The organism is Marinobacter daqiaonensis, assembly GCF_900115285.1.
Lineage (GTDB): Bacteria > Pseudomonadota > Gammaproteobacteria > Pseudomonadales > Oleiphilaceae > Marinobacter > Marinobacter daqiaonensis.
Map to the genome: position 1 here is coordinate 1828943 of NZ_FOYW01000001.1, position 113941 is coordinate 1942883.

Consider the following 113941-nt stretch of genomic DNA (forward strand, 5'->3'; position numbering starts at 1 on the left):
TTCCGGGGACCATCGCCTACGATGCGGAAATCCTCAACCAGGCACTCGCCAACCTGCCGACATCGAACCATATCAGGCTCCACGGCCACTCCCGGGGCGGCGCGGTGATTCTCGAGGCTGCCCGCCGGCGGCCGGATCTTTACCGGGATGTAGAGCTGCTGCTGGAAGCGCCGGCCCTGCCCCAGGGGCGCCTGCATGCGCTGGTCACCATCATGCTGGAGCCTGTCGGCCATGGCATGTGGCCGTGGCTGATCCGACTGATCAACAACGCCCCGGCCTCGGTTTACGGACAGACCTTTTTCGGTCGCATGAACCCCCGCAAGAAACGGCTGTTAGGCAAGCTTTTCTCATCCACCCAGGACCAGCTCACTGTCGTCCGCAATCTGGAGGACGTGATTGAGTGGATGGAGACAACCTCCACCGATATCTATGAGTGCGTCAACCGGGGCATTTTCCTGATCCCCGGGACCGACCGCATTCTTGACAAAACCGCCATGCTGGCGAGCGCCAGCGCCTCCGGGACCATGGAGATCCGGGAAACCCCCTCCCCCAGTCACTTCATTGCCCTGGACGACAGGGAACTGATTCCCGAACTCGACGGGGACGGCAACAGCCGCAATGCGGGCGGCCAGTAGCGCCCTCAGCCGATAATCTTGTCAAGCTGACTGTGGATTTCGTCCTCGATACGCCCCTTGAAAGGACGCAGCATCATGCCAAGCTCCAGCCTGACGTGGAGATCACTGGGCGTGATGTCGAGGTGGCCTTTCACCCCGGAGCGGCGGAACCGGAGGATGTCGCCGTCCCACTCGTAGTCCACATCGAATTTTCTGGACAGGTCCTGAGCCAGGGTTTCCGCCGCCTCCCGGGCATGGTCATGGTCCAGGGAATGGGTGCGATGAATATCAATGGTCGACATCGGAACGTGGCCTCTGAAAGGTGATTTGAGCACAGTTTATTGATGCAGCCGGCCCCCGGCTAGCCCATCTTCCGGCATTGCCCACCAAAAACCTTTAGACTTGCCCGGAGGTTCCCTAGAATAAGCCTCTCGGATTTTTTACAGGACGCCCTCATGAGCGAACAGCAGTCAGCCCCGGAAAAGCCCCAGGACGAGACCACCGACTTCGGTTTCCGCAATGTACCCAAGAGCCAGAAAGCGGGCCAGGTGGCTGAGGTTTTCCACTCCGTGGCGAGCAGATACGACCTGATGAACGACCTGATGTCCATGGGCATTCACCGCCTGTGGAAACGCTTCACCATCGAACTCAGCGGGGTCCGGCCGGGCCATCAGGTGCTGGACATAGCCGGTGGTACCGGCGACCTGACCATGAAGTTCTCCGATCTGGTGGGGCCGTCTGGCAAGGTAGTGCTGGCTGATATCAACGCGTCCATGCTCCAGGTGGGCCGCGACCGGCTCATTGACCGGGGCTATGCCGGCAACATCGAGTATGTCCAGGCGGACGCGGAGCGGCTGCCGTTCCCGGACAACAGCTTCAATGCCGTCAGCATCGCCTTCGGCCTGCGTAATGTCACCGACAAGGACCAGGCCCTGAGGGACATGACCCGGGTGCTCAGGCCAGGGGGCAAACTGATGGTGCTGGAGTTTTCCAAGCCCACCAATCCGCTGCTGAGCAAGGCCTACGATGCCTACTCATTCAATGCCCTGCCCCTCATGGGTCGGCTGTTCGCCGGTGATTCCGAAAGCTACCGCTACCTGGCCGAATCCATCCGCATGCATCCCGATCAGGAAACCCTCAAGGGCATGATGGAAAATGCGGGGCTTGCCAACTGCCGCTACTTCAACATGACCGGGGGTATCGTGGCGCTGCATGTGGGAACCAAACCCTGATGTCACGGATTCCGACCCTGCATGCGGCCATCACCGGCACCCTGGAGCTGGCGCTGAACCGTGCCCTCGAACTGGACCCCCCGGGGCGCCGCGACCTGCTGAAAGCCCTGACCGGGCCGGTCTGCTTCGAGATCAGCGAGCCTCTGCCCCTGACTCTCTGCATCCAGGGTACCCGTCGGGGGGTCACGGTATCCGGCACCCGGCCGGAGGACCCTGCGCTGACCATTCGTGGCAGGCCCCTGGCCCTGGCGGCGCTGGCTATCGGCGATGACCAGGCCATCCGGGATGGCCGGCTCGTGGTAGAGGGTGATACCGCCCTGGCCCATCAGTTCCAGCGTGCCCTTGCCCGTCTGGACCCGGACTGGGAAGCGGCCCTGGCCCGCTACACCGGCGATATCGCCGCGCATTTCATAGGCCGACAGGTGCGGGGCAGCGTTCGCTGGAGCCGCCAGGCCATCGCCTCCCTGAGCGCCAGTATTGAGGAGTACATCCACGAGGAGACCCGCACCCTGCCCGGACAGCGGGAACTGGAAGCCACTTTCGAGGACATCGACCAGACCAGCCTGCGCGCCGAACGCCTGGCCGCCCGCATCGAGCAACTGGAAGCGAAAACCCGCTCCGGCTCCGCCGACGATCAGACCAGGACAGAACTACCGTGACACGAGTGCAACGCCTGTTCCGCATTGGCTGGGTCTTCTGCAAGTACCGCCTGGATACGTTCCTGCCACTCTCGGAACTGCCGGCTCCGCTGAAACTGTTCTTTCTGTTTGCACCCTGGCACCTGTTCCCCAAAGGCAGGATCGATCGAGGCGATCGTCTGCGCCTGGCGCTGGAAGAACTGGGACCGGTTTTCGTCAAATTCGGACAGATTCTTTCCACCCGCCGCGATTTGCTGCCCGACGACATGGCCATGGCACTGCGCCGGTTACAGGATGATGTCCCGCCTTTTCCAAGCAAGGTCGCCCAGGCGATTATCGAGGAGTCCCTCGGTCAGCCGGTGAGCCAGCTGTTTGCCGAGTTCAGTCCCGACCCGATGGCCTCGGCGTCGGTGGCACAGGTCCATGCCGCCACCATGCTTGACGGGCGCCGCGTGGTGGTGAAGGTTATCCGGCCGGGTATCGAGCGGGTCATCCGCCAGGACCTGGCATTGATGTACCTGATGGCCGGCCTGCTGGAGCGCTACTGGTCCGAGGGTCGACGCCTGCACCCGGTGGAGGTGGTGGCGGATTACGAAAACACCATCTACGACGAACTGGACCTGCAGCGCGAAGGCGCCAATGCCAGCCAGTTGCGCCGCAACTTCGAGAATTCCTCGCTGATCTATATTCCCGCCATTGACTGGGACTACACCGCCCAGCGTGTCCTGGTCATGGAACGGATCCATGGTATTCCCATTGCCGATACGGATGCCTTGCGCAGGGCCAATGTGGACATGAAAGTGCTGGCGGAAAAAGGGGTCGAGATCTTTTTCACCCAGGTGTTCCGGGACAGCTTCTTCCACGCCGACATGCACCCGGGGAATATCTTTGTGGATGCCTCCAATCCGTCCGACCCCCTCTATATCGCGGTGGATTTCGGCATTGTAGGCACCCTTGCCCAGGACGATCTCAGCTACCTGGCCCGCAACCTGCTGGCCTTCTTCCGTCGCGACTACCGTCAGGTGGCGGAGCTGCACATCCAGTCGGGGTGGGTGCCGGCGGACACCCGGGTCAACGAGTTCGAGGCAGCCATAAGGACCGTCTGCGAACCCATCTTTGAACGGCCGCTGAAGGACATTTCCTTCGGCCATTTCCTGCTGCGGCTGTTCCAGACCGCCCGGCGCTTCAACATGGAGGTACAGCCCCAGCTGGTACTGCTCCAGAAGACCCTGCTGAACGTCGAGGGCCTGGGCCGCCAGCTGTACCCCGAGCTCGACCTGTGGAGTACCGCCCAGCCCTACCTGGAAAACTGGATGCGCAAGCGCATCGGGCCATCCGGCCTGTACCAGGTGCTGCAATCACGGCTGCCCTCATGGCTGGAACAGTCGCCGGAAATGCCCCAACTGGTGCACGACGCCCTGGTGCAGTTGCGCAACGCCGGTCTGCAGGCGCAGGAGCAACAGACGACAGCCGCCGAGAACAGGGCCGCGGCCCGGCGGTCGGATCGTCGCTGGCGCCGGCTGACCATCGCCGTGGCACTGGTGGCCGTGGCCTGGCTGGGCGCGGAAGACGAGCTGCTGCCGCTGGCACAGGAAATGCCCTACTATGGCTGGGCCATGCTGGCGGTTGCCGGGTGGCTCGTGGGCCGGGGCAGCCGATAAACCCGCAAGCATAAGCGATGTCATGAAAATGCAAGATTCAACCACTACTGTTTCCGGCACCGACTGGCTCGACAGCGTTGCCTGGAACGCCGACGGTCTGGTGCCCGCCATCGCCCAGGATGCCGCCACCGGCGACATCCTGATGATGGCCTGGATGAACCGGGAAGCACTTGAGCTGACGGCACGGGAGCAACAGGCCATCTACTGGTCCCGCTCGCGGGGCAGGCTCTGGCGCAAGGGTGAAAGCTCCGGCCATGAGCAGCGGGTGAAGGAAATCCGCATCGACTGCGACGATGACGTCATCCTGCTGAAAGTGGAACAGAAAGGCGGCATTGCCTGTCACACCGGCCGGCGCAGCTGTTTCTACCGGGCCCTTGAAGACAGCACCTGGGTCACAACGGACCCGGTACTGAAAGATCCGGGAGATATTTACGGCAGGGGAGGTCACAGCCATGAGTGATGTACTGAAACAACTGGCCCAGGTCCTGGAGGCTCGCAAGGGGGCGGACCCGGAGACTTCCTATGTTGCCAGCCTCCATGCCAGGGGCCTGAACAAGATCCTGGAAAAGGTGGGCGAGGAATGCACGGAAACCCTGATCGCCGCCAAGGATGCGGAAAGGGATGGCAAGACCGATGAAGTCATCCTCGAGACGGCGGATCTCTGGTTTCACACTCTGGTCATGCTGTCACGGTTTGACCTTGGACCGGATGATATTCTCGAGGAATTGAGCCGGCGGTTTGACCTGTCCGGACTGGAAGAAAAGGCTGCCAGGAAGCCGTAAGCCGACACCTGCAATACCCCTTACGGGGGCCCGCAGGCTACCCGGAAAAGGGTGTTCGGTTGCCGGCGCCGTTGGCGTACAATGGTATCAGGCAAGATAAACAGTGAGGTCCTGAAATGGGAATTAGTATCTGGCAACTTCTGATTGTTCTGGGCATCGTGATCCTGTTGTTCGGAACCAAGAAGCTGCGCAACATTGGCACCGACCTGGGCGGTGCCATCCGGGGCTTCAAGAAGTCCATGAGCGACGAAGACAGCCAGCAGCAGGACAAAACGGAAGCCGACTCCATCGAGAACAGGGACGAGGCGCCCGTCTACGATGCCAAAGCCGGGAAAACCGACGAAAAATCCCGTAGCTGAGCGACTGCTGAATGTTCGATATCGGCTTCATTGAGCTGGTGATCTGTGGTGTTATCGCGCTGCTGGTGCTCGGCCCGGAACGGCTGCCCGAGGCCGCCCGGACCGCTGGCCGGTGGGTGGGCGGTGCCCGACGCATGGTGAGCCAGTTCAGCTCTGAACTGGACCGCCAGCTGAAAGCCGAGGAACTCCGCAAGGAGCTTCGTAAGGCCGGTGACGAGATCGGCCTGGAAGAGGTGGAGAAAAGCGTCCGTGGCGCCCTGGACGAGGCAAAGCAGTACGAGGACATGATTCTGCCGGAGGACAGGGCCCGCAAACCCCGGGCAGCGCCCGCGACCCGCCGGGTGGCCGAAAAATCCGGGCAGCAGGCCGCGGCAGGTGACGGCCAGGAACAGCCTGCCGTACCGGAGCAGGAGGCTGCGGACTGGCAGCCCCCCGATATCCAGTACGATCCCCATGCCGTGGTAAAACAGGCCTCTCACCCTGATACACAAACGCCCGATGACACCGGGCGCGCCGCTTCCGACTCCCGGGAAGCCCCCAAGGATAAACCGGAAAGTCATTCATGAGCTCAGCCTCTCCGGGCAATCTCCCGCCTGAGCAGCAGGAAATGCCCCTTATCGAACACCTGCTGGAACTGCGCAACCGCCTGCTGAAGATGGTGCTCGCGGTTCTGGTCTGCTTTGCCGCCATCTATCCGTTCGCCAACGAGCTCTATCTTCTGCTCTCGCAGCCGCTGCGGGAACTGCTTCCCGTGGGCCAGATGATGATCGCCACCGACATCACATCGCCCTTCTTCGCGCCCCTGAAACTGGCCCTGGTGCTGGCGGTGTTCGCCGCCATTCCGGTGATTCTCTACCAGATCTGGAGCTTTATCGCCCCTGGCCTCTACGCCCACGAGAAGAAGCTGGCCTTTCCGCTCCTGTTTACCTCGGTCATTCTTTTTTACCTGGGCGCGGCCTTTGCCTATTTCGTTGTGTTTCCCCTGGTCTTCGGCTTCTTTACCGCCATTGGCCCCGAGGGCATCGTCGAGCTGCCGGACATTGCCAGTTACCTTAACTTTGTACTGAAAATGTTCTTTGCCTTCGGTGTGGCTTTCGAAATTCCCATTGCCACCATCCTGCTGATCCTCTCCGGTGCGACCACCCCCAAGGATCTGGCGGCCAAGCGGCCCTATATCGTGGTGGGCTGCTTTGTGATCGGCATGCTGCTGACACCGCCGGACATCATTTCCCAGACGCTGCTGGCCGTTCCCATGTGGCTGCTGTTCGAGCTGGGCATCCTGTTCGGCTACCTGGCGGTCCGCCATCGCCCGGACGATGGCTACCCCGACGACGCATGAACCTGGCCCTGTTGTCAGCCGAGGATCTGCGCGAGGGAGGCAAGGCACGACTGACCGGGCGCCGTCGCGATCATCTGGTTTCCGTACTCAGAGCAGGCGAGGGCGACAGCCTTGCGGTGGGCCTGGAAAATGGCCTCATGGGCACGGGGACCGTCACTCGCCTCACCGACAGCCTGGCCGAACTGGCGGTTACACTGGATCAACCGCCCCCCGCGCCGTTGCCACTGACCCTGGTGCTCGCCATGCCGCGGCCGAAAATGTTCCGCCGGGTGCTGCAGACTGTAGCGGCCCTGGGCGTCAAGGACATCTGGCTGATCAACAGCTACAAGGTGGAGAAGAGTTTCTGGCAGACTCCCTGGCTGCAGGAGGCTCAGCTGCATGAAAACCTCACGCTGGGCCTGGAGCAGGCCAAAGATACACTGATACCCACGGTGCATCTCCGCAAGCGGTTCAAGCCATTTGTGGAGGATGAATTACCGGCCCTCCTGCAGGACCGACCCGGCATCGTGGCCCATCCCGGAACCCATGAACCCTGCCCCATCCATATCAACCGACCCGCCACCCTGTGCATCGGTCCCGAAGGCGGATTCATTCCCTATGAGGTGGACAAACTGGTGGAGGCGGGTTGTGAAGCGGTGCACCTGGGCAGTCGAATCCTGCGGGTGGAGACGGCTGTTCCCGTGCTGGTGAGCCGACTCTACGATGGCTGCCTCGCCACCTTTTCCTGACCAGCTTCTCCCGGGCGAAGGCGGGCCGGTTCCAGTAGTCCCCTTCGCCACACGAAAGGGATAAGAGCCAGAAGTACCGGCGCCAGCAGAGGCAGCACGGTGGTGGCGTTTTCCGGCCGCCATTCCAACAGGCCACCACCTGCCAGCGTGCCCACGGCATAGCCCCAGGTATGAATGCTGGTCAGGCGACCGGCAACCAGGCCATGGGCCTGCGGCCACCTGGCCCGCAGCACCATGCCATACCACGGTGTGAGCACCGCCACACCGGCGGAGAAAAGCACGACCCCGGCAAGGATACCGGCTGGAGATGCCGCCGTTGCCAGCCCGAGCCCCCCACCGAGCAGCAGACAAAACCAGAGCGCAGACAATGGCACGATGCCGGAAACCCACCGGTGCACGACCAGGCCACTGACAACGCCGCTGACTGATGCCGTTGCCAGCACCAGGCCGGTCAGAGCGGTTGCCTGATCGGCACCGATACCCAGGATGTGCCTGATCCAGGGTCCGAGGACAAACTGCAGCACCCCCACGAAGGCGGTCAGCACCAACGCCAAGGTGTAGACCGGCCACGCCTCCCGCCAGAGCGGTATCTCAGGGCTAAGACCCGGGGTTCTGCCGGAAGCGGTCCGCCCGCTGCCCTGCGGCAACAGGTGCAGCGCCGACAGGGCAAGACCAACGAGGCCCATCGCCACCAATCCTCCGAGAACCGTGACCAGTGCGGCAGCCGCCATCCCCACGGGCCCCAGCAGACGCCCCGAATGGGTTGCCGCCTGCAACCGGGCCAGCCGGAAGGACCACTGCGCCGGCACTGCCCCGCTCAGGGCCAGCGTCTGGGCGGCGGGGAAGACACCTCCGGCACCAACGCCGTGGAACAGGCGGGCCAGAAGGGCGATACCTATCAGCCAGCCGGCCGAGGGCGCCCACAGGATGGCACCGAGCAACAGGAAGTAGCCAGTCAGCACCAGCGCCATGGTGTGTCTTAACACCCAATAACTGCCGTTACGTTCAACAAACCGGCCCCACACCGGAGCGCCAGCCATCACCGGTACCATGCCGGCCGCCATGATCACTGCCCAGTAACCAGCGGAAAGCCCACTGGTTTCGATCAGCCACGGCAGGCTGGTGGTCAGCGCGGCCTGCAGCAGGCCCATGGTGAGAACCGGTCCCCATGCGTCCATTCCCCGAGTCACATCCTCTCCTTCGGCAGCTTCCACAGGTCCTAATTAATCAATTCTTAATTGCGAACGATTATTATTTAGTTTAAGGTTTTTGGCAACGGCTCACTATTAAAAGGACGTCAGGATGACTACCCGGATCAACGCCTTCAATGCCTCCTTTAATGCTTACTTCAACGCCCTCATCCGCGAACTGGGACCCTTTGGTTTCTACCCCGCCCAGAATGATGACCGGTGCGGGCACTTCGTGATTCCGGACGGTGACCGCAACCGCCTGATCGTGCCCTGCCAGCACCGATCCCAGGCCGGCAGGCATATTCTTGGCTCCAGCGCCCAGCTGGAACGGGGCAACCAGCGAACCAACCTCACCTTCCCGGAAGCCGTGGCCTGGACCCTGACCCTGCCAATGGTTCAACGGATTGCCCCCCCGGCCGTGCGCAAGGCCTTCCAGGCACGGGTACTGAGCAGCGAGCACAATCTGAAACACCTGATGATGCGCTCCAACCAGTGCCTGGACGAGATATTTACCCATGACCACAACTTCATCGCCTCGGAGCAGGGGCTGATCCACGGCCATTCCATTCATCCCTGCCCCAAGGACCGGGGTAACATGTCCACCAGTGAGGCTCTTAACTATGCGCCCGAGTTCCGGGGACGATTCGGCCTTGCCTGGTACAGCGTGGATCATCGCAACCTTTTCTCCTGCCAGGGCGGGCGGGAATCGACGGAAAGCATGGTTGCCTCCCTGATGGCCCGTCGTGGCGGTCCGGCAATGGCGGCCCACCTTCCCGGTCACAGCCTGATTCCCTGCCACCCTTTCCAGCACCAGCACTGGCAGGCCAGCCGTGTGGTCCGGAAACTGCAGGCAGAGGGACGCATCCGTTTTCTGGGAATGGGTGAAGCGGACTGGCGGGCCACATCGTCCCTGAGAGCCATCTGGTCCCAGCACCACGACTGGATGCTCAAGTTCAGTCTGAGTGTGCGGCTGACCAATTCCATCCGCCACCTGCAGCCTGAAGAGGCCATCCGGGGTCCGGGCCTGGCCCGCCTGCTTGACCGGGAGCCCCTGCGGGGCTGGCTGAAGGATACCCACCGATTCCGGATACTCCACGAACCCGCCACCCTGGCGATCTGTGACGACGAAGGCCAGCCTCTCCCCGAGACAACCGTGGTTTTCAGGGACAATCCTTTCAGTGGCACCGGCCAGGATCAGTGTGAACTGCTGGCCACGCTGTTGCAGGACGATCCGCGTAGTGGCCTGTCCCGACTTGCCCAGCGGCTGATCAGATCGGGCACGGGGGGCCGTGAATGGTTCCAGCGCTACCTGGAGGTGATCGTCGAGCCACTACTGAATGCGCAGAGCCGTTATGGCCTGCTGTTCGGAGCCCATCAACAGAACCTGGTCCTGAAACTGGACCAGCGCCAATACCCCACGGCCGCATGGTTCCGGGACTGCCAGGGCACCGGCTTTACCTCCCAGGCCCGGAAGTCCCTGGGCAGATCGGTTACAGCGCTGGTACAGAACGGCGACAACCAGCCCCCAGACGATCTCGGCATCCGCCTGTTCTGCTACTACCTGTTCATCAACAGCACCTTCAACGTCATCACCACGCTGGCGGCCGCCGGCCTGGCATCCGAGCCGCTTCTTCTCAACGAGCTCAGAAGCTGGCTCGGCCGCAAGCGCCGGGAATGTACCGGCGACCCGGCAGCAATGGACTACCTGCTTGAGAGCCAGGTGCTGCATGCCAAGAACAACCTGCTCTGCTGCCTGAAGGGGCTGAATGAGAACACCCTGGGGGAGGACATCGCCTCCATCTACCATCCGGTGCCCAACCCCCTGTGTCAGAAGAATTCCATCAACACACTCAACATGGAGGTTTCCCCCAATGAGCCCGTGTCCCCTCAATCTCAATACCAGGTTATCTGATGACCGGAGCCAGGTCCTGCTCAACGACGGTCCGGACCAGTGGCTCATGAATCTCGAATCTTGCGGAAGCTCGGTCCGGATCCGGTCCTGCGAGGGCCCGGTCCCTTCAGCTGATCAGGCACCGGTGCTGATTGACCACCTGTTCCACCATCTGCAGCCGGCATCACTGGTCCTGACGCCGCTCATGGCCGAGTTCCTTGGGGCAGACCAGCCTGCCTGCCTGCATCTCGAGGATCACGGTCAGCTTCGGCGCGATGCCTTCTACCAGACCCGTGAGCACTGGCTGGCTCCCGAACTGCTGCCTGTAATGCCGGATGTAACCACTGAAACCGGGAGCATCACCCATCCCCTGCGGCCTAAGGTGGGCGATGAGATCCTCTACCGGCGTCTGGTGCCGGCCCTTGGCAAAACGGTCACCCTGCGCCAGGCCAGCGCCAGCGTGGACGGCGAAGCGTTCCATCGGTGGCAGAACGACCCACGCATCGCCCGGTTCTGGGAATACCCTTTTGGCCGCCAGGAGCTGGACACCATGCTCGAGGAGCGGCGGGCCGACCCCCACAGCCTGCCCCTGATTCTGGAAGCGGACGGTGAACGGGTGGGCTATTTCGAGTGTTACTACGTTCGGGAAGACCGTCTTGGTCCTTACTGCGACCACTTTCCCTGGGATCAGGGCATGCACATGCTGGTGGGCGAGCGACAGTTTCTCGGGCGCTCGCTGACTCCGGTGTGGCTGAACACCCTCAGCCATTTCCTGTTTCTCCGCGAGCCCCGCACCACGGCCCTGTGGGGCGAGCCCAGAGCCGACAACGAGGCACTGCTGGCTTATCTCCGGACGACCACCTGGGAGCATCGGGGTGAGTTCGATTTCCCCCACAAGCGCGCTGCGCGGCTCTGTAATCCCCGCCAGAGCTTTTTTGAAAATACCCGACTGTAGGGGGATGGCACCATGAATCAACTTTCTTCTTCACTTGCCAACTGGCATGCACTGAATCGCCGACTTGCCGCCAAAATCATGGCCGAGTGCAGTTTCGAGGGCTGCCTGACCCCCGAGCCCCTGGACGAGGGGCGGTACCGACTGATGGCATCCGGCCACTGCTACGACTTTCTGGCGCGGCCTACGGCCTGGGGCTGGCTACGAATACGGCCGGGCAGTCTGACCCGCAATGGCGCTCCTCTGACCTCGGCGAGCGAGCTGATCCTCGACTGCGCGCCGCAGCTTGCCATGGATGATATTACCCTGGGCAATTTCCTGGAGGAGCTGAACAACACCCTTGCCGGCGATGCACAGCAGCAGGCCGCCCTGGCCGGCCGCCGTGCCGCCGAACTGCTGGATCTGCCAGCGGGCAAGCTTGAGGGCCTGCTGGACGGTCACCCCAAGGCACTGGCCAGCCGTGGACGGCTGGGCTGGGGCCAGGATGACATGCAGCAGTGGGCGCCCGAGTCCACCCGGAATTTCCGTTTGCGCTGGCTGGCTGTCCGGCTGGCGGAAGGGGTGACCGTCCATGGCCGGCCCGATCCCGAGCAATGCCTGCATCCCGAAGAATTGTCGACATTCCGCCGTGATTTTCCGGCACTGGAATGGGCGCTCATGCCCGTTCATCCCTGGCAGTGGCAACGGTATATCCGGCCCCAGTACGCCGCCCGATTCGCGTCCGGCGATCTGGTGGACCTGGGCCTGGCCGGTCCCTCCTGGCGCCCCCAGGCCTCAATCCGGACGCTGTCGAATACCAGGGATGCCAGCAGCTGTGACCTGAAACTGTCGCTGACCATCCTCAACACCTCCTGTTACCGGGGCATTCCGCCAGCCTCCATGACGGTTGCGCCCGGGCTGTCCGCCTGGCTGGCCAGACTCGTCGGCCATGACCCTGAACTCCTCGTCCGGGGCCTCACTGTGCAAAAGGAACTTGGCGGCATCCACGTCGCCCAGGGGGGTCAGGAGCGCATCCCCGGGACACCGTACCGTTATCGGGAAACGCTGGCAGCGGTATGGCGCGAGAGCCTTCCCAGCAAGACCGGGGCAAACGAGCAGGGATTTCTGCTCGCCACCCTCATGCAGACCGATGGCCAGGGCCAGCCATTGATCGCCGAGATGATCCGGCGCTCAGGACTCTGCGCCGAGGATTGGGTGATCCGTCTGTTCGACCGGGTCACGATCCCCCTCTATCACCTGCTATGCCGGTATGGCATTGGCCTCGTGGCCCATGGCCAGAATCTGGGGCTCATCCTGGATCGCTGGCGTCCGGCCCGCGTGGTGATAAAAGATTTCCACGGCGACCTGCGTGCCGCTGACTCCTCTCTTCCGGAGCGAGCGGGCGTACCCGGCAATCTCCTGGCCCACCTCACCCGCCTGCCTCCGGCACACCTGTTCCACGACCTCTACACCGGCCACCTGGTAACCACCCTGAGGTTCGTCTCCCCCCTTCTTGAAGAGGAACCGGGGCTGCCGGAATCGCACTTTTACCGCCTCCTGGCGGAGCGGGTTCGCGCCTATCAACAGCAGCACCCGGAACTTTGGGAAAGTTTCCGCCAATTCGATCTCCTCAGGCCGAGCGTGGAGAGGGTCTGCATCAATCGCGCCCGCTTCCGCATCGGCTATGGGGATGATGCCAGACGCCCTTTACCGGAACTGGGCATTCCCCTCAACAACCCCCTGTCTGACCACGGACTGTCTTTCGACCCCATGATCAAGGAGACCTCACATGACTGATACGGACACTCATTCGCCCACCCTTGACCTGGCCGGTATCGGAATCGGGCCTTTCAACCTCAGTATCGCAGCCCTGCTGGATGACATGGGGGGGCTTCGCAGCGCCTTCTTCGACAGCAAGCCGGAGTTTTCCTGGCATGAAGGCATGGCACTGCCCGGCGCGCGCCTGCAGACGTCCTGCCTGAAGGACCTGGTAACGGGTGTGGCGCCCTGCAATCGCCACAGCTTTCTGAATTACCTGGTACAGCACGGGCGTTTCTACAGCTACCTGAGTTCCGGGCTCCCGGCCATCAGCCGGGCGGAGTTTGCGGATTATCTGGGCTGGGCCGCCACACGGATCGATCAGCTCAACTGGTCCAGCCCGGTGGAGTCCGTCGATTTCCGGAATGGTCTCTTTGAGCTCACCGTTGCCGGCCGGAAGGCTGCGGTGCGCAGCCGTCATGTCAGCCTGGGCACGGGGATCCGGCCCCATATTCCGGCCAGCTGCGGGGGCCTGATGGGGCAACGCTGCTTCCACAGCATCGACATCATGAAACGGAACCCGGACGTTACTGGTGAGCGTGTGGTAGTGATCGGCGGCGGCCAGTCCGGAGCGGAGGTGGTACTCGCGCTCCTGGACGGGGTCTGGGGGAAGCCTGCCCAGGTCTCCCTCATTTCGCGCAGGCCAAACCTGGAGCCGCTGGATGAAACCCCCTTCACAAACGACTATTTCACACCTCCCTACGTTACCGCTTTCCAGGGGCTGGACGAAGAGCAGCGTCGCAACCTGGTCCGGTACCAGAAGCTGGCGTCCGACGGCATCTCACCTTCGACGCTCAATGCACTCTATCAGCGCCTGTATGAATTCCGACACACCAACCCGGCCACCCCGCCACCGCGGCTGCTTCCGGGAAGAGACCTGTATGCGGGGTCGGCTGCAGCCGATTGCCCGATAAGACTTCTGACCCGCAACCGCCTCGACGGCAGTTTCGAGGGGTGGGAAGCGGATCGCGTCATCCTGTGCACAGGCTTCGAGCATCAGTTGCCTGAGTGCCTCGCTCCCCTGAAAGGTCGCCTGGAGCTGGACAGCCAGGGCCGGCCGCGTCTTGGCCCGGACTTTCAGATGCGTTGGGACGGACCCGACCACAACCATATCTACGCCGTGAACCAGGGCCGTTACAGCCATGGCATTGCCGATTCCCAGCTCAGCCTGATGTGCTGGCGCTCTGCCCGGATTCTCAACCACCTGTGCAAGCGAGACGCCTTCCCGACCCGTCATCACGACAGCCCGGTGCAATGGCTGCCCGAGTCAGCACTGAGCCGACTCCAGCCCGGCAGGACGGATGTGTTCGGCGATCGATCTTCCCAGCCTGCCAAACCCGTCACCTTTCCCAGCTTTTGAATCATTATGAGAATCGTTTACACTTGCGAACGCCTCAAACCCTGGATTCCAAATTTCTTACAAGGAGTAGACCTCGTGATCCCGTCCCTGAGCCACAAGACCTGGGTTCCCGCCCTGTTCGGCCTTGCCATCTCCCATGCCAGTATCGGCCACGCAACCACCTCTTTGGATGAGCTGGTGGTGGTGGGCAGCCGTGCTCCGGCCCAGATCAGTGAAGTACCTGGCACTGTGTGGGTAGTGGATGAGGAAGAGATCACCACCCAGGCCAGCACTGGCAAGACACTCAAACAGATTCTTGGTGAACTGGTTCCGAGTCTGGACGCCGGCCCCCAGGGGCGGACGAACTATGGCCAGAACATGCGGGGCCGTAAGGCTCTGGTCATGATCGACGGCGTTTCCCTGAATTCCTCAAGGGCCGTCAGCCGCCAGTTCGACAGCATCGATCCGTTCAATATCGCCCGGATCGAGGTGCTCTCCGGTGCCACAGCACTTTATGGTGGGGGTGCAACCGGTGGAATCATTAACATTGTCACCAAGAAAGGCAAGGCGGGCGAAACCCGTTTCTCCTCCAAAGTGGGGGCATCCTCTGGATTCAATGACGGCGACGATTTCGCCTATGAGGCCGCTCAATCCATCAGCGGTGGCAATGACCGGGTTCAGGCCCGGCTCGGCGTAGCCTTTGGCCAGAATGGTGCGACTTACGATGCCGATGGCGACCCGGTCAAACCTGATGTCACCCAGACAGACCTGCAGTACAACCGTTCAATCGATGTGCTGGGCAACGTTGGGGTCTGGCTTAACGACAATCATCGCCTGGATGTCACGGCACAGTACTATGACTCCCGTTATAACGGCGACACCGGTCTCTACCTGGGCGAAGATTTCGATGCGGTTACCGGCGTCAACCCCGGTGCATTCGGAATCCGGGACGGTGTCGATTTTGACCAGGAACCCGCCACGGAACGATACCAGATCAGCCTGAACTACCAGGCTTACGACGTTCTTGGCCACACTTTCTATGCCCAAGCCTATACCCGGGACGAGGCGCTCAACTTCCATCCGTTCCCCTACGTCAGGCCAGATGGTAGTGGCGGACTGCAGCAGGGATCCTACTACTCCGCATCCCGCCAGGAAACTGCCCTGTCCGGCATCAAGCTGCTGATGACCAGAGACCTTTCCGACATGACCATGAGTTACGGAGTCGACTACTCCCGCGAACGTTTTGAAGGCGATCAGACGCTGTTTGATCTGGCCAAGGCCGCCAGCAGCGGTGGTCTGATCGCGGACAGGACCGATGTCGTGGGACGCTACCCCGACACGGACATCGACACTCTGGCCCCGTTCCTGCAGTTCGATTATCAACTGACTCCTGACCTCAGCCTCAGCGGCGGACTCCGGTACGAGAATGTCAAAACGGAAATCGGCGACTTCGTCGATTCGGACTTCCAGGTCATGGTGGCCCAGGGGCTGATCAGTTCCGCCGAAGCCATTCCCGGCGGCGAAGAGAGCTATGACGAGTTCCTGGCGAACCTCGGCGCTGTCTACGAGCTTTCTCCGGATCAGCAGATCTGGACCAACTACAGCCAGGGCTCCACCCTGCCCGACCCGGCCAAGTGGTACGGTCAGGGAACGTACACGATATCCGACGGTCAGGCTGCGCTGGACAATGCCGTCACTGTGAATGGTTCACCGCTGCAACAGGTTAAGACCGACCAGGTGGAACTGGGCTGGCGCGCGGCGAGGGCCGGATGGGATGCGCAGGTCGCCCTGTACTATGCCTGGTCGGACAAGGAGGTGGCCTATGACCGCCAGGAGCTCACCGTCGTGGTCAACGACAACGAGACCCGGAACTACGGGCTGGAAGCCAGCGCCGCTTTCCATCCCACCACAAGCTGGACGGTGGGTGGAACCACCCACCTGACCCGGGGCGAAGTGAAAGTAAACGGGGACTGGCAGAAAGCGAGTCTGACGGATGCCAGCATGTCCAAAGTGACAGGCTATGTCGACTGGCATGATGCCTATAATCAGCTTCGCTTCCAGGGCAAGCACCTGATGGACGTGGAGGATGAGAGCGGAAACGAACTGGAGGGGCGTACCACCTTTGATCTGATCGGGAATCGTCAGCTGCCGGTTGGTCAGGTGTCTCTCGGAATCATCAACCTGTTCAATGAAGACTATTCCACAGTGTGGGGACAGCGCTCCGTAATCTTCTACACCCCCTTCTACGGACCGGAGGAAATGTTCGACTACAAGGGTCAGGGCCGCACCTACACCCTGACATACTCCGTGGATTATTAATGGAATGCTGAAGGCAAGACATCCGGGGCCCGCCTTGCGGGCCCTGTTACTGCTTGTGGTTTGCACCACCGCCAGCGCCGGCACCGTGATTACCCACGAGGCCGGCGAAGTGCGTTTTGAGGAGCCGCCACAGAGGGTGGTGGCCCTCAACTGGTGGCTGGCCGAACATCTGCTGGCCCTCGGTGTCGTCCCCGTGGGGGTGACCGAGCGGGAAGGCTACAGACAATGGGTGGCCGAGCCGCCGCTGCCGGACTCGGTCAGGTCCGTGGGCCGGCGACAGTCGCCCAATCTGGAAGCGATCCGCGCCCTGAAGCCGGACCTGATCCTGGTGTCCGGCCACCTTATGGCCGCTGTGCCGGCGCTGAAGACGATCGCCCCCACTGTCGTGCAGACCACCTACGAGGCCGACTCCAATCCCTGGATCAGGGCCCGGGCACACCTCATCACCCTGGGCCGGATCCTGGAGCGGGAAGACCGTGCCCGGCAAGTCATCCAGCAGGCCGAGGACGAGCTGCGCCTCACCCGCCAACAACTGGCAGAGGCCGGACTGGCGGGACAAACCGCCTTTCTTGTTCGATTTCTCGATGATAAGCGGCTTCGCATCCATGGCGAAAATTCCATGCTCCATCAGGCTCTTGTCCAGGCTGGCCTGGCCAACGCCTGGCAGCAGCCCACCAATCTGTGGGGGTTCACCCCCGGCACGGTGGCGGACCTGGGTGGCCATCCGGATGCATGGCTGATCTATGTTCGGCCATGGCCGGAAAGCGACCGGGAGAGGCTGCAGGCCAGCCCACTGTGGCCCTACCTCCCCATGGCCCGTCATGGTCGCATCGTCGGCGTTGGGCCGGTATGGACCTTTGGCGGGGTACTGAGTGTGCCCCGCATGGCACAGATGCTGGCCGACCAGTTGCTGGCAGGACCGGAAGACCGCCGATGAAATCCCTGACCGATGCTGCCCCCGATAATCGCAGTCCAGCCATGACAGCCTCGTTCAAGCTGCTGTTGCTTGTGCTGACACTTTTGACCATCGGTATGGTTCTGTCCCCGGCAACCGATGCTGACAACCTGGCCAGACTGTATCCGGCCCTGTGGCTGTCCGAGTCCGCCAGTTTCGAGACCGCAGTTCTGCACTATACCCTCCTGCCCCGCATCGCCGTCGCGCTGCTCACCGGCGCCGCACTGGGCTTTGCCGGCACCCTGGTACAGCAGGTGCTGCGAAACCCCCTTGCCGCGCCCACCACCCTCGGCGTCGCCGCCGGCTCCCAGCTGGTGCTTGGCCTGGTGATGCTGCTGGCTCCCAGCCTGCTGGCATGGCGCGAGGCGTGGGCGATGCTGGGCGGGCTGGCGGCGCTGGGACTGGTGCTTGTGATGGGCGCGCGACGCGGTTTCGATCCACTTACCCTTACCCTCTGCGGACTGATCGTCAGCCTCTACCTGGGGGCCATCAACACGGTGATTCTGCTGTTCAATCACGAACAGCTGGCCGGGCTGTTTATCTGGGGGGCCGGCGAACTGAGCCAGACCGACTGGCGCAGCAGCCGGGAACTGCTACCGCATCTGCTCGCCGCCGCGGTTGTTGCCCTGCTCCTGTGGCGGCCATTACAGGCTCTGGACCTGGGAACGGAAGGAGCCCGGTCCCTGGGCCTCTCTCCGGGCATTGTCCGCACCGTGGCGCTCCTGCTGGCAGTCTACCTGACTGCGCTGACGGTCAGTCATGTGGGTGTGGTCGGCTTCATCGGCCTTGCCGCTCCGGCCATTGTGAAACTGCTTGGTGCCCGCACACTGCGCCAGCGCCTGTTGTTCAGCGCCCTGGCCGGCGCCCTGCTGTGTCTGGTGGCCGATGGTCTGGCGCAGCAGCTGACCCGGGCCTTCGGCCACCTGCTGTTCCCCACCGGAGCCGCTACCGCCCTGCTCGGCGGCCCTGTTCTGCTCTGGGTGCTGACCCACAATCGCTTCATACCCTCCCGGCCCGCGGAAGCATCGGTCTTCACCATTCAACGGCGGGGCGTTTCATGGCTGGGGGTCATTCTCCTGATGGCGATCGTTTTGGCGAGCCTGGCTGTCACCCTCGGACTCGGGCCAACCTGGGACGGATGGCGCTGGACCCTGCCGGGGCTTGACCCTGCATTACTGGCCATGCGTCTGCCGCGGTCCGCGACGGCATTGATGGCGGGCGTGCTCCTGGCCGGTGCCGGCGTGATCGTCCAGCGTCTGACCCGCAACCCCATGGCCAGCCCGGAACTGCTGGGCATCAGCACCGGCGCCGCCCTGGGGATGGTGGTGCTGGTGCTGGCCGTGGGCACGGGTAGCCGGACCCTGCAGATGATGGCCGGGGGCCTTGGGGGGACTCTGGTTCTGATAGCCCTGCTGATGCTGAGCAGGCGCAGTGGTTTCTCGCCCCAGCGCCTGCTCCTTGGCGGAATTGCCCTCTCCGCTCTGCTGGATGCCGGCATCCGGATGGTGCTGGCCATGGGAGATACCGAAGCTGTGACTCTGCTTAACTGGCTGGCAGGCTCCACCTGGCTCTCGGGACAACAGGATGCCCTCACCCTGGCGGCAATGACCCCGGTCCTGCTGGTCATGGCTCTCCTTGCCAGCCGCTGGCTGGACATGCTCCCTCTCGGCGAGGCGTCGGCAAGGGCCCTGGGACTGCCCCTGTCCCCGGTGAGGCTTGCCCTGCTGTTACTGGCCGCACTGATGACCGCCGCGGCCACCCTGGTAGTGGGTCCGCTGTCCTTCGTCGGGCTGATGGCACCACACCTTGCCCGGCTACTGGGCTATCAGCGGGCCCTCCCGCAAATGCTGGCGGCCTTTGCCCTGGGCGGACTGCTGATGCTGTGGGCGGACTGGCTGGCCCGCTCACTGGTGTATCCCTACGAACTGCCGGCCGGGCTTGTGGCCACGCTGATCGGGGGCGGCTACTTCCTAGTCAGGCTATATCGCGAGCGGTAGCACTTCCCTGGCCTCCGGGCAGAGACGTACCGTGCGCTCAGGCTCCGAAACATTTTTTTGATTATTTCACTGTTGGAACTTTTCAACGAAAAGTTCTAATGCTATACCTGCAAGTGTCGATGTTTCAGACAGGCACCGAACCCCTTAAAACAATAAGGCGCCTGCTACGGCCGGTTTTCCCCGAAAGCCGGACCATAATTACAACAAAAAGACAGAGACAGCTTATGGGTGTTTACCTGCTGCGGCGCCTGCTGGCGCTGATTCCTACCCTTCTGTTCGCCAGTATCCTGGTGTTCGGTGTTGTTCGCCTGGTTCCGGGCGACGTCCTCGACCTGATGCTCAGCGAGAACGATTACTCCGCCAGTACCCACGACACACGTGCCGACCTAGAGAGAGCCCTGGGCCTTGATGACCCCATCTATATCCAGTACGTGAACTGGCTGGGCGATGTGGTGCTTCGGGGCGATCTCGGAGAGTCACTTTGGCGGAACACCTCGGTGAATGCGGAAATCGCGGAGCGGCTGCCGGTCACCATCGAACTCGGTGTGCTCTCCCTGCTGATCGCTCTCACCATTGCCATACCCGTGGGGGTCTACTCCGCCGTCCGGCAGGAGGCCCTGGGTGACCACCTGGGCCGGAGCTTCTCCATCATCGCCCTTGCGGTACCCAACTTCTGGCTGGGTACCATGGTGGTGATCCTGCCGGCCATGTGGTGGGGCTGGTCGCCGCCCTCCATTATCCAGCCGTTCTTTTCCGACCCCATCGAGAACCTGAAAGTGTTCCTTGTGCCCAGCCTGATCCTCGGCGCTTCTCTGTCCGCCGTGGTCATGCGGATGACCCGCACCATGATGCTGGAGGTGCTCCGTCAGGACTATATCCGTACTGCCTGGGCCAAGGGTCTGCGGGAGCGCAAGGTGGTACTGCGACATGCCGTCAAGAACGCCATGATCCCCGTCATCACCCTGGTGGGTATCCTTGTGCCCATACTCTTCGGGGGCACCGTGATCATCGAGCAGATCTTCCGCCTCCCCGGTATCGGCCAGCTGCTGCTGGACTCCGTGAGCAACCGGGATTACCCCATCATCACCGGCATTTTCCTGATCTCCGGGGTGATGGTGCTGGTGGTGAACCTGCTGGTTGACCTCTGTTACGGACTGCTGGACCCGAAGGTGCGCTATGACGACTGAAACCACTCCTGCCGCGGTCACGATGCCCGCCTCCCCCAGACCACCCCTGCGGGAACGCCTGGGTGACAACAAGATCCTGGGCTTTCTCGGCCGGCTGATCGTGCAACGGCCGCTGGGCGCCTTCGGCGCCGCTATCTGTGTCCTGCTGCTGCTGACCGGTATCTTTGCCGATGTGATCGCGCCGGAAGGCTACAACCACATCAACCCCATAGACCGGCTCAAGCCCCCGTCGGCCGAATACTGGCTGGGCACCGACCAGCTTGGTCGTGACGTGTTCAGCCGGATCGTCCACGGCGCCCAGCTGTCGGTGATCGTGGCCTTCGCCGCCACATCCCTGTCCATCGTCATTTCCGCGGTCATTGGCATCACCAGCGGCTATTTCGGCGGTCGCTTCGATATGGTCAGCCAGCGGGTGGTGGATGGCTGGATGTGCTTTCCCGACCTGATCATCCTGATCGTGGCAGTGTCGGTTCTGGGCCCCGGCACCTGGCAGGTGATCGTGATTCTGGGCCTGCTGTTCGGTATATCCGGCTCGAGGATTGTCCGCAGCTCGGTGCTGAGTGTGAAACAGAACGTCTACATTCACGCAGCCCAGTCCATGGGTGCCTCCACCCTGCGGATCCTGGTGATGCATATCCTGCCCAACGTCATGGCGCCCATCATTGTGCTGTTCACCACCCGGCTGGCGGCGGTGATTCTGGCGGAATCAGGCCTCAGCTTCCTGGGACTGGGGATTCCGCCACCCGCGCCGAGCTGGGGCGGCATGCTGAGTCTCGACGGGCGCAGTTACATGTTCCAGGCACCGTGGCTGGCCATCATACCCGGGGTCGCCCTCACCATCGCGGTGTTCGGCATCAACATGTTCGGCGATGCCCTGCGGGACATGCTCGACCCCCGCATGCGGGGTGCCGGCGCCGGACGCTATGTGGCGGCGGTACGCCGTGACCGTCCTTCTTCAAGGGCCAGACAGGCCGGAGGTGCGAGCCAATGAGCGATACTGCAGTAAGCCAGCCCCTGGACCAGAGTGAAGAGATGCCGGTGACCGATCCCGCCGACGCACTGCTTCAGGTTGAAAACCTGCACACCGTGTTCCGCCAGGGCCGCAGGGCGATCAATGCCGTCAATGGCGTGTCATTCTCCGTGGGCCGGGGCGAAACCCTGGCGATCGTCGGCGAGAGCGGCTCAGGCAAGAGCGTTACCGCCATGTCCCTGCTGCGCCTGATCCCGAGCCCTCCGGGGGAAATCATTGACGGAGATGTCTACTTCGACGGTCGCAATCTCCTCGACATGAGCGAGGACGAACTGCGCAGTGTCCGGGGTAACGAGATCGCGATGATCTTCCAGGAGCCCATGACGTCCCTCAACCCGGTACTCTCGGTTCGCCAGCAACTGGCGGAGCCCATGCGGGTACACCGGAAGGTCAAAGAGGAAAATATCGAAGCACGCTGCCTCGACCTTCTGCGACAGGTGCGGATACCGGACCCCGAAGCCCGTCTGGACGCCTACCCTCATCAGTTCTCCGGGGGCATGCGGCAACGGGTGATGATCGCCATGGCCCTGGCCTGCGAGCCGCGACTGCTGATTGCCGATGAGCCCACCACGGCACTGGATGTCACGGTCCAGGCCCAGATTCTGGAACTGCTGAAGGATCTGACCCGCCAGCACGGCTCCTCGATGATCCTGATCACTCATGACCTGGGCGTCGTGGCCCGCTATGCCGATCGCATCAACGTCATGTACGCCGGCCAGATCGTGGAGTCCGGCACTGCCCTGGAGATCTTCGAGAACCCACGCCACCCCTATACCCTGGGGCTGATTGCCTCCATGCCCCGACTGGATGCCGAGGAAAAGGCCCGCCTCAAACCCATCGAGGGCCAGCCGCCCGATCTTGGCAATCCGCCGGCGGGCTGCGCGTTCCATCCCCGCTGTCCATTTGCCAAACCACAGTGCCGGGAGCAGGACCCGCCCCTGGAGCCTTATCGTGGCAACCATCTCAAAGCCTGCTGGGTGAATGTCGATGAGTGATACACCGTTACTGGAAGTCCGAAACCTCAAGGTCCACTTTCCGCTGCCAGGAACCCTGCTGAAACCCAAATCCGGGGGCTCGGTAAAGGCGGTGGACGGCGTCAGCTTCCACCTGAACCGGGGCGAGACCCTGGGGCTGGTGGGTGAAAGCGGCTGCGGCAAGTCCACCACCGGCATGGCAGTGCTGCGCATGACCCCTGTCACAGCGGGCGAGATCCACCTTGAAGGCAATAACATCACCGACCTCAAGGGGCGGTCGCTACGGACGCTGCGCCGCAAGATGCAGATGATCTACCAGGATCCGTTCGGCGCCCTGGATCCGCGGATGCGGGTCCTCGACATCATCGGCGAGCCCCTCAAGGTCCACAACCTGGTATCCGGCCGCAAGGCCTATCGGGCCGAGGTGATGCGCCTGATGGAGCTGGTCGGGCTGCTGCCCGGCATGGCCGAACGCTACCCCCATGAGTTTTCAGGCGGGCAACGCCAGCGCATCGGCATTGCCCGTGCCCTGGCCGCCCGGCCGGAGGTCATTATCTGTGACGAACCGGTATCGGCCCTGGATGTGTCGATCCAGGCCCAGATCATCAACCTGCTCAAGGACCTGCAGGAGGAACTGGGACTGACCTACCTGTTCGTGGCCCACGATCTGGCGGTCGTGCGCCACATCTGCGACCGGGTCATGGTGATGTACCTGGGCCACGTGGTGGAAGTGGCAGACAGCGAGGAGCTGTACACCAATCCCCAGCACCCTTACACCCAGGCGCTGCTGTCCGCAATCCCGATTCCGGACCCCCGGGCCGAGTCACGCCGCGAGGTGGACCCCTCCATCGAAGGCGAGGTGCCCAGCCCGGTCAATCCGCCCTCGGGTTGCCCGTTCCATCCCCGCTGCAAGCACGCCATGGAGACATGCAGGACAGTGGCTCCAGAGCTGAAGGACACCACCCAAGGACATGCGGTTTCGTGCCATCTGTACGAACCCACAAGTGCGGCAATGCCGCAGATACGAGTTGCCTCCATGGCCTGACGGAGGAAACCTGAGCGCAGGGGAGTGAGTACCTGGCATTCCCAACCCAAAACCAGGAAAAGGTGATAGCTATGCACCCGTTCAAAACAACAAAAAGGCACCTGATGGCGCTGGCCATATCGGCCGCCCTACCCTTATCCGCTGCCGCGGAAGCACCTCCGGAAAATCCAGGAGGCATGGTCAATCTCGCCACCATCTATTACGGCATCGATGCCGTAACGTGGGACACCAGCAAGTGGAACTGGAAGGCCAATCACGACATGCTGTTCATGGACCACCTGATCATGGGTGATCTGGACTATGGTCCCAGCGGCAAGAACGTCAACGACTTCATCGCACAGGCGTTTATTCCGCCGGAACACTACAAGGGCGACCTGGCGGAAAGCTGGGAAGTGAAGGAAGACCCCCTGCGGATCGAATTCAAGCTTCGGGAGAACGTCTACTGGATGGCCAAGGACGGGGTCATGGACCGCCGTGAATTTGTTGCCCAGGACGTCGTCGAACATTTCGAGGCCATGAAGAGCAGCGACCGCTATATCCCCACGTATTGGGACTTCATCGAAGAATGGAAGGCGGAAGGCGATCATACCGCCGTGGCCTACCTGAATGAGTTCAATGCCAACTGGGGCTATCGCATTGCCTGGGGTTACTACAACGGCATCATGCCGCCGGAATGGCACGCACTGAGTGGCGAGGACAAGGCGGACTGGAAAAAAGCCACCGGTACAGGTCCCTACGAGCTGACCGAAGTCGCACGCGGCCAGCGTCAGGTCTATAAGGCCAACGAGGAATACTGGGACACCACCACCATCGAGGGGAAGACCTATGAGCTGCCTCTCAACGATGGCGTTGTCTATAACATCATCAAGGACGAATCCAGCTCAATCGCCGCGCTTCGCAGCGGCAAGCTGGACATTCACGAGTCCATCCGCTGGCAGTTTGTGGATGAACTGAAGAAAACCGCGCCGGACCTGAACTTCAAGAGCGCCCTCAAGACCGAGGGGACCTTCATTGCCCTGCGCACGGACAAGAAACCCTTCAACGATGTCAGGGTGCGCCGGGCCATGAACCTGGCGGTGGACCAGCGGGCCATCCAGCAGTCGCTGCTTAATGGTGAAGGCGCATTGCTGAACTACCCCTTCTCCCAGCGCTGGACATCCCTGTACACCCCCATCGAGGAGCTGGACCCACAGGCCCAGGCCATGTTCGAGCACCAGCCTGAGAAGGCCAAGGAACTGCTGGCGGAAGCCGGCTATCCCAATGGCTTCGAATTTGACCTCCAGGTCTGCTCCTGCGACCCCTATCACACCGACATGGTAGCCATGCTCCAGGCCTACTATCAGATGGTCGGCGTGGAAATGAACATCAAGACCCTGGAGTATGGCGCGTTCCGTTCCCAGATGCGGGACGAGAACCAGGCCGAGGGCTACCTGATGGATAACGGCGAGGGCAACCCGTTCTCGGTACTGCGCAAGAGTTTTGTCTCAGGCCAGACCTGGAACCCCGCCTTCTATTCGGACGAAAAGTTCGACAGCATGTGGAAGACCGCCCTCCACGAAACCGACGTGGACAAGCAGAACGAGATGCTGCGGGACATGAACGAGTACATCATCGAGGAAGCAGTGCCACAGGTATGGCTGCCAACCCAGGAGTTCTACATCGCCTGGTGGCCGTGGGTGAAAAACTACGACGGCGAACTCCGGGTCGGCGCGGTCAGACCGGGGCCAATCTACGCCCGCATCTGGCTTGACCAGGAGCTGAAGGAGGAAATGGGATACTGAGGTAACATCTCCCACGGGCGCGACAGGAGGTTGCGCCCGTGAGTCCCGCTTTTCTGTATACTCCCGCACGCCCCATGACGCCCATGCGGGGACGACTGTTTCAGGGAGGACTTATGACTGAAGACGAAATCACGCCACTGAGCCGACTTGTTGAACGTCCCACATCCCGTGCCACTCCTCTGGACGTTCTCCGGGAGGGCCGCCGCCGCTGGCTGCGGGGGGAACGTATCAGCCTCAATGACCTGGCGGAAACCGTCGGCATCGGACGCACGACCCTGTTCCGATGGGTCGGCACCAAGGAGGTGCTGATGGCGGAAATCATGTGGTCGGTCTACGAACCCACTCTGGAAAAGGGGAAGGCAGAGGCCACGGGAACCGGACCCGATTACATCGCCGACGTGTGCCGTTACACCATGACCGCCGTGGTCGCATCGGAGCCACTGCGGCATTTCATCAGGGATGACCCCCAGTTTGCCCTCCAGGTACTCACCGCCACGCGGTTGTTGCAGGAACGCCGCCTCAATGCCATGAAAACCCTGTTGGCGGAGGAGCAGGCGAAGGGCACGATCCAACCGACCCTGGAGCTGGACAGCCTGGCACTGATCATCATTCGCCTGACCGAATCTTTCTCCTACAGCGACCTTATCGTTGGCCGGCCACCGGCCATCGAGGAAGCGTGCAAAGCCATCCGGACCCTTTGCGGAGGACGATAGGCAACCGTCCCTTTCAGGCCGGCCCCTGCTTCACAGGCCCATGGCCTCGGCCGCCACCCGGTTCTTCAGCGGTTTCATCCGATCCAGCCACCGCATGCCGCGGCTCCGCAGCCAGCGCAGAACCAGTTCGTCCCGCCCGAAGAGCTGCTTGAACCCCTCCATGGCGGCCATCATCGCCAGGTTCTCGCCCTTGCGGCGACGCTGATAGCGCTCGAGAACCGTCAGTTCCCCGGGTGATTGTCGGCGATTGCGGGCCGTATCCAGTTCATCCAGCAGCGCCACCACATCGCCGTAACCGAGGTTCGCGCCCTGCCCGGCCAGAGGATGGATGGTGTGGGCCGCGTCACCGATCAGCGCCAGGCCCCGGCGCACATAAACCTTGCCGTGACGCTGGCGAAGGGGAAAGGCGTGGCGCCCGGACATTGCCTGGACTTCTCCGAGACGTCCCTCCAGAGCCCGGGTCAGTTCCGCCATGAACGCCGGCGGTTCCAGTGCCATCAGGCGGCGTGCTTCCAGGGTGTCCTGGGACCAGACGATGGAGCAGAAATGTCCATCGCTCCCATCCCCCTCCGTGGCCAGGGGCAGAAATGCCAGTGGCCCGGTCGGAGTGAAACGCTGCCAGGCCGTAAACTGGTGATGGCGTTCCGTCTTGACGGTACAGACGATGGCTTCCTGATCGTAATCCCATTCCCGGGTGGGCAGGCCGGCCCACTGGCGGATTCGGGAATGGGCGCCGTCGGCACCCACCACCAGGTCCGCGGTCAGGTCACTACCGTCTCCCAGTGAAACCCGCCAGCCCTGGCCTTCCTGCGCCAGGCGCGACACGGTCTGGCCGTCAAGACAGGTAACCGCAGAGGTATCCACCACCTGGAAAAGCCCCCTTACCAGGTGACGATTTTCAACAATAGTTCCCAGGGCCGGGGCGCCCAGTTCGGCGGCATCGAAGCGGATGCGGCCAATCGCTTCCCCGTCCCACACATCCATGGCGGTGTAGGGACAGTGGCGCGTTTCACTGATGTGCTTCCAGGCTCCCAGGCTTTCCAGGAGCCTCTGGCTGGCGACGGAAATGGCACTGACCCGGGGTTCGATGTCGTCCACGGAGGTCGCCTCAGCGGGCCGCGACAGAAGCTCCGATAACGGAGAGGTTTCCACCAGGGCCGTCCGCCAGCCCTGGTGCGCCGCTCCAAGAGCCAGGGCGCTGCCGGTCATGCCACCGCCCACCACAACAATGTCAAAATGATTCATTGCCAGTGCTCCCGGTAACGGTCTGTTGGCTGCCGGGGCGAACCGGTGGCGCCAAGCCCCATGGCACGACGGGCAAACCAGTGTTTGGCAGCAGGCACCAGGTCCAGCCCCACCAGCCCGGCATTTCGCAACGGGCCCAGTGCCGGCAAATCTCCGCCGAACAGTCGCACCAGGGAGTCCGAGAATCCGATGGTCTGCCGGCGGTCCGCCTCGTGCTGTTGCTGGTAGCGGGCCAACACTGTCAGATCCCCGGGTGACAGGTCATGGGCCCTAGCAAACCGGAACGATTCCACCAGGGCCATCAAGCCGCGTAGCGCGAGGTTGAAGCCCTGGCCCGCAACCGGGTGAAGGGCGTGGGCCGCATTGCCCACCAGGGCCACGGATGGCCTTACCGTCTCATCCGCGGTCGCCAGTGTCAGCGGGTAATGGTGGCTTTCCCCGAAACGGATGAAACGTCCCAGGCGCCACCCGAAAATGGCCTGCAGCCGGGCACACCTGTCCCGCTCCCCCAGGCCCAGAACCTCGTCGAGGGCCTCCGGCGAGAGTGTCCATACCAGTGCCGAGCTATGCCCGGGCCTGGGCCCTCCCTGGAGGGGAAGCAGGGCCATGGGTCCCCGTTCGGTGAAACGCTCCCAGGCCGTTCCCTCGTGGGGCCGTTCAGTGGTGACGTTGGCAATCAGCGCATACTGGCCGTATTCGTGGCGATGGACGCCGATACCCAGCGCTTCCCGAAGACCGGAGCGGCCTCCGTCCGCAACCACCAGACAGCGTGTTCTGAAGCAGCGGGTTTCCCCGTTCTGCCGGAGCGTCACATCAACCCCGGCTTCCAAAGGTCTGACCGGCCCCACTTCGGCGGGAGCCAGCCACTCTATTCGTGGCTCCCGGCGCAGGGCGTCCATCAGGCACAGGCCGAGCCAGCGGTTGTCCGCCACGTAACCCAGGGCCGGCTGGTGGTGATCGCGGGCAGCCAGGCGGGTGACCCCGAAACGTCCCTTCTCGGACACATGAATCCGCTCGATGGGGGCGGCCTGGGCGCTGATGGCGGCCCAGAGACCCAGGTCCTCGAAGATCTTTCGCGAACCCCAGGCAAGAGCCGTGGAACGGGCGTCATAGCTGGGCTGGTAGTCCTCTGGTGCCGGGGCTTCCGCCAGGGGGAACGCCTCGGCCACCGTGATCCGGTAACCCGGCACCCTGCGGGCGATGGCAAGGGCCAGGGTGGCCCCGGCCAGGCCACCACCGGCGATGAGGATATCGGTATCTGGTTGCTGCATTACAGGCCCCCCGCCCTCAGTCGGCCATCAACGCTTCCACTTCGGCGATATTCTTGGGCACCGCCTCGGTAAGTACGCGGCAGCCTTCTCTGGTGACCACCACATCGTCCTCGATGCGGATGCCGATGCCGCGCCACTTGGGGTCCACGTCCATATTATCAGGAGCGACATAGAGGCCGGGCTCCACTGTCATTACCATGCCCGGCTCCAGTACCCGCCAGGCATCACCCACTTTGTAGTCGCCCACATCGTGCACATCCAGTCCGAGCCAGTGTCCGGTGCGATGCATGAAGAAAGGCCGGTAAGCCTCCCGTTCAAGAGCCCCGGCGAGCGGACCTTCAATGATTCCCAGGTCGATCAGGCCCTGGGTAAGAACCTCCAGGGCCGCCTCATGGGGCATGTTCCAGTGGTTACCCGGGCGCACCGCGTCAATCGCCGCATACTGGGCCTCCAGTACCACTTCGTAGAGGGCCTTCTGGGGATCGGTGAATCTGCCGCTCACCGGGAACGTCCGGGTGATGTCGGAGGCATAGCATTCCACCTCGCAGCCGGCATCGATCAGTACCAGGTCACCCGCCCTCAGCTCAGCGCTGTTTTCGATATAGTGCAGGATGCAGCCGTTGACGCCACTGCCCACGATGGAGGGATAGGCGGTGTTGCGGGCACCGTTCTCCATGAAGGTATGGATCAGCTCGGCTTCCAGCTGATACTCATAGCCCCCCTCGCGGGCCCGTTTCATGGCGCGACAGTGGGCCTCCGCGCTGATCTGGGCGGCACGGGCCATGGCCTTGATCTCGTTGGCGCTCTTGTACAGGCGCAGGTCGTGAAGCAGGTGCTCCAGGGCCACGAATTCCCCCGGCGGCTGGGCACCGGCGCGGACCTTGCTGCGGATCACCTTGACCCAGTCCATGACCCGGGCGTCGAACGACTGGTCACGGCCCAGGGGGTAGTAGACCCGGCTGCGGCCCTCGATCATGCCCGGCAGGATGTCGTCGATATCGGCTATGGGAAAGGCATCATCCAGGCCGTGCTTTTCGATCGCCCCTTCGGGCCCTGCGATGAACCCGTCCCACTTTTCCTTCTCCGGATTCCGCTCACGACAGAAAAGCACCGACTCGCCATGCTCCCGCCCCGGTATCAGAACCAGTACCGCTTCGGGCTCACCAAAGCCGGTCAGGTAATGGAAGTCGCTGTCCTGGCGGAAAGGATGGAGAACGTCCCGGTTGCGGGTCCGCTCCGGTGCGGCGGGCAGGATGGCGATACTGTCCTTCGCCATCAGTTCCATTAACCGGCGGCGGCGTTCGGCGTGTTCGCTGGCTGGAATCCACTGACTCATAGCATCTCCTGGTTCTGGGAACTCAATGCAGGGTCTGGCCTGCGGATGATGACGGTTTCTCCGGAGGATTGAATTCGGTAAATACGGAAACCACCCCCAGCCGGACGTACTCGGTAATGTCGTTAAGCTGCACCTCGGCCGCTTCGTCGGCGTCGGCCGCCTCTTCCACCTGGCTGATGGCCACCATGTCCTCTATCAGTTCGCGAATCTCACCAGGGGCCTCACCCAGGCGCTCACCGGCGGCGACCGCCATGCCTTCGAGAAACCCCCGGACCCAGGCCGAAAGAGCCTGCAGGCGCTGCTCAAAGGCATAATCGTCTTCTGGCAGCAGGGGCTGGAATTCAAGGGCACTGGAACGAAGTTCCTCCAGGGTGGTCCGATAGGCGTCGGCCATGAAGTCCGGCAATTCGTCCGGGATGTCGTCGTCTCCGGCCAGAGCCTCGGGAGCTATGCCCATGTGCTCGCAGACCACGTCCAGCCACTGTTGCTGCTCCAGGCGGGCCCCCGCCGCCAGCCGGCCGCAGAGACCGCCATGAAGCTCTGAAGGATGGCCAAAGGCCCGACAGCGGGTAAACAGGTTGGCCCAGACCTCGAAATCGGCATTCCCTGCGCCGGAATCAGCGTATTCGGTCATGAAATTGGTTTACCTGGCAGTTAAATGGGTTTCCAATCCTAGCATTTCCCGGAAGGGCGGCACACCGGCGGCAGGAATAAAGCGGAGAGGGTTGACCTTCCGCCAGCTCCAGGTAAATTACGTTATAACATATCAACAAGGCGATCCCCCATGAAGTCGATATCCATCTCTTTCCCCCGGTCCGGCTGCCTGGCTCTGCTTCTGGTTTTGCTGGCGCCCGGCCACGCCCTGGCTGGCGGGAAGCACGACCATGGCCATGACCACGGCCATCAACAGAGCGCCCATGTCCATGGCCAGGCGCAATTACAGGTGGCCCTGGAGGACAGGACGGTGGATCTGATCTTTCGTTCCCCTGCCGCGAACCTGGTGGGCTTTGAACATCAACCCCGTAACGAAGACCAGAAACAACAACTGGATCAGACCAGGGAGTGGCTGGCGAATACCCCGCTGGTGAATACGGACAACGGTGACTGCACCGTCGTATCCGGCACGGCCCACCTTAGCCACGAGCATGGCCACAGTCATGGCGACACCCACAGCGAAATTGAGGTGAGTCAGCAACTACAATGCGCGAGCGACCCGGAGAGCCCTCTGGTCACCCCGCTGCCGGGGCAGTTCCGCGAAATTCACCGGCTGGCGGTGGACTGGGTCAGCAAGCGGGGCCAGGGCCAGACTGTTCTGGAGGAAGGCGGGGACACAATCCAGCTTACACCCTGACCCCGGTCAGCGATCACTCCTCGTAGGGCTCGATAAGCTCTGCCGTCATGGTGTAGGAGGATGAGGCGATATCGTTCTCCACTTTTTCCGTGCGGATCACGCCCTGGGTCCAGATCGGGTCGTAGAGGGCCTCCAGGGTGAAGCCGGGCTTGTAGGTGACGTGGATGATCTGGTTGGGCGGAGGCGGCGGCACATGGATACAGGCGCCGTAATAAGGCACCAGGAAGAATTCCACAATACGCTGGTCTCCCACTGTCTTGAGGGGGACCACGAAACCCGGAATCCGCGCCGGGGTGCCGTCCATTTCCGGCACTACCCGGCCAGTCATGATTTCATCCGGCAGGGCCACCGGCCCATCGCCCTCGTGGTCGACCTCCGGCAGGCTTTCCAGCAGGCGCAGGTCTTCCTCGGGCATGAGTTCAAGCCAGTCAAGCTCCTGCCAGTCCTGCTGGCCATGGGCGACGGGAGCCAGCACCAGGGCAGCCAGGACAATTGCCGGCCAGAGCCGGTGAACCAACGAAAAACAACAGGGGGATGCCATTTTGCACTCCGTTCAGGCCCCGCTCAGGGCGCAGGACTTTCAAAACCGGCAGAAAATGCCAGACTTCGCAGATACCCGAAAACACGCATAGTGCCACATGAGCCAACACACGGATATGACGTCTGACACAGCCACAAGTTCACACGCCGACACGGTTATCCTCACCCGCGACCTGTGCTGGCAATGGCCGGGACAGGCCGCCAGGCTCCGCTTTCCCGACATCACCCTGCCGCCGGGAGAACACCTGTTTATCCGGGGCGCCAGCGGCACCGGCAAAAGTACACTGCTCAGCCTGCTCAGTGGCATGAACCGGAGCATGACCGGAACGCTGACAGTGCACGGCCAGGAGCTGACACAACTGTCGGGAGGTGCCCGCGATCGCCTGCGGGCCGACCGGATCGGCGTCATCTTCCAGCAGTTCAACCTGGTGCCTTACCTGGACACCCTCGGCAATGTCCTGCTGCCCTGCCATCTGTCTGCCCACCGCCGGCACCAGGCGGGAGATTCGCCGCCAGCCGCGGCGCGTCGATTGCTGGCGGCGCTGGGCCTGCCGGAAGAATGCCTGGGCCGCAAGCCGGCGCGGTTAAGCACGGGGCAGCAACAACGGGTGGCGGCCGCCCGGGCGCTGATCGGCTCGCCAGATCTGATTCTCGCCGATGAACCCACCTCGGCCCTGGACACACTGAACCGGGACCGCTTCGTCCGGTTGCTGCTGGACCAGGCCGCGAACTCCGGCTCCAGCGTCGTTTTCGTCAGCCACGATCCGGCGCTCGCCGGCCATTTCGAGCGCCATCTTGAGCTGACACCCACCATGGGAGACCAGCCATGAGACCGTCCGTGGCATTTTTCCTGGCGGGGGCCAGCCTGTGGCACCGGCGCCGGGTACTGGCCCTGGTCACACTGACTCTCACTCTCAGTGTGACGCTTCTGCTGGGCGTCCAATATCTCCGCACGGAGGTTCGCCAGACCTTCAACAGCACTGTTTCCGGGACCGACCTCATTATCGGTGCCCGCAGCGGCGAGCTGAACCTGCTGCTCTATTCGATCTTCCACATCGGCAATGCCACCAACAATATCCGCTGGTCCACCTTCCAGAAACTGGAAGAAGACTCCCGCATCGACTGGCTGGTGCCTCTTTCCCTGGGCGACAGTTACCGGGGCTACCGGGTGGTGGGCACGGATGAACGCTTCCTGAACCACTACCAGTACGGGGACGACCGTGACCTGGCACTGGATCGGGGCCGCTGGTTCGACGACGTTTTCGAGGTGGTTCTCGGTGCCGAGGTGGCACGGGCCATGGACCATGCCATCGCTGACGAGGTGGTGCTGTCCCATGGCGGAGGCCGCACCAGCTTCCTCGACCACGACCGCCACCCCTTCACCGTCAGCGGGATACTGGCACCAACCGGCACCCCGGTTGACCGGGGGGTCTATGTGAGCCTGCAGGGACTGGAAGCCATCCATGTGGGCTGGGAAAGCGGTGTGCCATCACCGGGGCGAACTCTGCCGGCGGGAAAGGCTCGGGAGGTGGAGCTCACGCCTACCCATATTACCGCCGCACTGGCGGGAATCGAACGTCAGATTCTCACGTTCCAGGTGCAGCGCCACATCAACCAGATGGACACCGAACCCCTATCGGCGATTCTGCCGGGCGTTGCCCTGAGCCAGCTCTGGCAGGTGCTCGGCCAGTTCGAGTCGGTGCTGCTCGGCATTACGGTATTCGTGGTTCTCACCAGTCTGGCCGGGCTTATCACGGTCCTGCTGACGCTTCAGTCCCATCGACATCAGGAAATCGCGGTTCTCCGGGCCAATGGCGCAACGCCCTTGCTGATCGCAGCCCTCTACCTGATGGAGTGCAGCGGTCTTGCCCTGCTTTCTGCCGTCCTGGCAACGCTGCTCTGGTATGCCGGTCTGGGGATGCTGGCGCCCTGGTTGCTCAGTGAGTGGGGATTGGCCATCAGCCTTCGGCCGCCCACCGGTATCGAGTGGCTGATGCTCGCCAGTGTGCCCATCGCGGGCCTGCTGGTGGGCATGCTTCCCGCTGTCCGGGCCTGGCGCCTTGGCAACCGCCCCTCCGGCTGGGGAGCGGCCAGGGACATGACAGGTTAATGTGCCGGCTCATGGTGGCAGCCTCTGCCAGGGTTGCGACAGCGGTCACAACAACATGACGCACAGGCAAATTGACCCGTTTCCATGCCCCCCTTATAGTGAGCGTGAGTTAGCAGACTATCTCTCAACGCCAGACCGACGGGAGCCGCCGATGTGGCGCCCCGAACATCACCGGAATGTCTATGGAACAGTCAGAATTGCAGGCCATGGCGGAAAAACTGGACCGCCTGATAGAGCGCTGTCGCAAGCTGGAGCAGGATAATGCCGCCCTCCGCGAGCTCCAGGATGAATGGAACCGGGAACGGGCCCAGCTGATCCAGCGCAACGATCTGGCGAAGAACCGAATTGAAGCCATGATAGGTCGCCTTCGGGCCCTGGAGCATCACTGATGGCAAAATCCCCGACCACCGTTGAAGTCAGCATCCTCGACAAGGATTACCTGGTCGCCTGTCCGCCGGACCAGCAGGATGCGCTTCGCCGTGCCGCCCGTCACCTCGACAGCAAGATGCGGGAGATACGCACCACTGGCAAGGTACTCGGCACCGAGCGGATTGCGGTGATGGCCGCACTCAACATTACCCACGACCTTCTGGAAGACAGCAGCGTGTCAGGCGCGGCGGATGACGTTCTGCGGGCCATGGACCAGAAACTGGACCAGGCGCTGGGAGCGCCTCATCCGGACACCGATTCCCGTAATGGCACCGATAGCAGAAATTAAAGAATCAGCGGTTGCAATTACCCCGGCCTCTGCCCCTATAATGGTCCCAACTTCCTGGGCTGTTCGCTGGTCGGATACGTCCTCGAGCCGATGCGCAACACCCAGGTGGCTACTTCAGGACATTGTGAGCAAGTCCCCCGCGTAGGGGAAAGCCTAATATGTCACAGCGGCCACCACCTTGAACTTTGGGTTCAAGGGCCACATCCGATAACGGCAGCCCGGGAAGCTTATTTTTACAGGACACGATCCCCCGTTGTGAACGATGCGTTTCAAAGCCTGACCAGTCTCGCACCTGATACCGCCGATGGTCGCAAAGCCATCCGCAAAGATCTGCGCAAGCAGCGACGCTCCCTCAATACCCAGCAGCAACGTGATGCCGCCATCCATCTGGCGAGCATGCTTCGACAACACCCCAGAGTAATGCAGGCCAGACACCTGGCCGTCTACCTCCCCAACGATGGCGAGATTGATCCGGGCCTTTTCATGGCCCAGACGCGGCGCAGGAACGTGCATTTTTACCTGCCGGTCCTACACCCCATCCATGACGGCCAGCTGGCATTCTGCCGCTTTGATGAAGACACGCCCATGAGACCGAACCGCTTCGGCATTGCCGAGCCGGTGTTCCACAGCAGGCGGATTCGACCTGCCTGGGCAATGGACGTGGTGTTGATGCCACTGGTGGGATTTGACGACCAGGGGGGGCGCCTGGGGATGGGTGGCGGATTCTACGATCGCACCTTTGCCTTCACGCGGTTACGGCCCCGGTTACGACCGGCCCTTATTGGCCTGGCTCACGACCTGCAAAGGGTCCGGCGCCTGCCCATCGAAGACTGGGATGTGCCGCTGGATGCGGTCGTGACCGACCGGGCGATTTACCGGGGACGCGGCTGAATACCGAAGATTTCAGCCTTCGGTTCGTCTGGCGGAGCCAAACCACTGGGCCTGGGCGCTGACGTCAGACGGTAGCGCGCGCGGGGTTTCGTCGGAGGCCTGCAGTCCCGTCAGACCGGTGATTGCCAGCCCCATTACAAATAACAGAACAACGGTCCGAAGCATGTCCGGCCTACGCTTCATTGCGCCTTCTCCACTGGTAAGTTTTCTAACGTGTTTTTATTGTAAAAACAGCTGGATGTCGCCGACTTCCAGAATCGAGGGAAAGCGTAACACGTCTTCAATAATTTACAATTTTTTATAATTACAATTTGTAAAAATCTGTGGGCGAGCAGGCTGCCACCGGTGACAGCCTGTAAGGAAAGGTTGCGATACGCTCTTCAGTGGCCGTTACCGGCCCCCAGGAACAGCTGATACGCTTCGTTGTCGGTTTCGTTGGTGTAGCGGAAACCAACCCGGTCGAGCATGGCCTCGAAATCCGGCAGTTCCCTGTCTTCCACCTGCGCCCCCATCAGGACCCGGCTATAGGCCGCGCCATGGTTGCGGTAATGGAACATGGAGATGTTCCAGCGGGTACCCAGGGACATCAGGAACTTCAGAAGCGCACCCGGGCGCTCCGGAAACTCGAACTGGAAGATCTTCTCGTTCCGCACCGACGGCGCGTGGCCACCGACCATGTGGCGGATATGCTGCTTGGCCAGGTCACTGTCAGTGAGGTCAACCACGGAGTAACCTGCCTCCCGAAGGCTCTGGACCAGATCTTCCCGGCCCAGTCCGCCAGCCTGGATCTGAATACCCACAAAGATACGGGCCGCTTTCGAGTCGGAGTATCGGTAATTGAACTCGGTGATGCTGCGCTTATGTAACGCGTTGATAAACGTCTTGAAGGCCCCGGGACGTTCAGGAATGGTCACGGCCAGGATGGCCTCCCGCTTCTCGCCGATCTCCGTCCGCTCCGAGATGTAGCGCAAGCGGTCGAAGTTCATATTGGCGCCACTGAGGATCGCGACGAGGCTCTCCCCCTCCAGCTGCTCCCGTTCCACGTATTTCTTCATCCCTGCCACTGACAGAGCACCGGCCGGCTCGGAGATGGAGCGGGTGTCCTCGAAGACATCCTTGATGGCCGCGCAGATCTCGTCGGTGGAGACGGTGATCACCTCATCCACATTGTCCTTGCAGATTTCCCAGGGCGCCTCGCCGATCTGCTTCACCGCCACGCCGTCGGCGAAAATGCCCACCTCGTCCAGCACCACCCGCTCGCCGGCCGCCAAGGCCGCCTGCAGGCAGTTGGAATCCTCCGGCTCCACGCCGATCACCCGGATTTCCGGGCGCAGGTACTTGATGTACGCCGCCATGCCGGCAATCAGGCCACCACCCCCCACCGGGATGAACACTGCGTGGAGATTGTGTGAAACCTGCCACATCAGTTCCATGGCCACCGTACCCTGCCCGGCGATTACATCCGGGTCATCGTAGGGAGGGATATAGGTATAGCCGTGCTTTTCCATCAGTTCCCGGGCGTGGGCGGCGGCCTCATCAAAGGCGTCACCCCGGAGCACGACCCTGGCCCCCCGGTCCCGGACCGATTTCACCTTGATGTCCGGGGTAGTCTGGGGCATCACGATCACCGCCTTGATGCCCAGCTCCCTGGCCGCCAGGGCCACGCCCTGGGCGTGATTGCCGGCGGAAGCACATATCACCCCCTTGGCCTTCTGCTCCTCGGAAAGCTGGGCGATCCGGTTATAGGCGCCGCGAATCTTGAAGGAGAACACCGGCTGCAGGTCCTCACGCTTGAGCAGAATATGGTTGCCCAACCGCTTGCTGAGACTGCGTGCTTCGGTTAACGGGGTTTCGATGGCCACATCGTATACCCGCGCATCAAGAATCTTTTTGATGTAGCGTTGCGGCATGGTGCTTTTGATCCGGTATCTGAATGAATCACGGTCGGTGATGTGAGTCCGCCTGTCGCGGGTAAACGGACAGTGTAAAAAGTTTGCAGGCCCCACGTCTATAACTTGGCCAGCGCGGAGCGTTATAATGGTCCTCCTCGCGGAAGACACTTTCTTATCCGCAATGCAACAGGAGGCCGGCATGACACAGGATGAACTCAAGCAGGCGGTAGCCAAGGCGGCACTGGATTACATAGCACCCCGCCTTGAACGGAACAGCGTTATCGGCGTCGGTACCGGCAGTACCGCCAATTATTTCATTGACTACCTGGCCGGGATTCGTAACGACTTCGATGGCGCTGTCGCCAGTTCCGACGCCACCGCGGAGCGGCTGAAAAAACACGGTATTCCGGTATACGATCTGAATGCTGTTGCCGATCTGGAATTCTATGTGGATGGCGCCGATGAAACCAACGATCGCCTGGAACTGATCAAGGGGGGCGGCGGCGCCCTGACCCGGGAGAAAATCGTCGCCGCAGTGGCAAAGACATTCATCTGCATTGCAGATGACTCCAAGAAGGTGGACATCCTGGGAGATTTCCCCCTGCCCGTCGAGGTTATTCCCATGGCCCGCAGCCATGTCGGGCGCCAGATTGTCCAGCTCGGTGGCGATCCCGTGTATCGCGAAGGGGTGACCACGGACAATGGCAACATCATCATCGACATCCACAACATGGACCTCTCCCGTCCCATCGTGGTGGAGGAGCGACTGAACCAGATCGTCGGGGTGGTCACCAACGGCCTGTTTGCCCGCCGGCCGGCTGATCTGCTGCTGCTGGGCACGAAGGACGGCGTCAGGAGCATTCCCCGCAACCCCAGCACCTGATGGCTGATGGCTGACCGAAACCGACCTTGGTTGAGTTTCGGTTCTCGCGGGTTGGCCGTATAATGGCGCCCACTTTTTCACCATCGTCTTTAATCCACTAGCTCACAGAAGGATCAGCCATGAACTTTGACCACATCCCGGCAGGCAAGAACCCGCCCGAAGACATCTATGTCGCCATCGAGATTCCGGCCAACAGCTCGCCGGTCAAGTACGAGATCGACAAGGACATGGGCGCCGTAATGGTGGACCGCTTCATGACCGCCCCCATGTTCTATCCGGCCAACTATGGCTTCATCCCCCACACCCTGGCGGATGACGGCGATCCTCTGGATGTGCTGGTGGTCACGCCCTATCCGGTCCAGCCGGGTTCCGTCATCCGTTGCCGTCCGGTGGGTATCCTGAACATGGAAGACGAGGCCGGTGGCGACGCCAAGCTGGTCGCGGTACCTCACGACAAGCTCACCAAGGCCTACGCTGACATCAAGGATGTTAACGACCTGCCCCAGATGCTGCGGGACCAGATCCAGCACTTCTTTGAAAACTACAAGACCCTGGAGCCCGGCAAGTGGGTGAAAGTCCAGGGTTGGGACAACGCGGACGCAGCCCGCAAGGCCATTGAAGACTCCGTGGCCAATTACCAGGGCAAGTAAACACAGGCCTCTGAAGTAAAAAACCGGGCGCGATGCCCGGTTTTTTTATGGTCCAGTCCCGCGGGCAGCCCGGGGCCCACAGCCAGAATCAACCCCGGGAGAGCAGCTCCCGGAGATCGGACACTGCCGAATTGGCCCTGGCGAGGTAGGCGGCCATGGTCAGGGAATGGTTGGCCACCAGGCCAAAGCCACTGCCATTGAGGATGATGGGGCTCCACATGGGAGCCTGGGATTCTTCCAGCTCGATGATGATCTGGCGGACACTGGCTTCGGCATTCTTGTCCGCCAGCACCTTGCGGAAGTCCACCTCGATGGCGCGGAAAATGTGGAGCAGTGCCCAGGACGTCCCCCTTGCCTCATAAAAGACATTGTCGATCTGCGTCCAGGGGGTTTTGACCTCTGAGCCACGCTCTGCCTCTGTCAGAGGATCCAGGTCCTGGATCCCCGCCAGTGCCTCGGTCACCTCCGGCTTGCCCACACTTTCGCTCAGGGTCCTGGACAGGCTTCCCAGACGGGTCTCAAGGTCCGCCAGCCAGCTGTTCAGGTTATCCGCCCTGGCATAAAAGTGAGCCTCCGGCTGCTCCGGATTGGAAAGGCGCCTGAGGTAGCTTTGCAGCGCCTTGATGCCGCGGCGGTATTCACCCTCGGTGGAGGGCAGCGCCCAGCTGTCACTGTTGAAATGGAACTGGGGCTCGGCGACGGTGAGATCCGGATCCTCCGCGGACTGACTCTGGGAACGGCTGATGTTCTGCCTGAGTGAGCGCGAGAAATCCCGCAGCTGAACCAGCACGCCATACTCCCAGGAGGGCATGTTATCCATCCACAGCCCGGGCGGAAACACGTCGTTGGTGATGTAGCCACCGGGCTTTTCAAGGAGGGTTTCCGCGATGCGTATCATGGTGGCGGTGGTGGCAAAGCCGGTTACCGGCTCGCGGCCCATTTCAGAAGCAACGCTGCGGGTATGCTCCCGGACGGAAAAGGTGTCCGGCTCGCTGCTCCATACTATGCCGAGAATAATAGTGACCAGCAGGTAGAGCACGACCAGGGCCAGCAGAATCTTGCCAACGGGACGCCCGTCCGGCGAAGAGGTCTGATAGCCCCCTTTATCACGGGAGAAAACGGATTTCAGTCGGTTGAGCATAGTCGCCTGTCCTGTAGCCTGAGTAATCGGTAAAGCCCCGCTGCCCGGGACTGCAAAGATGAACCATTCGTCAGATGGATGCAATGCCGGTGCCGGGCTCAGCCCGCTCCCGGTGGCGCCGGGCGACCCAGGTGGTAGCCAATTGCACCGTCCACACCGGCTGCCTTGAGGGTGCGCCATTCCGCCTCGGTCTCCACTCCGGAGGCGAACACCCTGACGCCGCGGCCGCGGGCAATGGTGATCATGGATTCCAGATAAAACCGGTTCTCATCGTGACGGTCGATGCCATGCACAAAGCTTGAGTCGATACGAAGAGCCTGGATGGGCAGATTCTTCATATAACTGAAGGGCACGCCCCCCACCCCGAAGCGATCCACCATCACCATGGCTCCACAACGTCTCAGGCGACGGATAAACACCTGGGCGTTGCGACGCCGATAGTGCACCACCTGCTCGGGCACCCCCACCCAGAGCCGTTCCACCAGCGGCCCGGCGGCTTCGAGCTTTTCCACCAGCGTGGCTGAAAATTCGGCATCGGCCACGGAAGATGCCCCCAGAGACAGTCCCAGCACCGCTCTCGGCTCAGTCTCCAGCCGCTCAAGGACCCGGCTGATCACCATCAGGTCGATCCGGGCCATTATTCCATAGCGCTCGGCAATGGGGACGAATACGTTGCCACGGATCCATTCGCCATCAACCAGAACCCGGGAGAACACCTGCTGGAAAACAGGCAGCTCGTCGCTCGCGGCAACCAGAGGCTGCTGCCAGAGCCATAACTGCTCACGCTCCAGGGCCCGCTCGAGGAGGACCCGCCACTGCTCCGCGCCATGGTGCACCTCAAGGTCGGTATCGGCGAGCTCGCAGCCACTGATGCCGCTGGTCTGGGCCCGACGCAGCGCAACATCTGCCGACTCGAAAAGGCTCTTCACGGAAACCCTCTCGCTGGTGCCGGCAACCCCGGCATGAACCGTAAGCGCCAACCCATCCGGATCAGCCTCACCGATAAACTCGATGCACACGGTCTGCAACTTCTCCACCAGGTCCCGGGCCCATAGCAGCGCGTCCGCCGGCGCTCCTCCGGGAATGAACACGGCGAACTCCGCCCCGGCGCGCCGACCGGCGAAACTGCCGGCATGCTCATGTAGAAATTCCCGGATCTCCGTCGCTGCGCGAATCAGTAACTGATCTGCCTCCGGCCGACCGAGGCGCTTATTGAAGTCCGCAAAGCCGGTAATCTGTACCAGCACCAGCGCACCGGGCTTGCGCTCCTCCTCGGAGACGGTTTCCACCGCCAGCCGCTGCTCGAACGCATTGCGGCTGGCCAGACCGGTGAGGGAGTCCTCGTTATTGATTCGACGCAAATGGCTTATCAGGGCTGCCTGGCCCGCAAACAGCTGCTCCAGGTCCTCGGTCATCTGGTTCATGGCCTGAGTCACGTGGTTCAGCTCACGGGTGGAGCGCACCTTGGTGCGCAACCGGAAATCCCGGCGACCAATGGCCTTGGCCTGCCGTTCCAGCGTCCTCAACGGCAACAGCAGTCGTCCCAACAATACATAGAGAAGTACAAGTGCCAGCGACCCTACAACCACCGCCGCCAGGGCGAGCGACAGGCTTACCCGCCACAGGTCGCGATAGGCGTTACCCGGGTGACCCCGGACCCGGATCTGGCCCAGCCAGCGCCAGCCTTGAAGAACGTCAGCAGTGCCAACGGGCCGGGGCAGGTCCGCCAGTTCCATGAACCAGCCCGGTACACCGAGGTCGTCCAGGGAGCGGGAACGACCGACAATCTGTCGGTTTTCATGGTCCACGAAAGCCACCGACAGATAATCACCGCTGTCGAACACGGAGTCGATCAGGCGACCAACGGCGACCACATCACTGGCATCGATGGCGTTTGAGACTGACAGCCCTATCGCGGTTGCCGCGTCCCGGGTACGTCCTTCCAGCTCCTCCGCCATGTAGCTGCGGAACCGGTCAAAACTGACAGCCATGCTGATGGTGATCAGTAACAGTACCAGCCCACCGGTAAACAGCATCAACAGCGTGCGGAGGGTTATGGCGGAAGATCTGTGCTGTTCTGGCCTTTCCTGTTGCATCCGTGCCGCACCTGACTCGAAAGGGTTTCAGCGCTAGTGTCCCGCATGGGCGATTCGCCGGCCAAAGACCGTACCCACGTCTCAGGTTCACAAAGATTTACAGTTCGCTGCCTGCGTCTTCAGTTACAAACACTATAGACTGCAGAAACAAAGACATCCTGCATTCCCCAAAAAAACAGACAGGACATTTTCGGTAACCCCATGACTGACGAGTCTCAAAAAGAAAAACTCCGCCAGCATTTTGCACGCCGCGTTACCAACCAGGCCCGGGTAGTACTGGACACCTGGCAGAAAATCCACGGCGATCCGTCAGCGGCCGCTTCTTTCAGGGGTGACCTTTACGGCGCCGCGGACAAGCTGGCGCGCTATGCCAGCCGGTTCGAAATGGTTGCCTACGTCGACGCCGGCAAGGCAATTACCGACGCCACCGGACACTGGCCGGAAGGCGAAGTGCCGGATTCCGGCGCCCTCCAGGCCCTTAGGGAGGCGGTGGCGGCGCTCGAGCAGAGCACCCAGCGGCGCTCGGATCGGAAGAGCAGCGAACCGCCACGGGTCTATCGCAAAACACCCGTATATGTTGCCCTGAGCAGCCACGAACTGGCCAATCGGCTGATCCGGCAACTGGAGTTCTTCGGCTTCCGGGCTGAGGCTTTCGACACCCCGGAAGAGCTGGCCAGCGCCTGTGCCCTCCACAAGCCGGAGACGATTCTGATGGACATCGCCTTTGGCGGTGAACCTGACAGCGGTCTCACCACGGTGGAAATGCTCCAGCAACGCCATGACACGCCGATTCCCATCATTTTCGTCAGTGATGAGGACGGCACCATCGAAACACGACTGCGGGCATCCCGCTGCGGCGGCGAGGAGTTCTTCTATCCGGCAGTGGATCCGGGTCAACTGATCGAAAAGATCGAGACCTATACCCACAACAATGCCGTCGAGCCCTACCGGGTCCTTGTGCTGGACGACTCCCGGGCCCAGGCGAAGTTCATGGAAACGGTGCTCAGGAAAGCGGGCATGAAGGCCCACATCATCACCGATCCCATGCAGATCATCGTGGCCCTGGAGGAATTCAATCCGGAAATCATCATCCTCGACATGTACATGCCCGGCTGCACGGGGATGGAGATCGCCCGGGTGATCCGCCAGCAGGACCGCTTCCACAGCGTGCCCATCATCTACCTGTCAGCCGAGGACGATGTCCAGAAACAGCTCCACGCAATGAGCCTGGGGGGCGATGACTTCCTCACCAAACCCATCGATCCGAAACACCTGATCGCCACGATCCACAACCGGGGCCGTCGGGCCCGGTCACTGCTGGCGCTGATGATCCGCGACAGCCTGACCGGACTGTTCAATCACACCCATACCCTGTATCTCCTGGAGCAGGAGATCGTGAAGGCGGAACAGAAGGGGCAGTCCCTCTGCTTTGCCATGATTGATGTGGACTATTTCAAGAAAGTGAACGACACCTTCGGACACCCCATCGGGGACCGCATCCTGCGCGCGCTGTCCATGTTCCTGAAACAGCGCCTGCGCAAAACCGACCATATTGGTCGCTATGGTGGCGAGGAATTCGCCGTCATCATGCCGGACACCCGGGAGAGCGACGCCCGGGTGGTTCTTAACGACATCCGCGAAAAATTCGCCGAACTCACCCAGAACGCAGGCGACCGCGACTTCCATGTCACCTTCAGTTGCGGTGTGGCCGGATGGCGTGGCGAGACGGCCTCGGTTCTCTGTGAGAGGGCGGACCGGGCACTCTACCGGGCGAAGGCGTCGGGCCGGAACTGCGTACTTGGGGCGGCCGACTGAGTTCCGTAGCCGCAAGGAACCCGCGATTCGGGCTTCTTCCGGTTTCTCTGCATGAAACCATAGTCTTATGGACGGAACTCCGCCAAAACGCCAGAATAACGCTGGCCTGGCGCAATCCTGTCTTTGAAACTCCGGAATTCATACGGTCGTTTGTCAAAAAGTGTTGAACCTCCGGAGTTCAAGACGCATCATGGGCGAAAAATCTGCCAAAATTCGGCATTTTCTGAAATTCAGCAAGGCTTGACTCTCATGGCCACCATCCTCGTTCTCCATGGCCCAAACCTGAACATGCTCGGTGTCCGCGAGCCCGAGGTCTATGGTCACGAAACCCTTCAGGATATCGACGAACGCCTGCATGCCGCCGCGTCAGAACAGGGCCATCACCTGCTCCACCTCCAGTCAAATGCGGAGTACGAGCTGATCGATCGTCTCCATGAAGCCCGCGCGGAAGGCATCGACTATCTTATTATAAACCCGGCGGCCTTCACTCATACCTCCGTAGCCCTGAGAGACGCCGTGCTGGCCTCTGGAATACCGTTTATCGAGGTGCACCTGTCAAACGTGCACGGGCGGGAGCCATTCCGCCACCATTCGTATTTTTCCGATATTGCCGACGGCGTTATCTGCGGCCTTGGCAGTCAGGGCTACGACCTGGCACTCCAGGCAGCCCTGCGACGTATCAAATCCAACTGACACCAGTAACGGGACGTTAAACACCATGGATATTCGAAAAATCAAGAAACTGATCGAACTGCTTGAAGAATCCGACGTGGAAGAGCTGGAGATCCAGGAAGGCGACGACTCTGTTCGTATCTCGCGCCGCCGCGAACAGGCTCCTGCCATGCAGTATGCGCCCCAGTACGCGCCTCAGCCTCAGCAGGTCTCAGCTCCCGCATCCTCATCAGCTCCAGGCGAAGCGCCTTCGGAGCCGGCGGCTCCCAAGGGGCACGCGGTCAAATCGCCGATGGTCGGCACCTTCTATCGCTCGCCATCCCCCAGCGCGCCCTCGTTCGTGGAAGTGGGTCAATCGGTCAAGGCCGGTGACGTCATCTGTATCGTCGAGGCCATGAAGATGATGAACCAGATAGAGGCCGACAAGAGCGGCACCATTACCGATATCCTGGTGGAGAACGGTCAGCCGGTCGAGTTCGACCAGCCTCTGTTTATCATTTCCTGAGCAACGGGTGACATAACATCATGGCCATGATCGAGAAAGTACTCATCGCCAACCGCGGCGAAATCGCCTTGCGGGTACTCCGGGCCTGCAAGGAGCTGGGCATCCGTACCGTTGCCGTCCATTCCCAGGTGGACCGGGACCTTATGCATGTGCGGCTGGCGGACGAATCCGTCTGCATTGGCCCCAACGCCGCCACGGACAGCTACCTGAACATCCCGGCAATCGTCAGCGCCGCGGAAGTGACCGACAGCGTTGGCATCCACCCCGGCTATGGTTTCCTGGCAGAAAACGCCGACTTCGCCGAGCAGGTGGAAAAGAGCGGCTTCACCTTCATCGGACCGCGGGCCGAGACCATCCGCCTGATGGGCAACAAGGTATCCGCCATTGAAGCAATGGTTCGGGCCGGCGTTCCCACTGTACCCGGCTCCGACGGACCCATCGATAACGACGACGAGCGCACCCTGCGCATCGCCCGGAAAATTGGTTATCCGGTCATCATCAAGGCGGCTTCAGGCGGCGGCGGTCGGGGCATGCAGGTGGTCCATACCGAGGCTGCCCTGCTCAAGGCCATCCAGGTAACCCAGACCGAAGCCAAGAACGCTTTCGGCGATGCCACGGTCTATCTCGAGAAGTATCTGGAGCGGCCCCGCCACGTCGAGGTCCAGGTGCTGGCGGACACCCACGGCAACGTGATCCACCTTGGCGATCGCGACTGCTCGATGCAGCGCCGCCACCAGAAAGTCCTGGAAGAGGCCCCGGCGCCGAACATCGACCCGGAAGCCCGGGAGAAGACCCTGAAAGCCTGTGTCGACGCCTGCAAGGAGATCGGCTACGTGGGCGCGGGGACCTTCGAGTTCCTGTACCAGGATGGGGGGTTCTATTTCATCGAGATGAACACCCGGGTTCAGGTGGAACACCCGGTATCGGAAATGGTCACCGGCGTGGACATCGTCCGTGAGCAGCTCCGCATTGCCAGTGGCCTGCCCCTGCAGTACACCCAGGACGAGATCCGCATCTCCGGCCACGCCCTGGAGTGCCGTATCAACGCCGAGGACCCGAAGACTTTTGTGCCCAGTCCCGGCAAGGTCAAACACTTCCACGCCCCCGGTGGCAACGGCATCCGGGTGGACTCTCACCTTTACAGCGGATATACGGTACCACCCTACTATGACTCACTGGTGGCCAAACTGATCACCTGGGGGGATGACCGGGAGATCGCCCGCCGCCGCATGAAAAATGCCCTGGACGAGCTGGTGGTGGAGGGCATCAAGACCAATCAGCCCCTGCATCGTAAACTGGTGAGGGATGGCGGTTTCAAGAGCGTGGATTTCACCATCCACTACCTCGAAAAGCTGATACGGGACTGATATGCCCTGGATCCAACTGCAGGTTCCGGCTGATCCGGAAAACGCCGATCAGCTGGAGGATCTTTTCATGGAGATGGGCGCCGACGCCGTCTCCATGGAAGATGCCGCCGACCAGCCCATCTTCGAACCGGACCCGGGCACCACCCCCCTGTGGAGCGACACCCGGGTGATTGCCCTGTTCGATGCCAGTCGGGACATTGATCAGCTCTGTGCTGAAATACGCGATGCCTGGCACCGGCAGACCCAGCAGGACCTGCCCGAAATCGACGTCACCCTGGTGGAAGACAAGGACTGGGAGCGGGCCTGGATGGACGACTTCAAGCCCCTCAGGTTTGGAGAGAGGCTCTGGATCGTGCCAAGCTGGCACAGCGCGCCCGACCCAGCGGCGGCCAACCTGATGCTGGACCCGGGTCTCGCTTTCGGCACGGGCACCCACCCCACCACCGCCCTTTGCCTGGAATGGCTGGACGGTCAGCATTTGCAGGGTCAGCAGATCATCGACTACGGTTGCGGCTCCGGCATCCTCGCCCTGGCGGGCCTGTTGTTGGGAGCCGATCATGCCATTGGCGTGGACACCGACCCCCAGGCCCTTGAGGCCAGTCGCGAAAACGCCCGCCGCAACCAGGTGGACGACAGCAGGCTGGACCTCTACCTGCCAGCCCGGGAGCCCGACACCCGGGCGGACACGCTGCTGGCCAATATTCTCGCCGGGCCCCTGATCGAGCTCGCCCCGACCCTGGCACGCAAGGTTCGGCCCGGGGGCAACCTCGTCCTTTCGGGCATACTCGCGCAGCAGGCCCGGAGTGTAATGGCCGCCTACGAGCCCTGGTTCATCATGGACGAGCCGGTCCAGCGCGAAGAATGGATACGCCTCACAGGACGCCGCATTGACGGGTGACGAAGCATTGCACTGTCGCTAAACTGCCGAGAGTCTGAGACCTTACAGGAACGAAGGATGGCCGATACCCCCAGTCTGTTGACCCGCTGCCCACACTGTGACACCCGTTTCCGGGTCACGGAAGAGCAGCTGAGCGTCGCCAAGGGCAAGGTGCGCTGCGGACACTGCATGGAGGTATTCGACGCCCGGGCCAATGCTGACGCCAGCGATGAAGCCCACCCCTCGCCCGCGGCAAAGACGGCAGAAAAGCCCCCTGAGCCTGTTGAGAGCGATTCCTACGAGAGCTTCAGCGCCACCGAAGCGGAAGATGAACTGATCTTCCAGGACAACCCCGAGGAGGATGCCGCCGAAGGCCGCTACGCCGGCCAGGATCTTAATTTCTCGGACGACGAACTCAGCGACAGCTTCAGGGAGTCGCAGGAGTGGCCCTCGGGCCAGGATACGGTCGAAGAGGAAGGGCTGGGTGACGTCGACGAGAGCTGGGCTGAAGCCATGCTGGAGGAAGAGTCCACCAGAAAAGCCGATACCCCTCCGCCACAGCCGGCCAGCCCCGCGCCAGCGCGCCCTTCCCCTGGGCGGGAACCGGAAAGGCCCCGGTCCAGAGCGAAACCGGAAGATGCCCGACGGCAGGAGCCACGCAGCCAGGCATCAGAACCGGAGTTTCCGCCGGATCCGCCCCTTGAACTGGGCGAATGGCCCTCCGAGCCCCTGCCACGGGACCGGACCGGCGCCGCGGAGCCGCCACGGGACACTTCCGGGCAGCGGACTTTCCCCTCCCTGGACGACATTTCCCCCTATGAACAGCTTTCACGGGAACCGGTGTCCGTGGGGGCCAAAAAAGGCGGGAGCGCCCGTGGCTGGCTGTGGAGCCTGGTCGTTCTGGCCCTGCTGGCGGCCCTCGTCTCACAGGTCGCCTGGTTCCAGTTTGACAGACTGGCTGCGATTCCAGAGCTTCGGCCCTGGTATGAAAAGGCCTGTGAGTATGCCGGCTGCGAGCTTGAACCACTGGTGGCCCTGGACCGGATTCAGAGCCGGAAACTGGTGGTGCGGACCGACCCGGAGAATCGGGATGCGTTGCTGGTGGACGCCGTGATCATCAATCAGGCCGAATTTGAACAGCCGTTCCCGTCCATCGCGCTCACGTTTTCCAACCTCAATGGCGACGTGGTGGCCCAGAGTGTTTTCCCACCGGAAGACTACCTGGCTGGCGAAGCTGCAGATCTGGACGCGATGCCAACGGAGACGCCAGTGCGAATATCCATCGCCATCCGGGACCCGGGTCGTGACGCGGTCAACTACAATCTCCGTTTCGTTAACCGCCGTCAGTGAATACAGGACCTGTCCGGGAAATCCGCCATGGGTGGACATTCGGCCGCATAAAAGTCAACCAGGCAGGACGAAAAATAATCAGTTTTTTACACCCTACTGGCCTTCAATAGCCTGCCCCCCGGCGGTATCATTGTCGCCCCCTGAAGAAATCACCCATTCCTGACTGGCGGCCCGAGCCGGAGCCGTCCAGCGTGTTTGGCTGGTTCAGGAGACGCTCAGACCACCGACAACGGACACAGACGTATGCTGCCCACGGTCAAGATCGGGCCCTACACACTGCCGAACTCACTGGTGCTTGCACCCATGGCGGGTGTGACGGACCGGCCCTTCAGGCAGTTGTGCCGGCGCATGGGTGCTGGCCTGGCGGTGTCCGAGATGGTGATTGCAGACCCGTCGCTGTGGCATACACGCAAGTCCCGCCTCCGGCTGGACCACAGCGGTGAGCCGGAACCCCGATCGGTGCAGATTGCCGGCGGTGACCCGGAGATGCTTGCCAATGCCGCGCGAATGAACGCGGAGCATGGCGCCCAGATTATCGACATCAATATGGGCTGCCCCGCCAAGAAGGTGTGCAACAAGGCGGCGGGCTCAGCCCTGATGAAAGACGAGCAGCTGGTGAAAGACATTCTTCACGCCGTGGTCCGGGCAGTGAATGTTCCGGTCACCCTGAAGATGCGCACCGGCTGGGATCGTGACAACCGCAACGCCCTGGCGGTAGCCCGCATGGCCGAGGACGCCGGGATCCAGGCGCTGGCGGTTCACGGCCGGACCCGGGCCGATGCCTACCGTGGCGACGCGGAATACGACACCATTGCCGAGGTAAAGGCAGCGGTATCCATTCCGGTATTTGCCAATGGTGATATCACCTCGCCCCATAAGGCGCGGGATGTGCTCAGGCACACGGGCGCGGATGGCCTGCTCATAGGGCGGGGTGCCCAGGGCCGGCCCTGGATCTTCCGGGAGGTGCATCACTTCCTGGAAACCGGTGAGATTGTCAGCGCTCCCCCTCTGGACGAGGTGGAAACGATTCTGCTGGACCACCTGGGAGAACTTCACCGGTTCTACGGTGACCCGATGGGCGTTCGCATCGCCCGCAAGCATGTGGGCTGGTACCTCCAGTCCCACGATGCCGGCAAACAGTTCAGAAAGCGCTTCAATGCGCTGGATTGCGCCCAGGCGCAGTCCGAGAGTATCCAACAGTATTTTGCAGCCTTACGAAACGGAGAGGTATTCGCAGCATGACCGCCGAAACCCTGGCAAACGAGAATCTGGGGCGTTCCGCCAACGACGACCAGCCCACCCTTCAGACAGTCAGCAGCACGGGCAATTCCGTCACCCTGCGGGACAGTGTCGAAGTGGCCCTGAAGAACTACTTTGCTCAACTCGACGGCGCCCCCGTCACAGACGTGTACCAGCTGGTACTCTCTGAAGTGGAAGCGCCCCTGCTTGAGCAGGTCATGAAGTACACCCGCAACAACCAGACAAAGGCATCCACCATGCTGGGGCTGAACCGCGGAACGCTCCGCAAGAAGCTCAAGCAGTACGGTCTGCTATAATACCCTGGATTGACCAAGGCCTCCCGGACACCCTTCGCGAGGCCTTTCCTGTTTCAAGAAGGCAGAAAAATCATGACCAACCCGTCCAATACGCCTGTCCGCCGTGCCCTGATCAGCGTTTCCGACAAGACCGGCATCGTCGACTTTGGCCGCCAGCTCACCGAGCGGGGCATCGAGCTTCTCTCCACCGGCGGCACCTACCGTCTGCTGAAGGAAAACCAGGTTCCCGTCACTGAGGTCAGCGACTACACCGGCTTCCCGGAAATGATGGATGGCCGGGTCAAAACCCTGCACCCGAAGATCCACGGCGGCATCCTTGGACGCCGGGGCACCGACGACACGGTAATGAACCAGCACGATATCCGTCCCATCGACATGGTCGTGGTCAACCTCTACCCGTTCGAGGAGACCGTGGCCAGACCGGATTGCGACCTGGCCACCGCCATCGAGAACATCGATATTGGCGGTCCCACCATGGTACGGGCGGCTGCCAAGAACCATAATGACGTCGCCATTGTGGTCAACGCGTCCGATTACGGGCGGATCATCAGGGAGCTGGACGAAAACGACGGCCAGCTCACCCACCGCAGCCGCTTTGATCTCGCGGTAAAGGCGTTCGAGCACACGGCAGGTTACGATGGCGCCATCGCCAACTACCTCGGCGGTCGCACACCGGACAACGACAACCCCGACTTCCCCCGCACCTTCAACACCCAGTTCATCAAGGTGCAGGACATGCGCTACGGCGAGAACCCCCATCAGCGGGCCGCCTTCTATGCCGAGCGTTATCCCAGGGAAGCCTGTGTGGCCACTGCCAAGCAGCTCCAGGGCAAGGCGCTGTCCTACAACAACGTGGCCGATACCGACGCCGCGCTGGAGTGCGTCAAGCCTTTCGCTGACCCGGCCTGCGTCATCGTCAAGCACGCCAATCCCTGCGGCGTGGCCATTGGCGCCGATATCCGCCAGGCCTATGACCTGGCTTTTGCCACCGACCCCACCTCCGCCTTCGGAGGCATCATTGCCTTTAACCGGGAGCTCGATGAAGACACCGCCCGGGCGATCATCGACCGGCAGTTCGTGGAAGTGATCATCGCCCCCACCGTTTCTCCCGAAGCGGTGGAACTGGTCGCCGCCAAGAAGAATGTCCGCCTGCTGGCCTGCGGCGCGTTCGACGGCGATCGCGCGCCGGCCATGGACTACAAGCGGGTCACCGGCGGTCTGCTGGTCCAGGACCGTGACCTGGGCATGGTGGCCATGGAGGACGTCAAGGTGGTCACCGAGCGCCACCCCAGCGAGGACGAGCTCAACGACCTGCTGTTCGCCTGGGAAGTGGCCAAGTACGTCAAGTCCAATGCCATCGTGTATGCCCGTGCCGGCCGCACCATAGGCGTGGGAGCGGGCCAGATGAGCCGGGTCTACAGCGCGAAGATCGCCGGCATCAAGGCCGCGGACGAGAACCTGGAAGTTAAAGGGTCGGTAATGGCCTCCGACGCATTCTTCCCGTTCCGGGATGGCATCGACGCCGCGGCGCAGGCCGGCATTACCGCGGTGATCCAGCCTGGTGGCTCTATGCGGGACCAGGAAGTGATCGACGCCGCCAACGAGCATGGCATCGCCATGGTGTTTACCGGAATGCGGCATTTCCGCCACTGATCGCCCCACAATCGTCGAGGTAGAACAAGATGAATATCCTGGTTATTGGTAATGGCGGTCGCGAACACGCCCTGGCCTGGAAGGCCGCACAGTCCCCCGACGCGGACCGGATTTTTGTGGCCCCCGGCAACGCCGGCACTGCCCTGGAGCCCCGGCTGGAGAATGTCTCCATTGATGTAATGGACCTGGAGGCCCTCGCGGATTTTGCCGCGACCCATGACGTCGGCCTGACCATTGTCGGCCCTGAAGCCCCCCTCGTCGGCGGCATCGTGGACCGGTTCGAGGCCCGGGGCCTGCGGGTGTTCGGACCCAGCCAGGGCGCAGCCCAGCTGGAAGGCTCCAAAGCCTTTACCAAGGACTTCCTGGCCCGGCACGCCATTCCAACCGCCGACTATGCCAATTTCACCGATGTCGACCAGGCCCTGGCCTACGTCCGGGAAAAAGGTGCCCCCATTGTGGTCAAGGCGGACGGCCTGGCGGCTGGTAAGGGCGTGATCGTAGCCATGACACTGGCGGAAGCCGAGGCAGCGATCCGCGACATGCTCGCGGGAAATGCCTTTGGCGAGGCCGGCAGCCGGGTGGTGATCGAGGAGTTTCTGGACGGCGAGGAAGCCAGTTTCATCGTCATGGTGGATGGCGAGCATGTGCTCCCCATGGCCACCTCCCAGGACCACAAGCGGGTCGGCGATGGCGACACCGGACCCAACACCGGCGGCATGGGTGCCTACTCCCCGGCCCCGGTCGTCACCGCCGGAATCCACCGCCGCATCATGGAAGAGGTTATCTATCCGACGGTGCGGGGTATGGCTTCCGAGGGCCATCCCTACAAGGGGTTTCTGTACGCCGGCCTGATGATCGACACCGGGGGCACTCCCAAGGTCATCGAGTTCAACTGCCGATTCGGCGACCCGGAAACCCAGCCCATCATGCTGAGGATGAAGTCGGACCTGGTTGCTTTGTGCAACGCCGCGGTGGACGGCAAACTGGACCAGTGCCAGTCCGAGTGGGACGACCGTGCCTCGGTCGGTGTTGTCCTGGCAGCCGGAGGATACCCCGGCAGCTACGACAAGGGAGACGTCATAACAGGTCTGCCGGAAAGCGAAACCGACGGCGAGAAGGTTTTCCACGCCGGCACCCGCATGAAGGGTGAACAGGTGGTCACCAATGGTGGCCGGGTCCTGTGCGCCACCGCCCTTGGCGAAACAGTCACGGAAGCCCAGCAGCGGGCCTACGCACTGGCACGAACCATCAGCTGGAATGGCATGTTCTATCGCAGGGACATTGCCTACCGGGCCATCGCCCGCGAGTCCGACTGACAGTTCGGGGGACCACACCCAGGCCCGGCCCATGTGCCGGGCTTTTTAGTATTCAATCCAGACGCAAAACCAAGTAGTCTACCGAAGCCGATTGTTCCGCCTCAGAAGCGCCCTACTCATGTCAGAAGCCATCTGGATTACCTTTGCTTTTTTTCTTGGATTGCTGGTCAAGGCATTCGGCCTGCCACCTCTGATCGGATATCTGGCAGCGGGCTTCCTGCTCAGCGGCCTGGCCGGCTTCACTCCCCTGGTAGTGGAAGGCACCGATGCCCTCGCTCATATTGCCCACCTGGGGGTGCTGCTGCTGCTGTTCACCGTGGGCCTGAAGCTGAAACTCAAGTCCGTGGTCAGTCCGGAAGTCATCGGGGGCAGCCTTATCCATTTCGGCATCACCTGCCTGGTCTTCACCCCCGGGATTCACTTCCTCGCGGGACTGGACTGGAAGACCTCGCTGTTACTGGCCATTGCGCTGTCCTTCTCGAGCACCGTACTTGCCGCCAAGGTGCTGGAGACCAAGCGGGAACTGAGAGCGTTCCATGGCCGGGTCGCCATCGGCATCCTGATCATGCAGGACCTGGTCGCACTGGTAGTGATGAGCGTGGCTGCCGGCAAGACACCATCACAGTGGGCCCTTCTGGTTTTCGGCCTGCCCCTTCTGCGCCCCCTGCTGTACCGCCTTCTGGATGCCAGCGGCCATGACGAACTGCTGGTGCTGCTGGGCCTGTTGCTGGCCCTGGTGATCGGCGGTCTCGGCTTTGAGGCGGTTGGCCTGAGCTCGGAGCTCGGCGCCCTGATTTTCGGGGCCATGCTGGCCAACCACCCCCGGGCCCAGGAGCTTTCCAAGTCACTCTGGAGCGTCAAGGAAATCTTCCTGGTGGGTTTTTTCCTGCAGATCGGCATCGGCGGCCTGCCGGACGGCAATGGCCTGCTGTTCGCCCTGGTAGCGGCCCTGGTGCTGCCCCTAAAGGGCATCCTCTTTTTCTTCCTCCTGTTGCTGTTCCGGCTGCGGGCCCGCAGCAGCTTCCTGACCAGTCTCTCCCTCACCAACTACAGCGAATTCGGCCTGATCGTGGCAAGCGTCGCCCTGCCCCAATGGCTGGTGCCTCTTGCCATCGCCGTGGCATTGTCGTTCATCTTCTCGGCACCATTAAATCGCCTGGCCCACCCCCTTTATGAACGGCTGGCACACCGGCTGGCGCCTCTGGAAAGCAAGCGCCGGCATCCGGACGAGCAACCTGTCTCCCTCGGCGGTACACGGGTACTGGTGATGGGGATGGGCCGCACCGGCACCGCCGCCTATGACCGGCTTGCCGAGGAGGAGCCGGACCTCATGGGCCTCGACTCGGATCCCGCCAAGGCCGAGAAGCACGCTGCCGAAGGACGCAACGTGGTATTCGCCGACGCCGAGGATACCACCTTCTGGGAAGGCCTCTACATGCCCAAGCTGGAGGGCGTCATCCTGGCCATGAACGACATCGAGGGCAAACTGATCGCCGCCCGGATGTTGCGCAAGAAAGGCTTCAGCGGCTACGTGGTTGCCCATACCGGGTATGCCGACGAGGCGGAAAAGATCCGCGAGGCGGGTGCTGACGAGGCCTTCCTGACCATGAGCGAAACCGGCGTTGCCCTCGCCAGCCACCTGGCCGACCGCCGCAGCCCGTTGACTGGCGAGGTACCGGCTGATGGATACCCAGTCCAGTAGCCTTCACGAGGAGCGGCTGGACCGGGTTGCCGGGCTGATCCGCACCTCCGGTGCCCGGAGCATTCTCGACCTGGGTTGCGGCAGCGGTTCGTTGCTGCGCCGACTGATGCGGGAGGCCCGCTATGAGCAGGTTGTGGGCGTCGAACAATCGGGCCTGTCCCTGAGGCAGGCCAGGGAAATGCTGGCTGAGGTGGCTTCCGGCGATACACGTGTGTCGCTTCTGCAGGGCAGCTACATGGACGCGTCACTTCCGCTCAGCGGTTTCGACGCCGCCGCCATGGTGGAGACCATCGAACACGTTGACCCTGGCCGCCTCTCGGAGGTACAACGGGCGGTATTCGGCACATATCGCCCGGGCTGGGTGGTCATGACCACCCCCAACGCCGAATACAATCCCCTGTTCGATCTCCGCCCGGGAGAGTTCCGCGACCCTGATCATAAATTCGAATGGCCCCGGCACAAGTTCCGCCACTGGTGTGCCACCGTGGCGAAGCAGTCAGGCTATCAGGTCCGGTTCAGCGGCATCGGTGAGGAAGACCCGGAGCTCGGCCCGCCGACGCAGGTGGCGGTCTTTAACCGCTTTTAAAAGAAGATTTGCCACGGAAGAACACGGAAAAAAACAAAGATAAAGAGTCTCTATCTTTCCGTGTCGTTCCGTGGCTGAAAGTCTTTTCTTTCCGCGGGTTCCGCGGCTAAAAATCAGTACCGTGGCGCATACTCGAGGACATCGGAAAAGAACTCGGACTCCGGCAGGCCCGCCCCCACGAGGGCGTCCATGAGAGTGTAAACCATCACCGGTGAGCCGCTGGCCATGACCCGGACGGTGTTCCAGTCAAAGCCGGAGTTGAGCACCGCGTTCACCAGCTGGTCGTGGTGTCCGCTCCAGTCGTTATCGTCGTCATCGCCCACCACCGGTACAAAGGTAAACGGTTCCCACTCACGGTCCCATGTTTCGGCGAGATCCCGAAGATACATATCCTCGGGTTGGCGAACTCCCCAGTACAGGGTGACCGGGTGGTCGAAGCGGGTGCCCCGAAGATAGTCCACCATGCTCTTCATCTGGGCGAAGCCGGTACCTGCGGCAACCATCAGCAGCGGTTTTTCGGGAATCGACGCCAGACACGCCTTGCCATGGGGCATTTCCAGGGTGATTTCTCCGCCGGCCATCAGGGCATCGATGACCCGCTGGGCGGAGACCCACTCCTCGGTGGCCTGGATGTGCAGTTCGATGGCCTGATCCGACGGACTGCTGGCAATGGAAAAGTAGCAGGGGTCCGCCTCGGGCAGATTCACCGACAGGTACTGGCCGGCGTGAAAGGAAAGCTCCCGCCGGCGGTTCAGCTGCAGCTCCACGCGATAGACGTCATGGCTGATGGATCGCACGTCGGCGACTTTTGCCTGAAATTTCTTCGGCGGGTTCTGTCCAGCGGCCATAACGGCTTGTATCTCCAGTTCCAGATCGGTTTCCGCCCGGCTTCGACACATCACCAGGGGTTCACCAACCACAATAGTCTGTTGGTTTCGGGTATTCACGGCCCGGCCCTTCAACAGGCGGGCCTCACACAGCTCGCAAACGCCGTTGCGACAGGCCGCGGGCACCGCGATGCCGGCAAGCCCGGCGGCACCGAGCACATCGTCCGCCGGGCCCGCCGGAAACGACAGCCCCGAGGGCCGCAGTACAATACGGTACGGACCAGTGGCCATATCAGTCGGGGCGCGGGGATGAAGATTCAATCCCCAGGCTGTCCCATTTTTCGTCAACCTGTCGTTTGATCTCTTCGCTCATGGTAATGGGCACCCCCCATTCCCGGTCGGTTTCACCGGGCCACTTGCTGGTGGCGTCCAGCCCCATCTTGGAGCCAAGCCCCGACACCGGCGAGGCGAAATCCAGGTAATCGATGGGGGTGTTTTCCACCAGCGTGATATCCCGGGCCGGGTCCATACGGGTTGTCATCGCCCATATCACATCATTCCAGTCACGGGCGTTGACGTCATCATCGGTGACAATCACGAACTTGGTGTACATGAACTGCCGCAGGAAGGACCAGACCCCCATCATCACCCGCTTGGCATGACCCGGGTACTGCTTCTTCATAGTGACCACCGCGAGCCGGTAGGAGCAACCCTCCGGGGGCAGATAGAAGTCAACGATCTCCGGAAACTGCTTCTGGAGGATGGGAATGAACACCTCGTTCAGTGCCACCCCGAGAATCGCCGGCTCATCCGGCGGACGCCCGGTATAGGTACTGTGGTAGATCGGATCCCGGCGATGGGTAATGCGCTCCACCGTGAACACGGGGAAGTGATCCACTTCATTGTAATAACCGGTGTGGTCCCCGAAAGGGCCTTCAGGCGCGGTATCTCCGGGGTAGATAAAGCCTTCCAGCACGATTTCGGCACTGGCGGGCACCTGGAGATCACTCAGCCCGGCCCTGACCAGTTCAGTACGGCTGCCACGAAGCAGGCCGGCGAAGGCATACTCTGAAAGGGTATCCGGTACCGGGGTCACAGCGCCCAGAATGGTGGCGGGGTCGGCCCCCAGGGCGACGGCGACGGGGAACGGCTCGCCGGGATGAGCCTTCTGCCACTCCTGGAAGTCCAGGGCGCCGCCCCGGTGACTGAGCCAGCGCATGATCAGCCGGTTGCGGCCGATGACCTGTTGCCGGTAAATACCCAGGTTCTGGCGCTCCTTGTGGGGGCCTCGGGTGATCACCAGGGGCCAGGTCACCAAGGGTCCGGCATCCCCCGGCCAGCAGTGCTGGACCGGGATCACGCCCAGATCGACATCATCTTTGCCAATCACCACGTCCTGGCAGGGAGCCGACCTCAGCACCTTCGGGCTCATCCGCATGACCTGACGGAACAGGGGCAGTTTCTCGATGGCGTCCCGGAAGCCCTTGGGCGGGTCCGGCTCCTTCAGGTAGGCCAGCAGCTTGCCGATATCCCGCAGGGCCGTAACGCTGTCCTGGCCCATCCCCATGGCGACCCGCCTGGGGGTGCCGAACAGGTTTCCCAGTACCGGCATGCTGTAACCCTTGGGGTTCTCGAACAGCAGGGCCGGACCACCGGCCCGCAGTGTGCGGTCGCAGATCTCGGTCATTTCCAGATGGGGATCCACCTCGACGGAGATCCGCTTCAGCTCACCCTGCTTTTCAAGCTGGTCAAGAAAGTCACGCAGGTCGTTGTATTTCATGGCTGGCTCCGAATTGGTCGGAAGTCATTACGCGCGGCAAAAACAGGCAGATTAAAAAAGCCCGGAAAAAGCCCGGAAGCGTTTCCGCTCCCGGCTTCCGGGCTCTCTTGTGGAAGCCCCTCCCGCATCCTTTCCGGAGCAGGAGGAATGGCATCCTTTAACGACGCTTCATCGACTGGAAGAACTCGTCGTTGGTCTTGGTTTCCTTGAGCTTGTCCAGCAGAAACTCGATGGCCGCGGTATCGTCGTCCATGGAATGGAGCAGCTTGCGCAGGATCCAGACCCGCTGGATGTCGGCCTCACTCATCAGCAGATCCTCACGGCGGGTACCGGAGCGACGGATGTTCATGGCGGGATAGATGCGCTTCTCGGCGATCTTCCGGTCCAGGTGGACTTCCATGTTGCCGGTGCCCTTGAATTCCTCGTAGATCACCTCGTCCATCTTGGAACCGGTGTCCACCAGCGCTGTCGCCAGAATGGTCAGGCTCCCGCCCTCTTCCACGTTCCGGGCCGCGCCGAAAAACCGCTTGGGTTTTTCCAGGGCATGGGCGTCCACACCGCCGGTCAGAACCTTGCCGGAGGAGGGAATGACGGTATTGTAGGCACGGGCCAGGCGGGTGATGGAGTCCAGCAGGATAACCACATCTTTCTTGTGCTCGACCAGACGCTTGGCCTTCTCGATCACCATTTCCGCCACCTGGACGTGACGGGCCGGAGGCTCGTCGAAGGTGGAGGCAATGACCTCGCCGCGAACGGTGCGCTGCATTTCGGTCACTTCTTCCGGACGCTCGTCAATCAGCAACACCATGACATGACAGTCGGGGCTGTTGCGGGTGATGGACTGGGCAATGCCCTGCATCAGGAGGGTTTTACCGGCCTTGGGCGGCGACACGATCAGGCCCCGCTGGCCTTTGCCGATGGGCGCCACAAGATCCAGCACCCTGGAGGAGAGATCCTCGGTACTGCCGTTGCCCACCTCGAGAACCAGCCGCTCATCCGGAAACAGCGGCGTCAGGTTCTCGAAAAGAATCTTGTTACGGGCGTTGTCCGGCTTGTCGAAGTTGATCTCGTTCACCTTCAACAGCGCGAAATACCGCTCACCGTCCTTGGGTGGCCGGATCTTGCCGGAAACCGTATCCCCGGTACGCAGGTTGAAGCGACGAATCTGGCTGGGCGAGACATAAATGTCATCGGGACCGGCCAGGTAGGAGGCGTCAGCAGAACGGAGGAAGCCGAAGCCATCCTGCAGAATTTCCAGTACGCCATCACCGTAGATGTCTTCGCCGCTTTTGGCGTGCTTCTTCAGGATCGTGAAGATGACATCCTGCTTGCGGGAACGGGCCAGGTTCTCAAGGCCCATTTCCTGCGCGATGTCGAGCAATTCGGGCACAGACTTCTGCTTGAGTTCAGTAAGATTCATAGTTTATTGGTTTATCAGGAATGGAGTAAGCGATAGTTGGAATGACAGGGACGCCCCTGAACGGTTTGATCGGAAACAATGCGCCGCGCGTGGTGCTGGCCAGATGGAGCAACCGGTAGTGATGGAGTCCGGAAAAAATACTGAAGCCAGAGACAGGGAGAACAACCGCTCGCCAGGCAAACAGGATAATCGACTACCGGCCGCACCCCTGTCAAGTACCCGTGACCAAATTTGCATCAGTTTGTGTCATCCGTCCACCGGAATGTGGCACATCCACCTATGCCGGTTGGGGTACTCCCTTCCATTGACCCGACTCTATACGGATACTGTTATCAAACAGACAGCCATCAACGGAGTGCCCCAATGAGCAGCAAACCCACCGGTGAACTGGTCTCCCTCAACCTTGCCCTGCTGACCGTCTCCGATACCCGGGGCCCGGCGGAAGACACTTCGGGGCAGTACCTGGAAGACCAGCTGGTGGCCGCGGGCCATCGCCTTGCGGCCCGCCGGATTCTGCCGGACGATGTCTACCTGGTGCGGGCACTCATGTCCGGGTGGATTGCCGACCCCGCCATCCACGGCATCATCATCACCGGCGGCACCGGCTTTCACGAACGGGACAGCACACCGGAGGCGGTGGCGCCGCTGCTGGACAAGACCATTGACGGCTTTGGCGAGGAGTTCCGCCGCCTGTCCCAGCTGGACATCGGCACCTCCACCATCCAGTCCCGGGCCTTCGCCGGCATGGCGAATCACACGGTGATATTCTGCCTGCCCGGCTCCACCGGAGCCTGCCGCACCGGCTGGGAAGGCATTCTCAGCACCCAGCTGGACAGCCGCCACGGCCCCTGCAACTTTGCCGCCCTGGTGCAGCGCAAACCGGATCGGGCCATTCACCGCCTGGCGGAAAAAATCGGTGAAAAGGCGGCAGGCTGATGACTGGTCAGACTCTCGCCTCCCTCGAAGACGCCCTCGACCACCTCCTGGACCGGGCCCGGCCGGTCACCGGCACGGAAACCCTGCCGCTGCACCGGAGCCTGGGGCGGATCCTGGCCGGGGATATCCAGGTACCGGCCGATGTGCCACCAGCAGACAACAGCGCGGTGGACGGTTACGCCGTGCGGGTGGCTGACACCCCCGGCAATCCGGTCCTGCCGGTATCCGCCCGTGTCCCTGCGGGGCAGCCCCCGGGCGAACTGACACCCGGCACAGCGGTAAGAATTTTTACCGGATCCGAGATTCCCGCCGGCGCCGATGCCGTGGTCATGCAGGAACGTACCGAAAGCCGCGACGGGGGAATCAGCATCACCGCGGACGTGGAGATTGGCCAGAATATCCGCCGCCAGGGCCAGGACCTGGCCTGCGGCAACGTGGCGTTGACCGGTGGCACTCCGATCCGCCCCCAGGAAATGGGCCTGCTGGGGTCGATGGGTATTGGCGAGATCCCCGTCCTGCGGCGACTCAGGGTCGCGGTTTTCAGCACTGGCGATGAGCTGGTGGAGCCTGGCCAGCCTCTGGCGCCGGGACAGATCTATAACACCAATCGCTTCACCCTGGCCGGCCTCCTCGAGGCCACGGGGTGCGAAATGACACGGTGCGATACCCTGGCGGATACCCGCCACGCCACCCGGGAAAGCCTGCTGGCAGCGGCCGCGGAAGCGGATCTGATTATCACCAGTGGCGGTGTGTCCGTCGGCGAGGAAGATCACGTGCGGGCGGTGCTTGAGGAGCAGGGTGAGCTGTCACTCTGGCGTCTGGCGATAAAACCCGGTAAACCGCTGGCGTTCGGCAGCATCGACGGCACACCGGTACTGGGCCTGCCCGGCAACCCGGCGGCAGTGCTGGTCACCTTCCTGATCGCGGGGCTGCCCTATATCCGTCACTGCCAGGGGAACCGCCGCTACCACCCTCTGGGCGAACCCCTTCCCGCCGGATTCAGTGTGGACAAGCCGTCCGTCCGCCGCGAATTCATCCGGGCCCGCAAAGAGATAAAGGGCGGCGGTACGGTGGTTACGGCCTACCCCAACCAGAGCTCGGGCGTGCTCAGTTCCGCCTGCTGGGGTGACGGCCTGGCCGTGGTGCCCGAGCACACCACGGTGGCCCCGGGGGACACGGTCACCTACTATGCCTTTACAGAACTGCTGGGATAGTCACTATGGCAACCGACACCATCACCGTGCGTTACTTTGCCCGCCTGCGGGAGGAGCTGGGTACCGACAGCGAGGTCCTGGCCCTCGATGCCGAACAGCGGACCGCCGGCGACCTCCTGAATACTCTGGCTGAGCGGGGAGGCCCCTGGCGGCAGCTGGCCGGTGACCAGCCGGTCATGATTGCGGTCAACCAGGCCATGGCCAGGCCTCACACTCGGGTCGGACCGGGGGATGAGGTCGCCTTCTTTCCACCGGTCACCGGAGGCTGATCATGGATCTGGTTCAGGTTGGGGAGGAAGACTTCGATCCCGCCGAGGAGTACGCCCATCTCAGGACCAGTGGCTCCGGGACCGGCGCCATTGCCACCTTCACCGGTCTGGTCCGTGACAGCGGCGACCTCAGTGGGGTGACGGGTCTTTACCTGGAACACTACCCGGGCATGACCGAACAGGTCATCACCGGTCTGATCCACCAGGCCCGGGAGCGCTGGGATCTCCACCGGGTGCGGATAATCCACCGCGTCGGCAGCCTCAGGCTGACAGATCAGATCGTGTTTGTGGGCGTCAGCAGCGCCCATCGCTCGGATGCCTTCGCCGCCTGCCAGTTCCTGATGGATACTCTCAAGACCAGCGTGCCGTTCTGGAAGAAGGAACTGACCGACAGCGGTGAGCACTGGGTGGAGCAGAAGGCTTCTGACCGGCAGTCGGGTGAGCGCTGGGAAGAGTGATTTCCGGCTCCGGGAATTCGAATGAGAACCCGCCCGCATGAAAACGGGCCCCGGGGCACTAGTAGGCTTTGCCGTCCTCCAGCCGGTTGATGTTATCCAGCAGGCTCTCCGGCTCGATGCTGACTGAACGCGCACCTGCCGCGCCCGCGAAAGCCATCACCCGGCGATCGCCCGCCTTCAGCCTCCGCGCCACCATCGTCGCCAAAGAGACCGGGTAAACACCGTGGAGCGGGTGCTGCCGACCCCCAGAGCTTACGATAACCGGCACACCGGGCGCGGCCTGGTAAGCCCGGTACAGCGCCCGAAACAGTTCGGGCGTGACCCCGGGGGTATCGCACGGGGAGACCAGCACCGCGTCAAAGCCCTCACTGGCCGCCGCCTGCAGCCCCGCCAACAGCCCGGCCATGGGGCCCTGCCACCGCAACTCAGCCGCATCGCTGACCAGACGGGAACTGTAACCGCGATAGCGGTCGTGGGAGCGGTTGGCGCTGATCCATACGGGGGAGACCACCGGCGTCATGGCATCCAGCACCCAGGCGACCAGGGGGCGCCCCTGCCACTCGACCAGTCCCTTATCCGCACCGCCCATACGGCGGCCTTCGCCGCCGGCGAGGATCAGACCGGCAATGGTCTGCTTGTCCGTCTCGTCAGCCATCATCTCTGGCATAAAAAAACCGCCCGTGAACCCGAAGTCCAGGGACGGTTTTCCGCCTCTTGATCGATCAGAGGTTGCTGTCGAGGAAGGCGGCCAGCTGGGACTTGGACAGGGCGCCGACCTTGGTGGCGTCCACATTGCCGTTCTTGAACAGCATCAGGGTGGGAATGCCGCGGATGTTGAACTTGGGCGGTGTCTGCTCGTTCTCGTCGATGTTCAGTTTGCAGACCTTGAGCTTGCCCTCATACTCCTCGGCAATCTCTTCAAGCACCGGCGCGATCATTTTGCATGGACCGCACCATTCCGCCCAGTAGTCCACCAGTACGGGAACGTCGGAATTCAGGACATCCTGCTCAAAGGAATCGTCTGTTACTTTTACGATATTTCCGCTCATTGCTGTTTCCTGCGTCTGTCGCCGGTCTTGTCACTGACTGACCGCCGGCGAACTGGATCTTTGACGGTATGGGACCGCCGCGAACGATACAACTGATTCGAAAATTGGATAGGCCCTACTTTACGCGATTTCTCATGCGCCTGTGAAGCGCCATGGCGGTTCCGCCGGCGAGGGGGCCGTTCGTTACTGACAGGCCGGAAGCATATCGCTTATAGTACCCGGCAGCGAAGCCCGACGGGCAAGATGGCGCAAGCGCCTCACTATAAAGGCTGGCAAGAGGATTTCAAGAGACGTGACAGCCCCAGACAACGCCAACCCGCCCGAGCTGCTGGCGGCCATCGACATGGGCTCCAACAGCTTTCACATGGTCGTTGCCCGTCAGGTCCATGGCGAAATCCGCACCCTCGAAAAAATGGGCGAGAAGGTCCAGCTGGGAGCCGGCCTCGACATCAATAACTGCCTGACGGAAGAGGCGCAGCAACGGGCGCTGGCCTGCCTGGGAAGGTTCGCCCAGCGCATCAGCGGTATGCCACCGGAAGCGGTACAGATTGTCGGCACCAATGCCCTCAGGGTTGCCCGCAATGCCGGCGCCTTCATTGCAAGGGCGGAGGAGGTTCTGGGTTATCCCGTGGAAATCATTGCCGGCCGGGAAGAGGCGCGCCTTATCTACCTTGGCGTGGCCCATACCCTCTCCGACGACACCGGGCGCCGGCTGGTCATCGATATCGGCGGCGGCAGCACCGAGTTCATTATCGGGGAACGGTTTGAAACCCAGGCCCTGGAAAGCCTGCACATGGGCTGCGTGTCCTTCCGTAACCGGTACTTTCCCGATGGCAAGATCAGCCGTCGGCAAATGGACCAGGCGGTGACCCATGCCTCCCAGGAACTGCTCAATATACGCTCCGGTTACCGCGAGCTGGGCTGGCACAGCGCGGTGGGTTCCTCGGGCTCCATCAAGGCCGTGGCCACCGCCCTCAGCACACTGCGGATCAACGACGGGGTCCTCGACCTGAAAGGCATGCGGGAACTGCGCCGGCGGCTGATTGACATGGGCCATGTGCGACGACTGGCGGACCTGGGGATCCGGGCGGATCGCCAGAGCATTTTCCCGGCGGGTTTCGCGATCCTGATGGCCGCTTTCGAGTCCCTGGGTATCGAGAGCATGACCTACGCCGATGGTGCCCTCCGGGAAGGCCTGCTCTACGACATCCTGGGCCGGATCCAGCATGAGGACGTAAGGGAGCGCACCATCAGCGCACTGCAGGAGCGCTATCATCTGGACCAGCGCCATGGCGAAGCCGTGGAGAACTCGGCCATCGCCGTCTGGCAATCCGTCAGCCGTGACTGGGATATCGACACCGTGGCTGACGAGGAGTTGCTGAGATGGGCCTGCCGTCTGCACGAGATTGGCCTGACCATATCCCACAGCCAGTACCACAAGCATGGCGCCTACCTGCTGCGTTACTCCGACCTGCCCGGCTTTACCCAGCAATTCCAGCAGGAACTGGCCACCCTTGTCCGCGGCCACCGACGCAAGTTCTCCCCGGCGATTTTCGAGGGCTTCAACCCGGAGGAAACGAGCCGGCTCCAGCGCCTCTGCATTCTGGTACGACTGGGCGTACTCCTGCAACACGCCCGCAAGTACGAGGAGCCACCGAAGGTCAGCGCCAGGGCCAGCAACAAGCGACTGCAGCTGATACTGGACGACCGCTGGCTCAGGGAGCGTCCGCTGACCCTGGCGGACCTGGAAAACGAAAAGGAATACCTGGTCAGACAGGGCTATACGCTTCAGATCCAGACCCGCTGACCCGGCCCGGATGGCGGAGATTCAGCCCGCCTCGAGCCGGGCCTCCAGGCTTTCCAGAGCTTCGGTGGTTTCCAGCCAGGTCGCTTCCGCCTCTTCCAGAGCTGCGCTCACAGTAGCCTGCTCGGCCAGCAGGGATTTCAGGCGATCCTTGTTACCCGCCTCATACAGCGTCGCGTCCGCAAGGGTCTCCTCCAGTTCCGTCAGCCGCGACTGGGCCTGCTCCATCGCTTTTTCGGCCTGGCTCAGCCGTTTCTTCCATGGACTCAGCTGCTGACGGAGCTGCGCCTGCTCCCGCTTGAGGGCCTTGCGCTCGTCGGCGTTCAGGCCGGTGGCGACCGTCGTCACACTGCTCTGGCTGTCACGGCGAGGCGGCTCGGCCTCGTCCTTGCGCCTCTCCCCCAGCCAGCGCTCGTAGTCCTCCAGGTCTCCCTCGTAAGGGACGACGATGCCATCATTCACCAGCCAGAACTCATCCACCGTATTGCGTAACAGGTGGCGATCGTGGGACACCACTACCATGGCGCCTTCGAAGTTCTGCAACGCCATGGTCAGGGCCTGGCGCATCTCCAGATCCAGGTGGTTGGTGGGCTCGTCCAGCAGCAACAGGTTTGGCTTCTTCCACGCGATCACCGCCAGGGCCACACGGGCCTTCTCCCCCCCTGAGAAGGAGCGGATCGGAGAGAGCGCCTCGTCTCCGTGAAAATCAAAGCCACCCAGGAAATTGCGGATACTCTGCTCGGACGCCTTCGGCGCCAGCCGCTGTAGATGCAGGAAGGGACTGGCGTCCAGATCCAGGGATTCCAGCTGATGCTGGGCAAAATAGCCAATGGCCAGATGTTCGCCGCAGGTGCGCTCACCCGCCAGCAGGGTCGTGTCGCCCCGCAGCGCATCCATCAGGGTGGACTTGCCGGCCCCGTTGGGGCCCAGCAGGCCGATGCGGCTACCGGGCAGCAGGGTCAGGTTGAGGTCCGACAGCACCACGGTATCGCCGTGCCCCGCCTCCCCATTGCGAATGGACAGGAGGGGGTTGGAGACCCTGTCGGCCAGCGGGAAGGTAAAGCTGAACGGCGAGTCGATATGGGCCGGGGCGATCCGCTCCATTCGTTCCAGCGCCTTGACCCGGCTCTGGGCCTGACGCGCCTTGGTGGCCTTGGCCTTGAAGCGGTCCACGAAACGCTGGATCTCGGCGACCCTGGCCTGCTGCTTCTCGTAGTTTGCCTGCTGCTGGGCCAGTCGCTCACTGCGCTGGCTTTCGAAGGCGGAGTAATTACCGGTGTATTGCACCAGCTTCTTCTGGTCAAAATGAATAATGTGGGTCGCCACCCGGTCCATGAAATCCCGGTCGTGGGAAATGAAAAGTAACGTACCCGGATAGCGGGCGAGCCAGTTCTCCAGCCAAAGACAGGCGTCCAGGTCGAGGTGGTTGGTGGGCTCGTCGAGCAGTAACAGATCGGACGGCTTCATCAGGGCCTGGGCCAGGTTAAGACGGATGCGCCAGCCACCGGAAAAGGACGCCACCGGCCGGTCCGCATCGCCATCGGCAAAGCCGAGGCCTCGAATCAGTGCCTCCGCCCGGCGGGAAGCCGACCAGGCCTCATGCAGATCCAGCTCACCGTGAATCCGCGCCATGCCATGATCGTCGCCGGCCTCTTCCGCCTTCGCCAATTCCGCTTCCAGCTCACGCAGGCGGCTATCGCCATCGAGCACGAAGTCACGGGCGCTACGCTGGGAGGCCGCCACCTCCTGGGCCATATGGGCAATGCGACATCCTCCCGGCAGCGCCACTGTCCCCTGCTCCGGAGACAGCTGGCCCAGGAGCAGCTGGAACAGACTGGATTTTCCGGCGCCGTTGGCACCGACAATCGCAACCCTCTGACCGGGCTGAATGGTGACGCTGGTGTTATCTAGCAACCAGACGCCACCGCGTTGTAAACTGAGATCGGTTATCGTAAGCATAGCGGGATTATACGACGTCTTATGACCGAGAGGGAAAATACCCAGCCGGATACGGACACTCCCCTATGGCGGTTTGCACTGGCCTTCTGGCAGCGGGAAGGGGCCGCCGGACTCTGCCTCGAGCTGCAGTCCCAGGGCTGGAGCGTAACGCGGATTCTGTGCGCCGGCTGGCTGGCGCGGGAAGGCCATTGCTATTCCGGGAGCGAACCGGAAACCGTCACTCATTGGCGTCAAAGTGTGACCGCGTCCATACGTTCCCTGAGGCAATCCCTGAGCAAATCGGATAGCCTGCAACTCCCGGTACGCCAGAGTCTGGCGAAGGCCGAACTGGAGGCGGAACGGGTCGAGCTGTTCCATGCCTGGGAAGCGCTGCAGGATCAGTTGAGCTCCCTGGCCGGGGACCAGGACGAGGCCCTTGCCCTGGCCAACCTGAGAAAGGCCGCACCGGCAACGGACAATCGCACCAACGAGATGACAGACGCCATGATCACACAGCTGGCCCGACTTATGCTCGATACCCCCACGCCGGCCTCCGATACTCACGGGAGTCCCGGGTCGTGAGCCGCTGGCTGGCGCGGCTGGCTTTTCCCGCCCTGGGGCTGCTGGTGGTGCTGATCCTCGTGGGTGTCAGTGTGCCTCAGGAGGCAGCAGCACCGCGAGCACCCGCGCAGCCACCGGGAACGATGCTCTCCTTTGAGGAGGTAGTACCGGCTCCCGTGCCCGTGGAAGGGCCGGATATCGTCTTCAAGTGGCAGGGTGCTGACGGCAGCTGGCATTATGCCGACCAGCCACCGGCCGAGGGCCCGTGGAATACCCTTGCCATTGAACCCCGCCGCAGTGTCTCCCCGACCCACCCAAGGAGCCCTGACCAGCCGGATCAGGATCTGTCGTATCCATACGCTGCGCCCTTCTCACTCAGCCCACGCTACCCCGAGAATGGCAGCTGAGGAAGCCCCTCCGCCATTCGGCATTTACCCATACCCGGTATTACGACTCCGTCAGTGGTATCCGCGACGCAAAGCGGTTACCTTTGCCGTTTGCAGTGTATCCATTGACAAGAAGACACAGGACTACAGGAAATACCATGAAAAAGACTGTTATCGCCCTTTCCGTGGCCGGCATTCTCGGCGGCTGTTCGGCCAACACCCAGACCAGCAGTGAACCCGCTCTGGAGACCAATAACGAGAAGGTCAGCTATGGCATGGGCATCGTTCTTGGCGAGCGCATGAAGAATGACCTGCCGGATCTGCAGATGGACCAGTTTATCGAGGGCTTCCGCCATGGCCACGGCGACGAGGAATCCCGTCGCCTGAGCAATGAGGAGATCCAGTCAGCCATGATGGCTTTCCAGCAGGAGATGCAGGAAAAGCAGCTCGAGGAAATGGAGGAGTCCGCCAGGGCCAACCGGGAAAAGGGTGAAACCTTCCTCGCTGAAAACGCGGAAAGAGAAGAGGTGAAAACCACCGAATCCGGACTCCAGTATGAAGTGCTGGAAGAAGGTGACGGCGAGAAGCCCGGGCCCACCGACCAGGTCACCGTGCACTACACCGGTGAACTGCTCTCAGGGGAAGTTTTCGACAGCTCCCGTGAGCGGGGCGAGCCGGTCACCTTTGGCCTCAACCAGGTCATTCCCGGCTGGACCGAAGGCCTTCAGCTGATGAGTGAGGGCAGCCGCTACAAACTGTATATTCCGTCGGATCTGGCCTATGGCCCGGGTGGCAACAGGGGTATCGGTCCCAACGAAACGCTGATATTCGATGTGGAGCTGCTGGAAGTCAATCCGGAAGAGTGAATTCCTTCCGGGACAGGGCTTCACTGACCAAAAAAGGGGTGACCGCGACGGTCACCCCTTTTTTGTCTGGTTTTTTCGAGTCGCCGATCAGGCCGAGGAAGGCACCTTACCCGCATGGGCGTTGTGCAGATTCTCGATCAGGAAATCCTCGAGTTCGAAACGGGTAGCAAGAACCTCCCCCAACCTGGACAGCTCCGCCATCAGGTCGTCCATTTCCGACACCGGCGGGCGCCTGCCATCAACCCGCTCGTTGAAATCCAGGACCACTTCCGTGGTTTCGCTGATTCGGGGATAGATCCTGCCAGCGAGCTCGATGCCACCGTCATCAAACTCCCGGGCTTCCTGGATCAGCTGTTCGTAAATCTCGAAATGACCGGCGGAGGTATAGTCCATAAGCACCTGGCAGAGACGCTCAAGCTTCTTGCCGAGGTCTTCGGCCGGGATATCACGAGCGGTATCGGAAAGATCACAGTAATGCACCAGCAGCTCCTGACGCTCCTTGAGCCAGCGGTCAATGAGCTGATGCACGCCACCCCAGCGTTCCTTCGCATTTCGGCAGTTTTCTAACATGGTGTCTCCCCGGACAGTCTTGTTGGTTCGTCTGGCAACTCTCTTTCAAGAGATTCAAGTTACCCCAATTCAACTCGGCCGGGCAAGCACATACGTATTGGACACGCTCATGAAAATATGAGAAGAACGTTTTTTCTAGCGACCGGAAGAAGCCCGCCGAAACAGGCCGAAAAGCACCCCAAGACCGCTCAGCAGGATGATCGTAAAGAAAACCGCAGTCCAGCCGGGAATGCTGAGCCCGAGGAAGGTCCAGACCACCCTGGCACAATCGCCAGTGCCCTTCAGGGCCCAGGCCAGCACGTCGATCAGGGGGAAAACCTCAAGCATGTAATCCACCGACGACCCGCAGGCCGGCACCTGATCCGGCGGCAGGCTCTGCAGCCAGAGCTGGCGACCGGCAATGCCCAGGCCAGCGCCCGCGAATAATGCCAGGAAGAAGCCGTAAATACGGCCACCGGTATCCCCGGGGTTGTGGATCAGTGCCAGCAGGGCCACCGCCGCCACCGCCATGAAGGCGTAACGTTGCAGCCAGCACAACGGGCAGGGCTCGAGTTCCATCACGTATTCCATGTAGAACGCCACCGCCAGCAGAACAACCGGCACCAGCAAGGCGAAAAGAAAAACCAGTCTGCGCATTGGACTCAAAACCCTCTGTAAGAGAAAACGGAAGCCTGCCGGGCCATGGATCGGTGGCTGCACCGCAGCCTCTGTCCTGCTATTCTGCCGAACAGATTCCATGAAAACGACGAGCCAAGACAATTCATCATGAAACAAACCACAACGTTCTGGCTGATGCTTGTCCTCACAGCCCTGCTGCCCGTTACCACCCTGGCCCAGGACAATGAGGAGAACACCAGCGAGGAAGAGCCGGGGCCCCGCTTTACCGATTACGTGGAAATGACCCCGGCATTCGTCACCCATGTCGGGCCACCCACCGAGCGGCCCAGTTACCTGAAAACCGACATCAGCCTGCGGGTGGGGACGGAAACCGCCAGAGCCGCTATTGAAACCCACATGCCCCGCCTGCGCCATGAACTGGTTATGCTTTTTGGCGAACAGAGCGACCTTGACGTCCTGGCGTCGCCCATTGGCCAGAAAGACCTTCGGGAGCAGGCACTGGAGCGGATCAACCAGGTCATGGAGGAGCAGCGGACAGGCGAGACGGTGGTGGACGTCCTGTTCACCACCTTCGTGGTTCAGCGTTCCTGACACCGGCGGGAGCCCTTGCCATCAGCTGGCGAGGTAGCTCTCCAGGAATTCCCCGAACGGCACCGTATCCTCCGCCTCCATGGCGGCCTGCTCGTCGAGGGAGGCGCGGCTCATACGCTCGAAATCCGCCCGCATCTGCTCATCGGGCTCCGCTTCCCGGAGCATTTTCTGGTGCTCCAGGGACAGCTCGAGCGTCCACTCACGGTGGCCTTTCCCACTGCTGGTCATGGCATCCAGCACCCTTGCCGACGGCATCAGTGACGGCTCTTCAAGCTTCTGACGCTGCGTTGACAGGGCGACGCGGTAGCGTTGACCACCCTGCCAATGGTCCAGCTGCTCCGCCAGCCACTCCAGCTCGTCCAGCGCGTCCCGGCCGGCATCCATCACCGGTGTGGTCTGGTCACAGCGGGCAAGCTGCAGGTCCGGGTCCCGGCCCCGGTTCACCACGTCCTTGTAGTTGTCGTCGAGCCGCTCGCATTCAGCATCGCCAATGCGGGGGCTGTCCTGAAGGAGACACCCCAGCAGGAACAGGTCCAGGAAGTCCACCTGGGGCGCATTGAGACCCAGGGGCGAGAAGGGGTCCAGGTCGAGGCAGCGTACCTCGATGTACTCCACTCCCCGGCTCTCCAGTGCCTGTATGGGCTTCTCACCACGCTCGGTGGTGCGCTTGGGCCGGACCGCGCTGTAGTACTCGTTCTCGATCTGGAGGATGCTGGTGTTGATCTGGATGTACTCGCCATTGCGACGGGTACCGATCTCCTCGTAGGGCGGCCAGGTGGTGTGGATTGCCCGCTCCAGAGTGTTGGTGTAGGTTTTCAGCTCGTTGAAACAGATGTTCAGTGAGGACTGGGCGTTGTTGTGGTAACCCAGGTCGCCCATCCTCAGGGAGGTGGCCCGCGGACCGTACCAGGTATGGTCGCCGAACCGGGTCAGGTTGTGCTTCACACCCTGGACAAAACTGGCATCCAGCGCGGGTGAGGCCCCGAACAGCATCATCAGCAGCCAGCTGCGGCGGCGGAAGTTACGGATCAGCCAGAAGTACTGGTCCGACTTGAAATCCTTCAGGGGCTGGCCGTTTTCCAGCAGCTGCTGCCACTTTTGCCAGAAACTGTCCGGCAGAGAGAGATTGTAGTGGGCGCCGGCAATGCTCTGCATCATGCGGCCGTAGCGCACCGCAAGGCCCTGACGGTAGACATGCTTGAGCTGTCCGATATTGGAACTGCCGTACTCCGCAATGGGAATGCTGGCATCGCCGTCCAGCTCACAGGGCATGCTCGCCGACCAAAGCACCTCATCCTCCAGGTGCTGGTGCACGAACCAGTGGATGTCCCGCAGGGAGGTCAGCATTTCCTCTGTGGTCCGGCATACCGGCGTGATCAGCTCCAGCAGGGCCTCCGAGTAGTCGGTGGTGATACGCGGATGGGTCAGAGCCGAGCCCAGTGCCTTCGGGTGCGGGGTCTGGGCGATGAAACCATTCCGGTCGACCCGCAACCCTTCCTTCTCGGCTCCCTTAAGAAAGCCGTCCCAGTCACTGGACGTGAGCTGCAGAAACAGCGCCTGGCGCGATGCACCCATGGTTGACTCCTCTGATCACCGGGCAAGCGGCACAGGGGCCGCTACGGACAACTCTAGCATGACAGTGGCGAACCCATGGCCGCCAGCTGCCGGTTAACGCTTATCCTTGCGGGCCGAGGCCAGGGCCTGTGCCAGCGCGCCAGCCATGGCGCCCTGCGGCGGGTTCTGCTGTGACTTGCCGCCCTTGCTGTTACGTGACGGTGGTTCATTCCGACCTCTGGCACCGGCTTTTCTGGTCGTGGCGGTCCGTTCCTGCCCACCGCTTTCCCCGGGGGTGTCGTCCAGGCGCATGGACAGGCCGATACGCTTGCGGGGGATATCCACCTCCATCACCTTCACCTTGACGATGTCACCGGCCTTCACCACTTCCCGCGGATCCTTGACGAAGTCCCGGGACAGCGCCGAGATGTGGACCAGGCCATCCTGGTGAACGCCGATATCCACGAACGCACCAAAATTGGTGACATTGGTTACCGTACCTTCCAGGGTCATGCCGGGCTTGAGGTCACTGAGCGTTTCCACCCCTTCCTGGAAGCTGGCAAAACGGAATTCCGGGCGCGGGTCCCGTCCCGGCTTCTCGAGTTCGGCAATGATATCCCTGATGGTGGGAACGCCGAAGCGCTCGGTAACGTAGTCCTCCGGCTTAAGGGAGCGAAGAAAACTCACATCCCCGATGACGTCGCTGACCTTGCGCCCGTTCTTTCTGGCGATGGCCTCGACCACGCCGTAGGCTTCCGGGTGCACCGCGGAGCGGTCGAGGGGATTGTCGCCCCGGCTGATACGCAGGAAGCCGGCAGCCTGCTCAAAGGTCTTTGGACCAAGACGGGGCACGTCCAGCAGCTGCCGGCGGGTCAGGAAGCCGCCATTACGATTACGGAAATCGATGATGTTTTCGGCGGTGCCGGGGTTGAGACCCGACACCCGCGACAGCAAGGGTGCCGAGGCCGTGTTCAGATCCACACCCACGCCGTTGACACAGTCTTCCACCACGGCGTCCAGGCTGCGGGCCAGCTGCACCTGGGAGACGTCGTGCTGGTACTGCCCTACGCCGATGGACTTGGGTTCGATCTTGACCAGTTCCGCCAGCGGGTCCTGCAGCCGGCGGGCGATGGAGACCGCGCCGCGAATGGTGACGTCCAGATCCGGCAGTTCGCGGGAGGCGAACTCGGAGGCGGAGTAGATGGACGCGCCGGATTCGCTCACCACGATCCGGTTCAGTTTCAGTTCCGGATAACGCTTGCTCAGATCCGCCACCAGCTTCTCGGTTTCCCGGGAGGCGGTTCCGTTGCCGATGGCCACCAGTTCGATACGGTGCTCCCGGCACCATTTCGCCAGCTGCTCTATTGACGGGTCCCACTGGTTCCTGGGAGCGTGGGGGTAGATCGCACCGTAGCCGGCCACCTGGCCAGTGCCATCGATGATGGCCACCTTGACGCCCGTGCGCAGCCCCGGGTCCAGACCCAGAGTGGGCCGGGGCCCGGCCGGCGCCAGTAGCAGCAGGTCCTTGAGGTTATTGGCGAATACCTGGATGGCCTCGGCTTCCGCGGCCTCCCGTATCTGGGCCATCAGATCCGTCTCCAGCTGGGTCGAGAGCTTGACCCGCCAGGTCCATCGCACCACCTCCGCCAGCCAGCGGTCTGCTGGCCGCCCATTGTCCCGGATGTGCCAGTGGGCGGCGATCTTGCCTTCCGCCGGGTGCGGGACGCGCCGGTCATCGCTCTCACCCTCGACGGTAATGGCGTAGGTCAGGACACCTTCATTACGACCCCTGAGAATGGCCAGGGCGCGGTGAGACGGGATCTTCCTCAGGGACTCCTGATGGTCGAAGTAATCCCGGAACTTGGCGCCTTCACTCTCCTTGCCCTCGATAACCGTCACCTTGAGCTGGCCCTCGTTCCAGAGGTATTCCCGCAGCCGCCCCAGCAACTCGGCATCCTCGGCGAATCGCTCCATCAGGATGTTCCGCGCTCCCTCAAGGGTTGCCTTGGTGTCGCTGAAGCCGGCCTCCGGGTTCAGGTAGCCGGCGGCGGCCGCGTCCGGATCCTGGTTCGGATCGTCGTACAGGCTGTCCGCCAGGGGCTCCAGGCCTGCCTCCCGGGCGATCTGGGCCTTGGTGCGGCGCTTGGGTTTGTAGGGAAGGTAGAGGTCTTCGAGGCGGTTCTTGGTGTCCGCCTGCTCAACGGCGGACTTCAGCTCGTCGGTGAGCTTGCCCTGCTCGTCGATGCTGCGCAGGATGGCGTCGCGGCGCTCTTCCAGCTCCCGCAGGTAGCGCAAACGCTCTTCCAGGGTCCGCAACTGGCTGTCGTCCAGGGCACCGGTGACCTCTTTCCGGTAGCGGGCGATAAAGGGCACGGTTGCGCCTTCGTCCAGCAGGGTGATAGTGGCATTGACCTGCTGCTCGCGGACACCAAGTTCTTCGGCAATACGACCGGGGATACTGATCATGCTGTGTTACCTGAAACGGAGAACCGCACCGGTCTGGCGGCGCGGGACCTTTGACTGTATGTGAACCAGGGAGCCTCTGACCGGGCCCTGAAGCGCAAAAGGTACAGGGCCTTACTCCGGCAGGCAAGCGAGGCGGTTGCGGTCGTGCAAAAAGGTCACCAGATCGTCCCATGGCATGGGGCGGGCGTAATAATAACCCTGGACCTCGTCACAGTGCTGGTCCCGCAGGAAGTCCAGCTGGCCTTCGGTCTCCACGCCTTCTGCAACAACGCTCATCTGGAGGCTGTGGGCGAGGCTGATGATGGCGCGGATGATGTGCTCCGAATCGCCGCTCTCTCCGAGTGCCTGGACAAAGGACTTGTCGATCTTGACCAGTGAAATGGGCAGGTGCTGCAGGTTGGTCAGGGAGGAATAGCCGGTACCGAAGTCATCCAGGGCAAAGCTGATACCCAGCTGACTCAGCTCCCTCAGGCAGCGCTGTGCGTAATCCGGGTCGTGCATCATGGCGCTTTCGGTGAGCTCCAGCTCCAGCAGGCTGGTATCGACGTTGGCGTTGAAAATGATGCGAAAGATGGTCTCGGTCATCTTGCGGTCGTGGAACTGGCGGAAGGACAGGTTGACGGCGACCACCAGCCCCGGAAAACCCGCATCGGCCGCCTGCCGCAGGCGCTCACAGGCCTGCTCTATCACCCAGTAGCCAATGGGTACAATCAGGCCGCTGCGCTCTGCCGCGGGGATGAAATCGTCCGGCATGACCAGCCCCCGGGTGGGGTGATTCCAGCGGATCAGGCTCTCCACGCCCCGCACCTCACCGGTGATGAGATCAACCCGGGGCTGATAGTACAGTTCCAGCTCGCCGGCCCGCAGCGCGTTGCGAAGGTCCGCCTCCAGCTGCAGCTGGTGTCCCGCGGAAATGTGCAGCTGACGATTGTAGAAGCGGTAGGACGTGCCGGTATCCCGCTTGGCCTCGAACATGGCCCGGTTGGCCCGCCGCAACAGGGTTTCGGGGGTGTCACCGGCCTCCGGGAAGGTGGCGACGCCCAGGCTTGCGGTAATACCCACCAGATTGCCGGACACGTTCACCGGATCACTCAGCCCCGCGACCAGCTTGCGGATGATCTGTGACAGGTCCAGGGAGTCATCCACGTTCTCCGCAATCACCGCCAGCTCATCACCACCGATGCGCATCAGGGAATCCACGCGGCGCATGGTGTGTCGCAGGCGTTCGGCCAGCTTCAGCACCAGTTCATCCCCCTGGCTGTAACCGAGGGATTCGTTGACGGTGCGAAAATCGTCCAGGTTGATGTGGATAAGGGCGAGGCGGTGGTCACCCCTTTCAGCCCGCAGAATGGCCTGCTGGAGGCGATCGAAGAACAGGTTCCGGTTGATGAAACCACTGGCAACCTCGCGGCCAAGCTGGCCGCCGGCGGAATCCTCCAGTTGCTGACGGAACCAGACACAGCGCACCGCCCGGGCAAGTGCCCAGCGATCGATCTTGCCCTTGCAGAGGTAATCGGAGGAGCCGGAACCGAGCAGGTCCTCATCCATTTCGGCCTCGGAATCGGCACCGAGGGCAATCACCGGCTTCTCGTTGCCGGCCACCGACAGGTATTGAAGGAAGCCGATGTTGGAGCCGGCATGGAAGCTGCAATCCCAGATCAGGACATCGAAATGGGCATTTTCCAGGAGATCGCCGAGATCGTCGGGGTCCGGGCACCAGGTCAGCTCCGGGACAAAATCGGCATGGCCACGGAGGAGTTCACCGTACCAAAGGAAATCCATGTATTCCCCGGTCAGGACCAGGAGACGCAAGTTATGGGACTGCATGGGGGCTCTGAGATTCATGTTGCCAGGACATTCCCTGTCCCGGGGACGGCACTATCCCGGAACTCCGACCGCTTGTTACATGTCTTCACGTTCAACCTACAAGATAGCTTAAAGCCACAGAAGATACAGAAAAACCGCTGAGGTAGAATAGTGCCTCGTGCGAAATCAACCATCAGGTGAACTGTGTCACAACTTAACCCCCGTCAGCGGGAAGCTGTCCACTACATCGACGGCCCCTTGCTAGTGCTGGCCGGGGCCGGCAGCGGCAAGACCAGCGTTATCACCCGCAAGATCGCCTACCTGATCGAGCAGGCTGGTATCCCGGGGCGACATATTGCCGCAGTCACCTTCACCAACAAGGCCGCCCGTGAAATGAAGGAACGGGTAGGCAAACTGATCGACCGGAAGCTGACCCGGGGTCTCACGGTCTCCACCTTCCACAACCTGGGCATGCACATCATCCGCGAAGAGCTTGCCCACCTGGGATACCATCCCGGCTTCTCCATTTTCGACGCGGAGGATGCCAAGGCCCTGCTGCAGGACCTGATGCTGCGGGAGGCGAGTGCCGATGCCGGCGATGAGCTTGCGGACATCCAGGCCACCATATCCAGCTGGAAGAACGACATGAAAGGCCCGCAGGAGGCCTGGAGCAGGGCCGCCGACGAGCGTGAGCAACGCATCGCCCTGGTCTACAGGCGATACCAGGAATACCTCAAGGCCTATAACGCGGTGGACTTCGACGACCTGATCCTGCTGCCCGTACAGTTGTTCCGCACGGTACCGGAGGCCCTGACCAAATGGCGCCGCAAGATCCGCTACATGCTGGTGGATGAATACCAGGACACCAACCTGTGCCAGTACGAGCTGGTGAAACTGCTGGTGGCGGAGCGTGCGGCGTTCACCGTGGTCGGCGACGACGACCAGTCCATCTACGCCTGGCGGGGCGCCCGGCCGGAAAACCTGGCCCAGCTCAAGGAGGACTTCCCCAGCCTGAAGATCGTCAAACTGGAGCAGAACTACCGCTCCACCGCCCGCATCCTGCGCTGTGCCAACCAGGTTATTGCCAATAATCCCCATGTGTTCGAAAAGGCGCTGTGGAGCGACCACACCATCGGCGAGGAATTGCGCATCCTGCGATGCCGCAATGAGGACGCGGAGGTGCACCGGGTTGCCTCGGAGATTATTGACCAGAAGCTGAAGAAAGGCCTGCAGTTCCGGGACTTCGCCGTGCTTTACCGGGGCAACCACCAGGCCCGGCTACTGGAAATGAAGCTGCAGGCGTTCCAGATCCCCTACCGGATCTCCGGCGGCCAGTCGTTCTTTTCGAAAAATGAAATCCGCGACGCCATGGCCTATCTGAGGCTGTTGATCAATCCGGACGACAACTCCGCGTTCCTGCGGGTGGTCAATGTGCCGAGGCGGGAAATCGGCCCCCGTACCCTGGAGCAGCTGAGCCATTATGCCCGCTCCCGGGACGTCAGTCTTTACCGGGCGCTGGACGACATGGGCGTCGAGACCCACGTCACCGAAAAGGGCCTGGACCGCCTGCGCCGTTTCCGCCACTGGGTGGAGAACACCTGTCGCCGACTTCACGAGGAAGACCCGGTACCGGTACTCAAGCAGCTGTTCACCGACATCGAATACGAGGAATGGCTGCACCAGCACGCAAGCAGCCCGAAGCAGGCGGAACGACGGATGGAGAACATATGGTACCTGACCGAATCGATCCAGCGGATGCTCGATGACGACAAGGGCACCGCCAACGAGACCGGCATCGAGGACGCCATCAGCCGACTGATCCTGCGCGACCTCATGGAGCAGCAGGAAGAGGAGGACGACAGCGACAAGGTCCAGTTACTGACCCTGCATGCCTCCAAAGGCCTGGAGTTTCCCCATGTGTTCGTCATGGGGCTGGAGGAGGAGATCCTGCCTCATCGCTCCAGTATCGAGGAAGGCAGCATCGAGGAGGAGCGCCGGCTGATGTACGTGGGCATCACCCGCGCCAGGGAAACCCTGACCCTGACTTTTGCGGCGCAGCGCCGCCAGTATGGTGAAAAAATGGAAACCATCCCCAGCCGCTTCCTGGATGAACTTCCTGAAGAGGACGTTCGCTGGGAAGGCATGGGGGATCTGGACCGGGAAGCCAATCAGGAGAAAGGAAAAGCCACCCTCAGCGCGCTGCTGGGTGACCTGGGGGTCTGAGTCCGCAGACGGTCCGGAAAGCAGATGGCCGACCCCGATCGGGGCCGGCCGAAGACAGTATTACTGGACTTCGTCCACCATGTACTGGACGGCGGCCTCGATCTCCTCATCGGAGCAGGAGCCGCAGCCGCCTTTTGCCGGCATGGCATTGAAGCCATTGATCGCATGGCTGATCAGGGTCTCCATGCCCTTGTCGATTCGCGGTGACCAGGCGTCCTGATCACCCGTCACAGGGGCACCGGCCACACCGTTGGCGTGACATGCCTGGCAGGCCGCGGCATAAACCTCGTCTCCCGCGCGAGGACCATCACTGCCGGCAGTTGCCGCGGAAGGTGCTGCGCTGCCGCAGTCTTCACCCTGCAGGCAGACGTCGCCAACGGGCGAGATACGCTCGCGAATCTGATCTTCAACGCTTGCCATGACGACGCCGGCCGTCAGACCACATGCAACCAGAACGGCCGCCAGCACTTTTACTATCTTCACAATGCACCTCGCATCAGGACACTATAATTGTATGTGGGCGCATTATAGCGGGTGGAGCCGGGCAAAAAAACCAACAAACCGCTAAGATAGGCCGGGACTGGCCCACGACCGCCCGCAAGAGGACCCCATGACCGGCAGACCCTCCGACAATCAACACCCGTGGCGACGCCCGCTGCTGACCGCCGAATTCACCGCCCTGGCGGTTCTTGTGGGCTCGATGCTTCTGTTCAGCTCATGGGGTTCGGCCGAGACACCCATCCATCCCGGCTGGCTGCTGATCCCCGCCGCCGCGAGCCTGGTGGTGTTTCTGTCCTTCCTCGGGCTGATGTATCTGCGCTGGGTTGCGGCGGCGGGACCGGGACGTCAGACCCGCCAGCAGTGGCTGTTCTACCTGCTGGCGCTGACCCTTCTCGGGGTCTGGGCCTTTGCCATAGTCCAGACCTGGAACAGCCTGCCGGTGTAATCCGCCGTTCACCCCGCCGTCACCCGGAGGCAGGCATAATTCGCCAGGACTTCACACAAGGACCCGCCATGAGATCACGGATACTGAACACCTTCTTCCTCACCCTGCTCGTTCTCAATGGAACCGCCCTGGCTCAGGACCAGGACCAGCAGAAAGAGACCTCTGAACTGGCCAGGGATCTGGAAGATGAGTCGAACAGGGAGGTTCCGGAAAGCCGGGCGATGGAGCAGGAACTCGATGAGTACGAAGCACGGGAACGGCTGATGGGCCGGCTGATCGGTGGCTTTGTACCCTACCGGCCCACCTACATCCTGCCCTATACCTACGTGGACGACCCCAACCAGAATCCCAACAGTCCGCGGGTGGGCGAGGCCAGCTATGACTCCAGCCTCTTCAACGAAGAGGCCAAATACCAGATCAGCTTCCGCGTCCCCCTCCTGAGCGGGATCCTCGACGACCGGACTACCCTATGGTTCGGCTATACCCAGAAGTCGTTCTGGCAGGTTTACAACACTGACGATTCCGCCCCCTTCCGGGAAACCAACTACGAGCCGGAAATCTTCCTGCGACACCGCCTCGGCTGGGACATCGGCCCTGGTGAGCTGAACGCCGTGACCGCCGGCTTCAGCCACCAGTCCAACGGCCAGTCCGAGCCCCGTTCCCGGAGCTGGAACAGAATCAAGGGCAGCGTCTCCTACACCTACGATCGCTGGCTGTTCATCGTCTCCCCCTGGTACCGCGTACCGGAGGACGGGGGCGAGGACGACAACCCGGATATTGATGATTACCTGGGGTATGCCGACTACCTGGCCGTCTACAAGTGGGACGACAACCACGTGCTGTCCACACGCCTGATGAACAACCTCAGGTCCGACAACAGGACCTCGGTGGAGATCGGCTACAGCTTTCCCATTGGTCAGACCCTGAAGGGCTTCGTCCAGTACTACAACGGTTATGGCGAAAGCCTGATCGACTACAACGAGCGAATCCACCGGCTCGGCATCGGCATCATGCTGAACGACTGGCTCTGATCCAGGCGGAGACAGCAAAGGGGTGGCCGAGGCCACCCCTTTTTTATGGGTCGATCACCCGTTAGCTGTTGTTGAGCCGCTCCATCACCGCGAGGAGTTCCTCGGTTTTGGTCTCCATCAGGGGTTTGTCGGCCCGGGACTCCACGTTGAGACGAACCACCGGTTCAGTGTTGGACATCCTCAGGTTGAAGCGCCAGGTCTCGAACTCCACGCTCAGACCATCGATGTGATTGACCGCTACCGCATCCGGGCCGTAAGCCTCCTCGATGGCCTGGATCACCTTCGGCGGATTGTCGATGGTCCGGTTGATCTCGCCACTGGCCGGGTAGGCCTCGATACGGGCGTCAATGAGGGAGGAAAGTGACTGGCCGGACTGGGACAGCCGCTCAGCCACCAGCAGCCAAGGGATCATGCCACTGTCGCAATAGGCGAAGTCGCGGAAATAGTGGTGGGCGCTCATCTCGCCACCGTATACGGCATCCTCGTCCCGCATACGCTGCTTGATGAATGCGTGGCCGGTCTTGCTCTCCACCGGTTCGCCACCGGCCGCCCTGACCAGGTCAAGAGTGTTCCAGGTCAGCCGCGGGTCGTGAATCACCTTGCCGCCCCCTGTCTTGCGCAGGAACTGGTCCGCCAGCAGACCGACAATGTAGTAACCCTCGATGAAGCGGCCGGTTTCATCGAAGAAAAAACAGCGGTCGAAGTCTCCGTCCCATGCAATCCCCATGGCGGCCTGATGGTTCAGCACCGTTTCTGCGGTAATCGCACGGTTCTCCGGCAGAATGGGATTGGGAACACCGTGGGGAAAGTTGCCGTCCGGTTCGTGATGAAGCTTGATAAATTCAAACGGCAGGTGCTGCTCAAGGGCATCCACCACCAGGCCCGCGCCGCCATTACCCGCGTTGACCACGATCTTCATGGGTTTGAGAGAAGTGGCGTCGACGTAGCCCAGCAGGTGGTCAATGTAGGCGTCCATGACGTCAAGGGTCTCGTAACGACCCTGTTGCGGGGCATTGGCGAACGGCTCGGGCACCCGGTCGCGGATATCGTTCAGACCGTTGTCGGAGCTGATGGGGCGGGACTCGGAAGCCACCATCTTCATACCGTTGTGATCTTTCGGGTTATGGCTGGCCGTTACCATGATGCCGCCATCCATCCTGTAGTGGCTGGTGGCGAAATAGACATGCTCGGTGCCACAGAGACCAATATCGAACACATCCGCGCCGGCCGCCATCAGGCCAGAACTCAGGGCATCGGCGATGTCAGGACTGGAGAGGCGGATGTCGTAGCCGACAATCACCTTGCGGGCGCCGGTCACCTCGACATAGGCACGACCAATCCGTTCCGCCAGGGCGGGATTGAGCTGATCGGGAACGCGACCGCGCAGGTCATAGGCTTTGAAGCAGGACAGGTCCATGGCAATGAGTTCTCCCAGTTGATCCGCGGTTCTTACGTGATTCCTTAGGCAACAAACGGGCCCATTCTAGCGGCAAGGAGATGACAACGGCAGGAAACTTTTGAAAAATGAAGAAAAAGAAACCCGGCTTTAAGTACCGGGTTTCTTGCGCTCACAGATGGAGCCAGGGGCCCCGCACCGTGGCGGTGCGTCAGTCGGCGGAGCCTGACTGGAGCTGGATGTAATTCTGGATGCCCATCTGGCTGATCATCTCGAGCTGGGTTTCCAGGAAGTCGATGTGCTCTTCCTCACTCTCCAGAATACGGCGGAAGAGTTCCCGGGAGGCGTAGTCCTGAACCTGGTCGCAGTAGGCGATTGCCTCCTTGTAGTCAGTGTGCCCGGCTCTCTCCAGCTGAAGATCGCATTGCAGCATCTCTTCGACGTTCTCACCAATCAGAAGCTTGTTCAGATCCTGAAGATTGGGCAGGCCTTCAAGGAAGAGGATGCGTTCGATCAACTGGTCCGCATGCTTCATTTCATCGATGGACTCTTCGTATTCCTTGTCCGCCAGCTTGGTAATACCCCAGTCCTTGTACATGCGGGCATGCAGGAAATACTGGTTGATCGCTGTCAGTTCATTGCCCAGCGCCTTGTTGAGGTACTGAATAACCTTCTTGTCACCTTTCACGGCCGTGGCCTCCTCTTATCGTTCTAGGATGTCTGTTATTCGAATCGTCGGAATTTCCAGACAATCGCGGCTGCAAAATCTGCAGTATCCGGATAAGGATAGACCTAAAGGCGGCGATAAAAAATCGCGTAAGAGAATGGTTTACGTTTGACAGGAATCATTGACCCGCTCGGTGGCGGGCCACGTCAGGCGGGCTGGGCGAGCATATTGGCCAGCGACAGGTAATCGGCGGAGCGGCTTTCACGGAGGATCTCCCGGGCGGTGCAGGCACAGCGGCCACACTGACGGCCAACGCCCAGCTCCTTGCCGAGCTGGCGCATGGAGGAAACGCCGTTTTCGGCCGCTTCACGGATTTCCCGGTCCGTGACACCGGTGCAGAGGCAGACGTACATAGGAAGAATCTCTCCACCCGATCAAAGATAGTGATAATTATTGTCATTCGCAGACGTTATTGCAAGTCGTTTGGGAAAATTTCCACAAATCGTTACACAAAATTTCCGCTACACTATTGCGCTTGACCCCCAGCGAGCACCGGAACCCCCATGGCCCTGAAATCCACCGTATGCAAGGCAACCCTCAACATTGCCGACATGGACCGCCACTACTATGCGGACCATCACCTCACCGTAGCCAGGCATCCCTCGGAAACCGATGAGCGGATGATGGTGCGGGTGCTGGCTTTTGCCCTCAATGCCTCCGAGCACCTGGAATTCACTGCGGGCCTGAGCGCCGATGATGAGCCGGATGTCTGGGAGAAAACCCTCACTGGCGACGTGGCTCACTGGATCGAGGTGGGGCTGCCGGAAGAAGACCGGATCCGCAAGGCCTGCAATCGCGCAGACCGGGTGACCATCTATGGCTACGGCGGACGCGGCCTTCCGGTCTGGTGGGACAAGCTGGGCAATAAACTGCAGCGGCACGACAACCTGGCGGTTATCCGCCTGGACCAGTCACAGACCAGTGACCTTGCCGAGATGGCGGACCGCTCCATGAGCCTTCAGGTAAACATTGAGGACCAGGTGGTCACCATCAGTAATGACAGCGGCGTGGTGATGCTGCATCCGGAGAAGCTGCTGTAGCCGGATCAGAACCAAAGCCCTGCGGCGGCCTGGGTGCGGCGGGTAACGGGAAGACCCTGGCTCTGTAGCAGGGTCATCAGCTCACGGGAGTCCCTGGCGTTGAGAAAATCCGCCAACGGAATCTCCTCGTCCAGGCTGCGCAGCCACATCCGCTCGGGCGCGAAGGGATGGGGCTTGGGCTCCAGGTAGACCCGCACCGACTGCCGGGGCAGTTCCCATTCCTGCTCCCTGCACTGGTGTCCCTTCTCCACCCTGACCACCCGCGGCCCGAAAGTGATCACCTCCCGGCGACAGCATTTACGGGCGGTATACCAGAGCCCGGCCCCCACAGCCGCCAGCTCCAGCCCCGCAAATGGCACCACCAGCCAGGCCCCGGCAAGAACCATGAACACCACCACCAGGGAGGTCACCGCCACCAGTCCAAGCCATACCCGCACCAGCGCCGGCCAGCTGATGGACCGGTTCGGCGTGAGGCTGTATCGCATGCCATCCTTGTCGGGTAAGCGCTCGATCATGGGAAGCCGCCCTGCGGGAGTCATCGTACTTGTCATCCCTCAAGTATACGCAAAGAACCGCAATTGGTTTGCGGAAAGGGGCTGGACAGAAAACCTCGGCACACGTAAGATTGCGCACTCGAAATTGACGCATCACGCGCCGTTTCAAATCCGCCCGTAGCTCAGCTGGATAGAGCGCTGCCCTCCGGAGGCAGAGGTCAGAGGTTCGAATCCTCTCGGGCGGGCCATATTTTACAAAAAAGCCCACGTTCATCGTGGGCTTTTTTGTGGAACTCTGGTTTGTCAGAGGGCAGGTGCAAAACCTCCATTCGACCCTCCGCCTGCACCGGCCCCCCAGGATTTAGCCCAATCGCTCCCGAATAATGTCAACAGCACATTGCTTCTTACACCCCGTGCTCAAGCACGTTCACTTTGGAATACACTTCATTCCAATAGAGGTCGCCAAGCGCTTCAGTGCTGTCAATGTCCTGCACAAGGTGAACCCACTTTTCCAACAGCTCACGGAATTGCGCCAGCATCTCCTCACCGCGAGTAATGCCGTGCCGGGTTGCGTAATACCCGATATTCCTGCGTAGGTCCTTTTCAACAAACTCCCGGGTCGCTTGCAGAACTTCCGGAGATGCCTGGTGAATCCGGATGCCCGCCTCGCGGGCACGGTCAAGAGTCTGCCCCACCCGAATAACGGATTCGTAGGGAAGCGCTGCCGCATAGTAGGCGCCGGCTTTGAGCAGGGCCCGGCGCTGATCCGGGGTCAGTGACTGCCAGACGTCCTGGTTGGTACTGGCGGTGCTGGCACCGGCGTACACTCCGCCGGGAATATCTGTTGTGATATCCGTAACCACATCGGTCATGCCAAGGTTGATCAGCTCCGGCAGTGCCGACGCTGTGCAGTCGACCACACCCTGGTCAAGTGCTTCCGTCAGCTCCCCGATGGTCATGGAGACGGATGTGCCGCCGAGCTCATGAATCCACCGGGACCAGTGTGCGCCGGCCACCCGCAGGCGAAGCCCGTCCATGTGAGCCAATTCGGTTACTTCCTGGGTGCACAGCAGGGAGTAGCGGGCACTGGCTGAATTACCGGTATAGACCTGGTTCTGATCCGCATATTCCTGGTTGCATTCCGGACAATGCTCGAAGATGAACTCGGACATGGCCCCTTCAAACGCGAGCGCTCCGCGCCCGTTATCCACCAGGTCCGGATCAAACAACTGAAGCTGCATCGAGCTTTCGTTGACCATGTTGGTGTGGGGGTACAGTGAAGGAAAATAGACGGTCAGGACCTGACCGCTATCAGCCAGCCCGTCACGAATGCCATCCGACATTTCCGATCCGCTCAGCAATGTCAGGGGATACACCTTGATTGCCAGCTCCCCGCCCGAGAATGCCTCCACATCGGCCGCATACTGTTTGGCTGCCTCATGAGGCAGGGTGCCCGAAGGATAGGCGTGGGCATGGCTCAGTGTTCTCTGGGCATAGCTGTAGGGGATGGCAGCGATGGATGCTGCCAGGACAGAACTTGCGATCATGCCCAGTTTCATCTTGCTCAATGTCGTCTCCGTACCGGGACTTTCCGCAGGTGATGGTCGTTATCTGTCTGTGTTTGCTGGTCACGTCATCGCTTTCAGCAATCGCTTGTCGGATCTTGGATGTCAAAACCGGATCATTACATCGCGTAGTGTCACCCATAGTTTCTCAATTCTCCAGAGATCCTCAGCAGGCACCAAAGATAACTGGTAACCCAGTGGCTCTCCGGTTTTCTTGACAGATTCGAGCAAGACTCTGGGTCGACCCGCTCGATGTTCATAAGTGTCGTCTTCGACAGACCACACAGTCGAGCGTTGCCCGCTAGCCTGAGACCGACAAAGCGCTGACGTACCTCACGCAACGCAGCCCTGACCATGAACCACTTTAGTCAGGGATACATTATGATTGCCCCGCTTTCTTCCCTATAATGCCTCCCTCACCCGGTTCCAGTGAGCTTTGACCATCCACTCGGCCCGCCAGGAGGGCGCCTTGTCCGACATACAGACAACCCGCCCTTCCAGACGCCATCGTGTCCGCTGGCCGAACGCCTGGGCGTCAAGTACCTTTGTGGTCGCCATGCTGGTGGCAACGCCCGTTCTCGTCATCCTGGCTCATGTGTTTTTCCCTTCGGGGGACGTCTGGCAGCACCTGGCCAGCACGGTGCTGCCACGCTATCTGACCAATACCGTGGTGCTGAGCCTGACGGTTGCCCTGGGCACCACTGTAATCGGCACTGCCTGCGCCTGGCTGGTGGTGATGTGCCGATTCCCCGGTCGCCGCCTGTTCGAGTGGGCGCTTCTGCTGCCACTGGCGGTCCCCACCTACGTGATTGCCTACGCCTACACCGACTTTCTGCAATTTGCCGGGCCCCTGCAGAGCACCCTGCGCGGATGGTTTGGCTGGGAATACGGTGACTACTATTTTCCCGAGATCCGGTCCCTGGGCGGCGCCTGTCTACTCATCACCATGGTGCTCTACCCCTATGTGTATCTGCTTGCACGGGCGTCCTTTCTGGAGCAGTCGGTCAGTGCCCTTGATGTGAGCCGCACCCTGGGACTGGGGCCCTGGCGGATGTTCAGGCGGGTGGCACTGCCCCTGGCCCGGCCTGCCATTATTGGCGGGGTTTCCCTGGTACTGATGGAGACGCTCAACGAGTTCGGCGCGGTCCAGTTTTTTGGCGTTGACACCTTTACCACCGGCATCTACCGGACCTGGTTCGGGCTGGGGGAACAGGTCGCCGCTGCCCAGCTGGCGGCATGCCTGCTGGTGTTTGTTATGGTGATTGTGCTGTTGGAGCGGGCGTCACGGGGCGGTAAACGATACCATGCCCCGGTCCGCTACCAGGCCCTGCCGGAATACCGCCTGAGCCCCGGGCAGGCGGCCCTGGCCTTTGCGGTCTGTTTCTCCCCGGTCCTGATCGGGTTCGTGGTTCCTGCCGTGATACTGCTGGAAATGGCGATTACCACTGGGGACACCCTGCTGGGCACGCGCTTCCTGCCGTTCGCCGGCAACAGCCTGATTCTGGCGTCGGTCACCGCGCTTGTTGCCGTTACCCTCTCAGTACTTCTCAGTTACGGCGCCCGGCTGAGCGAAAGCCGCTGGGTCCGGGGTGCAAACCGGGTGGCGGCAATGGGGTATGCCATTCCCGGCTCCGTGATTGCCGTGGGAATCTTGATCCCCCTGACCTGGCTGGACCAGAAGCTGAACCTCTTTCTTCGCGACAACTACGGATTCATGATCGGACTGATATTCAGCGGTAGCGCGTTCGTGCTGGTTTACGCCTACACGGTCCGTTTTCTTGCGGTGTCTTTCAATACCGTCGAGGCCAGCCTCGGCAAAGTCACGCCTTCGATGGACGCGGCCGCCCGGACACTGGGGCAGACTGCGGCTGGAACCCTTCGCAAAGTACACACACCCATCATGCGCAGCAGCCTTCTGGCGGCGGGAATTCTGGTGTTTGTGGACGTAATGAAGGAGTTGCCCGCCACAATCATCCTCAGGCCGTTCAATTTCGACACCCTGGCGGTGCGTGCATACAGCCTGGCGTCTGATGAACGGCTGGCCGAGTCTGCACTGTCTTCCCTGTCCATCGTTGCGGTTGGCGTGATTCCGGTCATTCTACTCAGCCTGGCAATGCGCCATGGCCGGCCGGGTAGCAAGAAGGGCTGAAACCTGTCACTGCCTGAACATGAAGACCTTTGACATGTCCAGGCTCAGCGATACAGGCTGCCCTTCCGGTGGCAGAAACACACCTGGTACCCGGGCGTGCAGATGCATCTCCTGGCCTTCGGCACCGTGGGCACAGATATGCAACAGACTGCTGGAGCCCAGGAGCTTCGACATCACCACATGGCTGGCCTCCTGGTTCTGGCCGTCATCGGGCAGTGCGCTGACCCTGACGGCTTCCGGGCGAATCATCACGGTCACTTCACTGCCCTCGGGAAACCCGTGGGCCTGAAGATGCCCGACAGGCGTCAGAACGGAACCATTGCGAACCGGACCGGTACACACGTTGACCCGGCCAAAAAAATTCACAACAAACGGGTCTGCCGGATTGCAATAGAGCTCCGCCGGAGCCCCCGTCTGAACCACCTGACCCTCACGCATCAGGGCGATGCGATCGGCCATGAACATGGCCTCTTCGGGATCATGGGTTACCAGTAACGTCGCCGTTCCCATCTCTTTGAGCACATGCAGAGTGTCATCGCGGATCTGGTCCCGCAGTCGCGCGTCCAGGCTCGAGAATGGCTCATCAAGCAACATCACGCGGGGGGCCGGGGCCAGTGCCCGGGCCAGTGCAACCCTCTGCTGCTGGCCACCGGAGAGCGTATGGGGATAGGCCTTGGCAAGCCCCGCCATGCCGAGGCGATCCAGGAGGTGCATCGCCCGGGACTTGCGCTCGTGTTTCGGTAACGCCTGTAAACCGAAAGAGACATTCTCAAGTATGGTCAGATGGGGGAACAGCGCGGACTCCTGAAACGCGAGACCCACATTGCGCTGCTCGGGCGGGCGATGAACGTGACCAGGTGCCGCCACCAGATCGCCACCCAGAAATACGCTGCCTTCAGAGGGTGCCTGAAGGCCGGCCGCAACGCGCAACAGCGTGGTTTTACCGCAACCAGAGGGACCCAACAGGCAGACAACTTCACCGGCATTGATATGCAGACTGACGTCGGAAACCGCTTTGTGCTGGCCGAAGCGGCAGTGCACATGGTCAAGGGTCAGCACCGGCCTGGCCAGCTTCTCATCAAGCGGCAGGCTGCCAACAGACGTTCGTTGATAAGCGCTCATAGGATCGATCCAGCTTTATTCACAGATAGCCCAGCGTACTGGATTTTAAATCCGGTTGCTCCCCAATTTGAATTGATTTTCTGATTGATATTGATTCCGGTTCATTGACTTTTCAGGCAGGTTTCGATTTACTGACGCTCAAACGGAAATGGTTATCAATAACCCTGTTTAAAACACCTATGGGCAGACTTCAGGAGATTAATGCTGTGCTATCCCTCAAAGTAAAATTCATGACAGTTGCGCTGGCTGCAACTACGGCGGCAGCCAACGTGTCCGCGAGTGAAGTCAATCTGTATTCCGCTCGCCACTACGATTCCGACCAGGTCATCTACGATGCATTTACCGAGGCAACCGGCATCAAGGTCAACCTGATCGAGGGCAAGTCCGATGCCCTGATCGAGCGCATCAAGCGCGAGGGCGTCGCCAGCCCCGCTGATGTCCTGATAACGGTGGATGCCGGCAACCTGTGGCGGGCCGATCAGGAGGGCGTGTTTCAGGCGGTGGACTCCGGGGTGCTCAAGGACCGTCTGCCAGATCAACTGAGGCATCCGGACGGTCACTGGTTTGGCTTCAGCCAGCGTCTCCGGGTTATTTACTACAACCGCGAGGATTTTGACCCATCCCAGATCAGCACCTACGAAGATCTTGCGAAGCCCAAATTCGACGGTGAAATCTGCATCCGCTCCTCCACCAACATCTATAACCAGTCGCTGCTGGCCAGCCTGGTTGAGCACCATGGTGCGGAAGAAGCAGAAGAATGGGCCAAGGGTGTTGTCAACAACATGGCCAGGGATCCCCAGGGCGGCGATACCGATCAGATCCGTGCCGTTGCCGCGGGTGAATGCAATCTGGCGGTAGGTAACCACTATTACTATGCCCGTCTGCTCAACTCGGACGACGTGGCCGATCGCGAAGTCGCCCGTAAAGTCGGTATCATCTTCCCTAACCAGTCCGGACGCGGGGTTCACGCGAATATCGGCGGAGCAGGCGTGGTTGCGACGGCACCCAATCGTGAAAACGCCGTCCGCTTCCTTGAGTTTCTCGCCTCGCCCACGGCACAGGAGGTTTTCGCTGGAAGCAATCACGAGTACCCGGCCGTAGAGGGTGTACTTGCGAACCCGGTTCTGGACTCCTGGGGTAACCTGAACATCGATGACGTCAATGTCAGCGTACTTGGTGAGAACAACCCCGAAGCGGTGCGGATTTTTGACCGGGCCGGATGGCGCTGATACCGCCGCGACACAATTAACAGGAAAACCTTCGGAACGGGATGTTCCAACACAAGAGGCTGGTACTGCGTTCGCGGTGCCAGCTTTTTTTATGGTGCGCAGCTTACGGCCCTTCCCGGACCAAAGCCCTATTCAAAACCCCAGTGGCGTGACCGACAATGCTACCTGGCAGCCTTGAACAGCAAAATGACAAAGGAGGCTTTATGCCAACCTATAAAGTCACGACCGCTAACCTGGCACTCTCGCAGAAACAGAAATCACAAATCGCGAGTGCGATAACAACAGCCCATCATTCCCAAACAGGCGCACCCGGATTTCTTGCCCAGGTTTTCTTCTCTTCAACCGATGGCGGCGATCACTTTATCGGTGGTTCCGTGAACGTCAAATCCCATATTTTCGTTTCCGGCCTGATCCGACAGGGGCGCAGCGCGGATATCAAGCAGAAGCTGATGGACACTATTCTCAGGCAGGTAAGCCTGATTGCCGGTATATCCGTGGAGGACATATGGATTTACCTCCAGGAGATCCCTTCCGTCCAGATGATCGAGTTCGGGCGTTTTCTGCCCGCCCCGGGGGAGGAGGAGGAATGGAAACGGGGACTTTCTCCAGAGAAGCAGGCTGACCTGGCAAATGCCAACGTTTTTCTGTAAGTCCCTGGATTATTGGCATCGAAGTAACCCTGGGGTACCCCATCGGGGCGAGAAGATACCAGCCAAAAAGGGGAGCACCATTATGCTCCCCCTGTTCGCTGGTTGAACGGTTTAATAGTTATAGGCCGGGCCGTAGGCACCCGAATAATTGTCGGCACAACTGCTGCTGCAGGTCGTGGAAAGCATCCGATGGATGATGGCTCCGGTATTTGAGCGAGAGTGAAAGTGACCAACGCCATCGATGTCGCCGCCATCCTTGACGGTCAGCATTCCGTCAGCCCAGTCCCAGTCGTACTGGGTGGCGTAACTGCCGGTGCCAACATCCACCTGGGCAATGACGTTGCTATCGCTGTTGAAGTCGGGGCCATATCCACAGTAGTCCCAGCCGGTTGTGGTGGAGCAATGTATCTGGTCATGCCAGCCGGCACTGATCGTGTAGAACCGGATGCCTGAATGAACTCCGGGCATGTTGCGCATGGAGCGACGGGTACCAGTGCCTGTCCAGTCATTGTTGACGTACACACCGCCGTACCATCCTTCCTTGAAGAAGCCGAACACGTACTTGTCGTAGGCGTTTTGACTGCCGCAGGTCTTGGCGTATGGGTTTGCATATCCGGTGTAATAGCAGGAGTGCAGGCCGCGAAGACCGCCGGCGATATTTACGAAGCGGCGAATATCGCCGTGGGTGCCATAGTATTCAAGAGCGGCCAAGGTCTGAGACACGCCCATGGAGTGGGATACAATATCAACTTTGCTCGCACCGGTGTAGGCCTTCACTTCCTTGATAAACTTGGCAATGATGTAATATTTGGATGACTGATGGTAGTTATCCGGCGCCCCGTCAGATCCCTGCTCGCTGCTGTGGAGCCAGGTCACACCGAAAAGCTCGCTGTCATTGTAGCCGGCGGCTTTAAAATGGTCGTACACGGAATGCGGAGCCTTGCTGTAGCCGGGAACCTGGAATGTGGGACTGTCCCAGCCCAGCGCACTGTCGGCATTACCGTGAATAAAGACGACCGGCACCTTGGAGGCGGTATTGTTGTCACCGCCAAAGCCACCATAGCCGACAGTGGGGCTGAACCCGCCGCCGAACTGGAATGCCTCCCCGGAACAGAACTTGCCATCGAAACTGCCGCAGTTAAGCGCGAATGCCGTTTGTGCGGTTAATGCAAACAGCAATACCGCGATCAAGGATAGAAATTTCATTGTCACGAATCTCCAGTTGTTTTTGTTATGCGAGATATTGGGGGTGAAGCACCCCCGCCCGAGAGATCCGTCTGCCCGCGCTCTGTGAGCATTCCTTGTTGAATTTCCCCTTCCCTGCATTCGGCCACTTCGTAGCCCTGCCGGAACTTATCTTCCCTTAAGCGTTCTCGTATCCGCGTGCTGGCTCTCTATTGCTTCCGGCACTATCGTTTTACTTGAGTCTAGATCAATCCGACCGCAAACGTTAACAACCTAGTCAAAGGTCTCATCGCCATGTCCACGGCATCGCTTCGGAAGATCATTGCTACTCCGCCACCACTTCATAAACCTGTGCGAAAAGCGACAGAATGCCGCTGTTACTCTCGCGCCAGACGCGTAATGCATCTTCGAGGATCGGGGGAATCAGAGAAGTATCGATAGAGTCAGATCATTCGACCAATATCGTCTGGATGATTCTGTCCGCGGAGGAAGCCCTAGCGTGCAGCAGCCGCATTCGGAGTGTCATATTTGAAGAATACTTTGCGGCTGAGGAAGGGATCAGCAAAACACCCTGCGCTAAGCCGGTGTAATCGCACTGCTGGCGGCCGCTGCCATCGTGCCCCTTGCGTGCCTTTGCCTAAATTGCGAATAGCTGGTGCTTTAAACGTGGCTACCAGGATCCGATTCCAGTCCGTACATCCTGGTTCAAGGTCGAAGGATCTGTCCCGGGTTAAAAAAGCGAATTACCGGTCTTGCCATCCAGGAGCACGTTTCTCCAGAAACGCGCAGATTCCTTCCTGAGCATCCGCGGCCTCCAGATTGGCTACCATCACTTCCGACGTGTATTCGTAGGCATCCGTCAGCCCCATTTCCAACTGCCGGTAAAAGGCCTCTTTGCCAATCCTGAGGGTATGACTGGATTTTGCAGCAATGGTAGACGCCATTTCGTGAATGGTCTGGTCCAGGTTTTCCCCGGAGACCACCCGATTAACGAGTCCCATTTCTTCGGCGCGCTGGGCACTGATCATCTCCCCTGTCAGCAGCATCTCCATGGCGTGTTTCCGGGAAACGTTACGGGAAAGGGCAACCATGGGTGTCGAGCAGAACAGCCCGATGTTGACTCCCGGCGTCGCGAATCTCGCCGAGTCCGACGCAACCGCCAGGTCACAGCTCGCAATCAGCTGACAGCCCGCAGCTGTGGCGACGCCTGCTGCCCTTGCGATAACAGGCTGGGGCAGCTGAATGATCTGCTGCATGACTTTGCTGCAGAGCCGGAACAGCTCCTGCAGCGCAGCCTTCTGGTCAAGTTGCTCCCGTATTTCCCGCAGATCATGCCCGGCGCAGAATACATTTCCTTTTGCAGCAAGAACCACAACACGGGTTTCGTCATCTCCGGCGAGTTCCTCCAAAGCGACCGATAGCGACTCCAGCATTGCCATGGACAGGCTGTTCCGACGTTCAGGCTGATTAAGCGTAAGGGTCGTAATGCCAGCTGGAGTACTTTCTCGGAGAATCAGTGGTGCTTCTGGATCAGTCATGGGCTACCTCCGGGGAATCTATTGTTTATTCTTTATACCGCCTCTCAGGATAACAAACCACGCATTTGCTGAAGGCGGGAAGAATTCCAGGAGCGGACAGGGCCGCCCACCAGTCAGCTCCCGAACCCGGCTCAAGCCAGGATTAGACCCGGAGCCTGCACCTGCCTTAGAATTCGAGTCCTTAAACGCTGGCTGACCAAAATTGCCTGCACGTTCATATTGAGACACGACACATTCACAATCCAGTCGACAGGGGAGTCCCGGCCAGCCAGGCCGGGGCTGAGAGTGTCACAGACAGACCCTGGAACCTGATCCGGATCATTCCGGCGGAGGAAGAGCGACATGATGATGACCCACCTGGCCGCCATTGCTGCGGCGCTGTGCCTTTTCGTCTGGCTGGGGCTGAGGGCCCGCAGGACAGCTGACGGCATCGACGACTACATGACGGCCCGCAACAGCCAGGGAGCCGCCACGATCGGCCTCTCCTTTCTCGCCTCCGGCATGGGGGCCTGGATCCTGTTCGCACCACCGGAAGTAGGTGCCTTTGTTGGCCCGATCGCCCTCGCCGGATATGCCATCGGCGCGGCGTTGCCATTTATCGTCTTCGCCATGCTCGGCCCTGTTATCCGCAAGCGGCTGCCGGAGGGGCGCAGCATCAGTGAGTTCGCCGAGCGGCGATTCGGCATCGCCATGCGGCGGTGGGTGTCGGTGATTTCGGTGCTTTACATGCTGTGCTTCCTGGCGGCGGAGCTGACCGCCATCGGAGCCATTACCGGGCTGCTCTCGGAGCTGAACGGCCAGATCGTGATCATCGGGGTCGCGGTCACCACATTGATCTACACGACCTGGGGGGGACTGAGGGCCAGTCTTGCCACCGACCGCTGGCAGGCGTTACTGCTGATGGCGCTGCTGGCTGCCGTTCTGTTCGTGGACTGGAAACACCTGCCCGCCGTGCCGGAGTCTGCCCGGCTGCCCGGCATCCCCTTCTGGAGTGCCGTCAGCGTCGCTCTTACCCTCGTTCTGGCGGTAACAGCAGCCAACCTGTTCCACCAGGGATACTGGCAGCGGGTCTGGGCGGCACGGGACAGCGCTTCACTCTGGAAGGGCGCGGTTCTCGGTGGCGGCACCACCATTGTCGTGGTGGCGGTGGTGGGCGCCCTGGGTATGAGTGCCGCCATGGCGGGTCTTGACCTGGGCGAACCGCCGATTCCGTTCTTCGCCCTGCTCAGCGAGGCGCCGCCATGGCTGGGCGTGGTGGCACTGGTTCTGGCGGTCACACTGGTGGCCTCCTCCGTGGATACCCTCCAGAATGGCATCGCATCGCTGGCGGTGGCTGAGAAAGGGGGCCTGACCCTGACCTCCGCCCGCTGGATAACGGTTGCTCTGATGGTTCCGGTCGTTGCCCTGGCCATGCAGGGCGTGTCGGTACTCAGGCTTTTCCTGATTGCCGACCTGCTGTGCGCGACGGCCATCATCCCGGTTCTGATGGGCTTGTGGCCGCGGGTCACACCAGCCGCCTCCATGGCCGGTGCACTGGCTGGCCTGATCGGCGCGATCCTGCCCAACTGGTTCATGACCGGCAGTTTCCTCGAGGCCGTTCATGCCGCCAGCTTCCCGGGTGGGGTCCCGACGCTGGCGCCATTCGCCGGGGCGTTACTGCTATCGGGTGGCATGACCCTGGTACTGACCGCTGCGCAGGGTCTTCGATTCGATTGACCGGGCGGCGGGGCAATCCTACAGGTAGGGGGGCTTGTTCGCCGCGGCGCGCTCCGCTCGCCATTCCGTCAGGGTCTGTGCGGCCTTCTCGCCTTCGAGGGATCCGACCACCTCGAAGAAATCACTGCGTAGCGGGTCGCTGATCACCTGTTCTCTCTTCTTACTGCGCACCACGTATATGGTCTGAAGATTCTGGTGGTCAAAGGCGCGCCATTGCTGACGGTCTTTTAGCAACGTGTACTCATAGCCTTCCAGGGCCCGGATAAGAGCCTGTGTATCGGTGGTTCCGGCACGCTCCACCGCATCCTTGTACTGGTAGATGATGCCATAGGTTGTTGCCGCCGTTGAGGTAGGCCTCAGGCCGTACTCTTCCGTAAACGCCTCAACAAACTGCTGGCCACGCTCGTAGTCCAGCTGGTATGGGATCATCCACTCCCAGGGCGTGGTCGAGATAAGGTCTTCCATGATGGTCGCACCCACGTTATGGGCAATCCCCAGTGAAATATTGGGCGATACGATCTTCATTTTGTCCTTCAGGCCCATGTCATGAGCCACATTAAGCGCTCTCACGAGATCGTCGCCGAATAACACCAGCATTAATATATCGGCCCCACTCGCTTCAGCGGCGGACAGTGCTTTCTGGAAATCCCTGATGAAAGCCCCTGGAAAAGGCGTCAGTGCGTTTGGGTGGGCCTCTGTATCGGAGGTATTGGTGAAGTTACGCAAAGACGCTTCCGAGGACTTCCCCCAGGTGTAATCCGCCGTTACGTAGAAGTATTTTGCATCACCGAACGTTTCTGTCAGATAGCTCCCCAGTGCGTTTCCCGTCATCCAGGCGTTGGGGTACTCACGAAACATGTGATCATGCCCCTCGCTTCCCGTCGTGGCATTCGCGGATGTGGTGGTACCAAAATACAGGCGACCCAGCTCTTTGGCAGCCTTGCCCGAGGCAATGGCAACGGCGCTTGAAGCACCGCCGAATAGCATGTCCACGTTTTCCTGTGTGATGAGCTCTCTGGTATTGGCAACACCGCGCTCGGGAGAACCGGCGGTGTTACGGATGACCAGTTCCACATCCTTGCCGAGAATTCCGCCAGCGCTGTTTATTTCTTCCACGGCCAGGAACGCCGCCAGTCTTTGCTGCAGACCCAGGTCCTTGTAACGACCGGTTTGCGGATAATTAAAACCGAGTTTGATGGAGTCCGCCCAGCTCGGCAAACTGCACACTAACAATAGAAATCCGGCAAACAGAATCGTTTTCTTGTTCATTTATAAATGAGCCTCGTATATTTTCATTATTCGCAATTAAAAAGCCGGATCATTTTATGATAAAAATCAATATCGTTGGTTAATAAACGCCTCATTATCGTTACAGAGTGTAATCACGCCTTACCAGCCCAGTGGGGCTCCCTTGACCCGAGCTGGTGCCAGGCCGGCTGACTTCCAGGCCCCGGGCCTGTGTTAGGATCCAATTACACTTTGACATCCAGCATCGTCCACTGAGACTCTGTAGGTGGGCTTACAACCCAGACATGTTCGGAAGCCACGCGAGGGAACAACCATGTACAGCAAGATACTGGTGCCTGTGGATCTGGCACATAAGGAAAAAATGTCTAAAGCGCTGGATACCGCTACCGACATTGCCAAACATTATCAGGCCAAACTCTGCTACGTGAGCGTCACAAACACGACACCCTCAGCCGCCGCCCACAACCCCGGAGAGCTGGCAAAAAAGCTTGCTGCCTTCGCGGACGAGCAGAGCCAGGCCCATGGGGTGAAAGCAGAGAGCAAGGTTATCGAAACCGCCGATACAGCCGTTGAGCTTGATAAAAAGCTTGTTGAGGCCATCAAGGAATCGGGAGCTGACCTGGTGGTCATGGCCTCACATTCCCCTGGCATCGGCGATAAGCTGCATATTCTCCATTCCAACGGTGCCAATATTGTCAGGCACAGCGATGTTTCTGTGTTCGTCGTGCGCTAATTTGAGTTAGCCACAGGCATCCCTTGCGGGCCGGGCATGTGAAAATCCCGGAACGTGCGCCACCCTCTCCGTTGACCGGGGGCGTCGTCCCGTGCCCTTGACGGACGGGACGACGCAAGGGCCTACTCGTCGGCATCCGCCTGCTGTTTGGTTTCGTGTTCGGTGCCTGGCGCATGTTCCGGTGGACAGTACGTCGTGTAGAGCTTCAGCATCGTACTGCCGGCATTGCGGAAATTATGGTAGGACCCGGAAGGCACAATGCTGACGTCACCCGGCCTGACGGCAACCCTGGTATCACCAATGGTGGCTTCACCTTCCCCCTCTACGAAATAGAGCAGCTGGTCGTGGCCCTCATGGACTTCACCCCCGATTTCGCCGCCCTCCGGGATCGCCATCAATACCAGTTGGGTATTGTCCCCCGTCCAGATCACCTGGCGGAATTCCGTGTTTTCCCGGGCCATCTCAACAATGGGTAACGTGGTCCTGCGTACCTCTTTCATGGTCTTCACCTCCGATCGTGACAGTGTTATTTACATCACACGGTAATGACTGCTCATACCGTTACGAGAGGGTTTCAATATTCAGCATGGTTATTGTCCCTTAGGCTCTGAATACTCGGGAGCATTCCGGCTCAGGCATTGCCTGCCGGCAAGCACCAGTGGGTTCGGTCGCATCTCTCAGATTTACAACCACTCCATAAACGCTACGCAGGAATGAGAGCGGCGGATTTTTTGATCTCCAAAGAAAGCGAGGGACCTAAAACCATTGAGCCGGCCGTTTCCGGGTGTTTATACTCCAACTCCCCTCGACTTTGAGTCTCTGGTCCCCAAGCGGGTAATCAGAAACTTTGCGATTCGTCCACGGCGAAGGGTCGACTTCTCAAACTTACGAAAAAGGTTACCGATGAAACTCGATCAGGCAATTCAGGAACGTCGATCCATCCGCGGCTTCACCGACGAACCCGTTTCCCGGGAGCTGCTTGAGGAGATCATTGCCCTGGCCAACCGCGCGCCTTCCTCCATGAACACCCAGCCCTGGCATCTTCACGTGCTGACAGGAGAGCCACTGGAGCGGGTTCGTCAGGGCAATACTGAGCGGATGCTCGGTGGCGTTCCACCGACCCGTGAAATCGAAGACTATGGCGCCTACCAGGGGGAACACCGCAAGCGCCAGATCGAGATTGCCGTACAGCTGTTCGAGGCCATGGGAATAGAGCGCGATGACAAGGAGCGGCGTCAGGACTGGGTCATGCGGGGTTTCCGGCAGTTTGATGCACCCGTGTCCATCGTCGTCTGTTTTGACAGGGAACTTCTGAATAACACCATTGCCCACTTTGACACTGGCGCCATGACCTATGGCCTGGTGCTGGCGGCCTGGAGCCGGGGGCTCGGGGCAGTGATCAACGGGCAGGGAATCATGCAAAGCCCAGTGGTGCGGGAAGTCGCCAACATCCCGGAAGATCAGGTCATCCTGACCTGCGTCGCCCTTGGCTGGCCGGACGATGAATTCGTCGCGAATTCCGTCATCTCCCGCCGACGCCCCATCAGCAACACGGCGCGCTTTCTGGGCTTCGACGATTGAAAGAAATGCCTGAAGCCGGGTGTAAAACCGTCCCGGCGCCATCTCAGATGCTGTCGGGGCGTGGAATTGCGGATTGCTCAGGAACCTGATCAAGACCGAACAGCAAATCGTCCAGAGGACAGGGCCGGTGTATTCCGTAGCCCTGCACCCAATGGATACCAAGTTCAGCCACACAATCGCGGATGGCATCGGTCTCGACGCATTCTGCCACGGTGCTTCTGCCCATAAGGGAGTCGATTTCACCGATGGACTTCACGATTGAACGGTGTACTTCATTATCGAGCAGATCCCGCACAAATACGCCGTCGATCTTTACGAAGTCCACCGGCAGGCTCGTAAGGTATTCGAACGAAGACAGACCGCTACCGAAGTCATCCAGGGCGAACGTGCAACCTCGCTGGCGGAGTCGCTCGAAGAAATGCCTCGCATCGGCGAGATTCGAGATAGCCGCCGTCTCGGTAATCTCGAAACACAGCTTGCCCGGGTCCACCGGAGAGTGATCCAGCGCCAGCTCCAGGAAGGCGAGAAAGTCCTCGCGTCCGATGGATTGTCCGGAAAGATTGATGTGGCATGATCCCAGTTGCTCCAGGCGCTGTGGGTGCTCAGCAAGAGCCTTCAGGGTTGCCCCGACCACCCATCGGTCAATGTCGGGAGCGATGTGGTATCGCTCTGCGGCAGGAAGAAACCGACCCGGTGGTATCGTGTTTCCATTCAGGTCGAGCATGCGCACGAGTATCTCGCAATGGAGCTTTTCCCCTCCGGCCAGCGATTTTATCCTCTGGGCGTACAGTGTGAATCTGTTGGACGTCAGGGCCGCGCGGATCTGGGCCAGGGCTTCCATTTCCGAGCGTCGCGACTGTAGCGCGTGATCGTCCGGTGAATAGAGGACGACCCGATTACGGCCATAGTCCTTGGCCATGTAGCAGGCCGTGTCGGCGGCACGGAGCAGATCCGTCGGATCTCGCATGGTTTCGTCGATACAGACGCAGCCGATGCTGGCACCCATCCGCAGCTGCCTGTCGTCTGAGCTGAACACGTAGCCTTCGATCGCCTCACGGAGCTTCTGCGCGACTTCCACCGCAGCCGTCTCGTTGCAATCCAGCAGGATTACGCCGAACTCATCACCGCCAAGCCGAGCCAGGATATCGGACTGCCGGAGTTCCCGCCGTAGCAGCCGGGTGACCTCCTGCAGGACCTCGTCCCCAGCCAGGTGACCTGCGGTATCGTTCACGACCTTGAACTGATCCAGATCGATGAAGCACAGGGCATGCCGCATCCCCTTTGTATGTGCCTGATGGATCGCCGCAGCCAGGTGTTTTTCGAATTCATAGCGGTTTATTGTGCCGGTAAGTGCATCATGACGTGCCTGGTAGTGCAGGTTGTGCATCAGGTCCCGGGCTTCGGTGATATCCTGAACGCCTAGAATCATGTGGGGCCGGCCATGCCAGGTATCTTCAACCCGTGACAGGGAAAACCGGCACCATACCGGGGTATCGTCCCGGGTCCTGAGCTTGAATTCCTGTGTTTGCGGCGTTTCTCCCGCCAGGAACAGGCTCTCAAGACTATCCGATGCCTGATCCGGATGGAGAAACTCGGCCAAGTAGCGGCCAGCCAGCTCGTCCCGGGAGTAACCAAGAAGCTCACCCAGTGCGCGATTGGCAGCCACCAGCCTGCCATCGGGTCGCATCTGGGCCATGCCCATGGCGGCCTGCTCGAAGGTGTCCCGAAACTGTCGCTCTGAGCCGGCGATTCGACGGGTTGCCCACCGGAAAAGCAGGCTGATGGCAACTGCCAATGCGCCAAACGCAGTGGCTGCGATGACCTGGAGCCAGGACTCGAGGAGCCGGGAACCTTTACCAAGTTCGTCAGTAAACCCGTCCTGCAGGGGTCGCAACTCCTGCGCAATCCGGCTCACCTCTTCGCGCAGGCTCTTTATTTGCCTCCTGCTGTCGGCGAGATCGGGGCTGTCTAACTGCGCCTCCATTTCGCCAATAATGGTCTGGAGGCGAAGGATGTATGGGTCCGCCTTTCGCCAATTGGCTATGGCATCACGAATATGGGGTGCGCTCTGGAAATAGCGGAACATCCAGACCATGCGAGCAGCATCGGCAGGGTGATTTCCTGCGGCGATGAACTGCCTCAGCGCCGCATCGGTGTCTTGCGGCTGTCTTTCCATGGCCTGCCTTGCGCGGAGGTCGGCCAACGGTACTTCCAGAGCCGCTCTGGCTTGTTCGAGCCAAAGCGGATCCCCGGTATCGGCAGCCCGATCCAGCCAGTAAACGACTTCTTTCTGGGACTTCGACCAGTCACTCTCACCTGCCACAAACGCCCTGACAGCCGACTGGATTTCCAGCGCCAGAACCGACAGCCCGAATCCTGCCAACGCGATGAGCGCAACGAACAGATAGACTCTGACGGCAGTCTTCCGGGATCGGCGGGGATCCGATTGTGAAGAAGTAACCGATTCTTCCTTACGGTGGCTCATTGGCTGCTGTGTTCCATTCCTGCTACCCAGTCAGGGCAAGGCGTATCACGGTAGTAGGTTAGCATCGTTCGCTTCAAAAACATGCATTTATCATGCAATTCCGAGTACATCGGCGCAGGGACGTGGTCTAGATGGCCCCGCAGGGATTATCGGTGGATAGGCTCCCGGTTTCATGCCGGTTCGGGTGGCGCGGTCGGTGGATTCGAGAACATCACCACCCGGTTTCTGCCAGCCATCTTGGCGCGATAGAGTGCACTATCCGCGTTTTTGACCAGCTCGAACGCGCTCGTGATATCGCTGGCCGGTTCGAGTACAGCAACCCCGACACTGATCGTGATCCTCTGCCAGGGGGAGTCTTGGTGGGGAATATCGAGACCCGATACTGCGCGACACAGGCTTTCGGCAATATCCATGGCCTTGTCATGACCGGCGTCCTGGAGGATGACGATGAATTCCTCCCCACCGTAACGGGCCGCCAGATCGTCCCCACGGCGCAGGTGGCGCTGAAGGGAAATCGCCACGTCGCGCAGACACTGGTCGCCTGCCGGGTGCCCGTAACGGTCGTTGAATGCCTTGAAATAGTCGATGTCGAGCATGATAACGCTCAGGCTCAAGCCGCTGCGCAGGGCTGTTGACCATTCGCGATCGAGTATTTCCTCGAAGTGACGCCGGTTGGCCAGGCCAGTGAGGCTGTCGGTACGGGATAGTTGCTGTAGCTTGCGATTCGCCCCTTCGAGTTCCTCTGTCCGTTCCTTTACCCTCTCCTCCAGCTCTTCACTGATTTCCCGGTATCGGATCAGGAGGCGCTCGGTCTCCTGGTTCCTCTCCCGGAAGACCTCGGCTGCCTTCGACAGTTCATGAAGCTCGTATCCGGCTTCCCGCTGGCGCAGGCCCGAGACCGTCTCGCCCTTCGCAAGACGGCGAAAGGTACCGGCCAGGTTTTCGATCGGCGTTGCGATGCTCCGACCAATGGCATAAGAGAGGCCGATAATCAGCACCAACATGACCGCACTGCCGGAAAGCCCCAGCAGAAAGGCCTGGCGGATTGTGCGGGCCACATCGCTCTCGATCCGGTTCATTTCAAGGTGAAGTTCATCGGACAACCGGTCTGACTGATAGAGAATCTCGTGAGTCTCTGCCGCCATGACCACGTTGACCAGGAACAGATACCCACGGGTCCGCTGGACCGCCTCCAGTATGACCTCCTCGTAGGCCCGTACCGACTCTTCCATCTGGCCCAGCAGTCTCAGCGAGACCCGACTCTGGTGCAGGTCCCGGAGCTGCCGGATCAGCTCACGGGACAGACGGACATTGCTTCTGACCTCCCGGATCAGGGAGTTGTCGAGAGAGTCGAAATACCGATGCGTCAGTCGCTCGACCTGCAGCGCCAGGGTACGCAGACGCTCCACCAGAGCAACCGATTCCGGACCCGACGGCGGAATCCTCGCGGCGAACTGGTCCAGCAGGGCCCCATACTCTTCCGCCCGGGCCTGGATCGTTTCGGTGATCAGCCGGCTCTGCCGGTTGCGCTGGATCTTAACCTCTGAAAAGGCCTGCTGGAAACTGTCCAGATGCGTTGCAATGACAGCGGCCCGTTTCATGACTGGCTCGCTGCCACTGCCTCCAAGCCTTGCCAGCAGACCTCTCGCCTGTTCAAAGACAAGATTGGCCTGATCCGCCGAGAAGCTCTCGCCTTCCTGGATAAATTCCTCTGACAGCCGCTGAAGATCAATCATCCGGGTGGACAGATCCTGACCCAGCTCCGCCCGTTCACTGAAGACCGTGAACCGCCGGAAATCCGAATAGATGTTACTGATGGCCAGGCCCATGGAAAGAGCCACGCCCACACCAATCAGACCGATCACCAGGAAGCCGGCAAAGATCCGGTTCTTGAGGCGCCACCGGTGGAAACCCATCAAGCCAGCAATAGATCCCTCCACTTCGTCAACGTGTACTCGTAGGTATCCATAACCGTGTTCCAGACCGCAACGTTCTCGAACCTCTTGACGTAGCTCCCTCCCCGCCGGACCTCACCGGGCTCCGCCACGATCTTTCCGTCGGTCCCGGTCATGGGGATCTGCGCAGGCTGGCCTTCGTACCAGAAATTCCATTCTTCGGGGCTCAGGTATTGTCGGGTCCGCTGTGGATTGGAAATGTAGTAGCCCTGCCTTGCAATGAACGCCCCGGGCCAGCCCGACAACCACCAGTTCATATAGGCGTAGGCTGCCTCCTTTCGCTCTTCGTCGACCGCTGATGACAGACACATCACCCCATACCAGGCCCGGTAGCCTTCCCTGGGGGCGGCATAGACACAGGGGATGCCCATGCCCCGCAACCGCGTGGCGGCAGGGGAAAACATGCTGGCGATATCAACGTCGCCCCCAGAGACCAGGTCCACCGAATGGGGGACAGAAGACCAGAACCCGCGAAAATGACCCCGTCGCTTGTAGTCGACGAGGATCTCGAACAGTTGGTCGACTTCCTGCCGACTCATCCGACCAATATTGTCAAAACGGATGAGCCCGCGCGCCTGAGCCGCGAGGGCAAGGTCGAACAGCCCGATACTTGGCGCGTTGACGATGGCCACCCGACCACGATACCTGGGGTCAAGAAGCCAGCCCCAGCTTTCCGTCTCGTAGGGAATTCCCTCATCAATGACGTCTGAGCGATATCCGAAGGAATCCACGTTATGGGCGTAAGGCAGGAAACTGATGCTGCCGGAAGGGTCCGGACCCAGAGTCCCGTTTGGCTGGATATGGAGCAGCCGGTGAGGCGCGTCCCCTTTGCCAACCTGAGCTCCGGGGGCGATCCGCCCCGTCTTTGGCAGATCGTTGATTTCGTCCCAGTAGGTCAGCCGCCGGGTTTCAATCGGCTGGATAGCGTTGGCCTGCCAGAGCACCCGGATACTGTTTGACCACTGCTCATACAGATCGAAGGCTCCGGGATCTGTCGCCGCCTTCAGCAGGACCTCGGCACTCCCACCCGGGTAAAACTCGATGTTTATGCCCAGATCACGCTCGGCGCGTTGCCGTATCGGCTCCTGCAGGGTGACATGGGTGCCAACCACTCGGAGGGTGGGCTTGCGGTTCACTGCCTTGACGATGGCCGGGAACCCGGCCTTGCCCAACAGCAGGCCCGCTCCACCCGCTTTTAACACATCGCGACGTCTCACCAGATGATCGGCTCTGTTTACAGGAAACTGTCACCCTGCCGTGAAAAGGCAGGGGCTGCGTCCCGGGGTAATCGTTACAGCCATATCCCGGGGTACTGGCCCTTTATTTCGAGGTACTCCCCCTTGCATCCTGTTCAGGACAATTCGGTCTACCCACAAGGCCCGGTAAAGAGCGTACGGAGCCAACCTGTTCACAGGCTCTTCACTCTGCCCACAGGCGGGCCCGGAAGCCGCTTTTTTTCCAGAGTACGGCAAGCCAGATCGCATGCAGGTTGATCAGAAGCGCCAGCACCCATTCGAAAGCGTCATCCGTTTGACTATAGACCGTCGGCGCCACCGCCGAAAGAATAACCGAGAGGATGCCCACCGCCAGAGTAAGCTCGCACAACCACAGCAGGTGCTGGCCACTTCGGCGCCATCGCGGATGCCCTGTCAGGGCCGAACTGATCAGCAACTGGGCAATGTAAGTAAGGGCAAAGTAGAGCACCACACCGATGCGGCGAATGAGGTAGAAACCATCGCCCGCATGGCCAAGGGCCAGCGTATAGGCCGCCAGCGATGCGCAGGCGACGAGGCCCAGCCAGGGGATCCATGGCCGGCCACGACTGGTGGCACCAAGCTGCAAAAGCCATTGACTGTTCAGAAACCAGAACAGTACGCCGAGAATCGCCGCCGGCAACATGGTGCCCTTGAAAATGAAATAGGAGGTGCCGTACCGACCGGTCCGGCTGATGCTGGTGCAGCTGTCCCAATAGGGAACGCACCAGGAAACGTGGCCTTCCAGTATCGATACGACAAAGGTGGTGTGGATGGTGATCAGCGGCGTCAGTGCGGCGGCCATGGCCAGCCACCACAGTGAAATACCCCTGTACCGGTTGTTCATGGCCCTGCCCCCGTCATCCATTGCCCCTGGTCATGATGATCAAAGTCTGAACAGCGCGCAATCCACCTCAGCGGGACAGCAACGGCCCTCGGGAGTCAGGCACGGGCTGCGGATTTCTCCAGGAACTGGCTGATTTCCCGCTCCAAACGGGAGTGCACATCCAGCAGATCCTCCTGTTCGACCCGGCGTTCCCTGAGGCTGGAACGGGACTTCTTGCGCTCAAGCTCGGCCCTTTGCTCGGCGTAGACGTAATGCAGCACACCCACGCCCAGGCTGGCCTGCTCCTCATCGTTCATGTGCTTGCGCAGTCGCTTGAACTGCTCCGGAGCGGGAGAACGGTGTCGCCTGGCCTCTATGTCCTTTGGCCGTATCCCGAAGGTTTCGCCCCAGAGCACAACGGCCCTGTCCCAGGCCCGCGACAGGGTCTGCTCCTCGCTAATGGCAATCCGAACGGGATTACCCGGAACATTGACCTGAAAATAGCACTGCTCGGTTTGGCTCCCACCGATCGTGCCAATACCCAGGGTGATACCCTGAAAACCGACGCCCCTGAAGGGCCTGGTCCGCGCGTGCTCCGTGCGGATGAAATCGAGATATTTGGTAGCGGCCGCACGCATGGACCAGCGTGCCTCATAATACTCGGCGCGGGTTTTCTGGTATCGGTACCAGAGCTCCTCGGGCACGCTCGTGCCGGGCCGCCGGAGGCTCAGATACTTCTGGTACCGTTCGCCGCGAATCATCACGACAACGCGCCAGCCCCAAAACCCGGACGACAGTTCGCCCTTTTCATAAAACTGAATGGCCATAAGTGGTTATCAAGCTCTCCGCTTTATTGGTTGGCACTTCAATGGTTCAGGGATGGGCCGAACGACACCACCCGCTAACTGGTAAGACTCCCACCGACACTACTCGCCTTCGCCGGCCGGTCCTGTTTCGGTGAGGGCCAAAGTGCATTATTGCAACCCGGTGCCGTAATATCCTGCCCAGACAGCGCCGGTTAATTCTGCAGCCGGGAACCCGTCCTGCGACTGTCGAGACCGGGACTTCCCAAACAACAGGTCGATGTATTTTCATAACGGATATTCGACCGGGAGGCCATCCGGATCACTGCACAGAGTTACTTTCCAGGGCCGGCGCATCAACGGGACTGTTACTATAACCGCTTCAATGAACCTTTCCAGGTAATCTCGAATACTGCCTGGATCAAGGAGGAACGACACACATGTCCCACATTCGAAGAACGACGATCCAGGGCCTCAGGGCAGGCGACAGCTTCACCATCACCCGGACTTTCAGGGAAGAGGACACCCTGGCCTTCGGCGACATCAGTGGTGATGATAATCCTGTCCATTACGACGACCGCTTTGCCCGGATCAAGGGCTTCGACGGGAAGATCTGCCACGGGCTCCTTGTAGGTGGGATGATTACGGAGGTGGGCGGGCAGATTGGCTGGCTGGCTTCAGGAATGAATTTCCGCTTCCGGCGGCCGGTGTACTTTGGCGATACCATCACCTGTGTATTCACACTCACCGAGGTGGACGAACGGAATCGCGCCAGGGCGGAGGCAACGCTGTCGAATCAGCATGGTGTTCCGGTGATCGAGGCCTGGCTGACCGGTGTGCTGCCCACGCCTGATGAGCAGCAGATCCTTTCGGCCATTCTTGAGGAGCAGGACGGGGCTTACTGAATACCGCATCTGCCGGGTCCGATGCCTCTTCCTTACTTGAGGCATCGGACCCGGCCTGCCGCCAATAATGGCCAGTGGTTCCGGTGTTGTGGTTAAAGCAGCTCGATTGCCACCGCCGTACCTTCGCCACCGCCGATGCAGAGCGCCGCAACGCCGCGCTTGAGGCCGCGCTGCCTGAGGGCGTTGATCAGCGTGATCATGATCCGCGAACCGGAGGAGCCGATGGGGTGACCAAGGGCGCAGGCGCCGCCATGGACGTTGACCTTGTCGGTGTCGAGCCCCAGCTCGTTGATGGCGGCCAGTGTCACGACGGCAAAGGCCTCGTTGATTTCGAACAGGTCCACGTCATCGCGGTTCCAGCCAGCCTTTTTCAGTACCTTTTCGATGGCACCAATGGGGGCGAGGGTGAACTCGGCCGGCAGGCGGGCGTGGGTGGCATGGGCGACAATGCGGGCCTGGGGTTTGAGGCCCCGTTTTTCGGCCTCTTCCCGGCTGGCCAGCACCATGGCCGAGGCGCCGTCGCTGATGGAACTGGAGTTGGCGGCGGTGACAGAGCCATCTTTGGCAAAGGCCGGTTTCAGCTGGGGAATTTTTTCAGGCTTCGCCTTGCCCGGCTGCTCGTCAGTGTCGACAACGGTGTCGCCACCACGACCGGAGACGGTAACCGCTGCGATCTCATCGGCGAACCCGCCATTTTTGATGGCGGCCAGGGAGCGTTCCAGGGAAGCCATGGCAAAGTTGTCCATGGCTTCGCGACTGATGTTGTACTTGTCTGCGGTGCGCTGGGCGAAGACGCCCATAAGGCCACCTTCGTAGGCGTCCTCGAGACCATCCAGGAACATGGAGTCCATGACCTGGCCGTGGCCCATGCGCAGGCCCGCGCGGGCTTTCGGCAGCAGGTACGGGGCCTGGCTCATATTCTCCATGCCACCGGCGATCATAATGGAATTGGTGCCGGCCCTGATCTGGTCATGGGCCATGATGACCGCCTGCATGCCGGAGCCACACATCTTGTTAACCGTGGTGCAGCCTGATGAGTCCGGAATGCCGGAGGCGCGGGAGGCCTGGCGGGCAGGTGCCTGGCCGAGACCGGCCGGCAGCACACAGCCCATGATGACCTCCTGGATATCACTGGGCTGCAGACCACTGCGCTCAATGGCCGCCTTGATAGAGACGGCGCCCAGCTCCGGGGAGCGAACCGAACTCAGCTCTCCCATCATGCCGCCCATGGGGGTGCGGGCGGAGCCGGCGATGACCACTTCTGTTGTCGACATGTTGTTTATCCTCCAGACGGACAGACTATTGAATCAGGGAAGCTAATTTACGTTTACGTAAACTTTATCCAAATCGCCCCCAAAAAGGAAATCCTGATGACAGGGGAACATCTACAGCATCAGCAATTCCGCCATCCCTGGCAGATCGCGCTTCCCTAGAAAAGGTTATAGATGAACACCACTGCTACAGCGATGGGAGTGACATAGCGGATTACACCATACCAGAGCGAAAAGCTTCCGGATGACATGGCCAGCTCTTTCTGCAGAGTCTCGCGGGTCATGACCCAGCCTGCAAACAGCGCCACCAGCAGGCCTGCCAGGGGCAACATGATGCTCGCGGTCACGAAATCAAGCAGGTCAAAGATGGTCTTGCCTTCAAACATGGAGAACATGCCCAGGGGCGTCACATCAGACCAGACGTTGAGGGACAGGATCGAAGCGATACCCAGCAACCAGCAGCTGACGCCGGCACCGACCGTGCTTCGGGTCCGGCTCATGCCCTTTTTCTCTTCCAGCCATTCCACGACCGGCTCAAGCAGCGAAATGGCCGATGTCCAGGCGGCGAATGTCAGCAAGACGAAGAAAAGCGTGCCGATCAGGCTGCCCCAGGGCATCTGGCCAAAGGCCAGCGGCAGGGTCTGGAAGATCAGCCCCGGTCCCGCACCCGGCTCGAGGCCATTGGCGAACACGATGGGGAAGATCGCAAGGCCCGCCAGCAGGGCGACGCCGGTATCCATGACCGATACCACAATGGAGGTCTTGGCAATGGACACATTCCTGGAAAGATAGGAGCCATAGGCCATCATCACCGCCATGCCCAGGCTCAGGGTGAAAAAGGCATGGCCAAGGGCTACCAGTACGCCCGCGGTGGTCAGGCGGGAAAAGTCAGGCTGGAAGAGGAAAGCGACCCCCTCCCCAAAGTGTCCGGTGGTCATGGCGTAGCCAACCACGATCAACAGCAACACGAACAGTGCCGGCATCAGGATGGTCACGGCACGTTCCAGGCCGCCGCGAAGGCCCCGGCCCACCACGAACATCACCAGGGCCATGAACAGGGTGTGCCAGCCCAGCAATAACCAGGGGCTGCCCAGCAGCCCTGAGAAAATCTCGCCCACCGCTTCGGCGGATTTTCCCACGAGTTCACCGGTAGCCGCGGTGCCTATGTAGGAAACCGCCCAACCTCCGATAACGGAATAGAAGGACAGGATCAGAAACGCCGCCAGCATGCCGATCACCGCCGTGAAGCGCCAGGCAGGGTGATGACCTCCCTGTTCAATAAGCAGACGCATGCTCCGCAGGGGACTGGCGGCGCCACTGCGGCCAATGAGTATTTCCGCCATCATGATGGGCAGACCCACGGCCGCAATGCAGACAAGGTAAACCAGCACGAAGGCGCCGCCGCCGTTTTCACCGGTGATGTAGGGAAATTTCCAGATATTGCCAAGGCCAACTGCGGACCCGGTGGCGGCGAGTACGAAAGCCATCCTGGATGACCACAGACCGCGCTTGATGGAGGCCTCGCTGTCGCCGCCGTTCCGGTTGGCGGGTGAAGGGTTATTCATGATGTTCTCCTGCTGTCTTTCTTGTTTTTGCAAAGATGAGCCGGGGTGTCGGCCGGCGGCTTCAAGAGTGCCAGCTAACCAGACATCCCGGCACTGGCAGGGTGGTGCTCAAAACGCTCTTCCGCCAGCTGATTGGCGATCTGGCCAGTGGGCCTTCCATCCCTGGCGGAGCGGGTAAAGATCTCGTCAAGGGTCTCGCCAATATTTTCAACGTGCTGGCGCACCACATCCGGCTCGCCACCAACCCTTTCGTAGTAGATATCGATAATGCCGCCGGCATTGATCACGAAATCCGGGGCGTAGAGAATCCCCCTCTGCCACAGGGAGTGGTCATGACTGGTGCGGTACAGCTGGTTGTTGGCAGCTCCCGCAACTACAGAGGCCTGCAGTCGCGGAATGGATTCATCGTTGAGCACGGCCCCCATGGCACAGGGAGCCAGTACATCCACCGGCAGGAAAAGAACTTCCTCCGCGCCCACCGGGGTGGCTCCAAGCTCGTCAACGGCCCGGTTCATGTTTTCCCGGTGGATGTCGAAGACCGAGAGCTTTGCGCCCGCATCCCGCAGGTGGCGGGCGAGGCGGTAGCCAACATTGCCGATACCCTGCACTGCCACGGTCAGCCCCTCGAGATCATTCGGGTCGGTGCGACCCAGTTTATGCTTTACCGCGGACTGGATACCCACGAAGGTGCCGTAGGCGGTGGCCGGCGAGGGGTCGCCGCTGCTCGGCCGGCCGTCAAAGCCGGGGCGTGGAGAAACACCGGCCACATTGGCGGTGTGCCGCCCCATTACCTTCAGGTCGGGAACACTGGTTCCGGAATCCTCGGCCGCGATGTACAGGCCACCCAGGCTCTCCAGGAAACGCCCCATACTCTCAAGCAGCGCCTCCGTTTTGTGCTTGCGGGGATCCCCGATAATCACGGATTTGCCCCCGCCGAGATCCAGGTTGGCCAGGGCGGACTTGTAGGTCATCCCCCTGGACAGGCGCAGCACGTCGGTCAGGGCCTCGTCGTCGCTGCCGTAGGGGAACATGCGGCAGCCCCCCAGGGCAGGACCGCGGGAGGTATTGTGAATGGCAATAATCGCGCGCAGGCCGGTTTCCGGGTCACAGTGGAAGGACAGGTGTTGGTGATTGTCGAACTCGGCGTGAGTAAACACACTCATGGCTTGGTACCTATTCAGAGCACCGTCAGGGTGAGCGACGGCGCTTGCATTCACCTCGCCAACGGGCAATTGGTCCCGTTGACCAGAAATGGTCGGGCGGTCAGTGGGACCGTGATTTCCGGAACCAGTGGAAACCGGACACATCCTTTGAGGTCATGGCTGATGAGAGCGGCCTGATCCGGCCTGCTGGAAGAGAAACTGCTGCGGGAGGTGGGACTGCTCCATCAGAGCGGTCACCGGGAAGGGACGCATTAACCAGTTGCATACTGAAACCCTCTTTTCATTTCACCGGATCACGGCGCTCGGGGTTGTGTTTTGTGCCGCAGGCAGGGTATGCCATTGGCGGCCTCTCGGCTGCTTATGCTCTTTTGGAGCCAGACAGCTGAACGATAGGTTAACCTGTACGTTAACGTCAATGGCTATCTTTCATCCAGTATCTTTTTACGCTACTGTGAAATCAAGTCTGGTTCCATGGCACCCCACAGGGTTCCTCCTGACGAACCGGCTTCATTGAACGACGCCCTCACAAGGGGCATTTCGTCCCTCAACCCCTACCCCAGGAAGAGGATTATGAGTACAACAACAAAAGCCGAGGTCGTGCACACGCCGACCTTCACCGACGGTGCCGAGTTTCGCATTCCCACGTTTCAGGTTCTGAAGCAGGACGGCACGCTCCACGAGGGTGCCCAGGCCCCTGCCCTGGACAAAGACCAGGCCCTGCGCATATACCGCACCATGATTTTCACCAGGGTTCTGGATGAGCGGATGCTGGCTGCCCAGCGCCAGGGCCGGCTGAGCTTCTACATGCAGTGCATCGGAGAGGAGGCCGCCATCATAGGCAGTGCCGCCGCCCTCGATGAGGACGACATGATCATGGCCCAGTATCGCGAGCAGGGTGCGCTCGCCTACCGCGGCTTTACCACCGACGAATTCATGAACCAGCTGTTCGGCAATGAGATGGACTACGGCAAGGGTCGCCAGATGCCGGTCCACTACGGTTCCGCCAAACTGCACTACATGACTATTTCTTCGCCGCTGGCCACCCAGATACCCCAGGCCACCGGCTATGCCTATGGCCAGAAACTGGCGGGGGACGGCAAGTGCACGATTGTCTATTTCGGCGAGGGCGCCGCCTCCGAAGGGGACTTCCACGCCGCCCTCAACATGGCGGCGGTTCACCGGGTGCCGGTGATCTTTCTCTGCCGCAACAACGGTTACGCCATTTCCACCCCTTCCGTTGAGCAGTTCGCTGCTGACGGCGTCGCTCCCCGGGCCTTTGGCTACAAAATGGATGTTATCCGCGTGGATGGCAACGACGTTCTCGCCGTACACGAAGCCACCCGCCTCGCCCGGCGGATGGCGGTGGAAGAGAACCGCCCGGTCCTGATCGAGGCCATGACCTATCGGCTTGCCGCCCACTCATCCTCCGACGACCCTTCCGGTTATCGCAGCAAGGACGAAGAAGCCGTCTGGAGGGAAAAGGACCCTATCCTGCGCATGCGTCACTGGCTCCAGGGAAGGGAGTGGTGGAGCGATGACGAGGAAAAAGAGATCCAGGAGCGCCTCCGCCGCGAGGTACTGGAAACCATGAAGAAGGCCGAGAAGCGGCCACCCCCTCCCCTTGAGAGCCTGGTCACCGATGTCTACGACCAGGTGACGCCGGAACTGAGCCGGCAGCTGGATAATCTCAAGTCTCATATACGCCGCTACCCGGACGCGTACCCCAAGACCGCCGGTCAGGTAAGGGGAGGTGAATAACATGGCCAAGATGAACATGCTCCAGGCCATAAACAATGCTCTTGATATGGCAATGGCCGCCAACGACCGGGTGCTGTGCTTCGGAGAAGACGTGGGTGTCTTCGGCGGTGTTTTCCGCGCCACCAGCAACCTGCAACAGAAGTACGGCAAGGACCGCTGCTTCAACACGCCGCTGGTGGAACAGGGCATCATCGGTTTTGCCAACGGCCTGGCGGCCCAGGGCTC

The 113941-nt window shown here is 61.1% G+C and carries 106 protein-coding genes, 1 tRNA gene, 1 other RNA gene and 1 riboswitch (2 of these 109 cut by a window edge); of the genes, 67 read left to right on the forward strand and 41 right to left on the reverse strand.

The window, feature by feature from the left end:
• On the forward strand, positions 1-635 hold the 3' portion of the coding sequence (locus BM346_RS08345) for an alpha/beta hydrolase (RefSeq protein WP_092010764.1). The gene continues 295 nt to the left of window position 1, outside the view; the window shows 635 of its 930 coding nt (coding positions 296-930); its start codon lies beyond the left edge, outside the window; its stop codon occupies positions 633-635.
• 5 nt (positions 636-640) lie between these two features.
• On the opposite strand, the gene BM346_RS08350 is transcribed toward BM346_RS08345, so the two are convergent.
• Positions 641-916, reverse strand: coding sequence for a polyhydroxyalkanoic acid system family protein (locus BM346_RS08350; RefSeq protein WP_092010768.1), 276 nt, complete (start codon positions 914-916; stop codon positions 641-643).
• Positions 917-1069: 153 nt separating this feature from the next.
• Between BM346_RS08350 and ubiE the strand changes: the two genes are divergently transcribed.
• The 9 genes from ubiE (at position 1070) to BM346_RS08395 (ending at position 7353) form a co-directional block, all read left to right on the forward strand.
• Positions 1070-1846, forward strand: a complete 777-nt coding sequence (ubiE, locus tag BM346_RS08355; RefSeq protein WP_092010771.1) for a bifunctional demethylmenaquinone methyltransferase/2-methoxy-6-polyprenyl-1,4-benzoquinol methylase UbiE — start codon at positions 1070-1072, stop codon at positions 1844-1846.
• Entirely contained in the window at positions 1846-2505 is a 660-nt protein-coding gene (locus BM346_RS08360) for a ubiquinone biosynthesis accessory factor UbiJ (protein WP_092010774.1), read from the forward strand. The genes ubiE and BM346_RS08360 overlap by 1 nt, the downstream gene beginning before the upstream one ends.
• Complete coding sequence (ubiB, locus tag BM346_RS08365; RefSeq protein WP_092010777.1) at positions 2502-4145, forward strand: ubiquinone biosynthesis regulatory protein kinase UbiB; 1644 nt, start codon at positions 2502-2504, stop codon at positions 4143-4145. Before BM346_RS08360 ends, ubiB begins: the two co-directional genes overlap by 4 nt.
• Before the next feature lie 28 nt (positions 4146-4173).
• A complete protein-coding gene (gene hisI, locus BM346_RS08370) occupies positions 4174-4605 on the forward strand; it encodes a phosphoribosyl-AMP cyclohydrolase (RefSeq protein WP_092013488.1) in 432 nt (143 codons plus the stop codon).
• The gene (locus tag BM346_RS08375; RefSeq protein WP_092010780.1) at positions 4598-4927 is read left to right on the forward strand and encodes a phosphoribosyl-ATP diphosphatase; all 330 of its coding nucleotides are present in this window, start codon (positions 4598-4600) and stop codon (positions 4925-4927) included. Before hisI ends, BM346_RS08375 begins: the two co-directional genes overlap by 8 nt.
• Positions 4928-5043: 116 nt before the next feature.
• On the forward strand, positions 5044-5286 hold the full coding sequence (gene tatA / locus BM346_RS08380) for a Sec-independent protein translocase subunit TatA (protein ID WP_092010783.1): 243 nt from the start codon (positions 5044-5046) through the stop codon (positions 5284-5286).
• An 11-nt stretch (positions 5287-5297) separates the two neighbouring features.
• Positions 5298-5852, forward strand: a complete 555-nt coding sequence (gene tatB, locus BM346_RS08385) for a Sec-independent protein translocase protein TatB (protein WP_092010786.1) — start codon at positions 5298-5300, stop codon at positions 5850-5852.
• Positions 5849-6625 (forward strand): twin-arginine translocase subunit TatC, encoded by a 777-nt coding sequence (gene tatC, locus BM346_RS08390; RefSeq protein WP_092010789.1) that lies wholly within the window; start codon positions 5849-5851, stop codon positions 6623-6625. The genes tatB and tatC overlap by 4 nt, the downstream gene beginning before the upstream one ends.
• Complete coding sequence (locus BM346_RS08395; protein ID WP_092010792.1) at positions 6622-7353, forward strand: 16S rRNA (uracil(1498)-N(3))-methyltransferase; 732 nt, start codon at positions 6622-6624, stop codon at positions 7351-7353. Before tatC ends, BM346_RS08395 begins: the two co-directional genes overlap by 4 nt.
• Here the strand turns inward: BM346_RS08395 and BM346_RS08400 are convergent.
• Entirely contained in the window at positions 7323-8531 is a 1209-nt protein-coding gene (locus tag BM346_RS08400) for an MFS transporter (protein WP_092010795.1), read from the reverse strand. The two genes, BM346_RS08395 and BM346_RS08400, sit on opposite strands and share 31 nt — an antisense overlap.
• Before the next feature lie 124 nt (positions 8532-8655).
• On the opposite strand from BM346_RS08400, the gene BM346_RS08405 reads away from it, so the two are divergent.
• The 13 genes from BM346_RS08405 to BM346_RS08465 all read left to right on the forward strand — a co-directional run bounded on the left by BM346_RS08405 (position 8656) and on the right by BM346_RS08465 (position 26523).
• On the forward strand, positions 8656-10455 hold the full coding sequence (locus BM346_RS08405; protein WP_092010798.1) for an IucA/IucC family protein: 1800 nt from the start codon (positions 8656-8658) through the stop codon (positions 10453-10455).
• Positions 10415-11389, forward strand: coding sequence for a GNAT family N-acetyltransferase (locus BM346_RS08410; RefSeq protein ID WP_206675678.1), 975 nt, complete (start codon positions 10415-10417; stop codon positions 11387-11389). The genes BM346_RS08405 and BM346_RS08410 overlap by 41 nt, the downstream gene beginning before the upstream one ends.
• Before the next feature lie 12 nt (positions 11390-11401).
• A complete protein-coding gene (locus BM346_RS08415; RefSeq protein WP_092010801.1) occupies positions 11402-13162 on the forward strand; it encodes an IucA/IucC family protein in 1761 nt (586 codons plus the stop codon).
• Entirely contained in the window at positions 13155-14543 is a 1389-nt protein-coding gene (locus BM346_RS08420; protein WP_092010804.1) for a lysine N(6)-hydroxylase/L-ornithine N(5)-oxygenase family protein, read from the forward strand. The genes BM346_RS08415 and BM346_RS08420 overlap by 8 nt, the downstream gene beginning before the upstream one ends.
• A 75-nt stretch (positions 14544-14618) precedes the next feature.
• Positions 14619-16841 carry a TonB-dependent receptor gene (locus BM346_RS08425; RefSeq protein WP_227662850.1) on the forward strand — a complete coding sequence of 741 codons (2223 nt, stop codon included), beginning with the start codon at positions 14619-14621 and terminating at the stop codon, positions 16839-16841.
• Between the two features lie 4 nt (positions 16842-16845).
• Complete coding sequence (locus tag BM346_RS08430) at positions 16846-17778, forward strand: ABC transporter substrate-binding protein (RefSeq protein WP_092013494.1); 933 nt, start codon at positions 16846-16848, stop codon at positions 17776-17778.
• Positions 17775-19793, forward strand: a complete 2019-nt coding sequence (gene fhuB, locus BM346_RS08435) for a Fe(3+)-hydroxamate ABC transporter permease FhuB (RefSeq protein WP_167812617.1) — start codon at positions 17775-17777, stop codon at positions 19791-19793. The genes BM346_RS08430 and fhuB overlap by 4 nt, the downstream gene beginning before the upstream one ends.
• Before the next feature lie 224 nt (positions 19794-20017).
• Positions 20018-20980, forward strand: coding sequence for an ABC transporter permease (locus BM346_RS08440; RefSeq protein WP_092010813.1), 963 nt, complete (start codon positions 20018-20020; stop codon positions 20978-20980).
• Positions 20970-21971: an ABC transporter permease gene (locus BM346_RS08445; RefSeq protein ID WP_092010816.1), complete on the forward strand. Its 1002-nt coding sequence runs from the start codon at positions 20970-20972 to the stop codon at positions 21969-21971. The genes BM346_RS08440 and BM346_RS08445 overlap by 11 nt, the downstream gene beginning before the upstream one ends.
• Positions 21968-23005, forward strand: a complete 1038-nt coding sequence (locus BM346_RS08450) for an ABC transporter ATP-binding protein (RefSeq protein ID WP_227662849.1) — start codon at positions 21968-21970, stop codon at positions 23003-23005. Before BM346_RS08445 ends, BM346_RS08450 begins: the two co-directional genes overlap by 4 nt.
• Positions 22992-24029 (forward strand): oligopeptide/dipeptide ABC transporter ATP-binding protein, encoded by a 1038-nt coding sequence (locus BM346_RS08455; protein WP_092010818.1) that lies wholly within the window; start codon positions 22992-22994, stop codon positions 24027-24029. The genes BM346_RS08450 and BM346_RS08455 overlap by 14 nt, the downstream gene beginning before the upstream one ends.
• 176 nt (positions 24030-24205) lie before the next feature.
• Positions 24206-25810, forward strand: a complete 1605-nt coding sequence (locus BM346_RS08460) for an ABC transporter substrate-binding protein (protein ID WP_167812616.1) — start codon at positions 24206-24208, stop codon at positions 25808-25810.
• Between the two features lie 113 nt (positions 25811-25923).
• Positions 25924-26523 (forward strand): QsdR family transcriptional regulator, encoded by a 600-nt coding sequence (locus tag BM346_RS08465; protein WP_092010823.1) that lies wholly within the window; start codon positions 25924-25926, stop codon positions 26521-26523.
• A gap of 30 nt (positions 26524-26553) precedes the next feature.
• Here the strand turns inward: BM346_RS08465 and BM346_RS08470 are convergent, their stop codons facing one another.
• Genes BM346_RS08470 through BM346_RS08485 form a run of 4 tightly spaced genes read right to left on the reverse strand, consistent with a single transcriptional unit; the run spans position 26554 to position 31009 of the window.
• Positions 26554-27768, reverse strand: coding sequence for a UbiH/UbiF/VisC/COQ6 family ubiquinone biosynthesis hydroxylase (locus BM346_RS08470; RefSeq protein WP_092010826.1), 1215 nt, complete (start codon positions 27766-27768; stop codon positions 26554-26556).
• On the reverse strand, positions 27765-29039 hold the full coding sequence (gene ubiH / locus BM346_RS08475) for a 2-octaprenyl-6-methoxyphenyl hydroxylase (RefSeq protein WP_092010828.1): 1275 nt from the start codon (positions 29037-29039) through the stop codon (positions 27765-27767). The genes BM346_RS08470 and ubiH overlap by 4 nt, the downstream gene beginning before the upstream one ends.
• A 16-nt stretch (positions 29040-29055) precedes the next feature.
• On the reverse strand, positions 29056-30375 hold the full coding sequence (pepP, locus tag BM346_RS08480; protein ID WP_092010831.1) for a Xaa-Pro aminopeptidase: 1320 nt from the start codon (positions 30373-30375) through the stop codon (positions 29056-29058).
• Between the two features lie 22 nt (positions 30376-30397).
• The gene (locus BM346_RS08485; protein ID WP_092010834.1) at positions 30398-31009 is read right to left on the reverse strand and encodes a UPF0149 family protein; all 612 of its coding nucleotides are present in this window, start codon (positions 31007-31009) and stop codon (positions 30398-30400) included.
• Positions 31010-31159: 150 nt separating this feature from the next.
• On the opposite strand from BM346_RS08485, the gene BM346_RS08490 reads away from it, so the two are divergent.
• A complete protein-coding gene (locus BM346_RS08490; RefSeq protein ID WP_092010837.1) occupies positions 31160-31726 on the forward strand; it encodes a ZrgA family zinc uptake protein in 567 nt (188 codons plus the stop codon).
• Positions 31727-31739: 13 nt separating this feature from the next.
• Here the strand turns inward: BM346_RS08490 and BM346_RS08495 are convergent, their stop codons facing one another.
• On the reverse strand, positions 31740-32267 hold the full coding sequence (locus BM346_RS08495; RefSeq protein ID WP_092010840.1) for a DUF3299 domain-containing protein: 528 nt from the start codon (positions 32265-32267) through the stop codon (positions 31740-31742).
• Between the two features lie 115 nt (positions 32268-32382).
• Here BM346_RS08495 and BM346_RS08500 point away from each other — a divergent pair, with 115 nt between their 5' ends.
• The 6 genes from BM346_RS08500 to BM346_RS08525 all read left to right on the forward strand — a co-directional run bounded on the left by BM346_RS08500 (position 32383) and on the right by BM346_RS08525 (position 35985).
• Complete coding sequence (locus BM346_RS08500; RefSeq protein ID WP_092010843.1) at positions 32383-33096, forward strand: ATP-binding cassette domain-containing protein; 714 nt, start codon at positions 32383-32385, stop codon at positions 33094-33096.
• Positions 33093-34376 (forward strand): ABC transporter permease, encoded by a 1284-nt coding sequence (locus BM346_RS08505; protein WP_092010846.1) that lies wholly within the window; start codon positions 33093-33095, stop codon positions 34374-34376. Before BM346_RS08500 ends, BM346_RS08505 begins: the two co-directional genes overlap by 4 nt.
• Before the next feature lie 182 nt (positions 34377-34558).
• Positions 34559-34765: a TIGR02449 family protein gene (locus tag BM346_RS08510; RefSeq protein WP_092010849.1), complete on the forward strand. Its 207-nt coding sequence runs from the start codon at positions 34559-34561 to the stop codon at positions 34763-34765.
• On the forward strand, positions 34765-35094 hold the full coding sequence (locus tag BM346_RS08515; protein ID WP_092010852.1) for a cell division protein ZapA: 330 nt from the start codon (positions 34765-34767) through the stop codon (positions 35092-35094). The genes BM346_RS08510 and BM346_RS08515 overlap by 1 nt, the downstream gene beginning before the upstream one ends.
• 48 nt (positions 35095-35142) lie before the next feature.
• Positions 35143-35323: non-coding RNA, 6S RNA (ssrS, locus tag BM346_RS08520), on the forward strand.
• Between the two features lie 26 nt (positions 35324-35349).
• Positions 35350-35985, forward strand: a complete 636-nt coding sequence (locus BM346_RS08525) for a 5-formyltetrahydrofolate cyclo-ligase (protein WP_092010854.1) — start codon at positions 35350-35352, stop codon at positions 35983-35985.
• A gap of 12 nt (positions 35986-35997) precedes the next feature.
• On the opposite strand, the gene BM346_RS18080 is transcribed toward BM346_RS08525, so the two are convergent.
• Positions 35998-36168 (reverse strand): hypothetical protein, encoded by a 171-nt coding sequence (locus BM346_RS18080; RefSeq protein ID WP_167812615.1) that lies wholly within the window; start codon positions 36166-36168, stop codon positions 35998-36000.
• Positions 36169-36365: 197 nt separating this feature from the next.
• On the reverse strand, positions 36366-37895 hold the full coding sequence (gene ilvA, locus BM346_RS08530) for a threonine ammonia-lyase, biosynthetic (RefSeq protein ID WP_092010857.1): 1530 nt from the start codon (positions 37893-37895) through the stop codon (positions 36366-36368).
• Between the two features lie 181 nt (positions 37896-38076).
• Here ilvA and rpiA point away from each other — a divergent pair, with 181 nt between their 5' ends.
• Positions 38077-38760: a ribose-5-phosphate isomerase RpiA gene (gene rpiA / locus BM346_RS08535; RefSeq protein WP_092010860.1), complete on the forward strand. Its 684-nt coding sequence runs from the start codon at positions 38077-38079 to the stop codon at positions 38758-38760.
• A gap of 119 nt (positions 38761-38879) precedes the next feature.
• Positions 38880-39410: an inorganic diphosphatase gene (ppa, locus tag BM346_RS08540; protein ID WP_092010863.1), complete on the forward strand. Its 531-nt coding sequence runs from the start codon at positions 38880-38882 to the stop codon at positions 39408-39410.
• A gap of 88 nt (positions 39411-39498) precedes the next feature.
• Here the strand turns inward: ppa and BM346_RS08545 are convergent, their stop codons facing one another.
• Positions 39499-40551, reverse strand: a complete 1053-nt coding sequence (locus BM346_RS08545) for a DUF2333 family protein (RefSeq protein ID WP_092010866.1) — start codon at positions 40549-40551, stop codon at positions 39499-39501.
• 98 nt (positions 40552-40649) lie between these two features.
• A complete protein-coding gene (locus BM346_RS08550; protein ID WP_092010869.1) occupies positions 40650-42647 on the reverse strand; it encodes a bifunctional diguanylate cyclase/phosphodiesterase in 1998 nt (665 codons plus the stop codon).
• Positions 42648-42848: 201 nt separating this feature from the next.
• Between BM346_RS08550 and BM346_RS08555 the strand changes: the two genes are divergently transcribed.
• From BM346_RS08555 to BM346_RS08610, 12 genes are all read left to right on the forward strand, one after another.
• Positions 42849-44462: a diguanylate cyclase gene (locus tag BM346_RS08555; protein ID WP_092010872.1), complete on the forward strand. Its 1614-nt coding sequence runs from the start codon at positions 42849-42851 to the stop codon at positions 44460-44462.
• Between the two features lie 249 nt (positions 44463-44711).
• Positions 44712-45155: a type II 3-dehydroquinate dehydratase gene (gene aroQ / locus BM346_RS08560; RefSeq protein WP_092010875.1), complete on the forward strand. Its 444-nt coding sequence runs from the start codon at positions 44712-44714 to the stop codon at positions 45153-45155.
• A 25-nt stretch (positions 45156-45180) separates the two neighbouring features.
• On the forward strand, positions 45181-45639 hold the full coding sequence (gene accB, locus BM346_RS08565; RefSeq protein WP_092010878.1) for an acetyl-CoA carboxylase biotin carboxyl carrier protein: 459 nt from the start codon (positions 45181-45183) through the stop codon (positions 45637-45639).
• A gap of 20 nt (positions 45640-45659) precedes the next feature.
• Entirely contained in the window at positions 45660-47006 is a 1347-nt protein-coding gene (gene accC, locus BM346_RS08570; RefSeq protein WP_092010881.1) for an acetyl-CoA carboxylase biotin carboxylase subunit, read from the forward strand.
• Between the two features lies 1 nt (position 47007).
• Entirely contained in the window at positions 47008-47904 is an 897-nt protein-coding gene (prmA, locus tag BM346_RS08575; protein ID WP_092010884.1) for a 50S ribosomal protein L11 methyltransferase, read from the forward strand.
• A gap of 57 nt (positions 47905-47961) precedes the next feature.
• Positions 47962-49233 carry a DUF3426 domain-containing protein gene (locus tag BM346_RS08580; protein WP_092010887.1) on the forward strand — a complete coding sequence of 424 codons (1272 nt, stop codon included), beginning with the start codon at positions 47962-47964 and terminating at the stop codon, positions 49231-49233.
• A 246-nt stretch (positions 49234-49479) separates the two neighbouring features.
• The gene (dusB, locus tag BM346_RS08585; protein ID WP_227662920.1) at positions 49480-50475 is read left to right on the forward strand and encodes a tRNA dihydrouridine synthase DusB; all 996 of its coding nucleotides are present in this window, start codon (positions 49480-49482) and stop codon (positions 50473-50475) included.
• The gene (fis, locus tag BM346_RS08590; protein WP_092010893.1) at positions 50472-50789 is read left to right on the forward strand and encodes a DNA-binding transcriptional regulator Fis; all 318 of its coding nucleotides are present in this window, start codon (positions 50472-50474) and stop codon (positions 50787-50789) included. Before dusB ends, fis begins: the two co-directional genes overlap by 4 nt.
• A 72-nt stretch (positions 50790-50861) precedes the next feature.
• Complete coding sequence (gene purH, locus BM346_RS08595) at positions 50862-52442, forward strand: bifunctional phosphoribosylaminoimidazolecarboxamide formyltransferase/IMP cyclohydrolase (protein WP_092010896.1); 1581 nt, start codon at positions 50862-50864, stop codon at positions 52440-52442.
• Positions 52443-52471: 29 nt separating this feature from the next.
• Positions 52472-53758 carry a phosphoribosylamine--glycine ligase gene (gene purD, locus BM346_RS08600; RefSeq protein WP_092010900.1) on the forward strand — a complete coding sequence of 429 codons (1287 nt, stop codon included), beginning with the start codon at positions 52472-52474 and terminating at the stop codon, positions 53756-53758.
• Positions 53759-53876: 118 nt separating this feature from the next.
• A complete protein-coding gene (locus BM346_RS08605) occupies positions 53877-55460 on the forward strand; it encodes a cation:proton antiporter family protein (RefSeq protein WP_092010903.1) in 1584 nt (527 codons plus the stop codon).
• Complete coding sequence (locus tag BM346_RS08610; protein ID WP_092010907.1) at positions 55441-56046, forward strand: methyltransferase domain-containing protein; 606 nt, start codon at positions 55441-55443, stop codon at positions 56044-56046. Before BM346_RS08605 ends, BM346_RS08610 begins: the two co-directional genes overlap by 20 nt.
• 113 nt (positions 56047-56159) lie before the next feature.
• On the opposite strand, the gene BM346_RS08615 is transcribed toward BM346_RS08610, so the two are convergent.
• From BM346_RS08615 to rho, 3 genes are all read right to left on the reverse strand, one after another.
• Positions 56160-57164 (reverse strand): 2Fe-2S iron-sulfur cluster-binding protein, encoded by a 1005-nt coding sequence (locus BM346_RS08615; protein WP_092010910.1) that lies wholly within the window; start codon positions 57162-57164, stop codon positions 56160-56162.
• Between the two features lies 1 nt (position 57165).
• On the reverse strand, positions 57166-58653 hold the full coding sequence (ubiD, locus tag BM346_RS08620) for a 4-hydroxy-3-polyprenylbenzoate decarboxylase (RefSeq protein WP_092010913.1): 1488 nt from the start codon (positions 58651-58653) through the stop codon (positions 57166-57168).
• A 157-nt stretch (positions 58654-58810) separates the two neighbouring features.
• Positions 58811-60073 (reverse strand): transcription termination factor Rho, encoded by a 1263-nt coding sequence (gene rho, locus BM346_RS08625; RefSeq protein ID WP_092010916.1) that lies wholly within the window; start codon positions 60071-60073, stop codon positions 58811-58813.
• Positions 60074-60436: 363 nt separating this feature from the next.
• On the opposite strand from rho, the gene moaB reads away from it, so the two are divergent.
• From moaB to moaE, 4 genes are read left to right on the forward strand one after another with little or no spacing between them, the layout of a single operon-like run.
• Positions 60437-61009, forward strand: coding sequence for a molybdenum cofactor biosynthesis protein B (moaB, locus tag BM346_RS08630; protein ID WP_092010919.1), 573 nt, complete (start codon positions 60437-60439; stop codon positions 61007-61009).
• The gene (locus BM346_RS08635) at positions 61009-62223 is read left to right on the forward strand and encodes a molybdopterin molybdotransferase MoeA (protein ID WP_092010922.1); all 1215 of its coding nucleotides are present in this window, start codon (positions 61009-61011) and stop codon (positions 62221-62223) included. Before moaB ends, BM346_RS08635 begins: the two co-directional genes overlap by 1 nt.
• A 5-nt stretch (positions 62224-62228) precedes the next feature.
• Positions 62229-62492, forward strand: coding sequence for a molybdopterin converting factor subunit 1 (moaD, locus tag BM346_RS08640; protein ID WP_092010925.1), 264 nt, complete (start codon positions 62229-62231; stop codon positions 62490-62492).
• Positions 62493-62494: 2 nt separating this feature from the next.
• Positions 62495-62950: a molybdopterin synthase catalytic subunit MoaE gene (moaE, locus tag BM346_RS08645; protein ID WP_227662848.1), complete on the forward strand. Its 456-nt coding sequence runs from the start codon at positions 62495-62497 to the stop codon at positions 62948-62950.
• A gap of 58 nt (positions 62951-63008) precedes the next feature.
• On the opposite strand, the gene mobA is transcribed toward moaE, so the two are convergent.
• A complete protein-coding gene (gene mobA, locus BM346_RS08650; RefSeq protein WP_227662847.1) occupies positions 63009-63617 on the reverse strand; it encodes a molybdenum cofactor guanylyltransferase MobA in 609 nt (202 codons plus the stop codon).
• A gap of 55 nt (positions 63618-63672) precedes the next feature.
• Positions 63673-63999 carry a thioredoxin TrxA gene (trxA, locus tag BM346_RS08655; RefSeq protein ID WP_092010928.1) on the reverse strand — a complete coding sequence of 109 codons (327 nt, stop codon included), beginning with the start codon at positions 63997-63999 and terminating at the stop codon, positions 63673-63675.
• 343 nt (positions 64000-64342) lie between these two features.
• Between trxA and BM346_RS08660 the strand changes: the two genes are divergently transcribed.
• A complete protein-coding gene (locus BM346_RS08660) occupies positions 64343-65806 on the forward strand; it encodes a Ppx/GppA phosphatase family protein (protein WP_092013506.1) in 1464 nt (487 codons plus the stop codon).
• 21 nt (positions 65807-65827) lie between these two features.
• Here the strand turns inward: BM346_RS08660 and BM346_RS08665 are convergent, their stop codons facing one another.
• Complete coding sequence (locus BM346_RS08665; RefSeq protein ID WP_092010931.1) at positions 65828-67762, reverse strand: ATP-binding cassette domain-containing protein; 1935 nt, start codon at positions 67760-67762, stop codon at positions 65828-65830.
• Positions 67763-67783: 21 nt separating this feature from the next.
• On the opposite strand from BM346_RS08665, the gene BM346_RS08670 reads away from it, so the two are divergent.
• From BM346_RS08670 to BM346_RS08680, 3 genes are all read left to right on the forward strand, one after another.
• A complete protein-coding gene (locus BM346_RS08670) occupies positions 67784-68323 on the forward strand; it encodes a DUF2390 domain-containing protein (RefSeq protein ID WP_092010934.1) in 540 nt (179 codons plus the stop codon).
• Positions 68320-68709, forward strand: coding sequence for a hypothetical protein (locus tag BM346_RS08675; protein ID WP_092010937.1), 390 nt, complete (start codon positions 68320-68322; stop codon positions 68707-68709). Before BM346_RS08670 ends, BM346_RS08675 begins: the two co-directional genes overlap by 4 nt.
• A gap of 137 nt (positions 68710-68846) precedes the next feature.
• The gene (locus tag BM346_RS08680) at positions 68847-69554 is read left to right on the forward strand and encodes an FKBP-type peptidyl-prolyl cis-trans isomerase (protein WP_092010940.1); all 708 of its coding nucleotides are present in this window, start codon (positions 68847-68849) and stop codon (positions 69552-69554) included.
• An 87-nt stretch (positions 69555-69641) separates the two neighbouring features.
• Here BM346_RS08680 and rsd read toward each other — a convergent pair whose 3' ends face one another.
• On the reverse strand, positions 69642-70124 hold the full coding sequence (rsd, locus tag BM346_RS08685; RefSeq protein ID WP_092010945.1) for a sigma D regulator: 483 nt from the start codon (positions 70122-70124) through the stop codon (positions 69642-69644).
• Positions 70125-70259: 135 nt separating this feature from the next.
• The gene (locus BM346_RS08690) at positions 70260-70760 is read right to left on the reverse strand and encodes a disulfide bond formation protein B (protein ID WP_092010948.1); all 501 of its coding nucleotides are present in this window, start codon (positions 70758-70760) and stop codon (positions 70260-70262) included.
• Positions 70761-70889: 129 nt separating this feature from the next.
• Here BM346_RS08690 and BM346_RS08695 point away from each other — a divergent pair, with 129 nt between their 5' ends.
• Positions 70890-71333, forward strand: a complete 444-nt coding sequence (locus BM346_RS08695) for a flagellar basal body-associated FliL family protein (protein ID WP_092013509.1) — start codon at positions 70890-70892, stop codon at positions 71331-71333.
• A 21-nt stretch (positions 71334-71354) separates the two neighbouring features.
• Here the strand turns inward: BM346_RS08695 and gshA are convergent, their stop codons facing one another.
• The 3 genes from gshA to BM346_RS08710 all read right to left on the reverse strand — a co-directional run bounded on the left by gshA (position 71355) and on the right by BM346_RS08710 (position 77198).
• The gene (gene gshA / locus BM346_RS08700) at positions 71355-72908 is read right to left on the reverse strand and encodes a glutamate--cysteine ligase (protein WP_092010951.1); all 1554 of its coding nucleotides are present in this window, start codon (positions 72906-72908) and stop codon (positions 71355-71357) included.
• Between the two features lie 93 nt (positions 72909-73001).
• Positions 73002-75353: a Tex family protein gene (locus tag BM346_RS08705; protein WP_092010954.1), complete on the reverse strand. Its 2352-nt coding sequence runs from the start codon at positions 75351-75353 to the stop codon at positions 73002-73004.
• 111 nt (positions 75354-75464) lie between these two features.
• Entirely contained in the window at positions 75465-77198 is a 1734-nt protein-coding gene (locus tag BM346_RS08710) for an EAL domain-containing protein (protein WP_092010957.1), read from the reverse strand.
• 165 nt (positions 77199-77363) lie between these two features.
• Here BM346_RS08710 and rep point away from each other — a divergent pair, with 165 nt between their 5' ends.
• Entirely contained in the window at positions 77364-79382 is a 2019-nt protein-coding gene (gene rep, locus BM346_RS08715) for a DNA helicase Rep (protein WP_092010960.1), read from the forward strand.
• Positions 79383-79442: 60 nt separating this feature from the next.
• On the opposite strand, the gene BM346_RS08720 is transcribed toward rep, so the two are convergent.
• Complete coding sequence (locus BM346_RS08720; protein WP_092013512.1) at positions 79443-79859, reverse strand: c-type cytochrome; 417 nt, start codon at positions 79857-79859, stop codon at positions 79443-79445.
• Between the two features lie 133 nt (positions 79860-79992).
• Here BM346_RS08720 and BM346_RS08725 point away from each other — a divergent pair, with 133 nt between their 5' ends.
• Both BM346_RS08725 and BM346_RS08730 read left to right on the forward strand, forming a co-directional pair.
• Positions 79993-80328 (forward strand): hypothetical protein, encoded by a 336-nt coding sequence (locus BM346_RS08725; RefSeq protein WP_092010963.1) that lies wholly within the window; start codon positions 79993-79995, stop codon positions 80326-80328.
• A gap of 68 nt (positions 80329-80396) precedes the next feature.
• Positions 80397-81359, forward strand: coding sequence for a phospholipase A (locus BM346_RS08730; RefSeq protein WP_092010966.1), 963 nt, complete (start codon positions 80397-80399; stop codon positions 81357-81359).
• Positions 81360-81420: 61 nt separating this feature from the next.
• Here the strand turns inward: BM346_RS08730 and BM346_RS08735 are convergent, their stop codons facing one another.
• The 3 genes from BM346_RS08735 to BM346_RS08745 all read right to left on the reverse strand — a co-directional run bounded on the left by BM346_RS08735 (position 81421) and on the right by BM346_RS08745 (position 83835).
• Positions 81421-82776 carry a phosphohexomutase domain-containing protein gene (locus BM346_RS08735; protein ID WP_092010969.1) on the reverse strand — a complete coding sequence of 452 codons (1356 nt, stop codon included), beginning with the start codon at positions 82774-82776 and terminating at the stop codon, positions 81421-81423.
• 190 nt (positions 82777-82966) lie between these two features.
• Entirely contained in the window at positions 82967-83443 is a 477-nt protein-coding gene (bfr, locus tag BM346_RS08740; protein ID WP_092010972.1) for a bacterioferritin, read from the reverse strand.
• Positions 83444-83628: 185 nt separating this feature from the next.
• A complete protein-coding gene (locus tag BM346_RS08745) occupies positions 83629-83835 on the reverse strand; it encodes a bacterioferritin-associated ferredoxin (RefSeq protein ID WP_092010975.1) in 207 nt (68 codons plus the stop codon).
• A gap of 150 nt (positions 83836-83985) precedes the next feature.
• Between BM346_RS08745 and BM346_RS08750 the strand changes: the two genes are divergently transcribed.
• Entirely contained in the window at positions 83986-84522 is a 537-nt protein-coding gene (locus BM346_RS08750; protein ID WP_092010978.1) for a YaeQ family protein, read from the forward strand.
• Positions 84523-84527: 5 nt separating this feature from the next.
• Here BM346_RS08750 and BM346_RS08755 read toward each other — a convergent pair whose 3' ends face one another.
• The gene (locus tag BM346_RS08755) at positions 84528-85037 is read right to left on the reverse strand and encodes a DUF2244 domain-containing protein (RefSeq protein ID WP_167812614.1); all 510 of its coding nucleotides are present in this window, start codon (positions 85035-85037) and stop codon (positions 84528-84530) included.
• Positions 85038-85187: 150 nt separating this feature from the next.
• On the opposite strand from BM346_RS08755, the gene BM346_RS08760 reads away from it, so the two are divergent.
• A tRNA-Arg gene (locus BM346_RS08760) sits at positions 85188-85264 on the forward strand.
• A gap of 156 nt (positions 85265-85420) precedes the next feature.
• Here the strand turns inward: BM346_RS08760 and BM346_RS08765 are convergent.
• Positions 85421-86575 carry a C4-dicarboxylate TRAP transporter substrate-binding protein gene (locus BM346_RS08765; protein ID WP_227662919.1) on the reverse strand — a complete coding sequence of 385 codons (1155 nt, stop codon included), beginning with the start codon at positions 86573-86575 and terminating at the stop codon, positions 85421-85423.
• Positions 86576-87050: 475 nt separating this feature from the next.
• Between BM346_RS08765 and BM346_RS08770 the strand changes: the two genes are divergently transcribed.
• Positions 87051-88730 (forward strand): ABC transporter permease, encoded by a 1680-nt coding sequence (locus tag BM346_RS08770; RefSeq protein WP_227662844.1) that lies wholly within the window; start codon positions 87051-87053, stop codon positions 88728-88730.
• Between the two features lie 6 nt (positions 88731-88736).
• Here BM346_RS08770 and BM346_RS08775 read toward each other — a convergent pair whose 3' ends face one another.
• Positions 88737-89852 (reverse strand): ABC transporter ATP-binding protein, encoded by a 1116-nt coding sequence (locus BM346_RS08775; RefSeq protein WP_092010984.1) that lies wholly within the window; start codon positions 89850-89852, stop codon positions 88737-88739.
• Between the two features lie 230 nt (positions 89853-90082).
• Between BM346_RS08775 and BM346_RS08780 the strand changes: the two genes are divergently transcribed.
• Complete coding sequence (locus BM346_RS08780; RefSeq protein ID WP_092013521.1) at positions 90083-91081, forward strand: Fe(3+) ABC transporter substrate-binding protein; 999 nt, start codon at positions 90083-90085, stop codon at positions 91079-91081.
• A gap of 158 nt (positions 91082-91239) precedes the next feature.
• Positions 91240-91731 carry a tautomerase family protein gene (locus BM346_RS08785; protein WP_227662843.1) on the forward strand — a complete coding sequence of 164 codons (492 nt, stop codon included), beginning with the start codon at positions 91240-91242 and terminating at the stop codon, positions 91729-91731.
• A gap of 111 nt (positions 91732-91842) precedes the next feature.
• Here BM346_RS08785 and phaZ7 read toward each other — a convergent pair whose 3' ends face one another.
• On the reverse strand, positions 91843-92937 hold the full coding sequence (phaZ7, locus tag BM346_RS08790) for an extracellular native short-chain-length polyhydroxyalkanoate depolymerase PhaZ7 (RefSeq protein ID WP_167812613.1): 1095 nt from the start codon (positions 92935-92937) through the stop codon (positions 91843-91845).
• A gap of 722 nt (positions 92938-93659) precedes the next feature.
• Positions 93660-94454 carry an enoyl-CoA hydratase gene (locus BM346_RS08795; protein WP_092010994.1) on the reverse strand — a complete coding sequence of 265 codons (795 nt, stop codon included), beginning with the start codon at positions 94452-94454 and terminating at the stop codon, positions 93660-93662.
• A 241-nt stretch (positions 94455-94695) separates the two neighbouring features.
• Positions 94696-94807, forward strand: a riboswitch (TPP riboswitch).
• Here BM346_RS08795 and BM346_RS08800 point away from each other — a divergent pair.
• A complete protein-coding gene (locus BM346_RS08800) occupies positions 94797-96170 on the forward strand; it encodes a sodium:solute symporter family transporter (protein ID WP_092010997.1) in 1374 nt (457 codons plus the stop codon). Its footprint overlaps the riboswitch before it by 11 nt.
• An 18-nt stretch (positions 96171-96188) precedes the next feature.
• Here the strand turns inward: BM346_RS08800 and BM346_RS08805 are convergent, their stop codons facing one another.
• Positions 96189-97439 carry an ABC transporter substrate-binding protein gene (locus tag BM346_RS08805; protein ID WP_092010999.1) on the reverse strand — a complete coding sequence of 417 codons (1251 nt, stop codon included), beginning with the start codon at positions 97437-97439 and terminating at the stop codon, positions 96189-96191.
• A 292-nt stretch (positions 97440-97731) separates the two neighbouring features.
• On the opposite strand from BM346_RS08805, the gene BM346_RS08810 reads away from it, so the two are divergent.
• Entirely contained in the window at positions 97732-98151 is a 420-nt protein-coding gene (locus tag BM346_RS08810) for a universal stress protein (protein ID WP_092011002.1), read from the forward strand.
• Between the two features lie 122 nt (positions 98152-98273).
• On the opposite strand, the gene BM346_RS08815 is transcribed toward BM346_RS08810, so the two are convergent.
• Positions 98274-98651: a cupin domain-containing protein gene (locus BM346_RS08815; protein ID WP_092011005.1), complete on the reverse strand. Its 378-nt coding sequence runs from the start codon at positions 98649-98651 to the stop codon at positions 98274-98276.
• Positions 98652-99054: 403 nt separating this feature from the next.
• Between BM346_RS08815 and BM346_RS08820 the strand changes: the two genes are divergently transcribed.
• On the forward strand, positions 99055-99732 hold the full coding sequence (locus BM346_RS08820; protein ID WP_092011008.1) for a nitroreductase: 678 nt from the start codon (positions 99055-99057) through the stop codon (positions 99730-99732).
• Positions 99733-99775: 43 nt separating this feature from the next.
• On the opposite strand, the gene BM346_RS08825 is transcribed toward BM346_RS08820, so the two are convergent.
• The 5 genes from BM346_RS08825 to BM346_RS08845 form a co-directional block, all read right to left on the reverse strand.
• Positions 99776-102217, reverse strand: a complete 2442-nt coding sequence (locus tag BM346_RS08825; protein ID WP_092011011.1) for an EAL domain-containing protein — start codon at positions 102215-102217, stop codon at positions 99776-99778.
• Positions 102218-102387: 170 nt separating this feature from the next.
• Positions 102388-104133, reverse strand: a complete 1746-nt coding sequence (locus tag BM346_RS08830; RefSeq protein WP_092011014.1) for a GGDEF domain-containing protein — start codon at positions 104131-104133, stop codon at positions 102388-102390.
• A complete protein-coding gene (locus BM346_RS08835) occupies positions 104133-105389 on the reverse strand; it encodes an ABC transporter substrate-binding protein (protein ID WP_227662842.1) in 1257 nt (418 codons plus the stop codon). Before BM346_RS08835 ends, BM346_RS08830 begins: the two co-directional genes overlap by 1 nt.
• 202 nt (positions 105390-105591) lie before the next feature.
• Entirely contained in the window at positions 105592-106272 is a 681-nt protein-coding gene (locus BM346_RS08840; protein ID WP_092013524.1) for a hypothetical protein, read from the reverse strand.
• Between the two features lie 95 nt (positions 106273-106367).
• Entirely contained in the window at positions 106368-107078 is a 711-nt protein-coding gene (locus tag BM346_RS08845) for a hypothetical protein (RefSeq protein WP_092011020.1), read from the reverse strand.
• A gap of 416 nt (positions 107079-107494) precedes the next feature.
• Between BM346_RS08845 and BM346_RS08850 the strand changes: the two genes are divergently transcribed.
• Positions 107495-107959 (forward strand): MaoC family dehydratase, encoded by a 465-nt coding sequence (locus BM346_RS08850; protein WP_092011023.1) that lies wholly within the window; start codon positions 107495-107497, stop codon positions 107957-107959.
• A gap of 92 nt (positions 107960-108051) precedes the next feature.
• On the opposite strand, the gene BM346_RS08855 is transcribed toward BM346_RS08850, so the two are convergent.
• From BM346_RS08855 to BM346_RS08865, 3 genes are all read right to left on the reverse strand, one after another.
• Complete coding sequence (locus tag BM346_RS08855) at positions 108052-109233, reverse strand: thiolase family protein (protein WP_092011026.1); 1182 nt, start codon at positions 109231-109233, stop codon at positions 108052-108054.
• Between the two features lie 155 nt (positions 109234-109388).
• Entirely contained in the window at positions 109389-110795 is a 1407-nt protein-coding gene (locus tag BM346_RS08860) for a sodium-dependent transporter (protein WP_092011029.1), read from the reverse strand.
• Between the two features lie 74 nt (positions 110796-110869).
• On the reverse strand, positions 110870-111958 hold the full coding sequence (locus tag BM346_RS08865) for a Glu/Leu/Phe/Val family dehydrogenase (protein ID WP_092011032.1): 1089 nt from the start codon (positions 111956-111958) through the stop codon (positions 110870-110872).
• A gap of 570 nt (positions 111959-112528) precedes the next feature.
• On the opposite strand from BM346_RS08865, the gene BM346_RS08870 reads away from it, so the two are divergent.
• Together BM346_RS08870 and BM346_RS08875 are read left to right on the forward strand one after the other, a co-directional pair.
• Positions 112529-113716: a thiamine pyrophosphate-dependent dehydrogenase E1 component subunit alpha gene (locus tag BM346_RS08870; RefSeq protein WP_092011035.1), complete on the forward strand. Its 1188-nt coding sequence runs from the start codon at positions 112529-112531 to the stop codon at positions 113714-113716.
• A gap of 1 nt (position 113717) precedes the next feature.
• Positions 113718-113941, forward strand: the beginning of a protein-coding gene (locus BM346_RS08875; protein WP_092011038.1) for an alpha-ketoacid dehydrogenase subunit beta. The gene runs 754 nt beyond the window's last position; only the first 224 of its 978 coding nucleotides appear in the window; its start codon is at positions 113718-113720; the stop codon falls past the right edge of the window.

What these genes read in the sequence shown, in the direction of transcription:
- BM346_RS08485 (WP_092010834.1), bottom strand. Translation starts at nt 31,009, where the DNA reads ATGACCGAATACGCTGATTCCGGCGCAGGGAATGCCGATTTCGAGGTC.
- BM346_RS08495 (WP_092010840.1), bottom strand. Translation starts at nt 32,267, where the DNA reads ATGGCATCCCCCTGTTGTTTTTCGTTGGTTCACCGGCTCTGGCCGGCA.
- BM346_RS08610 (WP_092010907.1), top strand. Translation starts at nt 55,441, where the DNA reads ATGGATACCCAGTCCAGTAGCCTTCACGAGGAGCGGCTGGACCGGGTT.
- BM346_RS08470 (WP_092010826.1), bottom strand. Translation starts at nt 27,768, where the DNA reads ATGAATCATTTTGACATTGTTGTGGTGGGCGGTGGCATGACCGGCAGC.
- BM346_RS08855 (WP_092011026.1), bottom strand. Translation starts at nt 109,233, where the DNA reads ATGTCGACAACAGAAGTGGTCATCGCCGGCTCCGCCCGCACCCCCATG.
- BM346_RS08840 (WP_092013524.1), bottom strand. Translation starts at nt 106,272, where the DNA reads ATGAACAACCGGTACAGGGGTATTTCACTGTGGTGGCTGGCCATGGCC.
- BM346_RS08815 (WP_092011005.1), bottom strand. Translation starts at nt 98,651, where the DNA reads ATGAAAGAGGTACGCAGGACCACGTTACCCATTGTTGAGATGGCCCGG.
- BM346_RS08440 (WP_092010813.1), top strand. Translation starts at nt 20,018, where the DNA reads ATGGGTGTTTACCTGCTGCGGCGCCTGCTGGCGCTGATTCCTACCCTT.
- BM346_RS08665 (WP_092010931.1), bottom strand. Translation starts at nt 67,762, where the DNA reads ATGCTTACGATAACCGATCTCAGTTTACAACGCGGTGGCGTCTGGTTG.
- accB (WP_092010878.1), top strand. Translation starts at nt 45,181, where the DNA reads ATGGATATTCGAAAAATCAAGAAACTGATCGAACTGCTTGAAGAATCC.
- BM346_RS08415 (WP_092010801.1), top strand. Translation starts at nt 11,402, where the DNA reads ATGAATCAACTTTCTTCTTCACTTGCCAACTGGCATGCACTGAATCGC.
- BM346_RS08775 (WP_092010984.1), bottom strand. Translation starts at nt 89,852, where the DNA reads ATGAGCGCTTATCAACGAACGTCTGTTGGCAGCCTGCCGCTTGATGAG.
- BM346_RS08405 (WP_092010798.1), top strand. Translation starts at nt 8,656, where the DNA reads ATGACTACCCGGATCAACGCCTTCAATGCCTCCTTTAATGCTTACTTC.
- trxA (WP_092010928.1), bottom strand. Translation starts at nt 63,999, where the DNA reads ATGAGCGGAAATATCGTAAAAGTAACAGACGATTCCTTTGAGCAGGAT.
- BM346_RS08375 (WP_092010780.1), top strand. Translation starts at nt 4,598, where the DNA reads ATGAGTGATGTACTGAAACAACTGGCCCAGGTCCTGGAGGCTCGCAAG.
- BM346_RS08755 (WP_167812614.1), bottom strand. Translation starts at nt 85,037, where the DNA reads ATGATCGAGCGCTTACCCGACAAGGATGGCATGCGATACAGCCTCACG.
- BM346_RS08850 (WP_092011023.1), top strand. Translation starts at nt 107,495, where the DNA reads ATGTCCCACATTCGAAGAACGACGATCCAGGGCCTCAGGGCAGGCGAC.
- BM346_RS08805 (WP_092010999.1), bottom strand. Translation starts at nt 97,439, where the DNA reads ATGAACAAGAAAACGATTCTGTTTGCCGGATTTCTATTGTTAGTGTGC.
- BM346_RS08800 (WP_092010997.1), top strand. Translation starts at nt 94,797, where the DNA reads ATGATGATGACCCACCTGGCCGCCATTGCTGCGGCGCTGTGCCTTTTC.
- BM346_RS08400 (WP_092010795.1), bottom strand. Translation starts at nt 8,531, where the DNA reads ATGGACGCATGGGGACCGGTTCTCACCATGGGCCTGCTGCAGGCCGCG.
- BM346_RS08635 (WP_092010922.1), top strand. Translation starts at nt 61,009, where the DNA reads ATGACTGGTCAGACTCTCGCCTCCCTCGAAGACGCCCTCGACCACCTC.
- BM346_RS08730 (WP_092010966.1), top strand. Translation starts at nt 80,397, where the DNA reads ATGAGATCACGGATACTGAACACCTTCTTCCTCACCCTGCTCGTTCTC.
- BM346_RS08350 (WP_092010768.1), bottom strand. Translation starts at nt 916, where the DNA reads ATGTCGACCATTGATATTCATCGCACCCATTCCCTGGACCATGACCAT.
- BM346_RS08825 (WP_092011011.1), bottom strand. Translation starts at nt 102,217, where the DNA reads ATGAGCCACCGTAAGGAAGAATCGGTTACTTCTTCACAATCGGATCCC.
- accC (WP_092010881.1), top strand. Translation starts at nt 45,660, where the DNA reads ATGGCCATGATCGAGAAAGTACTCATCGCCAACCGCGGCGAAATCGCC.
- BM346_RS08660 (WP_092013506.1), top strand. Translation starts at nt 64,343, where the DNA reads ATGGGCTCCAACAGCTTTCACATGGTCGTTGCCCGTCAGGTCCATGGC.
- fhuB (WP_167812617.1), top strand. Translation starts at nt 17,775, where the DNA reads ATGAAATCCCTGACCGATGCTGCCCCCGATAATCGCAGTCCAGCCATG.
- rsd (WP_092010945.1), bottom strand. Translation starts at nt 70,124, where the DNA reads ATGTTAGAAAACTGCCGAAATGCGAAGGAACGCTGGGGTGGCGTGCAT.
- BM346_RS08690 (WP_092010948.1), bottom strand. Translation starts at nt 70,760, where the DNA reads ATGCGCAGACTGGTTTTTCTTTTCGCCTTGCTGGTGCCGGTTGTTCTG.
- BM346_RS08735 (WP_092010969.1), bottom strand. Translation starts at nt 82,776, where the DNA reads ATGGACCTGTCCTGCTTCAAAGCCTATGACCTGCGCGGTCGCGTTCCC.
- BM346_RS08705 (WP_092010954.1), bottom strand. Translation starts at nt 75,353, where the DNA reads ATGATCAGTATCCCCGGTCGTATTGCCGAAGAACTTGGTGTCCGCGAG.
- BM346_RS08450 (WP_227662849.1), top strand. Translation starts at nt 21,968, where the DNA reads ATGAGCGATACTGCAGTAAGCCAGCCCCTGGACCAGAGTGAAGAGATG.
- BM346_RS08460 (WP_167812616.1), top strand. Translation starts at nt 24,206, where the DNA reads ATGGTCAATCTCGCCACCATCTATTACGGCATCGATGCCGTAACGTGG.
- BM346_RS08360 (WP_092010774.1), top strand. Translation starts at nt 1,846, where the DNA reads ATGTCACGGATTCCGACCCTGCATGCGGCCATCACCGGCACCCTGGAG.
- ubiE (WP_092010771.1), top strand. Translation starts at nt 1,070, where the DNA reads ATGAGCGAACAGCAGTCAGCCCCGGAAAAGCCCCAGGACGAGACCACC.
- BM346_RS08860 (WP_092011029.1), bottom strand. Translation starts at nt 110,795, where the DNA reads ATGAATAACCCTTCACCCGCCAACCGGAACGGCGGCGACAGCGAGGCC.
- mobA (WP_227662847.1), bottom strand. Translation starts at nt 63,617, where the DNA reads ATGCCAGAGATGATGGCTGACGAGACGGACAAGCAGACCATTGCCGGT.
- BM346_RS08500 (WP_092010843.1), top strand. Translation starts at nt 32,383, where the DNA reads ATGACGTCTGACACAGCCACAAGTTCACACGCCGACACGGTTATCCTC.
- pepP (WP_092010831.1), bottom strand. Translation starts at nt 30,375, where the DNA reads ATGAGTCAGTGGATTCCAGCCAGCGAACACGCCGAACGCCGCCGCCGG.
- BM346_RS08550 (WP_092010869.1), bottom strand. Translation starts at nt 42,647, where the DNA reads ATGCAACAGGAAAGGCCAGAACAGCACAGATCTTCCGCCATAACCCTC.
- BM346_RS08490 (WP_092010837.1), top strand. Translation starts at nt 31,160, where the DNA reads ATGAAGTCGATATCCATCTCTTTCCCCCGGTCCGGCTGCCTGGCTCTG.
- tatB (WP_092010786.1), top strand. Translation starts at nt 5,298, where the DNA reads ATGTTCGATATCGGCTTCATTGAGCTGGTGATCTGTGGTGTTATCGCG.
- BM346_RS08820 (WP_092011008.1), top strand. Translation starts at nt 99,055, where the DNA reads ATGAAACTCGATCAGGCAATTCAGGAACGTCGATCCATCCGCGGCTTC.
- BM346_RS08465 (WP_092010823.1), top strand. Translation starts at nt 25,924, where the DNA reads ATGACTGAAGACGAAATCACGCCACTGAGCCGACTTGTTGAACGTCCC.
- tatA (WP_092010783.1), top strand. Translation starts at nt 5,044, where the DNA reads ATGGGAATTAGTATCTGGCAACTTCTGATTGTTCTGGGCATCGTGATC.
- BM346_RS08395 (WP_092010792.1), top strand. Translation starts at nt 6,622, where the DNA reads ATGAACCTGGCCCTGTTGTCAGCCGAGGATCTGCGCGAGGGAGGCAAG.
- rpiA (WP_092010860.1), top strand. Translation starts at nt 38,077, where the DNA reads ATGACACAGGATGAACTCAAGCAGGCGGTAGCCAAGGCGGCACTGGAT.
- BM346_RS08545 (WP_092010866.1), bottom strand. Translation starts at nt 40,551, where the DNA reads ATGCTCAACCGACTGAAATCCGTTTTCTCCCGTGATAAAGGGGGCTAT.
- ilvA (WP_092010857.1), bottom strand. Translation starts at nt 37,895, where the DNA reads ATGCCGCAACGCTACATCAAAAAGATTCTTGATGCGCGGGTATACGAT.
- BM346_RS08430 (WP_092013494.1), top strand. Translation starts at nt 16,846, where the DNA reads ATGCTGAAGGCAAGACATCCGGGGCCCGCCTTGCGGGCCCTGTTACTG.
- BM346_RS08725 (WP_092010963.1), top strand. Translation starts at nt 79,993, where the DNA reads ATGACCGGCAGACCCTCCGACAATCAACACCCGTGGCGACGCCCGCTG.
- BM346_RS08510 (WP_092010849.1), top strand. Translation starts at nt 34,559, where the DNA reads ATGGAACAGTCAGAATTGCAGGCCATGGCGGAAAAACTGGACCGCCTG.
- ppa (WP_092010863.1), top strand. Translation starts at nt 38,880, where the DNA reads ATGAACTTTGACCACATCCCGGCAGGCAAGAACCCGCCCGAAGACATC.
- hisI (WP_092013488.1), top strand. Translation starts at nt 4,174, where the DNA reads ATGCAAGATTCAACCACTACTGTTTCCGGCACCGACTGGCTCGACAGC.
- BM346_RS08615 (WP_092010910.1), bottom strand. Translation starts at nt 57,164, where the DNA reads ATGGCCACTGGTCCGTACCGTATTGTACTGCGGCCCTCGGGGCTGTCG.
- ubiH (WP_092010828.1), bottom strand. Translation starts at nt 29,039, where the DNA reads ATGCAGCAACCAGATACCGATATCCTCATCGCCGGTGGTGGCCTGGCC.
- BM346_RS08680 (WP_092010940.1), top strand. Translation starts at nt 68,847, where the DNA reads ATGAAAAAGACTGTTATCGCCCTTTCCGTGGCCGGCATTCTCGGCGGC.
- BM346_RS18080 (WP_167812615.1), bottom strand. Translation starts at nt 36,168, where the DNA reads ATGAAGCGTAGGCCGGACATGCTTCGGACCGTTGTTCTGTTATTTGTA.
- BM346_RS08555 (WP_092010872.1), top strand. Translation starts at nt 42,849, where the DNA reads ATGACTGACGAGTCTCAAAAAGAAAAACTCCGCCAGCATTTTGCACGC.
- BM346_RS08810 (WP_092011002.1), top strand. Translation starts at nt 97,732, where the DNA reads ATGTACAGCAAGATACTGGTGCCTGTGGATCTGGCACATAAGGAAAAA.
- purD (WP_092010900.1), top strand. Translation starts at nt 52,472, where the DNA reads ATGAATATCCTGGTTATTGGTAATGGCGGTCGCGAACACGCCCTGGCC.
- BM346_RS08455 (WP_092010818.1), top strand. Translation starts at nt 22,992, where the DNA reads ATGTCGATGAGTGATACACCGTTACTGGAAGTCCGAAACCTCAAGGTC.
- BM346_RS08870 (WP_092011035.1), top strand. Translation starts at nt 112,529, where the DNA reads ATGAGTACAACAACAAAAGCCGAGGTCGTGCACACGCCGACCTTCACC.
- aroQ (WP_092010875.1), top strand. Translation starts at nt 44,712, where the DNA reads ATGGCCACCATCCTCGTTCTCCATGGCCCAAACCTGAACATGCTCGGT.
- moaD (WP_092010925.1), top strand. Translation starts at nt 62,229, where the DNA reads ATGGCAACCGACACCATCACCGTGCGTTACTTTGCCCGCCTGCGGGAG.
- BM346_RS08795 (WP_092010994.1), bottom strand. Translation starts at nt 94,454, where the DNA reads ATGACTGATCCAGAAGCACCACTGATTCTCCGAGAAAGTACTCCAGCT.
- BM346_RS08785 (WP_227662843.1), top strand. Translation starts at nt 91,240, where the DNA reads ATGCTACCTGGCAGCCTTGAACAGCAAAATGACAAAGGAGGCTTTATG.
- BM346_RS08780 (WP_092013521.1), top strand. Translation starts at nt 90,083, where the DNA reads ATGACAGTTGCGCTGGCTGCAACTACGGCGGCAGCCAACGTGTCCGCG.
- BM346_RS08710 (WP_092010957.1), bottom strand. Translation starts at nt 77,198, where the DNA reads ATGAATCTCAGAGCCCCCATGCAGTCCCATAACTTGCGTCTCCTGGTC.
- BM346_RS08765 (WP_227662919.1), bottom strand. Translation starts at nt 86,575, where the DNA reads ATGAAACTGGGCATGATCGCAAGTTCTGTCCTGGCAGCATCCATCGCT.
- phaZ7 (WP_167812613.1), bottom strand. Translation starts at nt 92,937, where the DNA reads ATGAAATTTCTATCCTTGATCGCGGTATTGCTGTTTGCATTAACCGCA.
- gshA (WP_092010951.1), bottom strand. Translation starts at nt 72,908, where the DNA reads ATGGGTGCATCGCGCCAGGCGCTGTTTCTGCAGCTCACGTCCAGTGAC.
- BM346_RS08830 (WP_092011014.1), bottom strand. Translation starts at nt 104,133, where the DNA reads ATGGGTTTCCACCGGTGGCGCCTCAAGAACCGGATCTTTGCCGGCTTC.
- BM346_RS08410 (WP_206675678.1), top strand. Translation starts at nt 10,415, where the DNA reads ATGAGCCCGTGTCCCCTCAATCTCAATACCAGGTTATCTGATGACCGG.
- BM346_RS08420 (WP_092010804.1), top strand. Translation starts at nt 13,155, where the DNA reads ATGACTGATACGGACACTCATTCGCCCACCCTTGACCTGGCCGGTATC.
- rho (WP_092010916.1), bottom strand. Translation starts at nt 60,073, where the DNA reads ATGAATCTTACTGAACTCAAGCAGAAGTCTGTGCCCGAATTGCTCGAC.
- BM346_RS08605 (WP_092010903.1), top strand. Translation starts at nt 53,877, where the DNA reads ATGTCAGAAGCCATCTGGATTACCTTTGCTTTTTTTCTTGGATTGCTG.
- BM346_RS08695 (WP_092013509.1), top strand. Translation starts at nt 70,890, where the DNA reads ATGAAACAAACCACAACGTTCTGGCTGATGCTTGTCCTCACAGCCCTG.
- BM346_RS08445 (WP_092010816.1), top strand. Translation starts at nt 20,970, where the DNA reads ATGACGACTGAAACCACTCCTGCCGCGGTCACGATGCCCGCCTCCCCC.
- BM346_RS08750 (WP_092010978.1), top strand. Translation starts at nt 83,986, where the DNA reads ATGGCCCTGAAATCCACCGTATGCAAGGCAACCCTCAACATTGCCGAC.
- BM346_RS08515 (WP_092010852.1), top strand. Translation starts at nt 34,765, where the DNA reads ATGGCAAAATCCCCGACCACCGTTGAAGTCAGCATCCTCGACAAGGAT.
- BM346_RS08845 (WP_092011020.1), bottom strand. Translation starts at nt 107,078, where the DNA reads ATGGCCATTCAGTTTTATGAAAAGGGCGAACTGTCGTCCGGGTTTTGG.
- tatC (WP_092010789.1), top strand. Translation starts at nt 5,849, where the DNA reads ATGAGCTCAGCCTCTCCGGGCAATCTCCCGCCTGAGCAGCAGGAAATG.
- ubiD (WP_092010913.1), bottom strand. Translation starts at nt 58,653, where the DNA reads ATGAAATACAACGACCTGCGTGACTTTCTTGACCAGCTTGAAAAGCAG.
- moaE (WP_227662848.1), top strand. Translation starts at nt 62,495, where the DNA reads ATGGATCTGGTTCAGGTTGGGGAGGAAGACTTCGATCCCGCCGAGGAG.
- BM346_RS08670 (WP_092010934.1), top strand. Translation starts at nt 67,784, where the DNA reads ATGACCGAGAGGGAAAATACCCAGCCGGATACGGACACTCCCCTATGG.
- BM346_RS08505 (WP_092010846.1), top strand. Translation starts at nt 33,093, where the DNA reads ATGAGACCGTCCGTGGCATTTTTCCTGGCGGGGGCCAGCCTGTGGCAC.
- BM346_RS08745 (WP_092010975.1), bottom strand. Translation starts at nt 83,835, where the DNA reads ATGTACGTCTGCCTCTGCACCGGTGTCACGGACCGGGAAATCCGTGAA.
- fis (WP_092010893.1), top strand. Translation starts at nt 50,472, where the DNA reads ATGACCGCCGAAACCCTGGCAAACGAGAATCTGGGGCGTTCCGCCAAC.
- BM346_RS08865 (WP_092011032.1), bottom strand. Translation starts at nt 111,958, where the DNA reads ATGAGTGTGTTTACTCACGCCGAGTTCGACAATCACCAACACCTGTCC.
- moaB (WP_092010919.1), top strand. Translation starts at nt 60,437, where the DNA reads ATGAGCAGCAAACCCACCGGTGAACTGGTCTCCCTCAACCTTGCCCTG.
- BM346_RS08580 (WP_092010887.1), top strand. Translation starts at nt 47,962, where the DNA reads ATGGCCGATACCCCCAGTCTGTTGACCCGCTGCCCACACTGTGACACC.
- purH (WP_092010896.1), top strand. Translation starts at nt 50,862, where the DNA reads ATGACCAACCCGTCCAATACGCCTGTCCGCCGTGCCCTGATCAGCGTT.
- prmA (WP_092010884.1), top strand. Translation starts at nt 47,008, where the DNA reads ATGCCCTGGATCCAACTGCAGGTTCCGGCTGATCCGGAAAACGCCGAT.